Annotated in this window: 106 protein-coding genes and 1 pseudogene (1 of these 107 running past the window's edge); 60 read left to right on the top strand and 47 right to left on the bottom strand. The window is 46.6% G+C overall.

All coding sequences use genetic code 11. The features are described 5' to 3' along the window. Window positions 1-1,551, bottom strand: the 5' portion of a protein-coding gene (gene metG, locus ACLHG7_RS10430) for a methionine--tRNA ligase (protein ID WP_410210968.1). It extends 567 nt beyond the left edge of the window; only the first 1,551 of its 2,118 coding nucleotides appear in the window; it begins with the start codon at window positions 1,549-1,551; its stop codon lies beyond the left edge, outside the window. A 170-nt stretch (window positions 1,552-1,721) separates the two neighbouring features. Between metG and apbC the strand changes: the two genes are divergently transcribed. Next, window positions 1,722-2,966, top strand: coding sequence for an iron-sulfur cluster carrier protein ApbC (apbC, locus tag ACLHG7_RS10425; protein WP_410210967.1), 1,245 nt, complete (start codon window positions 1,722-1,724; stop codon window positions 2,964-2,966). Between the two features lie 40 nt (window positions 2,967-3,006). On the opposite strand, the gene ACLHG7_RS10420 is transcribed toward apbC, so the two are convergent. The 8 genes from ACLHG7_RS10420 to ACLHG7_RS10385 form a co-directional block, all read right to left on the bottom strand. Then, window positions 3,007-3,375 carry a hypothetical protein gene (locus ACLHG7_RS10420; RefSeq protein ID WP_410210966.1) on the bottom strand — a complete coding sequence of 123 codons (369 nt, stop codon included), beginning with the start codon at window positions 3,373-3,375 and terminating at the stop codon, window positions 3,007-3,009. Window positions 3,376-3,382: 7 nt separating this feature from the next. After that, a complete protein-coding gene (locus tag ACLHG7_RS10415) occupies window positions 3,383-4,090 on the bottom strand; it encodes a 16S rRNA (uracil(1498)-N(3))-methyltransferase (protein WP_410210965.1) in 708 nt (235 codons plus the stop codon). Then, window positions 4,087-5,364 (bottom strand): lipid IV(A) 3-deoxy-D-manno-octulosonic acid transferase, encoded by a 1,278-nt coding sequence (waaA, locus tag ACLHG7_RS10410; protein WP_410210964.1) that lies wholly within the window; start codon window positions 5,362-5,364, stop codon window positions 4,087-4,089. The genes ACLHG7_RS10415 and waaA overlap by 4 nt, the downstream gene beginning before the upstream one ends. A gap of 115 nt (window positions 5,365-5,479) precedes the next feature. Next, window positions 5,480-6,575 (bottom strand): peptide chain release factor 2 gene (gene prfB / locus ACLHG7_RS10405; protein WP_410210963.1). Its coding sequence is split into 2 segments (ribosomal slippage): window positions 5,480-6,502 and window positions 6,504-6,575, totalling 1,095 coding nucleotides; the frame shifts between segments, so codons are not numbered across the junction. A 116-nt stretch (window positions 6,576-6,691) separates the two neighbouring features. Beyond that, window positions 6,692-7,825 (bottom strand): HPP family protein, encoded by a 1,134-nt coding sequence (locus tag ACLHG7_RS10400; protein WP_410210962.1) that lies wholly within the window; start codon window positions 7,823-7,825, stop codon window positions 6,692-6,694. Window positions 7,826-7,880: 55 nt separating this feature from the next. Further along, complete coding sequence (recJ, locus tag ACLHG7_RS10395; RefSeq protein WP_410210961.1) at window positions 7,881-9,611, bottom strand: single-stranded-DNA-specific exonuclease RecJ; 1,731 nt, start codon at window positions 9,609-9,611, stop codon at window positions 7,881-7,883. 88 nt (window positions 9,612-9,699) lie between these two features. After that, a complete protein-coding gene (locus ACLHG7_RS10390; RefSeq protein ID WP_410210960.1) occupies window positions 9,700-10,125 on the bottom strand; it encodes a hypothetical protein in 426 nt (141 codons plus the stop codon). A gap of 101 nt (window positions 10,126-10,226) precedes the next feature. Continuing rightward, window positions 10,227-10,694, bottom strand: coding sequence for a GNAT family N-acetyltransferase (locus tag ACLHG7_RS10385; protein WP_410210959.1), 468 nt, complete (start codon window positions 10,692-10,694; stop codon window positions 10,227-10,229). A 100-nt stretch (window positions 10,695-10,794) separates the two neighbouring features. On the opposite strand from ACLHG7_RS10385, the gene ACLHG7_RS10380 reads away from it, so the two are divergent. The 3 genes from ACLHG7_RS10380 to ACLHG7_RS10370 all read left to right on the top strand — a co-directional run bounded on the left by ACLHG7_RS10380 (window position 10,795) and on the right by ACLHG7_RS10370 (window position 12,639). Continuing rightward, window positions 10,795-11,040, top strand: a complete 246-nt coding sequence (locus tag ACLHG7_RS10380) for a hypothetical protein (RefSeq protein WP_410210958.1) — start codon at window positions 10,795-10,797, stop codon at window positions 11,038-11,040. A gap of 11 nt (window positions 11,041-11,051) precedes the next feature. After that, complete coding sequence (locus ACLHG7_RS10375; protein ID WP_410210957.1) at window positions 11,052-11,984, top strand: GyrI-like domain-containing protein; 933 nt, start codon at window positions 11,052-11,054, stop codon at window positions 11,982-11,984. Between the two features lie 178 nt (window positions 11,985-12,162). Continuing rightward, the gene (locus ACLHG7_RS10370) at window positions 12,163-12,639 is read left to right on the top strand and encodes an SRPBCC family protein (RefSeq protein WP_410210956.1); all 477 of its coding nucleotides are present in this window, start codon (window positions 12,163-12,165) and stop codon (window positions 12,637-12,639) included. Window positions 12,640-12,705: 66 nt separating this feature from the next. On the opposite strand, the gene asd is transcribed toward ACLHG7_RS10370, so the two are convergent. Beyond that, window positions 12,706-13,548 (bottom strand): archaetidylserine decarboxylase, encoded by an 843-nt coding sequence (gene asd / locus ACLHG7_RS10365; RefSeq protein ID WP_410210955.1) that lies wholly within the window; start codon window positions 13,546-13,548, stop codon window positions 12,706-12,708. Window positions 13,549-13,654: 106 nt separating this feature from the next. Between asd and ACLHG7_RS10360 the strand changes: the two genes are divergently transcribed. Beyond that, a complete protein-coding gene (locus ACLHG7_RS10360) occupies window positions 13,655-14,260 on the top strand; it encodes a DNA-3-methyladenine glycosylase I (RefSeq protein ID WP_410210954.1) in 606 nt (201 codons plus the stop codon). Between the two features lie 26 nt (window positions 14,261-14,286). After that, entirely contained in the window at window positions 14,287-14,760 is a 474-nt protein-coding gene (gene ybaK, locus ACLHG7_RS10355; protein WP_410210953.1) for a Cys-tRNA(Pro) deacylase, read from the top strand. Window positions 14,761-14,777: 17 nt separating this feature from the next. On the opposite strand, the gene ACLHG7_RS10350 is transcribed toward ybaK, so the two are convergent. The 4 genes from ACLHG7_RS10350 to ACLHG7_RS10335 form a co-directional block, all read right to left on the bottom strand. After that, window positions 14,778-15,725 carry a D-hexose-6-phosphate mutarotase gene (locus ACLHG7_RS10350; protein WP_410210952.1) on the bottom strand — a complete coding sequence of 316 codons (948 nt, stop codon included), beginning with the start codon at window positions 15,723-15,725 and terminating at the stop codon, window positions 14,778-14,780. A 162-nt stretch (window positions 15,726-15,887) separates the two neighbouring features. After that, window positions 15,888-18,248: a YgiQ family radical SAM protein gene (locus ACLHG7_RS10345; RefSeq protein ID WP_410210951.1), complete on the bottom strand. Its 2,361-nt coding sequence runs from the start codon at window positions 18,246-18,248 to the stop codon at window positions 15,888-15,890. Between the two features lie 143 nt (window positions 18,249-18,391). Next, a complete protein-coding gene (locus ACLHG7_RS10340) occupies window positions 18,392-19,273 on the bottom strand; it encodes an urease accessory protein UreD (RefSeq protein ID WP_410210950.1) in 882 nt (293 codons plus the stop codon). A 199-nt stretch (window positions 19,274-19,472) separates the two neighbouring features. Beyond that, window positions 19,473-20,372: a TorF family putative porin gene (locus tag ACLHG7_RS10335; RefSeq protein ID WP_114897939.1), complete on the bottom strand. Its 900-nt coding sequence runs from the start codon at window positions 20,370-20,372 to the stop codon at window positions 19,473-19,475. A 608-nt stretch (window positions 20,373-20,980) separates the two neighbouring features. On the opposite strand from ACLHG7_RS10335, the gene cpdA reads away from it, so the two are divergent. The 4 genes from cpdA to gluQRS all read left to right on the top strand — a co-directional run bounded on the left by cpdA (window position 20,981) and on the right by gluQRS (window position 23,784). Continuing rightward, window positions 20,981-21,850 carry a 3',5'-cyclic-AMP phosphodiesterase gene (gene cpdA / locus ACLHG7_RS10330; RefSeq protein WP_410210949.1) on the top strand — a complete coding sequence of 290 codons (870 nt, stop codon included), beginning with the start codon at window positions 20,981-20,983 and terminating at the stop codon, window positions 21,848-21,850. A gap of 327 nt (window positions 21,851-22,177) precedes the next feature. Beyond that, entirely contained in the window at window positions 22,178-22,366 is a 189-nt protein-coding gene (locus ACLHG7_RS10325) for a hypothetical protein (RefSeq protein WP_410210948.1), read from the top strand. Window position 22,367: 1 nt separating this feature from the next. Continuing rightward, entirely contained in the window at window positions 22,368-22,865 is a 498-nt protein-coding gene (dksA, locus tag ACLHG7_RS10320; RefSeq protein WP_410210947.1) for an RNA polymerase-binding protein DksA, read from the top strand. Window positions 22,866-22,893: 28 nt separating this feature from the next. Further along, the gene (gene gluQRS, locus ACLHG7_RS10315) at window positions 22,894-23,784 is read left to right on the top strand and encodes a tRNA glutamyl-Q(34) synthetase GluQRS (protein WP_410210946.1); all 891 of its coding nucleotides are present in this window, start codon (window positions 22,894-22,896) and stop codon (window positions 23,782-23,784) included. A gap of 32 nt (window positions 23,785-23,816) precedes the next feature. Here gluQRS and ftsW read toward each other — a convergent pair whose 3' ends face one another. The 3 genes from ftsW to ACLHG7_RS10300 all read right to left on the bottom strand — a co-directional run bounded on the left by ftsW (window position 23,817) and on the right by ACLHG7_RS10300 (window position 27,268). Continuing rightward, window positions 23,817-25,037 (bottom strand): putative lipid II flippase FtsW, encoded by a 1,221-nt coding sequence (ftsW, locus tag ACLHG7_RS10310; RefSeq protein ID WP_410210945.1) that lies wholly within the window; start codon window positions 25,035-25,037, stop codon window positions 23,817-23,819. A 108-nt stretch (window positions 25,038-25,145) separates the two neighbouring features. Next, window positions 25,146-26,519, bottom strand: a complete 1,374-nt coding sequence (murD, locus tag ACLHG7_RS10305; RefSeq protein ID WP_410210944.1) for a UDP-N-acetylmuramoyl-L-alanine--D-glutamate ligase — start codon at window positions 26,517-26,519, stop codon at window positions 25,146-25,148. A 50-nt stretch (window positions 26,520-26,569) separates the two neighbouring features. Then, a complete protein-coding gene (locus tag ACLHG7_RS10300; protein ID WP_410210943.1) occupies window positions 26,570-27,268 on the bottom strand; it encodes a riboflavin synthase in 699 nt (232 codons plus the stop codon). Between the two features lie 322 nt (window positions 27,269-27,590). Here ACLHG7_RS10300 and ACLHG7_RS10295 point away from each other — a divergent pair, with 322 nt between their 5' ends. After that, entirely contained in the window at window positions 27,591-28,070 is a 480-nt protein-coding gene (locus ACLHG7_RS10295; RefSeq protein ID WP_410210942.1) for an RcnB family protein, read from the top strand. A 474-nt stretch (window positions 28,071-28,544) separates the two neighbouring features. After that, window positions 28,545-29,549: a hypothetical protein gene (locus tag ACLHG7_RS10290; protein WP_410210941.1), complete on the top strand. Its 1,005-nt coding sequence runs from the start codon at window positions 28,545-28,547 to the stop codon at window positions 29,547-29,549. 25 nt (window positions 29,550-29,574) lie between these two features. Here ACLHG7_RS10290 and ribD read toward each other — a convergent pair whose 3' ends face one another. The 4 genes from ribD to glnK form a co-directional block, all read right to left on the bottom strand. Continuing rightward, window positions 29,575-30,684, bottom strand: coding sequence for a bifunctional diaminohydroxyphosphoribosylaminopyrimidine deaminase/5-amino-6-(5-phosphoribosylamino)uracil reductase RibD (gene ribD, locus ACLHG7_RS10285; protein ID WP_410210940.1), 1,110 nt, complete (start codon window positions 30,682-30,684; stop codon window positions 29,575-29,577). Further along, on the bottom strand, window positions 30,681-31,136 hold the full coding sequence (nrdR, locus tag ACLHG7_RS10280) for a transcriptional regulator NrdR (RefSeq protein ID WP_114897933.1): 456 nt from the start codon (window positions 31,134-31,136) through the stop codon (window positions 30,681-30,683). The genes ribD and nrdR overlap by 4 nt, the downstream gene beginning before the upstream one ends. 208 nt (window positions 31,137-31,344) lie before the next feature. Next, complete coding sequence (locus tag ACLHG7_RS10275; protein ID WP_410210939.1) at window positions 31,345-32,769, bottom strand: ammonium transporter; 1,425 nt, start codon at window positions 32,767-32,769, stop codon at window positions 31,345-31,347. A 139-nt stretch (window positions 32,770-32,908) separates the two neighbouring features. Beyond that, complete coding sequence (gene glnK, locus ACLHG7_RS10270) at window positions 32,909-33,247, bottom strand: P-II family nitrogen regulator (RefSeq protein ID WP_114897931.1); 339 nt, start codon at window positions 33,245-33,247, stop codon at window positions 32,909-32,911. Window positions 33,248-33,754: 507 nt separating this feature from the next. On the opposite strand from glnK, the gene ACLHG7_RS10265 reads away from it, so the two are divergent. The 3 genes from ACLHG7_RS10265 (at window position 33,755) to ACLHG7_RS10255 (ending at window position 36,396) form a co-directional block, all read left to right on the top strand. After that, window positions 33,755-34,018: an accessory factor UbiK family protein gene (locus tag ACLHG7_RS10265; protein ID WP_410210938.1), complete on the top strand. Its 264-nt coding sequence runs from the start codon at window positions 33,755-33,757 to the stop codon at window positions 34,016-34,018. Between the two features lie 42 nt (window positions 34,019-34,060). Continuing rightward, window positions 34,061-35,548 (top strand): YifB family Mg chelatase-like AAA ATPase, encoded by a 1,488-nt coding sequence (locus tag ACLHG7_RS10260; RefSeq protein WP_410210937.1) that lies wholly within the window; start codon window positions 34,061-34,063, stop codon window positions 35,546-35,548. A 128-nt stretch (window positions 35,549-35,676) separates the two neighbouring features. Further along, window positions 35,677-36,396 (top strand): alpha/beta fold hydrolase, encoded by a 720-nt coding sequence (locus ACLHG7_RS10255; RefSeq protein ID WP_410210936.1) that lies wholly within the window; start codon window positions 35,677-35,679, stop codon window positions 36,394-36,396. Window positions 36,397-36,456: 60 nt separating this feature from the next. On the opposite strand, the gene ACLHG7_RS10250 is transcribed toward ACLHG7_RS10255, so the two are convergent. Further along, the gene (locus tag ACLHG7_RS10250; protein ID WP_410210935.1) at window positions 36,457-37,272 is read right to left on the bottom strand and encodes a lysophospholipid acyltransferase family protein; all 816 of its coding nucleotides are present in this window, start codon (window positions 37,270-37,272) and stop codon (window positions 36,457-36,459) included. Between the two features lie 264 nt (window positions 37,273-37,536). Beyond that, window positions 37,537-38,241 carry a GNAT family N-acetyltransferase gene (locus ACLHG7_RS10245; RefSeq protein ID WP_410210934.1) on the bottom strand — a complete coding sequence of 235 codons (705 nt, stop codon included), beginning with the start codon at window positions 38,239-38,241 and terminating at the stop codon, window positions 37,537-37,539. Window positions 38,242-38,669: 428 nt separating this feature from the next. Between ACLHG7_RS10245 and hflX the strand changes: the two genes are divergently transcribed. From hflX to ACLHG7_RS10220, 5 genes are all read left to right on the top strand, one after another. Further along, window positions 38,670-40,130 carry a ribosome rescue GTPase HflX gene (gene hflX / locus ACLHG7_RS10240; protein WP_410210933.1) on the top strand — a complete coding sequence of 487 codons (1,461 nt, stop codon included), beginning with the start codon at window positions 38,670-38,672 and terminating at the stop codon, window positions 40,128-40,130. After that, a complete protein-coding gene (locus ACLHG7_RS10235) occupies window positions 40,117-40,590 on the top strand; it encodes a hypothetical protein (RefSeq protein ID WP_410210932.1) in 474 nt (157 codons plus the stop codon). Before hflX ends, ACLHG7_RS10235 begins: the two co-directional genes overlap by 14 nt. Beyond that, window positions 40,590-41,279 (top strand): LrgB family protein, encoded by a 690-nt coding sequence (locus ACLHG7_RS10230; protein WP_410211025.1) that lies wholly within the window; start codon window positions 40,590-40,592, stop codon window positions 41,277-41,279. The genes ACLHG7_RS10235 and ACLHG7_RS10230 overlap by 1 nt, the downstream gene beginning before the upstream one ends. A gap of 201 nt (window positions 41,280-41,480) precedes the next feature. Further along, window positions 41,481-41,966 (top strand): DUF2147 domain-containing protein, encoded by a 486-nt coding sequence (locus tag ACLHG7_RS10225; protein WP_410210931.1) that lies wholly within the window; start codon window positions 41,481-41,483, stop codon window positions 41,964-41,966. A gap of 110 nt (window positions 41,967-42,076) precedes the next feature. Further along, window positions 42,077-42,628 (top strand): hypothetical protein, encoded by a 552-nt coding sequence (locus ACLHG7_RS10220; RefSeq protein WP_410210930.1) that lies wholly within the window; start codon window positions 42,077-42,079, stop codon window positions 42,626-42,628. On the opposite strand, the gene ACLHG7_RS10215 is transcribed toward ACLHG7_RS10220, so the two are convergent. The 3 genes and pseudogenes from ACLHG7_RS10215 to pdxA form a co-directional block, all read right to left on the bottom strand. Continuing rightward, window positions 42,571-43,413, bottom strand: coding sequence for a symmetrical bis(5'-nucleosyl)-tetraphosphatase (locus ACLHG7_RS10215; RefSeq protein WP_410210929.1), 843 nt, complete (start codon window positions 43,411-43,413; stop codon window positions 42,571-42,573). The genes ACLHG7_RS10220 and ACLHG7_RS10215 overlap by 58 nt on opposite strands. Window positions 43,414-43,490: 77 nt before the next feature. Then, window positions 43,491-44,312: pseudogene (gene rsmA / locus ACLHG7_RS10210) on the bottom strand (16S rRNA (adenine(1518)-N(6)/adenine(1519)-N(6))-dimethyltransferase RsmA); the annotation flags it as partial. Between the two features lie 107 nt (window positions 44,313-44,419). Beyond that, complete coding sequence (pdxA, locus tag ACLHG7_RS10205; protein WP_410211024.1) at window positions 44,420-45,406, bottom strand: 4-hydroxythreonine-4-phosphate dehydrogenase PdxA; 987 nt, start codon at window positions 45,404-45,406, stop codon at window positions 44,420-44,422. A gap of 219 nt (window positions 45,407-45,625) precedes the next feature. Here pdxA and rplM point away from each other — a divergent pair, with 219 nt between their 5' ends. The 5 genes from rplM (at window position 45,626) to ACLHG7_RS10180 (ending at window position 49,283) form a co-directional block, all read left to right on the top strand. After that, on the top strand, window positions 45,626-46,054 hold the full coding sequence (rplM, locus tag ACLHG7_RS10200; RefSeq protein WP_114897920.1) for a 50S ribosomal protein L13: 429 nt from the start codon (window positions 45,626-45,628) through the stop codon (window positions 46,052-46,054). A 3-nt stretch (window positions 46,055-46,057) separates the two neighbouring features. Next, window positions 46,058-46,450: a 30S ribosomal protein S9 gene (gene rpsI / locus ACLHG7_RS10195; RefSeq protein ID WP_114897919.1), complete on the top strand. Its 393-nt coding sequence runs from the start codon at window positions 46,058-46,060 to the stop codon at window positions 46,448-46,450. Window positions 46,451-46,699: 249 nt separating this feature from the next. Next, a complete protein-coding gene (gene petA / locus ACLHG7_RS10190) occupies window positions 46,700-47,293 on the top strand; it encodes a ubiquinol-cytochrome c reductase iron-sulfur subunit (protein ID WP_410210928.1) in 594 nt (197 codons plus the stop codon). Then, entirely contained in the window at window positions 47,293-48,552 is a 1,260-nt protein-coding gene (locus ACLHG7_RS10185) for a cytochrome b (protein WP_410210927.1), read from the top strand. The genes petA and ACLHG7_RS10185 overlap by 1 nt, the downstream gene beginning before the upstream one ends. Then, complete coding sequence (locus tag ACLHG7_RS10180; protein ID WP_410210926.1) at window positions 48,549-49,283, top strand: cytochrome c1; 735 nt, start codon at window positions 48,549-48,551, stop codon at window positions 49,281-49,283. The genes ACLHG7_RS10185 and ACLHG7_RS10180 overlap by 4 nt, the downstream gene beginning before the upstream one ends. A 69-nt stretch (window positions 49,284-49,352) precedes the next feature. Here the strand turns inward: ACLHG7_RS10180 and ACLHG7_RS10175 are convergent, their stop codons facing one another. Continuing rightward, window positions 49,353-50,735, bottom strand: coding sequence for a DUF2252 domain-containing protein (locus ACLHG7_RS10175; protein WP_410211023.1), 1,383 nt, complete (start codon window positions 50,733-50,735; stop codon window positions 49,353-49,355). A 282-nt stretch (window positions 50,736-51,017) separates the two neighbouring features. On the opposite strand from ACLHG7_RS10175, the gene ACLHG7_RS10170 reads away from it, so the two are divergent. The 5 genes from ACLHG7_RS10170 to ACLHG7_RS10150 all read left to right on the top strand — a co-directional run bounded on the left by ACLHG7_RS10170 (window position 51,018) and on the right by ACLHG7_RS10150 (window position 56,753). Next, a complete protein-coding gene (locus ACLHG7_RS10170) occupies window positions 51,018-51,983 on the top strand; it encodes an AraC family transcriptional regulator (RefSeq protein ID WP_410210925.1) in 966 nt (321 codons plus the stop codon). 320 nt (window positions 51,984-52,303) lie between these two features. Then, on the top strand, window positions 52,304-53,227 hold the full coding sequence (locus tag ACLHG7_RS10165; RefSeq protein ID WP_410210924.1) for a metal-dependent hydrolase: 924 nt from the start codon (window positions 52,304-52,306) through the stop codon (window positions 53,225-53,227). A gap of 186 nt (window positions 53,228-53,413) precedes the next feature. Then, a complete protein-coding gene (locus tag ACLHG7_RS10160; protein WP_410210923.1) occupies window positions 53,414-54,097 on the top strand; it encodes a glutathione S-transferase N-terminal domain-containing protein in 684 nt (227 codons plus the stop codon). Between the two features lie 96 nt (window positions 54,098-54,193). Beyond that, entirely contained in the window at window positions 54,194-54,625 is a 432-nt protein-coding gene (locus tag ACLHG7_RS10155) for a ClpXP protease specificity-enhancing factor (protein ID WP_410210922.1), read from the top strand. A gap of 334 nt (window positions 54,626-54,959) precedes the next feature. Then, window positions 54,960-56,753, top strand: a complete 1,794-nt coding sequence (locus tag ACLHG7_RS10150) for an OmpA family protein (RefSeq protein WP_410210921.1) — start codon at window positions 54,960-54,962, stop codon at window positions 56,751-56,753. Window positions 56,754-56,813: 60 nt separating this feature from the next. Here the strand turns inward: ACLHG7_RS10150 and cysG are convergent, their stop codons facing one another. From cysG to ACLHG7_RS10135, 3 genes are all read right to left on the bottom strand, one after another. Then, a complete protein-coding gene (gene cysG, locus ACLHG7_RS10145) occupies window positions 56,814-58,199 on the bottom strand; it encodes a siroheme synthase CysG (protein ID WP_410210920.1) in 1,386 nt (461 codons plus the stop codon). Between the two features lie 95 nt (window positions 58,200-58,294). Beyond that, window positions 58,295-59,566: a serine--tRNA ligase gene (gene serS / locus ACLHG7_RS10140; RefSeq protein WP_410210919.1), complete on the bottom strand. Its 1,272-nt coding sequence runs from the start codon at window positions 59,564-59,566 to the stop codon at window positions 58,295-58,297. Between the two features lie 170 nt (window positions 59,567-59,736). After that, the gene (locus ACLHG7_RS10135; protein ID WP_410210918.1) at window positions 59,737-61,182 is read right to left on the bottom strand and encodes a DEAD/DEAH box helicase; all 1,446 of its coding nucleotides are present in this window, start codon (window positions 61,180-61,182) and stop codon (window positions 59,737-59,739) included. 283 nt (window positions 61,183-61,465) lie between these two features. On the opposite strand from ACLHG7_RS10135, the gene ACLHG7_RS10130 reads away from it, so the two are divergent. Next, window positions 61,466-62,773, top strand: coding sequence for a hemolysin family protein (locus tag ACLHG7_RS10130; RefSeq protein WP_410210917.1), 1,308 nt, complete (start codon window positions 61,466-61,468; stop codon window positions 62,771-62,773). A gap of 46 nt (window positions 62,774-62,819) precedes the next feature. Further along, window positions 62,820-63,590, top strand: a complete 771-nt coding sequence (locus ACLHG7_RS10125) for an SDR family oxidoreductase (protein ID WP_410210916.1) — start codon at window positions 62,820-62,822, stop codon at window positions 63,588-63,590. 49 nt (window positions 63,591-63,639) lie between these two features. Here the strand turns inward: ACLHG7_RS10125 and lolA are convergent, their stop codons facing one another. Beyond that, window positions 63,640-64,359, bottom strand: a complete 720-nt coding sequence (lolA, locus tag ACLHG7_RS10120) for an outer membrane lipoprotein chaperone LolA (protein WP_410210915.1) — start codon at window positions 64,357-64,359, stop codon at window positions 63,640-63,642. Between the two features lie 389 nt (window positions 64,360-64,748). Here lolA and ACLHG7_RS10115 point away from each other — a divergent pair, with 389 nt between their 5' ends. The 5 genes from ACLHG7_RS10115 to ACLHG7_RS10095 are packed head-to-tail and all read left to right on the top strand — an operon-like array spanning window position 64,749 to window position 67,827. Then, the gene (locus tag ACLHG7_RS10115; protein ID WP_410210914.1) at window positions 64,749-65,309 is read left to right on the top strand and encodes a YfiR family protein; all 561 of its coding nucleotides are present in this window, start codon (window positions 64,749-64,751) and stop codon (window positions 65,307-65,309) included. Beyond that, window positions 65,306-66,550: a diguanylate cyclase domain-containing protein gene (locus tag ACLHG7_RS10110; RefSeq protein WP_410210913.1), complete on the top strand. Its 1,245-nt coding sequence runs from the start codon at window positions 65,306-65,308 to the stop codon at window positions 66,548-66,550. Before ACLHG7_RS10115 ends, ACLHG7_RS10110 begins: the two co-directional genes overlap by 4 nt. A gap of 55 nt (window positions 66,551-66,605) precedes the next feature. Continuing rightward, window positions 66,606-67,094: an OmpA family protein gene (locus ACLHG7_RS10105; RefSeq protein WP_410210912.1), complete on the top strand. Its 489-nt coding sequence runs from the start codon at window positions 66,606-66,608 to the stop codon at window positions 67,092-67,094. 50 nt (window positions 67,095-67,144) lie between these two features. Next, a complete protein-coding gene (locus ACLHG7_RS10100; protein ID WP_410210911.1) occupies window positions 67,145-67,444 on the top strand; it encodes a hypothetical protein in 300 nt (99 codons plus the stop codon). Window positions 67,445-67,503: 59 nt separating this feature from the next. Then, on the top strand, window positions 67,504-67,827 hold the full coding sequence (locus ACLHG7_RS10095) for a hypothetical protein (RefSeq protein WP_410210910.1): 324 nt from the start codon (window positions 67,504-67,506) through the stop codon (window positions 67,825-67,827). Between the two features lie 91 nt (window positions 67,828-67,918). On the opposite strand, the gene rpmA is transcribed toward ACLHG7_RS10095, so the two are convergent. Further along, complete coding sequence (gene rpmA, locus ACLHG7_RS10090; protein WP_114897900.1) at window positions 67,919-68,182, bottom strand: 50S ribosomal protein L27; 264 nt, start codon at window positions 68,180-68,182, stop codon at window positions 67,919-67,921. A 62-nt stretch (window positions 68,183-68,244) separates the two neighbouring features. After that, window positions 68,245-68,562 (bottom strand): 50S ribosomal protein L21, encoded by a 318-nt coding sequence (gene rplU, locus ACLHG7_RS10085; protein ID WP_114897899.1) that lies wholly within the window; start codon window positions 68,560-68,562, stop codon window positions 68,245-68,247. Window positions 68,563-68,980: 418 nt separating this feature from the next. On the opposite strand from rplU, the gene ACLHG7_RS10080 reads away from it, so the two are divergent. Further along, window positions 68,981-69,970, top strand: a complete 990-nt coding sequence (locus ACLHG7_RS10080; protein WP_410210909.1) for a polyprenyl synthetase family protein — start codon at window positions 68,981-68,983, stop codon at window positions 69,968-69,970. 141 nt (window positions 69,971-70,111) lie between these two features. On the opposite strand, the gene ACLHG7_RS10075 is transcribed toward ACLHG7_RS10080, so the two are convergent. Further along, on the bottom strand, window positions 70,112-70,288 hold the full coding sequence (locus tag ACLHG7_RS10075) for a hypothetical protein (RefSeq protein WP_410210908.1): 177 nt from the start codon (window positions 70,286-70,288) through the stop codon (window positions 70,112-70,114). Window positions 70,289-70,294: 6 nt separating this feature from the next. Between ACLHG7_RS10075 and ACLHG7_RS10070 the strand changes: the two genes are divergently transcribed. The 5 genes from ACLHG7_RS10070 (at window position 70,295) to ACLHG7_RS10050 (ending at window position 79,706) form a co-directional block, all read left to right on the top strand. Then, window positions 70,295-72,601 (top strand): site-specific recombinase, encoded by a 2,307-nt coding sequence (locus ACLHG7_RS10070; RefSeq protein ID WP_410210907.1) that lies wholly within the window; start codon window positions 70,295-70,297, stop codon window positions 72,599-72,601. Window positions 72,602-72,648: 47 nt separating this feature from the next. After that, on the top strand, window positions 72,649-73,323 hold the full coding sequence (locus tag ACLHG7_RS10065) for an MOSC domain-containing protein (protein WP_410210906.1): 675 nt from the start codon (window positions 72,649-72,651) through the stop codon (window positions 73,321-73,323). Window positions 73,324-73,719: 396 nt separating this feature from the next. Next, entirely contained in the window at window positions 73,720-75,012 is a 1,293-nt protein-coding gene (locus tag ACLHG7_RS10060; protein ID WP_410210905.1) for an efflux RND transporter periplasmic adaptor subunit, read from the top strand. Between the two features lie 12 nt (window positions 75,013-75,024). Further along, the gene (locus ACLHG7_RS10055) at window positions 75,025-78,213 is read left to right on the top strand and encodes an efflux RND transporter permease subunit (RefSeq protein ID WP_410210904.1); all 3,189 of its coding nucleotides are present in this window, start codon (window positions 75,025-75,027) and stop codon (window positions 78,211-78,213) included. A 26-nt stretch (window positions 78,214-78,239) separates the two neighbouring features. Further along, on the top strand, window positions 78,240-79,706 hold the full coding sequence (locus ACLHG7_RS10050) for an efflux transporter outer membrane subunit (protein WP_410211022.1): 1,467 nt from the start codon (window positions 78,240-78,242) through the stop codon (window positions 79,704-79,706). A 108-nt stretch (window positions 79,707-79,814) separates the two neighbouring features. Here ACLHG7_RS10050 and ACLHG7_RS10045 read toward each other — a convergent pair whose 3' ends face one another. Next, on the bottom strand, window positions 79,815-80,639 hold the full coding sequence (locus ACLHG7_RS10045) for an SDR family NAD(P)-dependent oxidoreductase (protein ID WP_410210903.1): 825 nt from the start codon (window positions 80,637-80,639) through the stop codon (window positions 79,815-79,817). Between the two features lie 255 nt (window positions 80,640-80,894). On the opposite strand from ACLHG7_RS10045, the gene ACLHG7_RS10040 reads away from it, so the two are divergent. Continuing rightward, window positions 80,895-83,798 carry a valine--tRNA ligase gene (locus tag ACLHG7_RS10040; RefSeq protein WP_410210902.1) on the top strand — a complete coding sequence of 968 codons (2,904 nt, stop codon included), beginning with the start codon at window positions 80,895-80,897 and terminating at the stop codon, window positions 83,796-83,798. A gap of 69 nt (window positions 83,799-83,867) precedes the next feature. Here ACLHG7_RS10040 and ACLHG7_RS10035 read toward each other — a convergent pair whose 3' ends face one another. Further along, on the bottom strand, window positions 83,868-85,562 hold the full coding sequence (locus tag ACLHG7_RS10035; RefSeq protein WP_410210901.1) for an AMP-binding protein: 1,695 nt from the start codon (window positions 85,560-85,562) through the stop codon (window positions 83,868-83,870). 199 nt (window positions 85,563-85,761) lie between these two features. On the opposite strand from ACLHG7_RS10035, the gene ACLHG7_RS10030 reads away from it, so the two are divergent. Beyond that, on the top strand, window positions 85,762-86,637 hold the full coding sequence (locus tag ACLHG7_RS10030; protein WP_410210900.1) for a 1-aminocyclopropane-1-carboxylate deaminase/D-cysteine desulfhydrase: 876 nt from the start codon (window positions 85,762-85,764) through the stop codon (window positions 86,635-86,637). Window positions 86,638-86,713: 76 nt separating this feature from the next. Beyond that, window positions 86,714-87,931, top strand: a complete 1,218-nt coding sequence (locus tag ACLHG7_RS10025; RefSeq protein WP_410210899.1) for an NAD(P)/FAD-dependent oxidoreductase — start codon at window positions 86,714-86,716, stop codon at window positions 87,929-87,931. Between the two features lie 36 nt (window positions 87,932-87,967). Here the strand turns inward: ACLHG7_RS10025 and ACLHG7_RS10020 are convergent, their stop codons facing one another. Next, window positions 87,968-88,888 carry a LysR family transcriptional regulator gene (locus tag ACLHG7_RS10020; protein WP_410210898.1) on the bottom strand — a complete coding sequence of 307 codons (921 nt, stop codon included), beginning with the start codon at window positions 88,886-88,888 and terminating at the stop codon, window positions 87,968-87,970. Between the two features lie 212 nt (window positions 88,889-89,100). Between ACLHG7_RS10020 and ACLHG7_RS10015 the strand changes: the two genes are divergently transcribed. From ACLHG7_RS10015 to ACLHG7_RS10000, 4 genes are all read left to right on the top strand, one after another. Next, window positions 89,101-89,547 (top strand): PACE efflux transporter, encoded by a 447-nt coding sequence (locus ACLHG7_RS10015; protein ID WP_410210897.1) that lies wholly within the window; start codon window positions 89,101-89,103, stop codon window positions 89,545-89,547. Window positions 89,548-89,692: 145 nt separating this feature from the next. Continuing rightward, the gene (locus ACLHG7_RS10010) at window positions 89,693-90,121 is read left to right on the top strand and encodes a hypothetical protein (protein WP_410210896.1); all 429 of its coding nucleotides are present in this window, start codon (window positions 89,693-89,695) and stop codon (window positions 90,119-90,121) included. A 107-nt stretch (window positions 90,122-90,228) separates the two neighbouring features. After that, window positions 90,229-91,623, top strand: coding sequence for a cell envelope integrity protein CreD (creD, locus tag ACLHG7_RS10005; RefSeq protein ID WP_410210895.1), 1,395 nt, complete (start codon window positions 90,229-90,231; stop codon window positions 91,621-91,623). A gap of 108 nt (window positions 91,624-91,731) precedes the next feature. After that, window positions 91,732-91,965 (top strand): hypothetical protein, encoded by a 234-nt coding sequence (locus tag ACLHG7_RS10000; RefSeq protein ID WP_410210894.1) that lies wholly within the window; start codon window positions 91,732-91,734, stop codon window positions 91,963-91,965. Between the two features lie 71 nt (window positions 91,966-92,036). Here ACLHG7_RS10000 and ACLHG7_RS09995 read toward each other — a convergent pair whose 3' ends face one another. Further along, the gene (locus ACLHG7_RS09995) at window positions 92,037-94,313 is read right to left on the bottom strand and encodes a carboxy terminal-processing peptidase (protein ID WP_410210893.1); all 2,277 of its coding nucleotides are present in this window, start codon (window positions 94,311-94,313) and stop codon (window positions 92,037-92,039) included. A 223-nt stretch (window positions 94,314-94,536) separates the two neighbouring features. On the opposite strand from ACLHG7_RS09995, the gene nagZ reads away from it, so the two are divergent. Together nagZ and ACLHG7_RS09985 are read left to right on the top strand one after the other, a co-directional pair. Continuing rightward, window positions 94,537-95,565, top strand: coding sequence for a beta-N-acetylhexosaminidase (nagZ, locus tag ACLHG7_RS09990; RefSeq protein ID WP_410210892.1), 1,029 nt, complete (start codon window positions 94,537-94,539; stop codon window positions 95,563-95,565). Between the two features lie 83 nt (window positions 95,566-95,648). Beyond that, entirely contained in the window at window positions 95,649-96,530 is an 882-nt protein-coding gene (locus ACLHG7_RS09985) for a class I SAM-dependent methyltransferase (RefSeq protein ID WP_410210891.1), read from the top strand. Between the two features lie 20 nt (window positions 96,531-96,550). Here the strand turns inward: ACLHG7_RS09985 and ACLHG7_RS09980 are convergent, their stop codons facing one another. Next, on the bottom strand, window positions 96,551-97,870 hold the full coding sequence (locus ACLHG7_RS09980) for an alpha/beta fold hydrolase (RefSeq protein WP_410211021.1): 1,320 nt from the start codon (window positions 97,868-97,870) through the stop codon (window positions 96,551-96,553). Window positions 97,871-98,213: 343 nt separating this feature from the next. Between ACLHG7_RS09980 and ACLHG7_RS09975 the strand changes: the two genes are divergently transcribed. From ACLHG7_RS09975 to glyS, 4 genes are all read left to right on the top strand, one after another. Next, on the top strand, window positions 98,214-99,500 hold the full coding sequence (locus ACLHG7_RS09975; RefSeq protein WP_410210890.1) for a glutamate-5-semialdehyde dehydrogenase: 1,287 nt from the start codon (window positions 98,214-98,216) through the stop codon (window positions 99,498-99,500). A gap of 67 nt (window positions 99,501-99,567) precedes the next feature. Continuing rightward, window positions 99,568-100,002 (top strand): hypothetical protein, encoded by a 435-nt coding sequence (locus ACLHG7_RS09970; protein ID WP_410210889.1) that lies wholly within the window; start codon window positions 99,568-99,570, stop codon window positions 100,000-100,002. Window positions 100,003-100,327: 325 nt separating this feature from the next. Continuing rightward, window positions 100,328-101,350, top strand: a complete 1,023-nt coding sequence (gene glyQ, locus ACLHG7_RS09965) for a glycine--tRNA ligase subunit alpha (RefSeq protein WP_410210888.1) — start codon at window positions 100,328-100,330, stop codon at window positions 101,348-101,350. Continuing rightward, window positions 101,347-103,416 (top strand): glycine--tRNA ligase subunit beta, encoded by a 2,070-nt coding sequence (gene glyS, locus ACLHG7_RS09960; RefSeq protein WP_410210887.1) that lies wholly within the window; start codon window positions 101,347-101,349, stop codon window positions 103,414-103,416. The genes glyQ and glyS overlap by 4 nt, the downstream gene beginning before the upstream one ends. 76 nt (window positions 103,417-103,492) lie before the next feature. Here glyS and ACLHG7_RS09955 read toward each other — a convergent pair whose 3' ends face one another. Together ACLHG7_RS09955 and argA are read right to left on the bottom strand one after the other, a co-directional pair. After that, a complete protein-coding gene (locus ACLHG7_RS09955) occupies window positions 103,493-104,398 on the bottom strand; it encodes a sulfite exporter TauE/SafE family protein (protein WP_410210886.1) in 906 nt (301 codons plus the stop codon). A 192-nt stretch (window positions 104,399-104,590) separates the two neighbouring features. Beyond that, window positions 104,591-105,940, bottom strand: coding sequence for an amino-acid N-acetyltransferase (argA, locus tag ACLHG7_RS09950; protein ID WP_114897872.1), 1,350 nt, complete (start codon window positions 105,938-105,940; stop codon window positions 104,591-104,593). 233 nt (window positions 105,941-106,173) lie between these two features. Between argA and ACLHG7_RS09945 the strand changes: the two genes are divergently transcribed. After that, on the top strand, window positions 106,174-106,845 hold the full coding sequence (locus ACLHG7_RS09945; RefSeq protein ID WP_410210885.1) for a 4'-phosphopantetheinyl transferase family protein: 672 nt from the start codon (window positions 106,174-106,176) through the stop codon (window positions 106,843-106,845). On the opposite strand, the gene argE is transcribed toward ACLHG7_RS09945, so the two are convergent. Next, window positions 106,818-108,005: an acetylornithine deacetylase gene (gene argE, locus ACLHG7_RS09940; RefSeq protein WP_410210884.1), complete on the bottom strand. Its 1,188-nt coding sequence runs from the start codon at window positions 108,003-108,005 to the stop codon at window positions 106,818-106,820. The two genes, ACLHG7_RS09945 and argE, sit on opposite strands and share 28 nt — an antisense overlap. 210 nt (window positions 108,006-108,215) lie before the next feature. On the opposite strand from argE, the gene ACLHG7_RS09935 reads away from it, so the two are divergent. Beyond that, on the top strand, window positions 108,216-108,479 hold the full coding sequence (locus ACLHG7_RS09935; protein ID WP_410210883.1) for an oxidative damage protection protein: 264 nt from the start codon (window positions 108,216-108,218) through the stop codon (window positions 108,477-108,479). A 132-nt stretch (window positions 108,480-108,611) separates the two neighbouring features. On the opposite strand, the gene phoU is transcribed toward ACLHG7_RS09935, so the two are convergent. From phoU to pstS, 5 genes are all read right to left on the bottom strand, one after another. Next, a complete protein-coding gene (phoU, locus tag ACLHG7_RS09930; RefSeq protein WP_410210882.1) occupies window positions 108,612-109,334 on the bottom strand; it encodes a phosphate signaling complex protein PhoU in 723 nt (240 codons plus the stop codon). A gap of 109 nt (window positions 109,335-109,443) precedes the next feature. After that, the gene (gene pstB, locus ACLHG7_RS09925; RefSeq protein ID WP_410211020.1) at window positions 109,444-110,343 is read right to left on the bottom strand and encodes a phosphate ABC transporter ATP-binding protein PstB; all 900 of its coding nucleotides are present in this window, start codon (window positions 110,341-110,343) and stop codon (window positions 109,444-109,446) included. A 135-nt stretch (window positions 110,344-110,478) separates the two neighbouring features. Further along, complete coding sequence (gene pstA, locus ACLHG7_RS09920) at window positions 110,479-111,342, bottom strand: phosphate ABC transporter permease PstA (protein ID WP_410210881.1); 864 nt, start codon at window positions 111,340-111,342, stop codon at window positions 110,479-110,481. Then, window positions 111,342-112,295 carry a phosphate ABC transporter permease subunit PstC gene (gene pstC, locus ACLHG7_RS09915; protein WP_410210880.1) on the bottom strand — a complete coding sequence of 318 codons (954 nt, stop codon included), beginning with the start codon at window positions 112,293-112,295 and terminating at the stop codon, window positions 111,342-111,344. The genes pstA and pstC overlap by 1 nt, the downstream gene beginning before the upstream one ends. A 288-nt stretch (window positions 112,296-112,583) precedes the next feature. Then, window positions 112,584-113,621: a phosphate ABC transporter substrate-binding protein PstS gene (gene pstS / locus ACLHG7_RS09910; RefSeq protein WP_410210879.1), complete on the bottom strand. Its 1,038-nt coding sequence runs from the start codon at window positions 113,619-113,621 to the stop codon at window positions 112,584-112,586. A 385-nt stretch (window positions 113,622-114,006) separates the two neighbouring features. On the opposite strand from pstS, the gene ACLHG7_RS09905 reads away from it, so the two are divergent. Together ACLHG7_RS09905 and ACLHG7_RS09900 are read left to right on the top strand one after the other, a co-directional pair. Next, window positions 114,007-114,546 carry a M23 family metallopeptidase gene (locus ACLHG7_RS09905; RefSeq protein ID WP_410211019.1) on the top strand — a complete coding sequence of 180 codons (540 nt, stop codon included), beginning with the start codon at window positions 114,007-114,009 and terminating at the stop codon, window positions 114,544-114,546. Window positions 114,547-114,576: 30 nt separating this feature from the next. Next, window positions 114,577-114,828 carry a hypothetical protein gene (locus ACLHG7_RS09900; RefSeq protein ID WP_410210878.1) on the top strand — a complete coding sequence of 84 codons (252 nt, stop codon included), beginning with the start codon at window positions 114,577-114,579 and terminating at the stop codon, window positions 114,826-114,828. Window positions 114,829-115,343 lie beyond the last annotated feature (515 nt).

The raw sequence follows: 115,343 nt of genomic DNA, 5'->3' as shown, positions 1-115,343 counted from the left end.
CTGCACTTGCCCAGCCATGGTTGGTAGGATTGGTGACAGATAGACCATCAACTGACGGAAAAGATTCAGCCCAGTTGAACAGACAGCATGGACTTCGGACTCCATGCCTTCAACTTTCGCCAAAGCCCATGGTTTCTTCTCATCAATATACTGATTGGCACGATCAGCCAGAGCCATGATGTCGCGAATCGCACGGCTAAATTCACGCTGCTCATAGGCATGACCAATAGCGGCACCAGCATCAATGAAGTCTTGCAGCAACTGTGGCTCGCTAGAAATGGGTGCAAGTTTGCCATCGAACTTCTTGGTAATAAACCCGGCACAGCGACTCGCGATATTGACAACTTTACCGACCAAATCACTATTCACTTTTAACGTAAAGTCTTCCAGATTTAAGTCGATATCCTCAACGGTATCCGACAACTTACTCGCAAAGTAGTAACGCAGATACTCAGGATTAAGATGTTCTAAGTAAGTTTCGGCTTTAATAAAAGTCCCGCGCGACTTACTCATTTTTTCTTTGTTTACGGTCAAGAAACCGTTGGCAAAGATGCCTGTTGGCGTGCGATAGCCCGCCCCTTCAAGCATGGCTGGCCAAAAGAGTGAGTGGAAATAAACGATGTCTTTACCAATAAAATGATAAAGCTCGGTTTTAGTGTCTTTGCCAAAATATTCATCAAATTTCAGATCATGACGTTTGCTGCACAAGTGCTCAAAGCTCGCCATGTAGCCAATCGGCGCATCGACCCATACATAAAAGTATTTGTTCGGTGCATCAGGAATTTCAAAACCGAAATACGGCGCATCACGTGAGATATCCCAGTCAGTTAAACCTGACTCAAACCACTCACCGAGCTTATTGCTGATACTGGCTTGCAAGCGACCTTCACCGCGCGTCCACTCTTGCAGAAACTCTGCAAAGTGGGGCAGTTGAAAGAAATAATGCTCGGATTCTTTCTCGATAGGCACAGCACCGCTTAAGGTTGAAAACGGATTTTTCAATTCGGTGGCGTTATAGGTGCTTCCACAGACTTCACAGGAGTCACCGTATTGATCTTTAGCGCCGCACTTTGGACACTCGCCTTTGATGAAGCGATCGGCAAGGAATAAGCCTTTTTCAGGATCGAAAAGCTGACGAACTGGACGGACGCTGATATGCCCAGCATCACGATTGGCGATATAGATTTCACTCGCGCGTTTACGGTTCTCATCGCTGTGCGTGGAATGGTATTGATCAAAGCCCACATAAAAGCCCGCAAAGTCACGCTCGTGTTCGCGCTGCACTTGGGCAATTTGTTGTTCTGGAGTCACGCCATTGGCTTGTGCTTTGAGCATGATCGCCGTACCGTGTGCGTCATCACCGCACACGTAGATGACCTGATGACCTTGTGCACGCATCGCCCGCACCCAAATATCAGTTTGGATATAACCGACCAAATGCCCTAAGTGAATCGGACCATTGGCATAAGGCAATGCACTGGTGACCAAAATTTTACGACCAGAATGGTTGTTCGGAGTTGCATTGCTTTGATGAAAAGCATTCTTAGACACAGACTTTACTCATATTTATTCCTAATATGACTAATATAGCAAAACTACGCCGGAATCGCCTGTGCTATTGTGGCGCGTCGCTCATTAAAGTTGATAAAATTGGCATCGAAACGGGTCACGCATACCCACGCGTCATGCCACATCATGAATCATAGTCCGAGGAAGTCCCCATGTTTGACCGAATTAAAAACCTTTTTGCTCAAGCGGATGATAGCAAAGGTGCCGTCAATCATGATGCTGCCGCAGTGGACATCAGCGATAACCTGATCAATGAAATTTTAAATGTGCAAATTCTGTCGGGAACGACACATCGGATTGCTGAACTCGTCACTCAACGAGAACGTGTCGGCAGTACGTTGAATCTGAGCCTCAAGCTGCCTGCTGGATTCACGGGCGATGCACAAGCACTGCATGATGAACTGGCCAATGCGCTTGAGCCACGTGGCATTAATGAGCTCAATCTGCATTTAGTTTCACAGAAAGTTTCTGGCAGCGCTGCGGCACAAAAACCGCAACCCACAGCAGAGAATAAATTGCCCATCGTCACCGATGCCAGTGCGCCTGTGCCAACGTCAACCCCAACTCGCCCAGTGCCACCGAAACAAACTGAACTCAAAGCTCACCCTCGCATTCGTCATATCATCGTCGTTGCATCTGGCAAAGGTGGTGTTGGTAAATCAACGACTGCGGTCAATCTTGCCCTCGCCTTACAAAAAACAGGTGCCAAAGTCGGCATGCTGGATGCGGATATTTATGGTCCGAGTATCCCAACTATGCTGGGCATCGCAGGCAGAACGCCATTGATTGAAAATGATCAATTTGTGCCTATTGCAGCGCATGGACTTGCTGTTTTGTCGATAGGTAATCTCACAGGCGATGACAACACGCCTATCGTATGGCGTGGTCCTAAGGCCACAGGCGCACTCATGCAGCTCTTTGGTCAGACCAACTGGCCTGAGCTCGACTATCTGGTGATCGATATGCCGCCGGGTACTGGGGATATTCAATTGACCCTGGCGCAGCGCATCCCTGTTTCAGGTGCGGTGATTGTCACTACCCCACAGCACATTGCCCTTTTGGATGCGCAAAAAGGTATTGAGCTGTTTAATAAAGTGAATATCCCAGTATTAGGCGTGATTGAGAATATGGCACTCCATGTCTGTAGCCAATGTGGTCATATCGATGAGATCTTTGGTGCAGGTGGTGGTGAGAAATTGGGTGCGCAATATCACGTACCATTACTCGGTCGTCTACCGCTGGCGAGTTCCATTCGGATTAATGCGGATACAGGTACGCCAAGTGTGGTCGCAGGTGATGCGGCTGCGCCACTCTATGAGCAGATTGCGCTCAATGTGGTTCGTGAAGTTGAGAAGCTGGGCGAGGTACATGAGCGGGATGGGAAGAGGATTTTTTGATTAAAGTTAGATATTCATCGCTATCTTATAATGTTGAATCTTATTTGTAGTTACTACAAATAAGAGACTGGTATTGCTTTGGGTCTACAGCATGATCAAACTGTTGTAAATTATAGAAAATTACAACAGTTTGATCAATAAAGTTAATACTGAAGGTTTTGCCTGATATGCTTACATCTGAACTCGACGCATAAGAAACAGGCGTTTTCTTCCAACCATTTTTGTTCTCAGCAAGCCACTCTATAAGATCCCGCTGGGCAGGACTATCAGGCAAAATCTGACATCTTTCTAAGATAGAATCAGATTCCCGAACTACGACTTGTAATGTTTCCGAAGTCGGCAATGTAAATTCGAGCGTGTGAGTACAACCGAGTAAAACACATAAAAATGAATCTGAAAACCAACTCACAATGACCTCACCTCATCAACCGCCCAATCAACAACGGCACCGCCGTCTCCGTCCGCAATATCCTTTGCCCCAAACTCACCGACTGACAGCCACTTTTCTCTAAGAGATCAATCTCAAAAGGGATAAAGCCCCCTTCCGCGCCCACCACAAGTACACAGGGTGAGGTCAGCCCTATCGGTGCGACTTGCGTTGCATATGGATGCGCCACAATGGCGGTTTTTCCTTCCACCAATGCAGGCAGTTCATCTTCCACAAAGGGCCGAAAACGCGGACGCAACTCAATGATGGGAGCAATCGTATCCCCTGCCTGCTCAAGGCCAAGCACTACGATCTGCTGCAACTCGTCAAAAACCTGACTCTGCCAGTAGCTCTTCTCCACTGCACGGCTATTCAGTAAAACTAAACGCTCCACACCCATCGTGACGGCATCGGTAATCAATCGACGCAATACCAGTGGACGTGGCAATGCGAGAACCAATGTCAATGGAATCTTTGCAGGTGGTTGGGTATCTAGAACCATGTCGCTGAGTACAACACGTTCAGGCGTGATCTCTGCGACCTGAGCACTGCCTTTCAAACCATCTCGTACGCCGATCTTGATCGAATCACCGACTTTAAGTTTCAGCGTCTCATGGATATGCTTTAAACGGCGTAGATCGGTAAGTGTCGCATGTTGATCACAGATATCAGTAGGTTCAAGTAAAAGTAAATTCATTGTTTTAAAAGACCATCAACGAGATTCAATTGTCGTTGCAACGCGCCCCGATTCGCACTCATCACGTGTGATGCCGCATGTGCAGCATCTAAACGTAAATTCTCATGGAGCAGCCACTCTCGCCATATGGGTGCTAAATCCTCAGGACGTTCGATCTGTATCAAAGCACCTGCCTGTTTAAACTGATCAACGATCTGCGCAAAATTAAAGGTATGTGGCCCCATGACAACGGGGACGCCCAGACTTGCGGCTTCCAGTGGATTATGTCCACCCGTCTCTGAGAATGAGCCACCCACAAATGCAATCTGTGCAAGGCTATACCACGTCCACATCTCACCCATGCTGTCAGCCAGAAAGACCGAAGTCTGAGCATCAACAGATTCAGCTCGTGAACGTCTGGCATATTGAAAGCCCTGCTCTGCGATCAGATCCGCCGCACGATCAAAACGTTCAGGATGACGCGGAGCGATGATCAATAGTGCATTGGGAAACTCAGCATGCAGAATTTTAAATTGCTCTAAAACCAACTTCTCTTCTGGTTCATGCGTACTTGCCGCAAATATGACTGGACGTCCTTCCAGATGCCATGCGGTCTTAATCTCTTGTGCAAGACCCAACGCTGACTCTGGTGCTGATAAATCAAACTTAAGACTCCCTGTCACAACCACGTGATCAGCATCTGCCCCCAAGGCAATAAATCGCAACGCCGTATCCTGATCCTGTGCGGCAATCAAAGTTAAGCGCTTGAGCATCGGTGTAACAAGGCTCGGAAAACGTCCATAACCTTTAGCAGAACGCTCAGATAAGCGGGCATTGATGAGAATAGAAGGGATATGTCGTTGTTCTAAAACAGCTAAAAGATTCGGCCAGATTTCCGTCTCAATCATCAGTAAGGCCCGGGGTTGATGAATCTCGACAAAATCACGCATCAATTGTGCGGTATCAACTGGCAAGAAATGCTGTTCGAGTTGCTGTTTTGCTATGGGGCTTGCAAATAAAGTCCTTACCCGTGCAGCACCCGTGCGCGTGGTATTGGTCACCAATACAGGTAAACCTAAACCCAATAAATACTCAATGATCGGCTGCGCAGCATTGGTCTCACCGACAGAGACGGCATGAATCCAGACAGGATTTTTAAGTGTGGCGGGTTGCAGAGGACCGAAGCGTTGCTGGATTTCGGGTTGATAATCCGCTTCATGGCGAGAACGCAAAAAAACACGCAAGCGATAGAGAGGCGTGATGATGGCAAGTAATAGGGTATACCAAAACGGCATTAGGCTTGCTCCATGCGGGAGTCGCAACATTTAAAGCAAACATCCTCCCAATGACCACATCAGGAGGATTTTTTATTCTTAGCTCAAATGAAAGCTATAGAACCAATGCTAAAGATCATAGCCCCATCTTCAAACTGGCTTCGATAAATTTATCCAAATCACCATCCAGTACGGCGCCAGTGTTCGACGTTTCCACACTGGTCCGTAAGTCTTTGATGCGAGAGTCATCCAGTACATAAGAGCGAATCTGGCTGCCCCAACCGATATCAGACTTGGTCGCTTCCAGCGCTTGCTGGGCTTCGCTGCGTTTTTGCAGTTCAAGCTCATACAGTTTCGCACGCAGCATTTTCCAAGCACGATCACGGTTAGCATGCTGACTACGCTCATTCTGACACGCCACGACCGTATTGGTCGGTACGTGAGTCAAACGCACAGCAGAGTCGGTTTTGTTAATATGCTGACCGCCTGCACCAGATGCACGATACGTATCAGTACGGACATCGGCAGGATTGATATCAATCTCAATATTATCATCAACTTCTGGTGATACAAACACCGAAGAGAATGAGGTGTGACGACGGTTACCCGAGTCAAAAGGCGACTTACGCACTAAGCGATGTACGCCCGTTTCGGTGCGTAACCAGCCAAAGGCATATTCGCCTTCAACACGGATGGTTGCACTCTTGATCCCTGCAACTTCACCGTCAGACTCTTCCATAATCTCAGCTTTAAAGCCATGACGCTCAATCCAGCGCAGATACATACGCAGTAACATCGAGGCCCAGTCTTGCGCCTCTGTACCGCCTGAACCCGCTTGAATATCTACGAAACAGTTACAGCCATCGGCCTCACCGCCAAACATACGGCGGAATTCTAGTTTACCAACTTGCTCTTCAGCGGCATCAAGCTCACTGGTCACATCAGCCAGCAGTTCTTCTTCATCGGCTTCTACCGCCAAATCCAGCATGGCTTGCGCATCATCGACTTGTGTCGTGAGGTTACGAAGAACGTTGACGACACCTTCAAGCTCGCCCTTTTCCTTGGCCATAGTTTGTGCACGTAGTGCATCATTCCAGATGGCAGGGTCTTCCAGTTCACGCAGAACTTCTTCTAAACGTTCGACTTTTAAATCATAGTCAAAGATACCCCCTAAGCGTGGTGCCACGCTCACGGAGGTCTTTAATACGAAGGATATACGGGTTAATTTCCACGAAATTTCTACTCTTTCAATATGAATCTTTCAATAAGGTGGGGATTTTAATACAAAGTTGAGGCTGGGTGAGTTTTTTTTGATAAGCGAGCCATTATTCTACTCATGACGACGGATCTAACCTATCGCCTCCGCTAACTTCACTTCTAGCAGTGCAGCCACTAAATCACTCTGCGTAATGATGCCTTGGATATGCTTCGCCTCATCGACAATCAGCACATAATGCAACCCTTGATCTGAAAAGAACTGTACCAAATCACCAATGGGCTGAGTGCCCTCTACAGTGGGCGCGCTATGCGACATGATATCGATCACGGCATTCGCCCATTGGTCTTCAAGCGGGTTAATGATGTGGGTGGCGTCTCGTCGCGGCACAAGAAAATCCTGAATCGACAACATTCCAACGAGCCTATCATGATCATCAATGACAGGAAGCGCCATCATGTCACGCTCACGCAAAGTCGTCAGCGCCTCGGTCAGCAATGTTGTGGTGTGCACCGTGATGACATCTCTCGACATGATATCCGCACAGCGCACATCGCCGAAATGACGCTGAAACGAACTCACTTTGGCCTTATTGATTAACTCGGACAAATCATTTTTATTAATGTCGAGAAGCTCACCATAACTGTTCAAAGCACGGTCCAAATCCTGGCTGGTAAATCCTAATCGTTCGCTGGGCAGAGGATCTTGAGTCTTGGCGGATTGTACCGCGCGATGTGGATAGCGATGGCGCAATGCATTATTAAAGATAAGCGCCAGTAACAATAAGAATAGGGAGTTAATCAATACCGGCCAAATCACAAAATGATAACCCAGTCCATGAATCGCAGGGCCACCCATGACCGCTGTCATCGCCACAGCGCCACTAGGCGGATGCAGACAGCGCAAAACAAACATCCCACCGATGGCAGCAGCCACAGCAATTGCAGCAGTAAGCCCTAAACTCAGCCCTAGCCTATCACTCAATATCTGCACACAGAGCACACCGACTAGGCTTGCAACCAGATTACCGCCGATAATCGACCACGGCTGAGCCAATGGACTGGCAGGGACGGCAAATAACAAGACAGCAGATGCACCCATCGGGGCAACAAACCAGACATTCACCTCACCCAAGATATAGCGACTAAGCCACTCTGCAAACATCAAACCTATCAATGCACCTAGGCAGCTATACACAATTTCGCGTTTAGATACCGTCAAAGGCGGTGGGACAAATGATCGCAACCAATTTAAAAATTCAGTCAAAACCCACCCGCCCTTGTGAAATTTTTAGGTGATCTCATTGGATGAATATCAAGTTTCAAGCCTTAGGCGTAAGCCAATACACTTTCAATTGCAAACGCCGCTCACCGCGAAACTCATTGATATCGAGCTGATATGCCATTTGCACCCGCGCAGATTCGTTCGGCCAAGCATCGGTATCGATATTAAAAGCAATCGCATCTAACCACCCTCCACCCTGAGGATGACGAAGAGTGAGCTTAAGATGTTTTTCTTTTAAGATACGCTGCTCTAGGATTTCAAATTCGCCTTCAAACACTGGTGCAGGGAAAGCCTGTCCCCACGGGTCGCCTTCCATCAATTGCTGGGCAAGCTGCGTGGAAAAATCCTCCGCACAGAGTTCACCATCGGTCAGTAACACCGGTTCAAACAAGCTCGGATCATGCTCGGCAATGACGGCATTAAAGGCCTGGCTAAAATCAGCAAAGTTCTCAGCCGGCAAGGTCAGACCAGCAGCCATGGCATGACCACCAAAATGGCTAATCAATTCCGGATGCGACTCTGCAACACGCTCAATGGCATCACGGATATGCACACCGACGATTGAACGCGCGGAACCTTTGATCATCCGCTCGGTATCATCGCTGGGTGCAAACACAATACTCGGACGATTAAACTGTTCTTTTAGACGTCCCGCAACAATTCCAATCACGCCTTGGTGCCAACTCGGCTCGTACAACACAATGGCTGGCGGGGCAGCTTGCTGCGCTGACTCATCAAACAAAGGACGCTCAGCCAGCAATGCCAGAGCATCGGATTTCATCCCAGCCTCGACGGTACGTCGAGTCTGATTGAGCTTTTCCAATTGTTCTGCAAGCGCTCTTGCAACCGCAGGGTCTTCGGCAAGTAAGCACTCGATGCCTATACGCATGCTATCCATCCGACCTGCGGCATTGATACGAGGTCCAAGCACAAAGCCTAAATCTTGCGCCGTCAGACTACGACGTTCACGCTTGGCAATCTCCAGTAACGCCAGTAAACCTAAACGACATTGTCCGCTCTTAATCCGCACCAGTCCTTGCGACACCAAGATGCGATTATTGGCATCTAAGGGTGCGACATCAGCAACCGTCCCGAGTGCAACGAGATCCAACCAATCTGTCAGCTTAGCAGTGGGTTTGCCTTGAGATTTTCGCAAAGTAGCCAATGCAGCTAAGACATAAAAAGCGACGCCAACGCCTGCAAGTGCCTTACTAGCAAAATGACAACCTTGTTGATTTGGATTCACAACCGCTTGAGCAGGTGGCGCAACTTTAGTTGTGAGGTGATGATCCGTAATGATGACTGCGACATTGGCGGCTTGTGCTGCGGCTACGCCTTCATGACTCGATATCCCATTATCCACAGTAATAATCATGTCAGGGGTATATTCAGCCAATGCCAGCGCAACAATTTCAGGAGTCAGTCCATAACCATATTTAAAACGATCAGGTACAAGGAAATCGACAACTGCGCCCATTTTTCCCAAAGCCAACATCATCAAGGCCGTACTCGTCGCACCATCAGCGTCAAAGTCACCGATAATCAAAATGCGCTGCTTGGCATCAATCGCAGCATTGATTTGTGTGATTGCAGAATCCAATCCGAGCAATCCCTGAGCAGGCAGAAGTCGTGAGAGTTTCAGCTCAAGTTCATCGATATGTTGGACGCCACGTGAGGCGTAAAGACGTGCCAAAACCTGCGGCAATGTGATAAAGCTGCTCGGAATGGGGGGTAAAGGGCGTTTTTTTAAAATAAGAGATAGAGTCATGCGGCAAATTATGACAACTTTCGCCGCATGACGCACCAACCGAATGCGTTAATTACGCATACCGCTCAAATTTGCGTAGCGTTGCTTGTTATTCTTTATGATGCTTTCTGTGGTGTACGACTTTAGGCTGAGCAGCTTGTGTTTTTACATGGTGTTTTGGCTTTACCGTTTCAGCTTTTGCGACGAGCTTGTGCGTCACGGCGTGGTGCTTTGCAGTCACATGATGTTTCGGCGCGACTTCTTTGACAACTTTTGCAGTAGATTTGTGATGTTTTGCGGTCTTTGCAACAGGTGCAGCCTTCTCGACGACCGCATGTTTAGCACTATGGTTTTTATGATGCCCCGATTTGATGGATTGTGCGGACGGCTCTGCCTTCGCTTCAGCTTTTGCTTCCGGATGATTCAGCAAATAGCGCTCGCGTACGGATAACGCATGACTTTGCGCCGCTATCGATACCATGATTATCGCCAAGAATCCCTGTCGAACCCACTTCAATTGCTCAAACTGCTTCATATATCCCCCAAATCGTCAAAAATCATCATATCCATGCGCCCAAACAGGCATACGTGATTATGACAAAGTCTGACCACAAGACAAACCCATACCAACAAAACTTAGCAACTATCTACTGCGGATATGTCTACTCGTTTCATGGGAGTGTGACGAATTGGACTATTTTCAGGTTCTGGGTGACTCAGAACGAAACCTAACCGTGCATAGATCGCTTCGGCATTAGGCGATGAGTTCACAGTGAGTATGGGCTGAGCGAGATCAGCGGCATTAAATAAAGCCCGAGCAATACCTTGACCTTGAAACTCAGGCAACACAAAAAATAAGAGGAGATGATTTTGTTTAACTTGAATAAAACCGACTAATTGGCACTCATCTCCGACTTTCCTCTCTGCAACCAGAGATAAACATCCCTCGTCAAAGCGCTTTTGAATGGCTTCTGCACTGGAGAAGACGCGGAAGATATGTTGTCCATCCTCGCCTTGATCTTGTGCGGAACGATGGTCAAAGGAGATACGGACGATTTCGGCGGCTTGCTGAAATTCGTTTGGGGTGATGGGACGAATGTTCATAGTCGAGGAGATTTTCTTAACTCATGCAATGTAGTATCGTTGATTAAAGCTAATAGTAAGTCAACACCACCCATAATCATTATCAAATTAAAGAATCACTATGGATATCGTTCTTAAACAAAAATTTCAATCAGGCGATAAAGTTCTGGTTTCTGCTAGAGCAGGCTGGAGTTCCGACTCTGTAGGTACAATTAATGGTCTGCCTGAACTTGTAGAAACACTGCAAGGAGAAGATTTCTATTATTGGGTAAAGTTTGATGAACCTCAACATGATCTCAGCGTAGATGGTCCATATGATACCGCTCAAATATTGAGTCGATCCTTAAGTCTCTTGACGTTAAGCTAGAGTAAGCTTAAATGACATCCTCATCCAGCCGCCTTGAATACGAAAAACGCATGCATCGCGTGCTGGAGTACATCGACCAGAAACTCGATCAACCGCTTGATCTTCACCAACTCGCTGAAATTGCCTACTTCTCTCCGTACCATTTCCATCGTCTCTTTGCCGCATGGATGGGTGAGACTTTAGGCGACTATCTGCGTCGACGACGCGTTGAAGTGGCTGCCATGCGACTTGCCGCACAGCCACATATTAGGATTCTGAACCTCGCCCTATCCGTTGGCTTTGGTTCCGCCGAGGCCTTTACTCGTGCGTTTAAAAGTCACTTCGGCTGTGCGCCGACCACATGGCGTACACAGCAACACACGATTCGCAATGAATATAGCAATCCTGATCAGATGAATCGCAAGATCGGTCAGACGTTAGCGACACGATTAACCGATGATGAAGTCTCTACACACTCAGAGAAGGAACGCATCATGAACGTTAAACTGATCGACCGTGAACCCGTCACCATCGCTTATCTTCGTCATCTCGGTGCTTATGGCGAACCCATATCTCACTTCTGGCAAGATGTATATGTGCCGTGGGCGATCACTAATAACCTCATGAATCATGCTCGTTATGGGATCAGTCATGATGACCCCAGCATTACCGCCCCTGAGCAATGTCGGTATGATGCTTGTGCAGAAGTTGATGTTGATTATGTCGTTACTGGCGGTGCATTTAAGACTATGCTGGCTGGCGGAAAATATGCAGCGCTACGATACAAAGGGAATGGTTCGCAAATTGAAGCGGCTTGGGCATCGTTGTTAAGAGACTGGTTGCCTTCCAGCGGACTACAACTGGATGCTCGCCCCTGCTTTGAATACTATCCTCTTGATGCATCTTATGACCCGACAACAGGGACTTTTGAATGCGACTTATGTATTCCCGTGTGCCCACTGTAAAAATGGACTGGAGTAGAAAACTTACAATCTGGATACGCCAATGTATTTGGGTTGTTGGTCTTATTACTCGGTGGAAAAAACCTGCCTGATATCGCCTTTAAAATTTACAAAAACAGCTCAGACGTTTTGATCTTTTTCCCAAATAATCGAGCAACATCATTATCAATGGAATGTCCAAATGACGACCTCAGCTCCCCCTTCTGATCGCGAACTGGTTCTGACCCGAATCCTCAATGCGCCCCGTGAAAATGTCTATCGTGCATGGGTTGAGCCCGAGCTTTTAAAACAATGGTTTTGCCCTGCTCCGTGGGTCGTATCACATGTGGAAAATGATGTCCGTGCAGGTGGTGCCAGCTTAGTCGTCATGCGCAGTCCTGAAGGAGATGAATTTCCCAATCACGGTGTTTATCTGGAAGTCGTTAAAAATGAACGCTTAGTGTTTACCGATGCTTACACCAAAGCATGGGAGCCTTCGGAAAAACCTTTTATGACCGCGATCGTCACCTTTGAAGACGCAGGAAATAATCAAACCAAATACACCGCGCGCGCCGTTCACTGGACAGCGGCGGATCGCGAAACCCATGAACAAATGGGATTTCATGAAGGCTGGGGAAAATGTGCAGATCAGTTAGAGGCTTTGGCAGCAAAGTTGTAATTTTAAAAGACTATTTTTTATACTGACGTAGGCTAAAAAATCGGCCTACGTCATCACTTTTTATTATTAATGATTTATTAATACACCCATCTTCCCGCCCATCACAACAGTACTATCCGCAGTCAACGTCTCAAGCCATTTCACTTGATTAGGCTCAAACAAGACCACAGCAGTCGACCCCAGATAGAAACGACCCAGCTCAGCGCCTTTGGCCAAGTTCAGATCATGCTTTTGATGCTCGATATGACCCGTTGGTTTTGCTTTACCCGTCGCCACCGTCTCAATACCTGCAACGATCATGGCACCCACCAGTACCACTGCCATACGACCCACAGCAGTATCAAACAAACACACCATCCGCTCATTACGTGCAAATAATCCTTCTACGTGCTGCGCAGTGGTGCCATTCACCGAGAACAGTTCACCTGGAATATACAGGGTATCCGTCAAACGACCCGCAAATGGCATATGGACACGGTGATAATCACGAGGAGAGAGGTAAACCGTTGCGAATTCACCGCCTAAAAATGGCGCTGCCAAGGTCTGATCACCGATCAACTGCTTAACCGAAAATGACTGTCCTTTGGCCTGAAAAATATCATCGCCCGAAATCCTGCCCAATTGCGATATTGCACCATCGGCTGGGGAGACAATGGCATCGGGAGTGGCATCAATCACGCGTACACCGTCTTTTAGCGCCCGGGTAAAGAAGTCATTAAAGCTGTCATAAGCCGTCAGGTTTTCTTCTAACGCAATCGACATATCAATGTCATAACGGTTAGCGAAAGTTTTGATAAAGGTATTTTTGACCAGTCCAATTTTACTTGCCGCTAGACTGCCCACTAAACGGCTTAAACCATGCTGCGGCACAAGGTGTTGAAAAAGAATAAATGGACTGTGCTTTGACATGGATGGACTGATCCTTATGAGGGCTTTTGGTAAATTATAGAAAATTGATCCGAGCCATCAGTATAATTGCAAAATACGTAAAACCATCCATATTCTGGAAAAAATGATGACTTTAGCATCCATAAGTGATGTACAACCCAGCGCAGCAACGACGCCCCTATCGCGTTGTGGTTGGTGTGGCAATGATCCGCTCTATCAGGCTTATCATGATACCGAATGGGGCCGTCCTCAGCACGATCCAGTGAAGCTCTTTGAGAAGATCTGTCTAGAGGGCCAACAAGCTGGGCTTTCCTGGATTACCGTTTTACGTAAACGTGCCCACTATCGCAAACGCTTCTTTGACTTTGACCCCGTCAAAGTGGCCGCACTGACAGATGAGGATCTGGCAGAATTGGTGACTGATTCAGGTCTGATTCGCCATATCGGTAAACTGTCTGCAATTCGTGATAATGCAAAAGCTTATCTGGTGCTGCAAGCGCAAGGGATAGACTTTTCATCTTGGTTATGGAGTTTTGTCGAGGGAAAAACCATCGTCAATGAGTGGGCAAGTTTTCGCGAAGCACCAGCAAAAACAGCCCCAAGTTCCGCCATGTCTAAAGCCCTTAAAAAAGCAGGCTTTCGCTTTGTAGGTGAAACCACTTGCTACGCCATGATGCAGTCTGTCGGCATGGTTAATGATCACGAGCTATCCTGTCATGTGCGCAACATTTAAGCTCATCCGTAATGTAGAAAAACAGAATGACTCCAGCCTGTAACACCTTAAAGAAACAAAAAATCGCCTACTCAATTCATGAGTATGAACATGATCCAGCCTGTACAAATTTTGGTTTAGAGGCGGCAGAAAAGCTGGGGCTTGCCATGCAGTCCGTCTTTAAAACCTTACTGATCACCGATGAGAAAGAATTCTTTGTGGCGATTATTCCTGTTACTCATACCTTAAGTCTCAAAAAAGCAGCGAATGCCTTTGGACTTAAAAAAGTACGGATGGCTCAGCCTAAAGAAGCTGAGCGAGTGACAGGATATCTGGTTGGCGGGATTAGTCCGATTGGGCAAAAGAAACGACTGAAAACGGCGATCGATGCCAGCGGAAGCGTCCTTGATACGATCTATGTCAGTGGCGGCAAACGTGGGCTTGATCTTGGGCTTAAACCCAATGATTTATTGGGAGCAATACATGGGTCTCAATTTGCTGATTTGATTGATGAACATTAGTTCAATCAATCAGCATCTTAGATCAATGATTCCTCTGGAAAGCTGCTGGCAAGGGTTAAGGTAAAGCTCACCACCTTACTCACGCCTAAAGTAACCACTTCAGCCCCAATTTTACCACACTCGACGCACAGCATATTTTGCCAAGCGTCTTTATCCATATCACCTAAACGGGCCGTTTTTTCAATCCACGGATTCCAAACGATTGCACTTGAACAATCCGGTGCATCAATTAAAGCACGTTGTTTTGAGTGCTCTTGGACGATCTGATATTCGCCCGTTGCACGCTGATAAATGCGATCTGTTTCCGCATGAAATTCAATAGGAAAGCGCTCAAGCTGATGAAAGCCCTTTTCAGGCGCAAGCTGATCAAGAAATGGGGTGTTCTCAAGTCCAACGACCTTCGTCTCGGTAATCTGATCCACTGCAAAATAGCTATGGAAAGCAAAGGTGAAGTCAAAAGGCTTTTTATCCACGTTTGCCACGGAGAATTTCAACTCCAATGACTGGCCCAAGCGAATTTCCAGCATGGCATTGAAAGCATGCGGCCAGATAGCACGGGTTTCTTCATTATCACGGAAAGTAAACGTCAGGACATGACCCGAGTCATCTTCTGTGACATGATAGAGGGTCCATGGCAAATTACGTGCAAAGCCGTGCGATAGAATGCTTGGATCGGTCGGATGCTGACCAAACCATGGAAAACACAGAGGAATACCTCCACGAATTGCACGTTTAGGAAGAAAATTAGAAGCCTCAGATAACCAAAGCAGCGGTGCATGCCCACGGCGTTGAAACTCAAGAACTTGTGCCCCTTGATAGGCAATCACCGCACGACAATGCTTATTTTCAATGACTAAGACGGGCTGACCTTCGTATTCAGTCGTCTGACCACGCCACTCACAGCTGAGTCCACGGACAACCGTAGTTTTATCCAGCTTTTCGGGTGGTGAAATAGTAACGACCAATGTCGACTCCTCTGATACATCAAAATACGGCTAAAATAATCCGTTTCTTGATGCTATCAGACCAATAGGTTCAATCTATCCCAGATTGCCCTACACAAAGCGACATTTACAAATGTATCGCAAATAGATAACCAGTTCTCACTTACCCACCTAAAGCAATCCTTAACTGGATTGCTTTTTTGCGCCAGTGACACGCGGGGGTAATCCCGTATGCTGAGTCAGAATTTGACCTTTCTTCGGTTGCGGTGGTGTTGATGAACGCTTCCGCGAATCCCCTGCAACTGAAGAATTCTTCTTCCGTGCAGTACTGTATTCACCGCTGTCTTTATTCAATGGTTGATTGGTTGGGATCAATTGATGTTTGGCATTTCCAATCAAGTCGGCACGTCCCATACTTTTCAGGGCTTCACGTAATAGCGGCCAGTTGTTTGGATCATGGTAACGCAAGAAAGCCTTGTGCAAACGACGACGTTTTTCACCCTTCACGATATCAACCGTTTCGCTACCACGACTGACCTTACGTAGCGGATTCTTAGCACTGTGATACATTGCTGTGGCAGTCGCCATCGGTGAGGGATAGAAGGTTTGAACTTGATCCGCACGGAAACCATTTTTCTTGAGCCACAATGCCAGATGCATCATGTCCTGATCGGTTGTTCCCGGATGCGCCGCAATGAAATATGGAATCAGATACTGCTCTTTACCCGCTTCTTTGCTGAAACGATCAAACAGTTGCTTGAAGCGATCATAAGCCCCTATCCCCGGCTTCATCATCTTCGACAATGGGCCGCCTTCGGTATGCTCAGGAGCAATTTTTAAGTAACCGCCGACATGATGTGTCACCAGCTCTTTGACGTATTCAGGATTCAATACCGCTAAGTCATAGCGCAGACCTGAGCTGATCAGAATCTTCTTCACCCCTTTAATATCACGCGCTTTACGATAGAGCTGTGTCAGATGACTATGATCGGTATTTAAATTATCGCAAACCCCGGGATAAACACAGGAAGGTTTACGGCAATTCCTTTCAATCTCTGGGTCTTTACACGCCAGACGATACATATTGGCCGTTGGACCACCCAAATCCGAAATGACACCAGTGAAACCCGGGGTTGTATCGCGGATACTCTCAACTTCACGTAAAATCGACTCTTCAGAACGGTTTTGAATAATCCGCCCTTCATGCTCTGTAATCGAACAGAACGTACATCCGCCAAAGCAGCCACGCATGATATTGACCGAAAATTTGATCATATCGTACGCGGGAATACGCGCATCACCATAGGCAGGATGTGGGATACGGGCATATGGCAAATCAAAGACGTAGTCCATTTCTTCAGTCGATAGTGGGATCGGTGGCGCGTTCAGCCACACATCGCGATCACCATGACGCTGAACCATCGCACGGGCATTACCTGGATTGGTCTCTAAATGCAAAATCCGATTAGCATGGGCATACAGCACGGGATCATCCTTGACCTGATCGTAATCGGGTAAACGGATGACGGATACGTCACGTGCTGGCATACGATGCTTAATGGCTTTACTGATCGTACTGCTTGGCCGCAATGATACAATCTGGGTATCTTCATCGACCGTACGCGTATTCACGATCTCAACATTGACGATCGGATTAGCAACCACTTCTTTAGTAAAGCCGACATATGACGCAGGATTGGCCGCTTGATTCTTTGGATTCGACTTCTCGACATCACAGCTTGGCAAGTCTTCGGTCATCACATAAGGATTGATAATCGCATCGACACGACCTGGATTATCGACATCGTTGCTTGCGACTTCAAAATAGCCCGCTTTGGCAACTTTACGCGCTTCGTTCAAAATAAAACTGGTACCACGCAAATCTGTAATCTGATCTACGGTATCACCTTTTGCCAAACGATGAACCACATCTACGATAGCGCGCTCTGCATTACCATAGAGCAAAATATCGGCTTTCGCATCGGTAATGATTGAGCGGCGAACTTTATCCTGCCAATAATCATAGTGAGCAATACGACGTAAACTGGCTTCAATCCCCCCCAAAATAATCGGGACATCGGGATATGCCTCACGACAGCGCTGAGAGTACACGACCGATGCACGATCAGGGCGTTTATCAGGTGCGTTGCCCGGTGAATAGGCATCATCAGAACGAATTTTACGATCTGCTGTATAGCGATTGATCATCGAATCCATATTGCCAGCTGTTACACCGAAACAATAAACAGGTTTACCTAATACCTTAAACGGTTCGGCTGAATGCCAATCAGGCTGAGCGATGATCCCCACACGGAAACCTTGCGCTTCAAGCAATCGCCCAATAATCGCCATACCAAATGACGGGTGATCCACATAGGCATCGCCACTGATGATAATGACGTCGCACGCATCCCAGCCAAGTAAATCCATCTCTGCACGACTCATCGGCAAAAATGGCGCAGGCTCAAAGCACGATGCCCAGTGTTTATCATAGTCAAATAATGGCTTCGGTGTAGCACCGGAAATGGTATGGGGAGCAGACATGGCAAGCAGGCTTCTAGCTAAATAAGCGAATTGAGTGAAAACCGCTCATTTTAGCATGAATCTGTTTCATGAGGAGAGAATTAAGAGCTCTCTTACGACATCTTGGATAAACTCAAAGCAAGCGATTGCCCTCTTAAATCACATCAGGTTCGCCAAATCCGAGGCAATTCTTCGCTCAAATCAAACCATCGGCGTCGCAGTTTCGCGCGAACTCCTGCAAAGCCATCCATCGCTTGTCGGGCATCCATGCCTAAATAACGCGCAACCAATACCCCATCCAGCAAGGTGACAACAAGGGGCATTTGCATCATCATAATCAGATCACGCAGCACTTGAACATCTTGAGCAAGTAATGACTCATCACGTCTATGAATCGGGGGGACTGCTAACATCATCCCACTCACGGAATGCCCGTTTAGTCCTAACGGCGAGGTTAGCCAACGATCCCCTCCATTCAGTATTAATCGATCATCAATACATAATCTCCCCTGACGTAACAGAGACAAATGACTGCAATAATGCCCATGTAGAAAATTTTCATCTCGTGCTTTGCGGCCAATGACCAAAATATCCCAACCGATAAAGGCAGCACTATCGTGTAAAGTGATCGTCGTTTGACTCTGTGCAATGGCTTGGTCAAACAACATGATTTCTTGCGGTAGCCACTCCAAAAATCCATCGTGTTCGACATCGAGATGAATCGTTTGTTTGGCTAATCGACCATCGCTTTTATACCACTTGCCCGCACCGGGTGTGGTGAGTACGGCATGGGCTTGCTGACCTACAACCACCTCAATATGCAGCTCATCGCCCCCTGCAATGCCTGCTGGAGGATGAATCATAATCACATGACAAACCCCTGTTTTCTCTGGCCAGAGGGCTTTTTGGACACGAAGGGGTCCAATGCTTTTACGATGATGCAGCACCGTGCGGGTAGGCACATGAGAATCGACTTGAGATGAGAATCCAAGTTCTAAGCGGGCTTGCCAAGGCGTATGGGCATGATGAGAGGGTAAAGCGCTCAAACAAAATCACCTTCAGTTTGCAAAACGGTTTTTTGAAGTCTAACGCGTTATTGTGTATTTAAAATAATGATTTCTAGGTCAGACTTTTAACGCATGTCTATCATTGATACTGAGCAGGAATAGATTTTCCAATAAAAACGCCACAACTTGATCCTTCAAGAATGTGGCGTTCTTTTCAACTAAGCAGTTATGCAAATGCTTAGAATGTTAAGCCCAATGAGCCAACGATTTGATTGTCTTGTTTTACACCAAAGCGGTTGTCACCACCAACGATGTATTGCAGACCCCATGTACCGCCTTTAATCGGTAGTGGGTGTGATAAACCCAATGTTACGTGACGGAATGCAAATGTTTTTGCATCTGGATTTCCATCTGGGTAGGCAGGATTAAAGCCAGGTTTATCAGCTTTAGTACTGTTGATGTAGTCACCTTTTTTACCGTAGGTGTACAAGCCAACCTGACCTGTGAAGGTGAAGTCCTTAGGCAATGCATGAGTCCAAGTTGCCAAGTAGTAGGTATCACCAGTATTACCAAAAGTCACGTCATTCAATAGTGTCTGTGCAGTGACACTGACTTCGCCATAGCTCAAGCCCAATTTGGTTTCGTAACCAGTTGATGCCCAACCTGGGGTATATACGTATACAGTACCACCAACGGTATAGCCAATGCCTGAATTACCGAAAGTACCGGTGTAACCACCATAGATGTCGCTTTCTGTTGAATTTTGTGAGTGCTTGCCAGTATGGTCTGGATTCAAATCAGCATAGCTGTAACCCAGTGTAGAGAACCAATAGCCAACATACAGACCATTTTTCAATACATAATCTAAACCACCTTGCAATGCAGGGGAATCCATTTCTGGACCATCAGTTCCTTTTGATCCATCTGCGAGTTTTGGACCATAAGTCTGAGTGATACCACGAAGAATGTACTTCGATACCACATTGATGTTACCTGTCAGAGTACCTTCGTACGGTGTGCCCGCAAGAACGGTATCAGGATTAGCATCTTCAGCATGAACAAGACTCACGCCCCCAACCAGAATCATCGAAGATACCAAAGCTTTCAAAGCTGCTGACTTCACGTTTGCTACTTTCATATTTCATGCTCCCCAAGAACATCGAATTCATCATTTATGGATATCACCAAACCTTTAGTTGAACTTATTGCTAAGCACCCTAAGAGTCGTGAGACTTTTAATTACAGTCGAAAGTATTAATACAAATGTCATGCCAAGTTCACAAAACACCTATACATTGATACCGTGGTTATCATAAAACAGGTGTTTTTGTACCGACATAATCTTTATATATAATTTACACATACGACTGTAAAGAGGATGTAAAGACGCTTTTGAACAAATAAAGCCAATAAGTGACGCAGATCACCCTATTACCGACTTAACGTTATATTTATATAAATCGTGAATGCTCAAATAACGCACCAATTAAAATCACAATAAGCACCAGTTTGGTGCGTAAATTAAAAAACGATTTTAAGCTCTCTTTTTACTGCCTTTTTTTGCCTTTTTCCGCTGTCACGAGACAAACAACCCTAGAAAAAATATGAATCTCATGTATCATTAAACAACCTAACACAAGCGATTTCCTTCAATTAAAACGCTTAATAAAAAGTGAATATTCGATCGTTTCGCCCTTAATACAACTTGATTGGGACACTAAAAAGCCAATTGATGGAGATACCCACTTGAATGCCGGCGTTTTGTCCATCTCCATAGCAGATCCATCAAAACCGATTCGTGTCGTCCAGATTTCAGATACCCATTTATTTGAAGATACCTCCGCCAAACTACTCGGGATGAACACCGAAGATAGTTTTCAAGCCGTAATCTCTTTAATCAAGAAAGAACAGTTTCAACAAGAATTCTCCCCCGATCACTCAAATACTCGTTTCTCTAAGGATGTTGAGCTCTTTTTAACAACGGGAGATACCGCACAGTCTCCCGCACAAGCAACTTATAAACGCTTCTTAGACGTTATGGCTACGCTTAATCGCCCCTGTGTCTGGTTACAAGGCAATCATGATCTAGGAGAACTGTTAAAAGACAGTACAGAGTGTAGCAACATCAATATCGTAGAACTGGGAACGCATTGGGTCATCTTGATGCTCAATTCTGCAAAAGATCATGAGATCTCAGGTCAATTTACCACTCAAGAATTAAATTGGCTGAAAACGACTCTGGCTCACTATCCAGATCGACATGTCATTATTGCTCTACACCACCACCCCCTAAATGTGAACTCAACATGGCTGGATGAATCAGGACTCCTGAACGCTCAAGCCTTTTGGGCAATCATTGACGATGCTCCGCAAGTCTCGTTAGTCATTCATGGGCATGTCCATCAGGAGTTTGAGGCAAAACGCGGATCGGTTAAAGTCTTAGCCTGCCCTTCGACTTGCATCCAGTTTAAACCCCAAAGTGACGCTTTCACGATCGACAAATTACCACCGGGTTATCGCTGGTTTAATTTATATGCAAATGGCAAAATTGAGACAGGTGTTTCCAGATTGGAAAAACTACCGGCAGGCGTTGATTTTAACTCGCAAGGCTATTAAGCCCTTAGCGCTTTTTTTGTATAAAGAATGCTGTATTGTATAGAATCACTTGCCAGCGCCAATAAACCATGATAAAAGACGCGCTGAAAATGGATCGTAAAATGCTTTTTATCGAGAGTTCTTCGATCAAAACATTACTGCGAACCTTTCTAAGGTTATTCAACTGTTGTTCGCCTGCTTTTGTATAAAGCCGCAACAAGACTGATATTAAGGAGGTTTTGACTTCCCTTCACGATAAAGTGATGTTATTAGTCGATACAGTGCCATGCTAATTTAACAATTCTGATAGATCATACGAGTTGATATAGTTCATAAGGACTTTAGCGAATGACGATGACCACAAGAAAAGCAGAGTGTTCAACGCTGCAAGAAAATGAGGCGAGCTTACTATTGTCGCTAACGGATCTCGCTTATATCGCTCAAAACCGATCCGCTCGTAATTTATCAAATATCGCACATGATGACGGTGCACATAGTCGTCGTCTTAGAAGCAACACCAGCAACGGTAATCCATGATATGACAGACTCTATTAAATCACCACGTAAAAACGCCGTAAAATCAAAAGCAAAGTCTGCTACGACTGCACTTGCGGGCACAGCAGCGAGCTTATATGGCATTGATCCATACGTTCTGACTGACGGTGAAGAATACATGTCAGAAGGTCAGTTGGATCATTTCAAGCGCATTCTGACCGCATGGCGCGCAGAACTGATGCAAGAAGTGGATCGCACGATGAGTCATATGCAAGATGAATCAAGCACCATGGCTGATGTTAACGATCGCGCGACGCAAGAAGAAGAGTTCGCCATTGAATTGCGTACCCGTGACCGTGAACGCAAACTGATCCGTAAGATCGAAAAATCGATTAAAAATATTGAAGACGAAGATTACGGCTATTGCGAAACTTGTGGTATTGAGATCGGTCTACGCCGTCTTGAAGCACGTCCTACCGCAACGCAATGTATCGATTGTAAAACACTGGCCGAGATTAAAGAAAAGCAAAATAACGGCTAATCCCGTCATATTGCTGTGAGTTACCTCATTGTCTGAAGTTCCTCGTTATACGGGTCGGTTTGCGCCATCGCCAACCGGCCCGTTGCATTTTGGCTCCCTCGTCACAGCTCTGGCCAGTTGGTGTGAAGCTCGGGTACATCAAGGACGCTGGCTAGTCAGAATCGAAGATACCGATCTTCCTCGCAATCAACCCGGTGCCGAAGCAGAGATATTAGCTCAGCTCGAAACCTATGGGTTCATTGCGGATGAACCTATCTCACGTCAACAAGATCGCATCGACCTGTACAACCAGATTCTGGATGATCTTGCCGCCCAAGGCGACCTCTATGGCTGTGCATGCAGTCGTAAACAACTGACGGGATATGCCGCTTATCCCAACACTTGCCGTGGTAAAAAGCTCTCGTTGACAGGCAATGCAGTGCGCTTACGGGTATCGGATGACATCCTCTGCTTTCAAGATCAACTGCAAGGTCAAGTCTGTGAAAATTTGAGCAAAAGCACAGGTGATTTTGTGTTAAGACGCCGCGATGGCATCATCAGCTATCAACTCGCCGTTGTCGTGGATGACCATCTGCAAGGCGTCACCCATATCGTCCGTGGCGCGGATCTACTGGATAACACGGTTCGTCAGATTTGGTTACGCCAGTGTCTACGTGCAACGACATCCGAGCCGATCATTGAACCTATTTATACCCATATTCCGTTAGCAATGAATGCTCAAGGACAAAAGCTGTCGAAGCAAAATCGGGCACTCCCCTTAGATGTCAAAAAGCCTGTAGAAAATCTACAGGCTGCATTCGTGGCATTAGGGCAAGACGTTATCTATGCCAGTAGTCCAGAACATTTTTTACGGCAAGCGATTACAAGCTGGGATATCAACCGCATTGCAAGGCAAACGCAGTTAGATGGTCAGTTTTAGTCGATTACTCTTTCAATTCATCCATCGACCCACTAACCACCCAAATATGCATCTCTTGCACTGCGCGGTTTTGGTTTTTGCGTCTCTTGATCAATCCGCAATAACACACCCACCATCATCAACGACATAATCAGCGACGTTCCACCATAACTAATGAAAGGTAAAGTCAGACCTTTGGTTGGTAGAAGCCCCATATTCATCCCGCCATTCACCAAAATCTGCAGCAGGAAGATCACCGAAATCCCATAAGCCAGATAGCCTGCTGATGCATGTTGATTCACCAACGCCCGATGACCAATGCGCATACAGGAAATCACCATGATGAAAAGTAAGGAGAATAAGCAAGCAATACCCACAAAGCCCAGTTCTTCGCCGATAATCGCCAGCAAGAAGTCGGTGTGCGCCTCGGGTAAATAGGACAGCTTTTGGACACTATGCCCTAAACCCGTTCCGGTTATTTCACCACGACCAAAGGCAATCAAACTCTGTTTGAGCTGATAATCTGCACCCAGTTCATCATCCCAAGGGTTGGCGAAAGAAGTGAGACGGCGCAATCGATACGGTTCAAAAACAATCGCCGCAACTAAAGCGATTAAGGCCCCTGTTAACAGTACGCCAAATTGACGTATCGGTGCGCCCGCCAAGAAGAACACGGCCATCATACTGGCGACGACCACGACACTCGCCCCAAGATCCGGTTCAAGCAGTAACATGAACAACACGGATACCATCGGTCCCAGTAGCCGGAAGAACCCCGACCAACTAAAACGAATTTCATCTTCGCGGCGTACCACGTAATCGGCGGTAAACAATACCATGACAAATTTAGCAAACTCAGAGGGCTGAAACGTGAAACCCATTAAACGAATCCAGCGCTTAGAGCCGTTAACGTCAGCACCAATCCCCGGAAGCAGAACCATGATCAGCAGAATCAATACGATGAACCACAATAAAAAAGTCTGCGCAAACCATGCCTTGAGCGGAACCTTCATGGTGAGGAAAACTGCGAAAACACCGATAAACAGATAAATCAAATGACGTGTAATAAAGTACAGCGGCTGATGATATTTATAGTCCCCATACGGAATCGATGCGGAGCCAATCATCGTTGTTCCGATACACAACAATGCCACAATACTGAATATCAGCAAGCGTCTGGCCGTCAGCTCATCCGCAAGTGACGGTAAACTGGTGAGACGTTGCCAAAAAGTATGCAGTTTAGATTTCACACTGTTCGTTGATTCTAAAGCCATGTCTCTGGTACCTATTGTTGTATAGCAATTGCGCCAAACTGATATGCATGATGCGCAACTGACCGCACCACATTCAATTCATCTTTGATTAATGTCTTTGGATGAGCATCAACCTGCGAGAACAAGTTGTTCAAATTGGCGACCACGATCTTCATAATTCAAAAACATATCAAAACTTGCACAGGCAGGTGATAACAATACGGCATCACCCGCCTGACTTACCTCGCGGCAATGCGCCACCGCTTCGGCCAATGATGTCACATGAATGAGCGGTACTTGGTGATCAAAGAGTACCGGTTGCAGCGCCGCCTCAATTACTGCGGCATCTTCACCAATCACCACGACAGCGCGTGCAAAATGAGCCAAGGAGGTCGCCAACGGCTTAAAATCCTGTCCCTTGCCCACGCCCCCTAGAATAACGGCCAGCTTATGACTCGGTTGATCAGAATGCACTGAGGCAAGAGACGCGCCTAAACCTTCAATGGCCGCCAGTGTTGCACCGACATTCGTCCCTTTAGAGTCATTATAGAAACGCACACCGTTCTGCTCTGCCACAAACTGACAACGATGCGCCAACCCTGCAAATGTTTTAAGTGTATCCAACATAGATGCCATCGGTAAACCTACAGCCTCACCCAATGCCAGCGCCGCCAAGGCATTAGCTACATTATGACTTCCCTGAATTTTCATTTCAGAAGCCGCCAATAAACGATTACGCCCTTTTGCAAGCCACAAGGTGCCATCCAAGTCGCGCAGTACACCAAAATCATTCATATCCGGCGCACTTAGACCAAAACTGCTCATCGGTGTACTGTCTGAAATCAAAGGGCGTGTTAGGGCATCATCCCTATTAATCACATAGCGTTCGCATTGTTGAAAAATACGATGCTTAGCAGTGTGATAGCCCAGCATATCGCCATGACGATCCATATGATCTTCACTTAAGTTCAAGACCACGGCCACTGCGGCTGCAAGATTCGTCGTTGTTTCTAACTGAAAGCTGGAAAGCTCTAACACAATCAGTTGCGGATCATTTTCCAGCAGTTCTAACGAAGGTTTGCCCAAATTACCACCTACAGCAACACGTACGCCAGCGTTCGCCGCCATTTCACCGACCAAGGTCGTGACCGTACTTTTAGCATTTGAGCCCGTAATCGCGACAATCGGCGTCTTCGTCGCACGGCGTAATAATTGAATATCACCAATGACTGAAACACCGGCGGCAAGTGCAGATTGGACGGCGGGTTCAGACAGAGCAAGACCCGGACTGATGATGATTTCATCTGCACGGCAGAGTAACTCAGCATCAAGCCCGCCCAAATGACAAGCGATATTTGCAGGCAAATCAGCCAATCCTGGAGGATCAATACGCGTATCCGTCACTGCAACTTTATAGCCTTGGTCGACTAGGTAGCGCACGACTGATACACCTGTTTTTCCCAAGCCTGCAACAACCTTTAATCCGCCGCGCTGTATTAGCATGCCGCGCTCCTCATATGATGTGATATCTGTTTTGATGCTTAATATTACTTTTAGCGACGATTTAAAAAACCATTTTCCTCTAGCAGTGCAAGTGTCACACCGTGTCTAGATTCAGAGGGACTCCCTGTATCGGCTGCACGATCACCAAGCATCAAACGCTCTAAGTAACGTGCCAGCACATCCACTTCTAAATTGACCAGACTACCGACTTTCCAGTCATCAATATTGGTATGCTTTGCGGTATGTGGGACAAGGTTTAGGCTTAAAACGGCACCATTTAAATGGTTAATGGTCAAACTAATCCCATCGACCGTAATCGAGCCTTTTTCAGCCAGATAGCGCGCCAATTCACGTGGCGCACGCACTTCGTAATACAGGGATCGCGCATCTTGACGATGAACAATAACTTCCCCCAAGCCATCCACATGACCGCTGACCAAATGACCACCGAGACGTGTCGTTGGTAAGAGTGCTTTTTCTAAATTAACCTGTGTCCCAGTTTTCCATTGCCCAAGTGTTGTACGTCTTAATGTTTCACTAGAAACATCGGCCACGAAATAGTCTGCAGCCATATCAATGACGGTCAAACAAATGCCATTGGTTGCAATCGAGTCGCCAAGGTGTACATCACCCATCGACAATCCTGCACTTTTCTGACTATTTGCCGTCTGAATGGTCACACGAACATCCCCCCCTTGTGGGGTAATCGCACGAACAAGACCAACAGACTCAATAATTCCAGTAAACATATTCTTCCTAAGCAATTGATTTCAAAATTTATTATCTGAAATATTGTAAGTTACATACCAAAACCAACATCAGCGACACTGAGACTTTACATAAAATCCATAATTAAATCGGGATAAAGGCCAATAATCACTACAAGTTCTGTAGCTCATGCGTTTGCCTGCATATATTAACCTAATGACAGCGCTAAATCTCTGATCCATGCTTAAGCCCATAGGGAAAACATGATCAGTGTATAAAATGAGCAAAAGAATAGAATTATGAGATGCAGATGCAGCTCAACGTTCAAGGCGACTAGTAATTTTTTTAACAAAGGAGCTTCTCATGAAGACCACAACGATTAAGAAAAGTATGATCATTACAGCCCTGATTGTGTCAATGTCAGGACTCTCACTTGCTCAGGCGGATGATCAATGGCGCGGACAAGATAATCGCGGTAATAACCCAGGTCATCAAGACCGTGGCGATCGAGGCAACGACCGGGGTAATGCACAATGGCAAGGCAACAACCGAGATAATGACCATCGTAATGACAACAATCGTGGGAATAACGGTTGGCATGGTCAACGCTTTAATGCCCCTGCCCCCTACGTTCGTCCACACGGTTATCAAGTAAGATCATGGAGAAATGGTGATCGCTTGCCGAATGGTTATCGTGACCGCCGCTACTATGTAGATTATCGTCAATACCAGCTTTCACCGCCGCCGCGTGGTTATCAATGGGTACGGGTCAATAATGATGTCGTCCTGACCGCCATTGCAACAGGGGTGATCGCCTCTGTGATTACAGGACTTTACTATTAAGAATGGTGCAATAGCCACGCATCCTTAAGTCACTTCATTGCTGCAATGGCGCATGTCATTGCAGCAATTTTTCGATGTGCTCTCCACATCAAAATTCGACATTTTTTGTAATCCGCATGGATTGGAAAATTTCAAATATTTAAAATATTCAAAATTACGCTTTTAAAATCAAAATCCTGCATTTAAAGAAAAATTTAAAATCCAATAATATCAATTTATTTATTTTTCCATTTAGACTAGAAAGCCAATAGCTTACACATCTATAATCGATAGATTACTTTTGCGTAAGCATTAGCGTACATTGTTTTTTTTTCAATTGAGCGATCAGCTTAACCTGCCAGCTATTTTTTAAATAGCGGCTCATGGAGTCGAGCCTTGTTCAGTCCACATAAGAATTCTCTAAATCTATTCAATAGCCTTCTATTGATCATAGGTTTCGCCGCATTTCAATCCGCATCAGCGGAATTGACTAGTATGAGTGATCAAGATCTCTCTGCTGCAACTGGACAATCACTCTACACTTCAAATTACATTGCACCAGGGCAAAGCGGCAACAACAATCGCGTTGATGGCAGCAGCACTGCAAACGTTGGCTTTTATCGTCTTGGCCTTCAGGCCACCTTGGATTTGAATCTCAATGCGCAATCTATCCAACTGGGTTGTGGCGGTGTGAATGGGCCGGGTTGTGATATCGATTTATCCAATGTCAGCTTATCTGGACTCAATCAGGTCAATGGAAGCTATGCAGGCTCTGATGCAACCTTAAAAAATCCTTTTATTGAATTTGCAATTAAAAATCCGATGACGCTATCTACACGCGAGATCGTTGGTTTCCGTCTAGGTGCGGCTGAAGCATTAGGTCTATTATCGGTAGGAACAAATGGTGACTTATCAACACCAACCGATGATACGGGTATACGCTCTCTAAGCGGTGATATTGGCATTCAAGTGACCAATGCAACACTCACAGATGTGCGTGCGTGCACACTTATTATCTTGTGTCTCCCCCTGACAGGAAAAGGAACAGCTAATGTTGCCGGTTACAGTACTGTGCTCACCCCTCAAAGGGCATCAACGTTCAATTTAGGTCCGATGACAGCAATCACGAGCCCTAATTTATTGAGTTTGACATTAAGAAACGTCAATGTGAATGACATTCCTTATGCGACTGTACATCAACTGCAGATTTCCAAGCCCGATGGTACACCAACCAATGATTTATCTCTGTCCTTGCAAAGGGCGCCGATTACCTGGCAAAAACTCAGTACCGGTGATTTCTCTAGTGTAACCGCACAAAAGGGATGGTGGATCTCCGTTCCACAGGCTCAATTTAATAATTTGGTCATCACTCAGCCCGTTACAGTTGATGCAATTGGTGCGGTATTAGGGGCGATCATCAACACCCCAGTCAACCTCAATCCAATCGACCTAGGGCAAATTCCTGCTCATAATTGCTATGGCAATTTAAAATTCTGCTAATTAATCAGTATTGATAAAGTGATTATCAAATAGAACGCAGCACCCACTTCAGATCATCACCGACAGGCGTCACGCTCACCGTCTGCCAACGAATTTGCTCGCTCATTTGTAAAAAAGGTAAATCAAACATCGGGCGGGCTAATGAACCCAGTAATGTCGGTGCAAGATAAACAATCAACTCATCCACAAGCCCAGCCGCAATAAATGCACCGGATAACGTTGCCCCAGCTTCAACTAAAACATCGTGAATTTGTTTTTTTTGTTCGAGTTCATCCAAAAGCAACGCTAGGGATTGATATTGCCAGCACTCGACGGATTCTTGCAGCCTCGATTCTTCTGGGCTTAAAGTAACGACCAACACCGAATCGGGATCTTTTAAGATTTGGGCGTTAACTGGCATACGCTGATGTCTATCAAGAACAACGCGAAGCGGCTGAGGAATAGTCTCTAGTGGAGTCCCATCCGAAACCTGCCGAACATTCAGCAAGGGATCGTCTGCGATTACCGTCCCGATCCCTGTAATCACCGCGCCACTCATGGCGCGATAGTGCTGTACATCCAAGCGCGCAGCAGAGCCCGTAATCCACTTGGATTCACCAGACGACATTGCAGTACGACCATCTAAACTTGCAGCAACTTTCAAACGCACATAAGGACGCTGGCCTGCCATGGTTTGCAAAAAACCAGCGTTCAATGCTCGCGCCTCGGCTTCGCAAACGCCTACACGTGTTGCTATACCTGCGGCTTCAAGCCTCGCAAGCCCCTGACCCGCCACTTGGGGGTTAGCGTCCAGCGTCGCCATGACCACACGTGAAACTCGTGCAGCAATCAGTGCATTTGCACAAGGCGGTGTTCGTCCAAAATGCGAACACGGCTCCAAGGTGACATAAGCCGTTGCCCCGACCGCCAAATCTCCAGCAGCACGTAACGCAAACACCTCAGCATGGGGCTGCCCTGCTTTAGGGTGAAAGCCCTCACCAATCACCTTGCCATCTTTGACCAATACACAGCCCACGGCAGGATTAGGGCGTGTTGTATACAAGCCTCGTTTAGCAAGGCTAAGGGCTAGTTGCATCCAATGCTGATCTTGTTTGTCTTCTTCTACAGAGCGTTCTAAACGTGATGACTCGCTCACTGTGAGCTCCTCATCTGATCAATCGCCTGACGGAAAGCATCCACATCTTGAAAATCACGATAAACCGATGCGAATCGCACATATGCAACATGATCCAGATCGTACAACGCTTCCATGACCGCCTCACCAATTAATCGAGAAGGGACTTCGCGCTCGCCTAAACTACGCAACTTTTGGCTGATCTCTGAGAGTGTTGTATCTATCTGATCCAGACCAACTGGGCGTTTTTGTAGTGCATGCTGGAGGGAACGCTTGAGCTTAGCCTCATCAAAAGGTTCATAACGACCATTTGATTTAATCACGCGCGGCATCACCACATCATAGGTTTCAAATGTGGTGAAACGCTCGCTACATGTGGTGCATTCACGTCGCCTACGAATCTGCCGACCTTCCGCCGCTAAACGGGAGTCAATGACTTTACTATCTGGCGCATTACAAAAAGGACAATGCATAACGATCCGCACAACGACTAAAAATATGGCGCTTAGTTTAGCAAAAAACACCGCTAAAAAAACTGACCTCTCTCACTACAAAGACCAAAGTCTTTTTTATACAAGCCAAAGTCCCATCAATAGATGATGTATATTAAAATGAAAGTTCAAAGCAAAAAAATGAGAGCCGAAGCTCTCATTTTTCTAAATATAACGTCAGTATCAAAGATTACTCAATACGTTCGCCATGTTGTGACACATCCAAACCTTCGCGTTCGTCTTCTTCTGAAACACGCAGTCCGATGATAACGTCAACGATTTTCAGCAAGATCAGGGTCATTACACCGCTATAGATGAGGGTAGTCAGAACCGCTTCACCTTGGATGAGGAGCTGGTCAATAACTGGTTTAGGATCTGAACCAGTTACCGCTTTGGTCACGAATACTGCTGTGAGCAAGGCACCAACGATACCACCAACCGCATGCACACCGAAGGCATCCAATGAGTCATCCGCTTTCAGGATGCGTTTGAGACCAGTTGCGCCCCAGAAACAAGCGACACCAGCAACAAGACCAATCACTAAAGAGCCACCGACACCCACAAAACCAGATGCTGGAGTAATTGCGACCAAACCTGCAACCGCACCTGAAGCACCACCGAGTACTGAAGCATGGCCACGGACCAAACGTTCAGCCAACAACCAACCAATCACAGCAGCTGCAGTCGCAACTTGAGTTACAACCATCGCCATGGAGGCACGCGCATCGGCAGCAAGTTCACTACCCGCGTTAAAGCCGAACCAACCCACCCACAGCAAACTCGCACCGATCACAGTGAGTGACAGGTTGTGAGGTGCCATTGGCTCTTTGCCCAGACCCAAACGACGACCCAATACATAAGCAGCTACCAGACCTGCGATACCCGCGTTGATGTGCACAACGGTACCACCAGCGAAGTCCAACGCACCTTTTGCAGCCAACCAGCCTTGACCATGCCAAACCCAGTGACAAATCGGTGAGTAAACAACCAAGCTCCACAAGGCAATGAACACCATGAATGCAGAGAACTTCATACGCTCAGCAAATGCACCGCTCATCAATGCAGCAGTGATGATCGCAAAAGTCATTTGGAAAACCATGAACAACATTTCAGGAATGGTTGTTGCCGAGCCACCTGAAGGCGTCCAGATTTGATCAATGGCAACGCCATTCATAAGCACACGGTCCAGTCCACCGATGTAGGGAGCCCAAAACGAGCTTGTGGAGGTACCGAAGGCTAGAGAATAACCAACAACAACCCAAACAACGGTCACAACTGCTGTAGCCGCAAAGCTATGCATCATCGTACCCAAAACGTTTTTACGACGAACCATACCACCGTAGAACAATGCCAAACCAGGAATGGTCATCAGCAGAACCAGTGCAGTAGAAGTTAACATCCACGCGCTGTCACCCTTATCAATTTTTGGCGCTGGCGCTGGAGTCGCCGCAGCAGCAGGTGCTGGTGCTGCAGTCGCCGCAGGTGCAGATGCAGCAGATTCTGCTGGAGCAGACGCTACAGCAGTCGCCGCTGGCGCAGATGCCTCATCAGCCATAGAGACCGTCGATGTGAGTAGGGCGCCAGCTAAGCCTAGCGCAAGCAATACTTGTTTCATAAAGGTGTTCCCCTGTGCAATATCAATATAAGTGGCAAAATTTTATTCAAAGCAATAGCGATCAGTTAAAAATGCAATAACGACATTTACTTATCCATTAAGCTCGGTCTGAACAAGCTTGCTGGACTAATTTTTTGCTTTAAACCGCTTCTGGTCCGGTTTCGCCAGTACGGATACGGATCACTTGTTCAAGATTGCTGACAAAAATTTTGCCGTCGCCAATCTTGCCTGTACTCGCAACACGTGTAATCGCTTCAACGGCTTGTTCAACCATTTCGTCACGAATTGCGATATCAATTTTTACCTTAGGCAAAAAATCGACAACATACTCTGCCCCACGATAGAGTTCTGTATGACCCTTCTGACGACCAAATCCCTTGACCTCAGTCACGGTAATCCCCTGCACACCAATATCAGATAACGCCTCACGGACATCATCTAATTTGAACGGCTTGACAACGGCAGTTACTAATTTCATTGTAAAACTCCTTTGTGCTTAACATATGATGTATATCGAACATGTACTAATGATGTTAAAAGAAAACACATACCTACTTTGCTATTCAAAAACCGTACCAGACTGATATTGCAAAGAGCAAATACCGTAAAAATTCAGACATACGGTGACTTACTCCAGAAAAAAAACTTACAAAAACGACCACCTAACACAAGCAATTGCTTAAAACTCGACTAAAATGACCTCCACTAAAATTGATCTCTTAGCACAACGTAAACCGGTAGATTATATAGCGACCCATAATTGTGCAGTTATATAGGATATACACGTTTTACAATATGATTGAACCACACCTATATGCGTGATCAAAACCTTTTTTCGAAAAATGATTCTTTATCACCCATGCTTTTCAATATGCTAATCTCGGCAAGATGAATTGATAGCAATGTTTATTAACGGATTTTAAGTCACACTAACCAAAAATGCGCACTTTTACTCAAACGCATCATATCAGGGCGAAATAGCACCATGTTAGAGCAACTACTCCAAGTCGTTTCAGAACAAATTAGCGCACCCAAAGCCGATTTTGAAAAAAACCTGCGTGCATGGCTGAGCGGAACACTAGATCGATTAGAGATTGTCAGCTATGAAACTTTCATGCGACAAGAACAACAACTCATTGCCGCGCAACAAGCGATTAAAACTTTGGAGCAGCAAGTTACCGCTTTAGAACAGCAGATTGCACAGGGAAAAGGGGTTCAAGAAAACAAGACTGAATCTCAGATGAAATAATCATTCATCCATAAGACCCTAATAGATTCGGTGAGTATGACTATGTCATTTGCGCAAGTATGGAGTAGAGCGGTTATGGGGCTGAATGCTCCGACCGTCCAAGTGGAAACTCACTTAAGCCAAGGACTGCCCGCCCTGACGATTGTTGGATTACCTGAGGCGGCAGTCCGAGAAAGCAAGGACCGCGTCCGTTCTGCAATCTTAAATTCAGGATTTAAATTCCCTCAGCGGCGTTTGACCATTAACCTTGCGCCTGCAGATTTACCCAAAGAAGGCAGTCGGCTAGATTTACCCATCGCTCTCGGGGTGCTGGCTGCGACGGGTCAACTCTCCATAGATGCATTAAACAACCGTGAATTCATTGGTGAATTGGCACTTAATGGTGACTTACGCACGGTTAATGGCGTTCTTGCGGTAGCGCGCGCCACTCATCTTGCCCAGCGTGAACTTTTTTTACCCCATGCAAATGCCATTGAGGCTGCGAGAATTAACGGCTTAACCGTTTGGGGAGCGCCCAATTTAGCAGCATTATGTGCACATTTAGAGGGAACCACCTTACTTACGGCCACCCCAAAACCTAAACCGCAAGTCTCAAATGCACCATTATTGGACATGGCGGATATAAAAGGGCAACACCGAGCAAGGCGCGCTTTAGAAATCGCAGCGGCTGGGGGTCACTCTATTTTATTCTCAGGCCCCCCAGGAACGGGCAAGACACTACTTGCATCAAGGCTACCAAGCATCTTGCCGCCACTCACCGATGAAGAGAGTCTGGAAGTCGCCAATATCTATTCGATAGCAAGTTCGCAACACCCTTTTGGGCTGCGTCCCTTCAGAGCCGTTCACCACACAACTTCTGCTGTGGCACTTGTTGGGGGTGGTTCTCAACCGAGACCCGGTGAGATTACTTTAGCTCATCATGGCGTTCTGTTTCTTGACGAACTCCCTGAATTCGATCGTAAGGTACTTGAGGTCTTACGCCAGCCGATAGAATCCAATGAAGTCGTGATTTCTCGTGCTGCACGTCAAGTTACCTTTCCAGCCAAATTCCAATTGGTTGCGGCTATGAATCCCTGTCCTTGTGGTTATGCTAGCGATACAACCACGCGCTGTACTTGTACGACGGACATGATTAGCCGTTATCGCGCCAAATTGTCAGGCCCACTCTTGGATCGTATCGACTTACATATTGAGGTTCCCGCTATACCCGCCAGTGACTTACAACAAACACAAGCCGGTGAAAACTCTGAAACTGTCCGCAAGCGGGTCTTTGCGGCACGGGATCGCCAGCTCAGTCGTCAGCAAGGTACTAATCAATCCTTAACCCCAACTCAGCTGGACAAATTCGTCCCCTTAGGTGAACCTGAGCAAAAGCTGATGCAAATGGCTCAAACTCGCCTAGCTTTATCTGCTCGGGCCTATCACCGGGTTTTACGCGTCGCGCGCACCATTGCAGACCTTGCCAATAGTGTAGATGTCCGTTCGCCACATCTCACAGAAGCACTAGGTTATCGTGGATTTGAGCAATAGTGCTAATGACTGATTGAAGCCCTACTTCACGATATAAACTTGAACGCTGTAAACCCTTTACGAAAATTTACACCGAATCAAATGTCAGAAGCATATGATCGTTTTCACCCTTTTCTAGGAGCCCCACCATGCCTGAGAATGACGCAGCACAGACCCATTTTCCGCTACTTCTGCTCCCTGGTTTTATGTTGAATGAACACCTCTGGGATGATATCCAAGACGGTCTTTCAGAGCTTAGAACGCTACACTTCGGCAACATCACGCAAGATGACTCGATTGCAGCTATGGCCGAACGCGTTTTGGAGCATGCGCCCGCAGAATTTACACTGGTTGGATTTTCAATGGGCGGCTATGTTGCCCAACACGTTTATCGATTGGCGCCTCAGCGTGTTAAAGCTTTGATCCTTATGAATACGTCGGCTCACCAACAAACCGAACTTGAAGTTGCCCGCACACAATCACAAGTGGAACTCGCCAAATCCGTTCCCTTCAAAGGTCTGACCCGTCGTGCACTTGCCGCCTCTGTCGCACCTGATCGTGCTGGCGACCAAGTGCTCCTAGCTCGATTACAAACCATGGCACTTACGAATGGTAAAGATGTTTTTATTCGCCAGTTATCGGCACTACGAGACGATGGTTACGCTCACTTAGATAAAGTTCAATGTCCAACGCTGATCATTGCCAGTCAACATGATCAAATGCGCAGCGTTGCAGAGTCACAGCAAATGGCAGACCTCATTCCCAACTCAAAGCTGGTCGTCTTTGAAGAGGCTGGGCATATGACGCCATTAGAAGCACCAGAACTCGTTTTGCAAACGCTGACTGAGTGGCTAAAAGACGCTCCATAACACTGCAATCAAGTGCTCAATGGATTGAGCAATTTCCTAAGATATAAATACTGATTAACGTTAAGTAATCAGTACTTTAGCCTGCAATTCTGCTAAGCCCTCACGCATTTTGATCTGAAGTTCATCTGTTAACGTATGGACGTCGTGATTTCCGATTGGAATCGATGCAAGGGGCAATATATGCGCCTTGACTTTACTACGTCCCAAAACATCCTGAATATGCGTTCCAAAAGACATATCGCCGATATAGGGCATAACTGTATCTAGCCGCCCATCAGGTCCTTGATAGCATAGAATCAAAGGCTGTACCGATGTACATGTGTCAACCGCAGCGGCTAATAGCTTGCTATGCAAACGACGAATTTCTCGACCATCCGTGGTTGTTCCTTCCGGGAAGAACAATACGGGCATTTTCTGGCGTAAAAAACCCGCCATTTGCACGGCAACCGCATTGGCATCGCCCGACCCCCGCTGAATGAATAACGTCCCCCCCGCTTTTGCCAAACGTCCAATGACGGGCCAACTGGCAACCTCAGCTTTGGATAGGAAGAAAACAGGAGCCGCTGAACCAATCACAGGGATATCCGTCCATGAAATGTGGTTACTGACCCATAGCGCATGATCTGTCGGCATTTCCCCATGAATTTGCACGTCGATGGCCAAAGCACTGCACAGTTTTTTGCATACGTCACGAATAACGCGCGGATGATGCGGTTGGTTTGGTTTGGTTAATGCCCCACTAACCCCCGCGGCATAGAAGCCTTGACTGACCGCTACCAGCAACCCGCTTGAGCGTAGGATTCTTCGAATTTGACGAACAACTTGTGTCGGTAAAGTACTTGCAGAAAAAATACGATCATCAGTAGGCTTGGACATAAACACTCTCAAAAAAAACCTGTGCAACCAAACCATTCATATTCAACATCATATTTATGTTTGTATTTGGCTCTAAAAAACATTCAAAAAAATTAAAACAGCATAAAATCTTGCGCAACATTAGCCGATCTACATCCAACTTGCAAAAATATAAATGATCCTTGCTCTACATAACTGCCGAGCAATAAAAGACCTCAGTGGCAAGCAAGCTTGCTCATGAGGTCTTTTGTCAAAAAATCAAAAGTCTCAAATAACTTCAGAGGCTTAAGCCGCAGTAAGTCGCTCGCGGTATTTTGAGGTCATTTGCGACACAGATAGCCAGATCAGGATATCCGCGCAATGAAAAACAGGATCAAAACAGGCTTGCGTCCCCAACTGTGCATTCATACGCAAATACGTTTTCAATAAGGTCGGTAGTTCTGGGGGCTGAGCGGTGATCGGTGTCGGCAGTGCACGCCGCGCTCGGACATGAAAGGCAAGGCGTTGTTCTTCGGGTAAGCTATTCAACCATCCCTGACAATCGCCCATACCCAAAGGTACAGACGCACAACCAATAACTGTTTGGGTATTCCAAAGCATTGCAATCTCATAGACCCCTTGCCACAAGGTCTGGATAGCACGCATAGACGAATAATCTGGCGCTACACAGGTACGCCCAATCTCAAGTACATTGCCTTCTGTCGCATTTAAGGCATCATGCAGATCAAACTCTTGCTCACTGTAAAACCCACCAGCAAGACATGCACGCTCACGATCTAATAACCGAGTCGTCGCGACTAGTTGCTCGCCATCAAAGACCATCAAATGTGCACAAAAGCCATCAAAACGGTCCTGATCCAGACCGCTTTCAAAGGTCATGCCAAAAGCAGGACCGAATGCATTCGCACGTAAGCGCTGAACGCGTTGGACATCTTCTGTGCTTTCCGCCAATCGCACAGTAAGCGATTGTACTGGTTTAGCTTTTTTCATATTATTAACAGTCATATTGTTAGAACTAGGACTGACTAAAATGTTTGGCATGAACGTAGCTCACTACAACAGGCTAACATTTAATTATAGTCAGTATATCTTGCAATTTGATGAAAGCCTGATTGCAAAACTGTGGTGATCGGTTCGTATTATATACCAAGAACGCCAATATGCAGCAGTTCACAGCACTCAGGCCTTATGATCCATATGGAAAAGATAATATCGCCATTCGATCACTTTATGCAGCGGTTAAATTCAAGTCAAGCTAGACATGGTATACTGACAGCGTATAAGCAACTTGTTTAATACCCGCATTTATATCGCTAAACCAATCCATGTGTTTAATCTGCACATGACTGAGTTGCTGTCTTTAGCAGACCCTTAATGTAAAAGAAAGCCTTTTTGCTTTTAGAACTCTATGGAAATGTATGGAACTGTTTGACCGACCGAGTGGTGGCGAACGCGCACTGCTGGTTCACCTCAATATCTATCATATCGACAGTCAAGACATTGAGGAATTTCGCCTGCTTGCACAATCCGCAGGTGCCGAAATTATCGATTTGATAACAGGCTCACGGCAAAAGCCCGATGCCAGACTGTTTGTTGGAAAAGGGAAAGCGGAAGAAATTCAGCAATATGTTGTTCAGCACGACATTGATCTCGTGATCTTTGATCATACATTAACGCCCGCCCAAGAACGCAATTTAGAAAAAATCTTCCAATGCCGTGTGGTGGATCGCACGGGTTTGATTCTGGATATTTTTGCTCAACGTGCCCGAACTTTTGAAGGGAAACTGCAAGTTGAACTGGCTCAGCTTGATCACCTTTCCACACGTCTTGTGCGTGGCTGGACCCACCTTGAGCGTCAAAAAGGCGGGATCGGACTACGCGGTCCAGGAGAAACTCAGCTCGAAACCGACCGCCGTTTGCTGCGTGTTCGTGTTGGTCAGCTTAAAGAAAAACTGGATCGTGTTCGTCAAACCCGCAAACAGGGTCGTGCCGCACGTCAAAAAGCCGATATTCCCACCCTCTCACTGGTCGGTTATACCAATGCGGGAAAATCTACCCTATTTAATCGACTTGCAGATAGTGACGTCTATGCGGCAGACCAACTCTTCGCCACATTGGACCCCACCTTACGTCGCCTAGATTGGCAGGGTTTAGGTTCTCTGGTACTGGCAGATACCGTTGGTTTCGTCAGACACCTCCCCCATGCGCTCGTCGAATCATTCCGCGCAACGCTGGAAGAAACGTTAGAAGCGGACTTGCTCCTGCACGTGATTGATCAAAGTAGCCCAGACCGCGATGAACAAATTGATGCAGTGGAAGCGGTACTCCATGAAATTGGTGCTGAAGTGCCGATTCTGCGGGTTTATAACAAAATTGATGTGAGCGGTGATGCCCCATCATTACATGAAGGCGAACCCAATGTACCTGATCGCGTCTATGTGTCCGCCCATAGTGGTGCGGGTTTAGACTTGCTTAAACAAGCCGTTCATCAGCGTTTAGCTGTCGGCAAAGTCTCAACCTTTCACTTAACACTGCCCGTTTCAGCAGGGCGTCTGCGCAGTCAACTCTATCGCTTAGGGGTCATCCAAACCGAAAATACTTTGGATGATGGTGCCGCAGAACTGACCATCAACTTGTCTACCCCCGCACTCGCACGTTTACTGGCTGAGTCTCATATCGATCCAGACCTCATCTTACCCGAAGAAGAAGCCGTACTGTTCAGACGTACACTTGAACACTTTGAGCAAGAGAAAGTGAGACAGGATCAAGAAAAACGAGCGGACTTGCTCAACAATGGCATGGTCAATCAAGATGACGAGGATGAGTTCAATCACTCTGAAGCCTCACTCAATCACGAGATCTCCGATGTCCGACATTGATTCAACCCCTCCTAACGATATCGGTCATCAATATCTGAACCAGACGCATAAAGACACCCATATCATTGATGATGATGAGGTGCCATCCCCTGCACCCGCAACCATAGACTTGCCAATGCTGGCTTTCGTGGTCCTGATCATCATCATCACCCGTGAATGTTGTGTTTGGGCAATGGGTTTATTGGGCTACAAAAATTTAGGGAATCTGGTCGGGCTCTTTTTACTGCTCGGCGCAGCCCTTTGTTATCGCCACTTTAAAGGTCAAATCCCGCACCGCTTTGTTGTTGCAAACTCGCGAATCTTAAAAGAAAGTCTCTTTGCTTTTTTACCCATTTGTGCTGGTGTCGGCATTCTGCTGTTAAACCTCGGCAATGAAGGCATCAAGATCGTCATGATTATGCTGATCAGTACGTTGATCCCGATGTGGCTGTATGCATATTTAGCAAAGCGGTGGTTATGATGGAATTTACAACAACTCATTTTTCTACGACGACTTTACTGTGGATCGGCTTTGCACTCACCCTGATTGGCTATATCTCAGCCAAGTTACTCAATCAGCGCTTCCCTAAACTGCCTCTAGTCGTGATCGCCATTGTGTTTGTTTCAGGCTTACTGGCACTTTGCCACTGGCAATATCAATCTTATGCCGATGCTGTTGCACCGCTATTTAATCGTCTTTTAGGCTATGCCACCGTGGCACTGGCTATTCCTTTAGCAACGATTCGCTTTGATGAGCTTCCGATCAAACGACTTTCGCTTCTTCTGGGAATTGCAACGCTGATGGGCGGTTTGTTGCCAATGTCGATTGCTTATGGATTACATCTGTCTGAACCCACCATCCTTGCTTTTGCAACACGCGCAGTAACCACACCCATTGCACTCAATGTCGCGACCCTAATTCACGCACCACTGACACTCGCCAGTTTTATTGTGATTTTTTCAGGACTGGTCGGTGCAGCACTATCGCCTCTGATTTTACGTAATCTCAATGATGAGCGCGCCGCAGGGTTTGCACTCGGTCTGGCAGCGCATGCCATCGGTACGGCTCAAGCTTGGCAGAGAAGTCCTGTTGCGGGTGAATATGCGGCGTTTGGCATGGCCGTTAACGGGGTTGTAACTGCTTTTTGGGTCATTTGCGTTTTCTCATAGTCCATTTTGAGTTCTTTTTCATAATTTTTTAAAACAAATCAATTTATCACGTCATCTTTATGTGTGATTTTAATGAATGTTTTGTGGTATTTATTGAAACTCAGCTATGATTACGATGAGCTCTCACGTTACCATCTGGTTATGCGTTTAGATGCATGATCTTAAACTATATTCCCTCCCCATGAGCTCAAGGATGAACACATGAACACAGCCTTCCGCACCGCTTCCAACAGTTTTTTTCTGGGTGCGTTGCTATGCTTATCTCAAATCAGTCATGCAGAGAGTTCCGACATTTCAGGAACCTGGCGTAGCATTGATGATAAAACGGGGTATGCAAAATCACTGATTAAAATCGAAAAAAACACCAATGGGCTGTATAGCGGTAAAATTATTAAAGTCCTGTCTCATGCTGGCTATAAGCCTGAAGAGTTTTGTATTGATTGCCCCGCCCCATTTACTGGCAAACCCATTGAAGGTCTGAATGTCTTGACTGGGCTCAAAGCAAACCCCAGCGAAGAAGGCTTATATGATGGCGGAAAAATTCTCGATCCGCTCAGTGGTCATATTTACAGCGCTAAAATTAAGCTGAATAACGATGGGAAAAAACTGGTTATTCGCGGTTTTATCGGTTTTTCACTGCTGGGTCGCAGTCAAACTTGGTATCGCGAAGATAAAGCGGCCGAATAACGAGATACACCAGATATAAAAATATTGAAGATGGACAACAAAGCGTCATGCTGTTGTTCATCCTTTTATGTTAATTTGTGTGTACGCCGATAGATAACTAAATATTAAACATGCGTTCGCCACAATTTTTGCTGCAATATTTACAGCGTACACTCATCTGGCAGATTTTCAAAAATCACAAGCGCTTGGTGAGCGGTATTGCTCTGAGTTTGATGTTAGTGTCGTTTTTAAGCGCCTATTTCATCTCGCCTTACTGGACCGTCTGCAAATTAGAACAAGATCTTTATAGTCAAGATACCCATAAACTCCAAGAGAAAATCCCTAAGCAACTGCTGGCGCATCTTGCGATCAATCCCCATCCCGATCATCAATGGCAGGGTGCAGGCAAAAATTACCTAAAGCACATTCTGCCCAAACTCTATAGTGACATTGATCCATATGCATGGTTATCTGTGCAAGCGCAGGTTTTAAGCAAAGAGCGACATCATCAATATTATCAACACTATTTCAATCACTACGCATTAGAACTTGGGGAAAATCGGGATCAACTACGTTTTGAACTGGTCCGCGATCACATCCTCAATTGGCGTGTTGAGCGGATTTGCTACCCGAGTCCACAGCCCGATCGCGTCTCAAACCGTTGTCCATCTTCTAATCGATAAGCAATCAGACTACCGCCCCAGACACAACCACCATCCAAAGCGATCATTCGGGCCAAGGGCGCAGCACCTTCTAACGCCGCCCAATGCCCAAAAAGCACTTTTTCGGTACGAGGAACGACGGTCGGCCATGTAAACCAAGGCGAGAATCCCTTGGGCATGGGTGCATCTAGCCCTTCTTTGAAATCAAGCTCTAAGCGACCATCGCCATCAATCAAACGCATACGCGTGAAATAATTGGTAATCACTCGCAGCCGTTCAACACCCGTGAGCTCATCCGACCATTGATCGGGCTGATTACCAAACATATGAGCAAGATAACGATCGAGTTCAAGAAAAGTCCCTCGGAGTACCAAAGCCACTTCGAACGCCAGATGCTCCGCTTGTTCCGTCGTCCAAGTCGGTGGTAAACCAGCATGAGTCAGCACATAATCAGGATTTGGTCTTAGCAACAAAGGCTGTTTACGCAGCCAGTTCAAGAGTACGACTGCATCAGGTGCATCGAAAATCGGCGCTGTCCTGTCATTTTTTTTCAGTTTGTTAAACCCGCGCCAAACCGCAAGCAGATTAAGGTCATGATTACCCAAAACCGTATGGGCAACGCCAGACTCACATAACTGCTTGACTAGGCGCAATGTCGCCAGTGAATCCTCACCGCGTGCAACAAGATCCCCTGCAAACCACAGGTGATCCTGCTTTTCATCAAAATTGATTTCTTTAAGTAACGCTTGAGTCGCAGCAAAACACCCTTGCAAATCACCAATCACATAATTATAGCGCACAGGCATTATTGATCATTCCCTTCCAAATCGATGTCATCGTTCAGAATCGTCTGAGCGCTTGAAGTACCATGCTCATCGACATAATCAGCCAAGGCTACAAAGTCAAAAATACTCAAGGTTTCAGGGCGTGCCATCGGGCTAATGCCTAATTGGGCAAAGCCGGCTTCATCCACTTGGCCCTTCAAGGTATTGCGCAAGGTTTTACGCCGTTGATTAAAGACTTGTGACACCAACGCTGCCAGTATCTTTTCATTGCGGGCTTGAATGGGTTTAACCGCATAAGGCTCTAGACGAAATACCGCACTGGTGACCTTAGGCGGTGGATTGAATGCTCCCGGCGGCACCTCAAATAAGAAGGTCGGCTTGCAATAGTACTGAATCATCACCGATAAACGCCCAAAATCCTTACTGGTTGGCTCTGCCACAATACGATCAACCACCTCTTTTTGCAGCATAAAATGCATGTCTTTCACCTGTGCACCATAGCGAATTAGATGAAAGAGCAAAGGGGTTGAGATGTTATACGGCAGATTACCAACCACACGCAAAGGTTGATCGAGCTTGATGATATTGGCAAAATCGAAGCGCAGTGCATCTCCTTCCACAATGGTCAGATGCTGCGGATGGCCCATCCGTGCGGGCAGTGTAGCGGCGAGATCACGGTCAAGCTCAAGGACAGTTAGGTGCTCAGAGGCGGCCAATAGCGGAGCAGTCAATGCGCCCATACCCGGTCCAATCTCAACGAGGTTATCCCCAAGTCGAGGCGCAACTGCCTGCACGATACGTCCAATCACGCGTTGATCATGCAAAAAATTCTGCCCAAAACGCTTCCGTGCTTTATGACCTTTTAATTCAGGTTCAGCGAAGAGCAAGGCATCGCTATCAAAAGCATCAGTTTCGGACATAGGATTTCTCAGGACTTATAAATTTAACCAAGTGCGTATTCTATAGAACTAGGAAAGAAAATGGGGGGCTATTCGGTTAAACAAGTTTTGACTGTTTATAACATCTCTTAGTGATGAGCATTCGCCAAATCATTTGCCAACTGCACCGCCACCACCAAACTTCCCGCCTCAGCTCGACCCGTACCGGCCAAATCAAGTGCAGTACCATGATCGACTGAGGTTCTAATAAAGGGTAAACCCAAGGTGATATTAACGGCCTCACCAAAACCAAGCGCCTTGAGCACGGGTAAACCTTGGTCGTGGTACATCGCCAATACAGCGTCTGCGTCCTTTAATAAACGTGGGGTAAATAAGGTATCCGCAGGCAACGCATGCCCTACATCAATGCCTTGCGCTCGAAACTCGGCGAGCACGGGTTCAATCACCTCAATTTCTTCGCGGCCTAAATAGCCCCCTTCACCCGCATGAGGATTGAGCCCACACACCAGTATCTTAGGCTGAGCAATCGCAAATTTTGTACGCAGGTCATGGATCAAAATGGTCAGAATCTGAGTCAGTAATGCAGATGTAATGGCATCCGGTACTGCACGAAGGGGCAAATGCGTCGTTGCGAGTGCGACACGCAATGTCCGCGTCGCCAGCATCATAACCACTTTCGCGACACCCGCTCTTTCCTGAAAATACTCAGTATGCCCACTAAACGCAATGCCCGCCTCATTAATGACTGACTTCTGTACGGGTGCCGTCACGACACCTGCTGCTCGTCCCTGCAGACAAGCATCGGCAGCAACCGAAAGCTGCTCTAGAACATAAGGCGCATTTAAGGAATTTAACTGACCATCCACGACTGATACGCGTAACGGTACGGGGCGGATGTACAGACTGCCTATCGGTGCTGGGGTCTCCTGCCCCATATAGTCAATCAAGTTCACGTCTAAACTTAATTTTCGCGCACGACGCAGCATCAGAGCAGGATCAGCAAGCACGACGAGCGGACGATCAATGCGCTGTCCAAATGGAAGTGCTGCGAGCGCCAAGGTGATGTCAATCCCAATCCCTGCTGGCTCGCCTGTGGTGAGGTAAAGCGGTAAAATCGGCGAACTCATTTTGCACCCATCACAATAAACATCGAATATCCCCATTATAACGCCTGTTAACCCTCAACAAATCGAACTAAAGGTTACTTTCCTACAAAAGAAATCGGTGATTTGGCATAAAATTGGTTGTCAAGTCGCCAATAGTTCCCTATAATTCGCGGTCTGTTTTGAGAGCCCCGTAAACTCTCTCACACACCTTATAAAGGCATTCATGCAATGAAAACTATCAGCGCAAAGCCAGAAAACGTCACACGCGACTGGTTTGTCGTCGACGCAAACGGCAAAACCCTCGGTCGCATCGCGACTGAAATCGCGAGTCGTCTGCGCGGCAAGCACAAACCTAGCTACACACCGCACGTCGATACAGGTGATTACATCATCGTTATCAACGCGGACAAAGTACAAGTTACTGGCAAAAAAGCTCAGGACAAAATGTACTATCGCCACAGTGAATTCCCAGGCGGCTTGAAAGAAACCAACTTCACCAAGTTGATCGCTCATAAGCCTACTGATGTTCTTCATCGTGCTATCAAAGGCATGCTTCCAAAAGGTCCTCTTGGCTTTGCCATGATCACCAAACTGAAGCTATATGCAGGTGCAACACACCCGCATGAAGCACAACAACCACAAGTTCTGGAACTGTAAGCCATGACTACACAACGTAATTACGGCACTGGTCGCCGCAAGACCGCTACCGCTCGTGTGTTCCTGTCTCCAGGTTCAGGCGCGTTGACCATCAACAACAAAACGCTCGATCAATATTTTGCACGTGAAACTTCACGTATGATCGTTCGTCAACCACTTGAGTTGGTTGATGGCATCGCAAAATACGACATTTTCGTTACCGTAAAAGGCGGCGGCATGAGCGGTCAAGCGGGTGCAATTCGTCACGGGATCACTCGTGCACTGTATGCATCTGACGAAACGCTGAAAACTGCACTGCGTCAAGCTGGTTTTGTTACCCGTGATGCGCGTGAAGTTGAACGTAAGAAAATCGGTCTACGCAAAGCGCGTAAACGTCCTCAATACTCAAAACGTTAATTTCTCGATTATCGTTTTGGTTATTCCACAAACCCCGACATTGTTCGGGGTTTGTTGTTTTTTAAGGATGGGATAATCAACCGAAGCCTTCCTCAATTCATGCCACGACAAGCATAGCTTTCCTAATCATTTATACTTAACATTGAGATTCATATATATGCATGAAATCTGCCCGATTTTTGCATAATCTGTTTTGCTGCAATTCTTCTGCAGTAAAGGTTAAGCAATAATGTCCTGTAGGAGTGTTTTATGAGTCGCGATTTGGATGCCGAAGTCGTCAATGTCAGTCGGCGTCGCATGCTCATTGGAACCACTGCTGCCATGGGCGCGGTTGGTGTCGTTGCAGCACTAACCCCTTTTGTTGAATCATGGAACCCCAGCGCTCGCGCTCGGGCTGATAGTGCGCCCGTCTCTCAAGATATCAGCGCGCTTGAGGCGGGCCAGATGATCGTGATCGAATGGCAAAAGAAACCCATTTATGTCGTCCGCCGCACGGATGATATGCTGTATAACCTCTCCATCAATGATCCAATATTACGCGATCCGGAATCTGCTGAATCCAAGCAACCGGATTATGCTAAAAACGAGTATCGTTCTCGTGATCCACATATTCTGGTCATGGTTGCCGTCTGTACCCACTTAGGCTGCGCCCCAAACTACCGACCTGAAATTGGCGTCCCAGAGCTAAGTACCGACTGGGTTGGTGGTTTTTTCTGTGCCTGCCATGGTTCTAAATATGATTTAGCCGGTCGTGTTTTTCAGGATGTACCTGCTCCGCGCAATATGGAAATTCCCAAACATAAATTGGTGGGCAATATCCTGACCATTGGCGAGGATGCATAATGACTGCTTTGACTAAAATCAGTAAAAAAATCTTGTCATGGATTGATGCCCGCTTCCCGCTCACATCAACCTATAAAAAACATATGTCTCAGTACTATGTACCAAAGAATCTCAATATTTGGTATATCTTCGGCGTGCTCTCAATGATGATGCTGGTGAATCAGCTCGTCACTGGCATTTGGCTGACCATGATGTACAACCCCAGCAGTGGCGGCGCTTTTGATTCGATTGAATACATCATGCGCGATGTTGATGCCGGTTGGCTAATTCGCTATATGCACTCAACCGGGGCATCCATGTTGTTTATTGCAGTCTATCTGCATATGTTTCGCGGATTACTCTACGGTTCGTATCAAAAACCACGTGAACTGGTCTGGTTCATTGGCATGGGATTATTTGTCTGCTTGATGGCCGAAGGTTTTTTTGGCTATCTGCTGCCTTGGGGTAATATGTCCTATTGGGGCGCGCAAGTCATTCTGAATCTGCCCGCGGCTGTGCCAGAAGTCGGTGATTCACTATCGACTTGGGTACGCGGTGATTTCACCATCTCAGGCATTACCCTCAATCGTTTCTTTGCGTTGCACGTCGTTGCGCTCCCCCTGTTATTATTGATTTTATTGGTGATGCATATCATCGCGCTACATCATGTCGGTTCGAACAATCCTGACGGCATCGATATCAAAAAGCTCAAAGATAAAAAAGGCATTCCACTGGATGGCATTCCTTTTCACCCCTACTACACCGTGCACGATCTGGTTGGTGTCGTGGTGTTTTTAATCCTCTTCTTTAGCATCGTGTTCTTCTTCCCCACAGGTGGGGGCTACTTCTTAGAGCCAGCAAACTTTGAACCGGCCAATCCGTTAAAAACGCCCGTTCACATTGCCCCAGTCTGGTATTTCACCCCTTTCTACGCCATTTTAAGGGCAATCCCCGATCAACTGGGCGGTGTAATTGCTTTGGCTGGTGCAGTCGCCATTCCATTCTTGTTGCCCATCCTTGACCGATCGCCAGTGAAGTCGATGCGCTACAAAGGAAGACTGTCACGGATTGCACTGGGTATCTTTGTTGTCAGCTTTCTCGTTCTAGGCATTCTGGGCATGACGCCCGCCGATCATCCGATTATTCCTTTTATCAATAATCAGTTACTTGCCCAGTTCTTTACCCTTTTGTATTTTCTATACTTTCTACTCATGCCTTTTTATACCGGAGCGGAAACCTACCGATTGCCTCCAGATCGCGTTACAGGAGGTCGAAAATGAAGATCACAAACGTTAAGTATCTATTTCTTCCTACCCTGACGTTATGCGGTGCATTCCTTATAGCAGGCAGTGCCGCACATGCTGAAAACTGCGGTACATTCACAACGCCTGATCCTGCACATCCCGGTCGGTTGATCCACCATGACTATGCCTGTCAGGCAGCACCGATTGACATCACAAATCAAGCCTCACTCAAGCGCGGTGCTGAGTTGTTTATGACCACATGTGTAAGCTGTCATTCTCTGAAATATCTACGCTATGAACGTATGGCAACTGATCTTGCACTCTCTCCTGAACAGATCAAAACATACATGGCGCTGACCAATTCTAAGATTTACGACGGAATCGATGCGAAAACCGATGCAGAAATGCAAAAGAAAGCCTTTGGTGTTGCGCCACCGGATCTAAGCCTAGAAGCGCGTTCGCATGGTCCAGATTGGATTTATACTTATTTACTCAGTTTCTATCCCGATAATAAACGGCCATTGGGCTTTAATAATAAAGTGATTAAAGATGTTGCTATGCCCAACGTATTGGCAGGTCTGCATCAGCAACTTGGGGATAAAGCATTCGCAGCTCAAGTTGCTGATCTGGTGAATTTCTTAAACTATGCCTCAGAGCCCAAACAACACGTGCGCAAAATTTACGGCCTCTTTGTCATCGGATTTTTACTGCTGTTTTTAATTCCTGTGTATCTATTGAATAAAGAATACTGGAAAGATGTGAAGTAACTTTTTTTGCAAAAAAAAGAGCTGTATGCATATCCAGCTCTTTCTGAATCAGCAACGCTCGAATCCCCTTTAATCCGAACGCTTAATTTTTCCCGCTGCAACGGCCTTCATAAACACCGCATAGTCCGCCTCATTACGATCGGCATAGGCTACGGCATAGTGCTGCATAGTTTCAATAAAGCGATCACTCTTTCCTAAATAACCCGTGATCACGGCAGGATTGCCGGCCTTGCCATGCGCATGTGCGAGCGCCATACCACAGCTTTTGGCATATTCCATGAGATACGTGCCATCCATCTCTTCGATATCAATCGACATCTTCATATCACGCAATTGACGCACATAGTAGTTGGTTTTGACCCGCCCACTGGATGCCCAGCCCAAGAAAATGTCACTGGCCGCTTGCATCATATGCTGTCCATGCACCACTCGCGCACCTTGATTGGCGTAATGCACAGGCACAAAATCCGCCAGCACAGATCGGCGTGCCTCTTTCATTTGTAGAATCAATGGCTCAGTGCCATTTTTTTCAGAATCCGCACTTTCAAACATGGCAACGGCACAGCGGGTTCCCACACTGCCCACACCAACGACCTTAATAGCAATATCGGTTAAGCGATAGCGATCAAATAACGTTTGTCGATCTTCAGGCAAGCTCTCCCGATAGCGTTCAAAAAAAGGACGCACACCCGCAGCAAAGGGATCCCCCTCTTTGGGATGAAAAATTAAAGGTGGCTCGTCAATGAACTTTCTTTTTCCGTCTCCATTCACCTCAGTCCATTTGGGTACGACGGCTTTGCTGGTATTGTGCCGCGCCTCAGTCATTTTGGTCGCACGAATTTTACGGGTTTTACGACTTTCCGTCGCTGCGAGTACATCCTTGGCGTCGACGCTTTGATACCAGACTTCAAGTGGAGAGAAATTGGTCATCTGTTGTAGATAGTCGCGATAAGACTCCATGACGATACGCACGGCCTGCTGAGCCTCATTTGCAGACAAGGATATCTCGCGTGCTGCAATCACAAAACTGGTTGCAAGACGTTTAAGGTCCCATTCGAAAGGACCTACAATTGTTTCATCAAAGTCATTAATCCCAAACAATAAATGTCGTTCTGGACTCGCAAAACCGCCGAAATTAAGCAGGTGACAATCGCCACATATTTGTAAAAATAAACCACTATGGGGTTCTCGCCCCAGATCCATCGCCATTGCCAGCGGTAAGCCACGAAAAAACGTGAATGGGGAGATCGACATGCGTCTGGCGCGTACCGGCATCAATGCGGGTAAACGCCCAATGTTTGAAGCGCGATACACGGACAATAAATTAAAATTTCGGGGACGTGGTGAAATCTCAGTTAAAACCTGCCGCGATACTTGTTTGCGCTGTGCACGACCCAGCGCAAGATTTGCTTCGCGATCCAATAATCTTCCCATAGGACTATGTGCGGTCATATCCAAAATATGCGGAAAATCTTTTGCAACTGCGTCAAAATCAATTGCGCTTTCTTGCTGCAGTTTATGTTGACTCACGCGGGTTGGTGTCACCATAAAACACTCCAGATTCAATTCATTGGCACATTAGCTGTAAACTAACTGATAATAGGGTCTTGGCAAGATAGAAATTTGTATGTAAAACATTAATTCAGCAGTCTATCGCTTTGTCCTTCACCTGAGATTTTTTTCGCTATGCCTCAAAACAAGTTACCAGCCACAGATTCTGGAATCTTTCTGTGGATGACGTACCATGCAATGAAGCAAACGGGGCTGGACTGCGCAGCAATCTTTGCCAGTGTGGGCATGCCGGATTCGCCGCCAGATCCCAACATGCGTCAAATCAACTCGCCTCAAGGGCAATTTTGGGCAGCCGCTGAAAAAGTCAGCGGAGATCCCGATATCGGGCTGCATATCGGTGGGGCGATGCCTGCTTTTCGTGGTCAAGTCATCGAATATCTGTTCTTGAGCAGCCCTACCTTTGGTGAGGGTCTGGAGCGCACACTGCGCTACCATCGCCTGCTCACGGACGCGCTGCATATTAAATTGCGTATTGAAGGGGGTAGTGCCATTCTGTATGGTTTCGAGCATCCCGTAAGACACTATCTAGAGTGTGCTGTTGCTGCACTGATGCAATTTTTATGGCATGTCACCGATGCTCAATTTCAGGCTCAAGAAATTGGTTTTATATACACCGAAGGGGCTGCGCCAGAAGATTATGAGCGTATCTATCGCTGCCCTGTGCGCCTTGGTGCGACAGAAGGCATCATCCGTTTTGACGCAGCACTTCTAGAGCGCCCATCACCTGCAGCCGAACCTCAGCTCTTGGCGGTGCATGAGAATCTTGCACTACAGCGTATTTCTGATTTGGATCGCCGTGAATTGGTTCATAAGATTGAATACGAATTAACGGGTTTACTGGAGCGTGGAGAAGTCACACTGGAAAGTGTTGCAACCCTACTGAATAAAAATCCACGCACATTGCGTGCGGATCTAGCCCATATCGGCACTCACTTTAATGACGTTGTGGCGAACTATCGTAAACGTTTAGCACAGCAGCTATTGGCCCAGACTCAAGCCCCCTTAGATCAAATCGTTTATCGAACAGGATTTTCTGAACCCTCTGCATTTATCCGGGCATTTAAACGTTGGACGGGTGAGACCCCGATGAGCTACCGCGCACGCAAGCAACCTGAGCGTAAGCATTGACTGACGTAATGTGAGCATTGACTACGGAGCCATGTGTAATTTGTCGCTACGATCAATTATTTTTGAGAAACACTGCTCTATACTGATCTCTAATTGCTAATCCGATGCTTCTTTATCCAAGAACTCCATCAAATCTCTGCGCCCAAACCTCCTGTTGTTTGGAGCCAGCCAGACTAAGAACTCATCGCTTTTGTCAAAGATAAATTATGGATAGCCTTGATCACTTTGGATACTAAGTTCGACATAGTTAATCTGTTTTCAGAATGAACTATGTGAAATGTGTTCCCGACTGATCGGCTCACTATGTTGAGGTTCATGAAATGAATGCAGCCGTTCACCCAAATCATCATCCATTAAAAGCGCGTCGTGTCGAATTTGATCTATCCAATTCACCACTGCATTGGATTCCAAACGATCCATTTGCATCACACGCCATTAATGGTATTAATTTACTGCTGCCTGCAGGTGAGTTTTGGTTTTGCCGCGTTTTTAATAAAGCCCTGCCCTATGTGACCGACCCAATTCTGCGTTCAGATGTGCAAGGCTTTATCCGCCAAGAAGCGATTCATGCGCGTGCACATGCCAGTGCGCAAGAGTTCCTCCATGCACACGGCATGAATACAGAGGAAGTTTTACAACGTGTGACATGGCTGTTTGAAGAGTTTTTGGGGGACGCACCTCTAGGCATCTCCGCGTTGAAGCTCAAAGCACTTGAAAAACCTTGGCTCATTTTACGTGTAGGTATCATTGCAACAATTGAACACTTCACTGGAGTTCTGGGGCAATGGTCACTGGATAATACCTCTTGGGATCTTGCAGACCCTGTGGTCGCTGATCTATTTCGCTGGCATTTAGCAGAAGAAGTCGAGCATCGCACCGTCGCATTTGATTTATTTGAACACCTCTGCCAAAACCAACTTGGCTTTTATATCAGCCGGCAAGCGCTGATGGCAGCCGTTTTCCCCTTATTCCTCTACTTCCTAGCATCGACTGGACGTAACCTTGCACGCCAAGGCAGCGATGACGAAAGTCTAAAAATCGGCAGACAATCCCTCCTGCGTTTAATTCTAAGAATGGAAACCGTCGGTCGTAAAACAGAGAATGTGCCGACATTAAGCTTCCTGACACTTGCAACGATTCGCTGGATTTCACCTAAATTCAATCCAATCGATGAAGGAGATACCCAGCAAGCGCTCGATTACTTTGCAAAATCTCCAGCAGTACAAGCCATCAAAACGCATTAAACAATCAAGCCCCAATACAAACCGAAGCAATTTGTATTGGGGTATCTGTATTTAGTGGATACTCTAAAAATTATTCTTTTCTTTATTTTGTGATTTTCTGATCTTAGAAAAGAACTTTACAAAAACTGCTCGCATGATCCCCAAACTGCTTTATACTTTTAGATCAACTAATAACACGATGTATTCATGTCTACAGCTTCGTCTGGCAACACCACGTCTTTATCAACGCAAGCAAATCTTCCTCTGCAAAATGGCTTGTTCTTATATGCGCATCCCGACGCGCATCATAGCCATCGCGTTAGATTGGCATTAGCTGAAAAAGACATCGAATACACCCTGATCCTTGTCGATCCCGATGATCGCCCCGAGGACCTTGCTGCACTAAACCCCTATAATACTCTGCCGACTTTGGTTGAACGCGAATTACGCCTGTTTGAAAGTCGCATCATTTTAGAATACTTAGATGATCGCTATCGCCAGACTCGCTTACATCCAGACTCGCCAAGCGCGCGCGCTTTGGTTAAACAATACGCATGGCGGATTGAGCGCGACTGGCTCGTCGCAGCTGATATTTTGCTGACTGACCCCTCATCGCTGGATGCCAAGAAAGCAGCTGCCGCCAGAAAAGCCCTGACTGATTCATTGATTAGCTTATCACCGCTATTTGGGCATCAACCGTATTTCTTAAGTGATACCTTTGGTTTATGTGATTGCTTGCTGGCCCCTGTGCTATGGCGTTTGCCACAAATGGGGATACAGTTGACGCCTAATTTGGCTAAACCGCTGCTAACCTATTGCCAACGTCTATTTGATCGCCCCGCATTTGTTCGCTCGCTCACCGCGCAAGAACGCGCCAGAAACCGAGATTAGTAACAATCTAACAAGTTGGTCAAATATTGCTGTAAAATTCAGCCTATCTGCAATGCATTAACGTCGAGTTGAACCTATAAACTGCGAGAGTTCATCATGAACACACCCATAACTGTCACCCCAACACGCCCCTACCTTGTGCGTGCGATCTACGAATGGATCAATGACAATGCACTAACGCCTTATCTGTTAATCAATGCTGAAGAACATGGCGTATTTGTCCCACAGCAATACATCAAAGACGGTCAAATTGTGCTGAATATCGCACCGCATGCGGTTCAACAATTATTGATGGATAACGATTCGGTCGGATTCAGTGCGCGATTTGGCGGGGTTTCCCAACAAGTCTATGTGCCGATTCGCGCCATCATGGGACTCTATGCCCGTGAGAATGGCCAAGGACTATTCTTTGATGCCAGCGAATATCCTGCCGAACATGAAGATGACAGTTCCCTATCCAGTGACCAAGAGCTCTCTGCGGATGAAGTGGAAGCTCCGAAAAAGCCAAGCTTGCGCGTTCTGGACTAATCACGCCATTTAAGTGCATTTTAATGATGTAAATTTTTCTGAATTTCATCTATGCAATAGGTGATTTCAGTGATGAATTTGTCATTCAGCCATGCTACCTTTGATGCCTTACCCATTCATGGATTCAAGTTTGTCTTTTATGTTTGTAATGGAGTATATCAAGAAAAACGAGCGACTCACGAACTCAATGAAAAGTCTGCATTTATGCCACTTGACGATGAGAGAAGCTGATCGAGCTTACCAAACCATTATTCATCAAAGATGATCTACAACAAAACGTTTACCATCATGGTTTGTCATAACTTTGCATAAATAAAGAGAGAGGAATTTGAAAATGACGTTATCTTTGCTACAGCATTTACGCGAGACTCAGGGTGCAGGACTAGTCAGCGAAACAACGCAGCATTTTGGTCTTGGAATCGATAAGGCGACAGGATTTATTAACGCAGCACTTGCTCTCGTGGTCGGACGCTTAGTCAACCTGAATCAAACGCAAGGAACCAGCAAGGTTCTCGAAATTTTGGACAAACAAGATACTGCAGCACTTTGGCAAGACACCGATTTTTCAGAAGCCCACAAAGAGCTGACCTCCTTGGGAGGTCTAGATGATGCGACAAGTCTACAAGCACTCAACCTCGTCGCAGACCGCAGCCTAAAAGCCATCCATAGCTTGGAGCAGACTGCCAGCCTCGGTAAAGAAGGCATGAGCGAACTATTAGATGGTCAAGCAGAACACCTGCAAGGTCATTTCCCCGACTGGATTTATGCTGCTGCAGGTTTACCGGCATTGATTGGTGCTGCGGCATACAATACCGTCAAAGAAAGCGTAGCCAGCCTCGGCAGCATCTTACGTCAAGCGGGTGACGCAATTGCTGACACAGCTTCCGAAGTGGCTCAAAAAGCCTCTGAAGTCACCTCTACTGCTGTGGATACTGCTTCTGAAGCCGCATCCAGCGTTGCAGATAAAGCCAGCGAAGTCACCGCAAGTGTTGTTGAAGGCGCTTCAAACATTGCAGCGAAAACGTCTGACGCCACTGTCGCTGCTGTTGCGGCAACGGGCGCTGCCGCCGCATCTGCTGCTCATCTTGCGGGTGATGCTGTCCATAAAACTGCTGCCGCAGCTGGTGATACCGTTGCCAAGGTCGGTACAGTGGCATCTCAAGCGGTGAAAGAACCTGCTTCTTTCTTCTTACGCGCACTGCCGTGGGTTGCTGTGATTATTCTGATTATTTTGGGCCTACTCTTCTGGAAAGGATGCCAACAACAAACTGTGCCTGTAGCTGCATCAACGACTCCAGCCTCAGCCGTAGCAAGCACGACTTCAGCAACATTAGTTCCAGCTACGCTATCCCTGCATACAGGTGCACATGGTGAGCTTTTGAACTGCCAAGGTACTGTTGGTAACGCCGATCTGCAAAAGAACTTTATCGAAGCCGTTCAAGCACAATTTGGCCCCGCTACAAAATGTGATCTGAAAATTGACAGCACTTATGCAACTTCATTTGCGGGTCTAGCGGGTTTAAGCGAAGCACTCGGTGCAATCAAAGCATCACCGAATACCAGCTTAGAATTAAGCGGTGATAACGTCGTCGTCAATGGTCCAGACCAAACTGAAATTGCAAAACTGATTGACCGTCTAAAAGCCCTCTTCGGTACAGGAGTGACCGTAACTGCCGCCGCACCACTTGATGCAGCTACGGCAGTCAGCAATAGCGTTAAAGCAGCGACTGATGCACTGTCATCGATCAAAGCTACTGACGCAAAAGCTGAAGACGTGATCCATGCATTGAATCTGCAAGTGATCAACTTCCCTACTGGTGGTGCAGCTCTGCCTGCCGAAAACAAAGCGGTGCTCGATCAAGCTGCGACACTGATCAAAGCAATTCCGAGCCTCAAGCTTGAAATCACAGGTCATACCGACTCTACAGGCGACGAAAAAGCAAACGTTGCACTCTCTGAGCAACGCGCTAAGTCTGTTGCGGCTTACCTCGTCAGTAAAGGTGTTAATGGTTCTGCATTAACCGCTAAAGGTTTAGGCTCAAGCAAACCCATTGCAGACAATGCAACCGAGCAAGGTAAATTCCAAAACCGCCGCATTAGCTTTGCGTTGGTGGGTGCTGGATCGTAATTGATCAGTATTTGCATAAAAAAATGGACTGCTTATGCAGTCCATTTTTATACAAATACATCATTCAAACCACTTCAACTTCTCTCTCAACTTCACCACTTCACCGATGATCGTCAGCGTCGGTGCAGGAACATGTAATCCTTCGATCAAATCCGCAATTGTTGCCACCGTCCCCACAATTACTTGCTGATCGGGAGTTGTACCTTTGCTAATCAGCGCGACAGGCATATCCTCACGTAAACCATGCGCGATCAGCTGTTTACAGATATTCCGCAACCCTACCAGCCCCATATAGAGTACCAAGGTCTGGTTTTCATAAACCAGTTCATCCCACGGCAATTCAGGGGAACCTTCTTTAAGATGGCCCGTCAGGAAGCGCACGCTCTGTGCATAATCACGATGGGTTAGTGGAATCCCTGCATAGGCACTACAGCCAGACGCAGCAGTGATTCCGGGAACAACCTGGAATGCAACGTTAGAGGCCACCAGCTCTTCAATTTCTTCGCCACCACGCCCAAAGATAAAGGGATCACCACCTTTTAAACGACAAACCCGCTTGCCCTCTTTAGCCAAGCGTACGAGCAATTGATTGATATCTTCTTGCGGCACGGCATGATCAGCGCGAGCCTTGCCCACATAAATACGATCTGCATCCCGACGAACCAGCGCCAAGATCGGTGCCGACACCAAACGATCATAGACCACCACATCGGCTTGCTGCATCAGTCTTAAGGCTTTAAAGGTCAGTAGATCAGGATCACCGGGACCCGCACCAACCAGATAGACTTCGCCTTGTTGCTGCGCATTCGCTTGCCAATCTGCAAGAACCTTAGGCATTGCCGCATCTGCTGCAGTGCGTAAACCGTTGAGCACCTGTTCACCGATCGTGCTGGCATAGAGGTTTTCCCAAAATATGCGCCGCTGATTTGGATTTACGATTGCGGCTTTGACCAGAGGTCGCCAATCACCAGAAAACTTCGCGAGCTCGCCAAACTTTTCAGGAATCAGAGACTCAATCTTGCTGCGTAACTGACGAGCAAGCACGGGAGATGCCCCACCGCTTGATACGGATAAAACGAGTGGTGAACGATCAATAATGGCAGGAATCATAAAACGACAATGCGGTGGATCATCAACCGAATTCACCAAAATATTGAGCGCTTCACTATCTTCAAAAACTTGGCTGTTCACTGCGGGATCATCGGTCGCGGCGATCACTAGGCGATAAGGTTTCAAATCATGATCTGAAGAATAGCCTGCCAAAGTCACTAAACCACCACTAATCTGTGCGAGTTGAACAAGCTCAGGCAGTACTTCTGGCGCAATCACATGAAGCCTCGCACCCGCCTGAACCAGTAGATCCGCTTTGCGACGGGCAATGGCTCCCCCGCCAACCACCAAACACAGTTGACCGGTCAGCTTGAGTGCTATGGGTAATACATCCATACGAATTCGTCCGGCTAATGAGGCATCGCCCTTTGACTTTATTTACCCCGCCATTATCTGGCGGGCTTTCTTATTAAAAATAGCTTGTTTTAAAACTATTTAATGAACTCAAGCCCACCAACATATGCACGTAAAGCAACAGGAACATTAATCGAGCCATCGGCTTGCTGATGGTTTTCCATGAGCGCCAATAATGTACGGCCCACTGCCAAACCTGAACCATTGAGAGTATGCACAAACTCAGTTTTCTTATCAGCTTTATAACGTGCCTTCATACGGCGCGCTTGGAAGTCGCCGAACATAGAGCAGCTTGAAATTTCACGATAAGTATCTTGGCTCGGTAACCAGACTTCAAGATCATAGGTTTTTGCTGCTGAGAAACCCATATCGCCACCACAGAGCAATACTTTGCGATAAGGTAACTCAAGCGCTTGCAAAATTGCTTCCGCTTGACCCGTAAGCGTCTCAAGCGTCTCAAGCGAGTCTTCAGGTTTAACGATCTGAACCAGTTCCACTTTCTCAAACTGATGCTGACGAATCAGACCACGTGTATCACGACCATATGATCCCGCCTCACTGCGGAAACACGGCGTATGCGCGACGAACTTTAAAGGCAGGGTCTTTTCATCAATGATCTCATCACGCACTAAATTTGTGACAGGCACTTCTGCGGTGGGAATCAGATAATAAGGTTTTTCACCAGACAACTTAAATAAGTCTTCTTCAAATTTAGGCAGTTGACCTGTACCTTTTAAACTGTCGGCATTCACCAGCAGCGGCACATAAACTTCGGTATAGCCATGTTTTTCGGTGTGGAAATCCACCATGAACTGAGCCAGCGCACGTTGCAGGCGCGCCAACGGCCCCTTGAGTACACTAAAGCGTGAACCAGTAATTTCTGTGGCTTTGGCAAAATCCAAACCACCCATTTGTTCTCCCAAATCGCTATGATCCTTGATCGGGAAATCAAATTGGCGCGGCGTACCCCACTTGCTGACTTCAACATTGCCTTTTTCATCTGCACCCACGGGCACAGAGTCATCCGGCATATTCGGGATGCTCAAAGCATGGGTTTCAATTTCCAGTTGCAATGCATCAAACTCTGCTTCTACAGCCTTTACTTCCTCACCAACCGCTTGCATACGCGCCATGAGTTCTGAGGCATCACCACCCGCTTTTTTGATCTGACCGACTTGTTTGGCCCCATTGTTACGTTCGGCTTGTAACGTCTCGGTACGTCCCTGCAAATCTTTACGGCGTGACTCAAGCGATGCCCAAAGTGCTGCATCAAGTTGCAACCCGCCCCGTTTGCTCAAAGCCGCGTTGATGACATCCAGTTGATTGCGCAGTAATTTAGGGTCTAACATCGTAAAGTCCGTAATATCGTCAAAGCCAAAGGCCAAAAATGGAATAAGTAAAATCTATACACGATAGTGTAAGGGGTTTAACCCGTGATGGGTAGATGGTCGACATAGAATCACTTTTGCCCTAACCATCCCACTCCATCACGAATCAGCCAACATCAATCAATTCTGCATCAGTGCCCTGATGCAGGCGATTTACGACGCGGTGGGCGGCTGCTTGGCGCATTGCCATTCGGCTTGCCACCTTGTGGCTTCTGTTGATTGCTATAAGGATTTTGACCACCCGCACCAGCTGGTTTTGCACCACCAGTTAAATTACTGCGCGGATTGCTTTTTGGACCATTTTTATGGTCACGTGGCGGGCGTTGCACTTGCGGCTTACGCAGCGGTTCCGCTTTGATTTTTGGGTCAACTTCAAAGCCTTTGATCACACGTTGTTCAAGCTTACGCTTCATCAACTTTTCAATATTGGCCAGTAAGCCAAGCTCATCAATACACACCAGCGAACAGGCCTCACCTTCACTACCCGCACGCCCTGTACGACCAATACGATGCACATAATCCTCAGGGGTATTGGGAAGCTCATAGTTTACAACGTGTGGCAGTTGGTCAATATCAATTCCACGCGCCGCAATATCAGTTGCGACCAACACCTGCAAACGGCCCGCTTTAAACTCGCTGAGCGCACGCTCACGCGCGGCCTGACTTTTATTCCCATGAATCGCCATGGCAGAAATACCGCTTTTATCGAGTTGCTCAGCTAAGCGATTGGAACCATGTTTGGTCCGAGCAAAGACCAATACTTGTTCCCAACGATTGGTCGTGATCAGATGCTCAAGCAATGCCCTTTTACGCTCACGGTCAACGGGATGAACCACCTGACTGACCAGTTCTGCTGGTGCATTTTGCTTTGCAACTTCAATATAGACAGGATCATTCAAAATCCCTGAGGCTAAGGTTTTAATCTCTGCAGAGAACGTTGCCGAAAATAAAAGGTTCTGACGTACTTTAGGCAATAACGGCAGGATTCGACGAATATCACGAATAAAGCCCATATCCAGCATGCGATCTGCTTCATCAAGTACTAGCGTATCAACACCGGACAAATCAATGGTTTTCTGTCCGATATGATCCAGCAGACGCCCAGGCGTTGCCACCAAAATGTCGACACGGCGATTCAAACGTTCTTTCTGTGGATTGATGTTCACACCACCAAAAATAACCGTCGATTTGACATCGATGTGTTGACCATAAACACGGACGCTTTCTTCCACTTGCGAGGCCAGCTCACGTGTCGGAGTAAGAATCAACGTACGAATCTTAGCTTTATGCGGCACACGGGAAAAATCAATACGGGATAAGAGCTCAAGAATAGGTAACGTAAAACCCGCCGTCTTCCCCGTGCCAGTTTGCGCAGCTGCCAGCAAATCACGACCCGCAATCACCGCAGGAATTGCTTCAATCTGAATCGGCGTTGGCGAGGTATAACCCTGCGCTTCAAGCGCACGGACGATTGCAGGGGACAAACCAAGTTGTGCAAATGTTTTCTGCGTAGGTTGCGCCGGATCAATAGGTTGTGTTGCAGGTGTTGCTGAAGAATCATTTACCACTAAAGACATAAAATACCGCTCATCATTCAAGGCGTGGTTGCAATTGATCTCTCGTGTGTCATACCACGATGTCAATATGCAACATAAACGTCATTATAACAGCTTCGGCTTATGCATTGTTCGTAGTATAGTCAAGCCTATCGAATGACAGGGTGAATGTTGTTTTTTGTCACTGACACAATCCATTTTTTACTTTATCTTCATCCTGTTGTAAATTTAAGCTGTTATTCATCGCAACTTAAATTTAATAAGCTACGCATTTAATTTGTAGCCATTAAAAAAGGGTATCCACGTGAGCTTGCTCAATAATTTTTTGGTCATCGGCATCCTTGTGATTTTTGGTGCCTTCTTATCCATGTCCGAAATCTCCATCGCTGCAGCACGCAAAATCAAACTGAAAATGCTGCATGCCGAAGGTCAACTTGATGCGCAAAAAGTACTGACCCTACAAGATCAAGCAGGGAACTTCTTTGCCGCTGTGCAAATCGGTCTGAATGCCATCGCCATCTTGGCTGGTATCATCGGTGAAGCCGCATTTACCCCATATATTGAGTACTTTATCGGGCAGTTTTATCGCGGCGAGGCATTATCGACGATTAGCTTTATTCTCTCATTCCTGTTTGTGACGTCAATGTTTGTTCTCTTCGCAGATTTGATGCCTAAGCGCATTGCCATGACCTCACCCGAGCAAGTGGCGATTCGCTTGGTTAATCCATTATTGCTGTTTATCAAAGCCTGTACCCCTTTGATCTGGTGTATCAATGGCTTAGCCAATGGTCTATTTAAACTACTCAATATCTCTACCGTGCGCAATGATGAAATCACTTACGACGATATCGCAGCCATGGTGGATGCAGGGGCACAAGCCGGGGCAATTCAAAAACAAGAACTGCATTTGATTGAAAACGTCTTTGAGCTGGAATCACGTACCGTCCCCTCATCCATGACTTCGCGCGAAAGCATTGTTTACTTTACCTTGAAAGAAAATGGTGAAAGTTTAAGACAGAAAATCGCAGCACACCCACATTCAAAATTTCTGGTCTGTGATCAAACCATCGATAGCGTAGTCGGCTATGTCGATACCAAGGATATTCTGCTCCGGATTATCAACAACCAGCCCCTTGCTCAGATCAATGAAGCGACCATTCGTAATGCGCTTATGATTCCTGACTCTCTGACCTTATCGGAGCTATTAGAGCGTTTCAAAATCACTCGCGAAGACTTTGCCGTAGTGATTAATGAGTATGCGCTGGTTGTCGGCGTGATCACGCTCAATGATGTCATGAGCACCGTAATGGGTGATCTGGTTAGCCAGCACCAAGAAGAACAAGTGGTACAACGCGATGAAAACTCCTGGTTGGTCGATGGTGTTACACCGATTGAAGATGTCAAACATGCGTTAGGCATTGCAGAGTTTCCTGATGAAGAGAACTACGAAACCATTGCTGGTTTTATCATGTATATGCTGCGTAAGATCCCTAAGCGCACTGATTTCGTTGAATTTGGTGAATTCAAGTTTGAAGTCGTCGACATTGACAACTATAAGATCGATCAGTTGCTCGTGACTCGCCTGACAAACGCACCCAAGAAAACATCATAGATTTTAATTTTTGCACTTAACCTCATGCTACAAGGACGTCTCTTTCATGAAAAAAGCGGTTTTTATTACGGGTGCAGGCGCAGGGATTGGTCAGGCCACTGCACGTGCTTTTGCAGAACTCGGATGGTTTGTTGGCCTTTATGACCGTGATGAAGCCGCTGTGAAGAAACTCGCACTAGAATTTGGCAGTGAAAACGCCTTGGCAGGAAAACTCGATGTCATCGATGCAAAAGGCTGGGAGAAATCCTTAGCGGAATTTTTTGGTCGGACGAATCGCTTGGATGTACTGATCAATAATGCAGGGGTTTTATATTCCGGTCCTTTTGAAAACATTAGTATTCAACAGCACAAACAAATTTTTGACGTGAATGTCCAAGGCGTTGTCAACGGCTGCCATAGTGCATTGCAGTACTTAAAGCAAACCCCTCACTCTCGGGTAGTCAATGTCTCTTCTGCCTCAGCAATTTATGGACAGCCTAGTCTTGCAACTTACTCCGCCAGCAAATTTGCGATTCGCGGCTTAACTGAAGGACTGGATAATGAATGGCGAACTTACGGCATTCGTGTGGTCGATGTGATGCCGCTATTTGTGCAAACCGCCATGGTCACCGATATGGATGCCGCTAGTATCCGTAAACTGGGTGTTCACCTCACTCCACAAGATGTGGCGGCTGCAATTGTCCGTGTGGCTACCGCGCGTTCATTACTGACCCCGACCCATACACCCGTCGGCTTATCAACGCGGGTGCTCTATGCCATCTCCGGCCTCGCACCTGACCGCTTGAATCATTGGCTCAATGGTTTTGTCGGCAAATAAGAACGATGAAAGCCCTTATCATTGCAAAAAGGGCTTTTGCAAGTCAGCATTACTGATCAATGACATCGACACCCTTAGGCGGCACAAACTGAAATTGGCTGTTGGCAATGACCGGGTTCAACTTCGCATCGCTAAACAGCACTGTGGTCTGCTGCCCCAAAGAGTCGGCAAGCACCATTTGAGTAGGGATATTGCCTTCAAAGCGAATGGCTAGACTTTCAAAGACCCCATCCTTCGCACGTGGGTAGAGAACAAAATATGGAATTGCATTATTCGGCTGAGTCACTTTATAGGATTTCATGATCTGCGCTGCATTGCCTGAGAGTAACAATGCTGGGGTATTGCTCATTTGCTCATCTAATGTCTGACGCGTGGCCTGCTGTAAGTCAGGATCATAGATCCATACGGTTTTACCACTGGTCACGATCAATTGCTTCATCGGGCTTGTGGTCTCCCAGCGAAACAATCCTTGACGCTTCACCTGCATCAAGCCACTAAAAGTTTGCCCCAAATGACTCGACTTGAGTCCGGCTTTAGGCGAAGCCACCTGCTTAGAGGGTGATGTTGCCTTTGTGGTTTGACTAAAATTGGCTTGTAAACTGCCCAATTTACTTAATAAAGCATTCAACGATGATGTTGCTTGCGCTTCAGTGGCAGCCACTTGAGTCGTCATCTGCCCAGCTAGAGGGGCCGCATTGGCAACAACTGGCAAAACTGATGCCACATTAAAAGCAATCAGAATCGCCAATGAACTTTGCAAGTGACGCATATTTTTCCCCAATTTAAATGTGTAAATTCAATCGTCTCTATCTATGTGGCTATTTTGCAGATTGTTGCGATGGCTTTCTAGGGCTGTTTTGTGTGGAGTGATATCAGAAAGGTTGGATTTGGTAAACATTAAGGATGAATCTTGCACGACGATCTGCACGTAAACTTTACACATCTAGGTACCGTGACACCTCAATCACCTAATAGCTATCCTTAAAACAACATCGTAAAACAAGTCACGAGAATGATACATAGGCCTCAAAAACGTTTATCATGACGAGCCAGTAATTGAAATCTGCGCAATTAAAAAAGAAGTGATATCGTCAAGGATGATCGATAGTAATGCAGACTTTATATACACATCGGCCAAACGATATGTTGGAAAACAGAATGCCGTACCAGATCCACCAAATTTTTAAAAAAATTTGTCTATTCATATTGTTGTGCTGCTTTTCCGAAGTCTATGCGGCGCCTATAGACATGGGCAACAGTACGACATCGAATAAAGATGAAGAAGTCAAACGTACAGTGCTTGGTATTATGAGCTATACCCGCTGGGTTCCACCGCCTACACCGATTAATCTGTGCATCGTTACGCCCACAAAACATTCAGGCTTACTTGAGAAACTTGATGCATCAGACGCAATGAATAAAATCGTCGTCTCTAAACAAAACTATGATGCCAATGCGCTCGCTAGCCAATGTGATGCGATTTATTTTGGAGATACTTCCCCAAATGATCAGCAAAAAGTCATCACCGCACGACAAAACAAGCCCATCCTCATCATCAGTGAAAATAACCCAAACTGTGAGGTAGGCAGTAGCTTCTGCTTGAATTTAGAGACGTCACCCATTACTTTTACAGTCAATCTTGACTCACTGACACGCAGCGGCGTTCGCGTCGACCCAAACGTTTTGCTGCTGGGACGCAAGAAAAAGGCGGCGCAATGAAAAGAACATTTTTTAGCACCATCATTGGCTCTCAGACCCAACCGACGTTAAAGCACATCTTTAAGCGTACGCACTTTGTCGTTCTTTTGATTGCACTGCTCATCTGCGGCTTTTCTCTATCCGTTTTGTCCTTGTTCGCACTCGATAATTATGCCAAGAAAAATTTGCAATTAATCGCCAGTACCGTCAGTTATCGGGTTGAAGCCGGTGTCGTGTTTAATGATCGGCCCGCGATTCAGGAAACAATTGACCAGCTTGCCTATCGCGATGACTTTTCCACCATTCGAATCGAGGACATCCATGGTCAGGTCTTAGCTGAGCTCAAGAACACAAAAAAAGGCTCTTTTGATGCACTGGACCAACTCTTCAATCACTTTATGTTTTTGAATCCAACCTCTGAAGCAATTAAACATGACGATGAGACTGTTGGAACAGTCTGGGTTTCAGGCAACTCTAAAGTCATTACCAAATTTTTGAGTCAAGTCTTGTTGGGGCTGGTGCTTTGTCTGGTGATTACGCTCATCTCCGTCAGCTATTTTTCATATCGTACACACGGCTATATTGTTCAATCTTTTGAGAAAATGACAACCGTAGCAAATCTGGTCAGAGAACAGCGAGCCTTTAATCTGAGACTTCCCAAAGCAAAAATTCAAGAACTCGACGAACTCAGCCAAGACTTCAATAGTTTATTAGACGAAATTGAACTTTGGCATCAAAACTTGAAACAAGAAAACGATACGCTGACCTACAAAGCGCAGCACGACAGTCTGACAGGGCTGCCGAACCGAGGCTACTTTGAAACACGTTTAGAGTCGTTGTTTCATCAAGCCAAAGACAGCTCACAGCTTGCATTGCTGTTCTTTGATAATGATCGATTTAAAGAAATTAATGATACCTATGGCCATGCCGCAGGTGATTTTGTTTTAACTCAAACCAGCGTGCGACTACAATCTCGCTTACGCCAAAAAGACTTTTTAGCGCGCTTAGGTGGGGATGAATTCGCAGCGATTCTGCCGCAAATCGTTGATGAGAAAAATGCCATCATGGTGGCGGAGGCGATTCTTGCGACCCTAAACGATCCGATTTATCTGCCCAATGGCCAGCGTTTGTTTATTCATCTCAGTATTGGGATTGCGCTATCACAAGATTGCAAAACACCGGAACAATTACTGGAAAAAGCCGATGCGGCCATGTATCACGCCAAACGATCACCAAGTAATAGCTGGTATCTCTCTGATTAAAATACCCTAAACCCACTTGCTCTATCTTAAGCAATCACGATCCAAGGAGTTTATCTTGAAACGTTATATGAGTTTTCTAAAAATCGGCAGTTGTATCGCACTCGTACTCTCTATCACCGCATGTCAAAACCTAAATGGTCTTTCAAGAAAACAAGTTGCCGTCCTCAAAAGCCAAGGCTTTGTCCTGCAACAAGAAGGCTGGACTCTAGGCTTACCAGAAAAGTTACTCTTCAACAGCAATGAATCAGATATCAAACCTGAAACCGCTCAAACCATTATCGGTGTCGGTCAGCAGCTCACTAAAGTCGATGTCACCCATTTACTGGTCAATGGCTACACGGACAACACCGGCGCCGCCAACTATAACCAAGAGTTATCTCTCAAACGTGCACAGGCCGTTGCTGAACCATTGATTAAAGGCGGCATCCCAGTCAAAGATATTCAAGTTGTTGGACGTGGTGAAGCAAATCCAATCGCCGATAATGCGACGCCAGAAGGACGCAGTGAGAATCGCCGTGTTGCGATTATTGTAAAACCTCAATGAATGATTTAGCTTTCGCATAAAGCTGGTTATCAATCTAGAGACGAGTCGATATGTCGAAATACGTTGTTTTGCATACGACTCGCCCCTACACAGATGGAGACGCTTCCTTACTGACAAGCCTTCTTGAGCAACGAATCAAGTTATTCTCCATCGTTGGCATAGAGTGCACGGAATGGGAAGAAGCTATGGATTGGCTGTGTATTGATCTCAATCTCAAAAATAAGTCTGAAGATTTTTTTTGCGTCACAACGTCACACCCTGGTGAAGAGCTAAATGATGTTATTGAGTTTGTAAATACTTACTCTCAGCTCAATGGCGATGAAGAAGCAGTAAAGCTCATTAACATCTAAGTTGCATCTGACATATGGACCATACATATCAAACATCAATGAAATGATGAGAATCCATCATGAAATATTTGGGTCGCCCAGAGCAGTATGCATGCTTCATATGCCGTAAATGCTTCAAACGCAACCAAGAAAATAATTTTGGGCTAAACCATCGCTTTATGACCAGCGAACAATCAAAAGCAAAACAACTGGAAGAGAAACTGCTCAAAGAACAACGTATCTATAAATGCCCAGATTGTGGGTCCATAGCACATCATATGGGAATAGACTTTAAAGCCCCTAAAAAGACTGATATCAAAGCATGGCAAGAGGTTGAATCTTTTATTTTATCTGGAAGGATCTATTATCGCGGGTCACAGGACAAAGATAGAGATATCCACTAGAGAGCAAGTAAAATCACTAGACCTATACTCTTCCATAAAAAATCCGCCTTTCGGCGGATTTTTTATTTCAGTACAAACAAATATGTAAATATTATGCTTGAACTGGATCGACGATCACGTAGCGACGACCGAATGCACCTTTAACCGCAAAGCGGAGAATGCCATCAGCAGTTGCAAACAGAGTGTGATCGCGGCCCATACCGACGTTTGCACCAGCATGGAATTCAGTACCGCGTTGACGCACGATGATGTTGCCAGCGACGATTTTTTGGCCGCCGTACATTTTCACACCGAGCATCTTAGGATTGGAATCGCGACCGTTACGGGTTGATCCACCAGCTTTTTTATGTGCCATGAGTTTTAGCTCCTCAAGCGAAAAATAAGTTTAAAAACAAAGTCAGAAATAAAAGCTACGAATTACAGAGTAATTGCAGTAATTTTGATTTCGGTGAACCACTGACGATGACCTTGTTCTTTGTGGTAATGCTTACGACGGCGATGCTTAACAATACGGATCTTGTCATGGCGACCATGGCTCAGGATTTCGTAAGTTACGCTTGCACCAGCAACAGTCGGCGCACCGATTTGGATGTTATCACCATCCACAACCATCAATACTTCACTATCAGTGATGCTTGCACCAGTTTCTGCTTTCAGCAGTTCAACTTTCAAGTATTCACCAACGGTTACACGGTGCTGTTTACCACCGCTTTGAATCACTGCATATGCACTCATATTACACACTCAACTATTACCCGTGTTCGCGGTGCCGATACGAAAGATGTTTCGGGCTTCAAACCTGCGTCACTGGGTTGATTCATACAAATCATTAGACCGCGCATTGTAGAGATTTTACTTGGCCACGACAAGCAATATTTTGCACATTTTATCACCAGATTACGCAAAATATTTGTTCAATAATCTATGCGCTGGATGAATAAGCATAAAAAATGCATTCTTGAGACTAGAAGTTGCAACAAGACACGGTTAGCATGGAGTGACATGATGTTTATAAACGTGATTCTGTTTGGAAATTTCCAAATCTACGCACCTATTTATGGTGCCCCCTTTTGATCTATGGGCTTTTCGCTTTTAGTTAAAATTAAATTCGTTAAAGCGTGCTCTATATGAGCAGCTATGAGCAGCGTTAAATATGACCGACTTCAATAGTATTTTACAGCCTGTCGCCGATGATTTCGCCGCAATGGATCATTTTATCAAAACAGGAATCAACTCTAAGGTTCCATTGGTTCTGCAAGTCAGTAGCTATGTGGTGGAAGCAGGTGGAAAACGCATGCGTCCTCTCATGTCATTACTGGCAGCCCGTGCTTGTGGTTTTGACGAAATCAAAAATGAGAAACACGGCAATCATAATCTGAAACTGGCTGCCATTATCGAAATGCTGCATACCGCAACGCTGGTGCATGACGATGTCGTTGATGAGTCGGGATTGCGCCGTGGTCGTCCAACGGCTAATGCCACATGGACCAATGCAACCGCCGTTTTAGTGGGTGACTACCTGATTGCTCGCGCGTTTGATTTGTTAGTGAGCTTAAAGGATTTAGAACTGCTGCATATTATGTCGAGTGGCACTTGTGAAATTGCTGAAGGAGAAGTCCTGCAATTACAGCATCAGCACAATCCCGACTCGACTGAGGCAGACTACTTACAGATCATTTATGGCAAAACCTCGCGACTGTTTATGCTTGCAACCGAAGGCGCAGCCCTACTTGCCCATACCGAGCATCTTAGAGTACCCTTAAAAGCCTATGGTGAACATTTCGGCAATGCGTTCCAGATCATCGATGATATTTTGGATTACACCTCAGATGCGGCAACATTGGGTAAAAATATCGGTGATGACCTCGCGGAAGGCAAACCAACACTGCCATTGATTGCAACCATGCAGCGGGTGCATAACAGCGATAACGAGATGATTCGTCGCAGTATTCAAACCGGTGGCCTGAGTGATTTAGATAAAATTGTGCACTTGGTGAAAACCAGCGGAGGACTGGAATATTGTCAGTTCCGAGCAAAGGAAGAAACCGATCTGGCCATTGCTGCTTTGGCGCCACTCCCTGATTCGATCTATAAAGAATCATTGATCAACTTGGCAAAATTGGCGTTGTCACGCCTGAATTAAATCCCTATCGGCATGCATAGTAAAAAAAGCAGCATGCATGCCGCATTCAAAAAATGTAACAAAATAACAAGGGCTTAATAAGAAAATCATAAAATATCAATATATTCAAAGCCTTTAGCCAACGCTCATCTACTCATCCCCTTAAAACAACCACTCATCGTCAATAAACAACCACGGTTTGATACAGACAGTTTCATAAACTTGCTCTACAGTGGCTTGTACAAATGCATTATGAATAAGCAATTTTTTGAATGCTTTCAAAAGTTTTGTTTTCAAAAGCCTAAAAAAACCACTTGTTTCATTTGAATCGGTAAACATCAGCTTATGCCAGAAGAATCAATCATTATCATGCATGCCAGTATGCCTAAAGCATCTTTGGAGAATCTTGAATCGACGCTTAAATTGCTGATCGGCGAGATGCAGTCGCAGGTCGCTACTGATGCTTCCTCAATACAACCTTTGTTTGATCTGATTGAGCAAATACGACCCGCTTCCAGCCATAACCCAATTGAAATTGAAGATCGGCTTGAAATACTGATTGACTTGCTGGAGGAGAAAACCGAGTTAGGCAGTATTTTTGCCGACTATATGCTGTCCTTGCTACAACTCTACTCACCCGCTCGTCTGTATAGTGATATCGGGATATTGGCCAATGATGGCTTCTTTACAGCACTGACCCAACGCTTAATCTGGCACGTCATTCCACCAATGCAGTTAGACAATCAAGTCGATACCTTATTCAACACTGTTTTTTATAAAGACAGTGATGAGCGCTGGCTCAATCACATCAAACCTCAGCAGTGGTATCGTCTGATTCATTGCTTGGCGACCTCCGAGCCGGATGATGAGTTGCTCCATTCCGCGCAGCACCAATTACTCAATGCACTGATGGTCATCTCCTATCGCATCACGGCAATGGGCTTGGAACCCGAACTCATTCGCATTGATCCAACTATTGATGAGTTTGAGTCGCCATTCATGGCGCAAAATCGAGAAGTCATTGATTTTGTTGAAAGCTATCAGCCTCTTTATTTACGTGAAATCAATAATACCAATACAGTCATACCCGATGAAAACCCATCGGACGAAGCCTTATCACAAATTCCTGATGAACGCCCAACCGCTGTGATGATTGAACAATGCCGCGACATTCTTTTTCGCCTACGTAAAAATACCAAGCGTTATGGCGTGAGCATTCGTCTCACTAATCTGATGATTCGGATTGAGCAAAGTCTGACACGGATGGAACTGCTGTTTGAACTCTTGCTGAGTTTTCAACGTATTCCCTATGTTGAGCAAACCAACGATAAACTCTCATCTGAGATCCGTACGGAGAAAAATCCTGCGGACAAGGTGATCCTGAAAAACATTCAGGTCATCTACTCCGAAAACCCTTTGCTCACCACTCTACAGCTATTGCTTCATGAACAAAAAAGTCATGCCAGTATCCGTGACTTGATCTCCACCAATACTGAGTTGATGGCACTCCAAGTCACCGAGAATGCCAGTAAAACGGGTGGCCACTATGTCACTGATGACCGTAAGGGCTATTTCGGCATGTTGCGCTCTGCAATGGGCGCTGGAGCAATCATTGCCTGCATGGCAACAATCAAGGTCCTGCTTGGCCGAGTAGTACTCGCGCCCTTTATCAAAGCACTCACCCAAAGCATGAACTACTCATTTGGGTTTATGCTGATCCATGTCCTGCATTTCACTGTCGCCACCAAGCAACCCGCAATGACTGCAGCGGCTATTGCGGCGACAGTGCACCAAGGTGGCAAGACCAAGCAGACCCAATTGACCCAGCTTGCGGATCTAGCACGTTTGACTGTCAATATCATGCGAACTCAGTTTATTGCCATCATTGGCAATATCTCGGTTGCAATGCCGATCGGCCTCATGATTGCTTATTTATGGCAGACATTGCTTGGACAGCAACTCCTTACCCCTCAAAAAGCCCTTGTGCTCTTGCATGACATCAACCCCTTTGAATCACTGGCAATCCCTCATGCCGCTATTGCAGGGGTTTGCTTATTTTTATCAGGGCTCATCGCAGGGTATTACGATAACTTAGCGGTTTATCACTCAGTCGGTACTCGACTGCGTCAGCATCGTCGTTTAAAAAACATGATGTCACCAAAACGCCTAGATAAAGTCTCGACTTATATTGAAAATAACTTGGGTGCTTTGGCCGGTAATTTCTGGTTTGGGATCATGCTCGGTAGCATGGGAACCGTAGGTTACATTTTAGGCTTACCGCTAGATATCAGGCATATTGCTTTTGCCTCGGTTAACTTTGCCCAATCGGTATTTACCTTGCGTGCGGACATCGACCTGTCCACCGTATTGATCTCTTTTCTCGGTGTCCTGATGATTGGGATGACCAACTTGCTCGTCAGTTTCTCACTTGCACTATTTGTCGCGCTCAAAGCACGCCGAGTATCCTTTAACCAATGGATTCCTCTGGGTCAGTTGATTCTGAGTCACTTTTTTACCAGACCTTCTGACTTCTTCTTACCCCCAGCAACCCAGAACCAAACTGAGAGTGGTACGACTGCGGATAGTCCGTCTGAGGAATCTTCTGCAGTACTCACCCCCAAGACAAAACAATCCGAACCTCAAACCCATTAGCGAGATATATTTGATGGACTAAGATTCGGTTTTCGGGAGATGTGTTTATGGAAAGTCTATACTTGCAGGAACCCGTTGTTGAAGCACTCTATGTGGGAAAATTACAAACCTTAATGCCCGAAGGCCAGCAGACGGGGATATTCAAAGACCCTACTCCATCGGCAGAGATTAACGAGCTGGGCATAGTGGGTGATATTCAAGCGGACAAACGGGTGCATGGTGGGATAGATAAAGCATTGCATCAATATGCGCTCAGCAGCTATAAAGCCATTACCGATCATTATCCAGAACTCAGCGGCATCGCCGTTGCAGGTTCAATTGGTGAGAACATTTCCAGCCAAAGCTTGGAGGACACGAATGTTCATATTGGGGATATTTATGAAATAGGATCTGTGATCGTCCAAGTCTCTCAGCCCCGTAGCCCATGCTGGAAGATCAATCATCGCTTCGATACTCACCTCTTATCGCAATTCATTGCAGAGCATTGCATCACGGGATGGTACTACCGGGTTTTGCGCTCAGGGCAAATTCATGTCGGCGATCCCATCAAAGCATTAGAACGATTTGATCAGAGCTTAAGTATTACTGAGTTTAATCGGATTGTAACCAGTCACCGCCCATTGCCGGAGGTTCTAGCACAGGCCGCACAATGTCCAGGTCTAGCTTTGGATTGGAAAAATCGTCTGGATCATCGCATTGAGTATTTGAATAAGATTTTATAAGCAAGAGACTAGCTTTTCGATCACAGTTGGAACATAATCTGTATTGATCGATACAGATTATGTGATCTTTCCTTTTGGAACCTGTTGAATGAAATGTTAAGTTTTGAAATTTAATCGCTAATGGCTCTTGCTTCATTCTGTACTAAGCAGTACTCTTTGCGATCTATACCATTCGGTACGCTTTTTGAAACAGTGCGATGTAACCTTGCTGAATTATGTTGCAACATCGTCTATATTGTTAGTTCTAAGGGTTTACTCAACAATTTTTCGAAAAAAACACTGTTTCATTACACCGTCTTAACTGTCTTACACAATCAACATGTTAATGCTTCTGTTAATTATTGCGATTTGATCGCAACATCAATTCAGCAGTGCCTATGATCACAAGGGGTTGTTATGAAATCGCGCCATACTACATCAAATCAAATGTCCTATAAGAGCACGACAACTTGGTCCACAGTATTAGTTCTCTCCACGCTTGCCGCAAGTATCGCGCTGACCAGTTGCGGGAAAAAAGATGCAGCTGCGGGAGGCGCAGGAGCTGGTGGTGCTGCACCTTTACCTGAAGTCACGGTCGTTGTCGCTCAGCGACAACCTGTGACTCAGTATGTCGAACTTGCTGGTCGAACTGCAGCGTATCAGCTTTCTCCAGTGATTCCACAAGTGGGCGGTATTATCCAGAAGCGCTTATTCACTGAAGGCAGTATCGTCAAAGCGGGCGAGCCGTTGTACCAGATTGACCCAGCAATCCTTCGTGCAAGCTTTGAAGCCGCACAAGCGCTGGTTCAAAAGAACAAAACCAATCTAGCTACGCTGCAAATTACGAGCAAACGCTATAAGGATTTGATTGCCAGCAACGCAGTTAGTAAGCTGGATTATGACAATGCAGTACAAGCTGCTGCATCGGCAGAAGCTGATTTAGCGCAGAGCCAAGCCTCATTACGCAGTGCTCAAATTAATCTTGAATACACCACCGTTCGCTCACCCATTACCGGACAGAGTGGCGTTTCTAATGTAACAGCGGGTGCACTGGTTACTGCGAACCAGACCACTCCTCTAGTCACGGTTCAGCAAATGGATCCAATGTATGTGGATATCAGCCAATCTAGTGCTGATATGCTCAAATTGCGTCAACAAATTCAGTCTGGATCGCTTCGTAAACCAGATAGCGCAACGATTAGCTTAACGCTAGAAGATGGTAGCCCTTATCCGATCAAAGGTCGTCTTGAGTTTTCAAACGCCAGTGTAGATCCAGCGAGCGGTTCCGTCATTTTGCGTGCTCTAGTGCCGAATCCGAATGGATTACTCCTCCCAGGCATGTATGTTAAAGCCAAGCTGAATCAAGGAGTTGCTAATGATGCTTTCTTGATTCCACAGCCTGCCGTTTCGCATACGCCTAAAGGTGAAGCATCGGTCATTGTGGTTGCACCAGACGGTACTGTTAGCCCACGTATAGTGCAAACATCTGTCACCCAAGGTGATAAATGGATCGTTACTGGCGGCTTACAAGATGGTGATCGCCTCGTGATCGAAGGCTCACAAAAAATCAGACCGGGTGTGACTAAAGTCAAAGCAACCATTGCAGCCCCTGAAGGTGCAGACGCTAATGCGAGTAATGCGCCTGTGAACGGCTCTGCAAAACCTGCAGCCGCTCAGCCAGCCAAACCAACAGCTTCGGCTCATTCTTAAGGAGCGGTTGCTATGTCTCGTTTTTTTATTGATAGACCCATATTTGCATGGGTGCTTGCCGCACTGGTCATGCTCGGTGGTCTGCTCTCTATTTTTAGTATGTCTGTCTCGCAATACCCGAATATTGCACCGCCAACCATTACAGTCAGCGCCTTCTATCCTGGCGCTTCTGCAAAAACTGCGGAAGACTCGGTCACACAGATCATTGAACAGCAAATGAAAGGTTTGGATGGACTGTACTACATGTCCTCAACCAGCGCGTCAAACGGTTCGGTTTCCGTATCCTTGAACTTTAAGGCGGGTACAAACCCTGATATCGCCCAAGTCCAAGTGCAGAACAAATTGCAAGCAGGGATTAACTTACTACCTCAATCTGTTCAGCAACAAGGGGTTACTGTTAGCAAGTCAGGCCGCACCTTTATGGTTGTGCTTGGTTTTGTATCCTCTGACGGCAGTATGGATGGTGCAGCGATTTCCGACTATGTCGTGAGTCATGTGATTGACCCACTGAGCCGTGTTCAAGGGGTAGGCGACCTGCAAGTCTTCGGTACACAATACGCAATGCGTGTTTGGCTGAATCCTGCAAAACTCAATAGCTATCAACTCACCACATCCGATGTGATTAACGCGATTCAAGCGCAAAATGCTCAAGTGTCCGCAGGACAATTGGGCGGAACACCTGCTGTAGCAGGACAAGCGCTGAATGCGACGGTCACCGCGCAAAGTTTATTGAAAAGCCCAGAAGAATTCCGTCAGATCTTCCTGAAAACCACCAGCAACGGTGCCCAAGTTCGTCTAGGGGATGTTGCACGGGTTGAGTTGGGTGGTGAGAACTTTGACACCATCGCACGTTACAACCGTCAACCTGCTGTTGGGGTCGCGGTCAAACTGGCTGCGGGTCAAAATGCGCTGAAAACTGCCGCTGCGGTTGAAGCCAAAATGGCGGAATTGAAACCCAACTTCCCTGCTGGCTTAAACGTCATTGTGCCTTATGACACAACGCCTGTTGTGAAGATTTCGATTAAGAATGTGATTGAGACACTCGTTGAAGCGATTGTGTTGGTTTTCTTGGTCATGTACTTGTTCCTACAAAACTTCCGCGCAACCTTGATTCCAACGATTGCGGTGCCTGTTGTTTTGCTGGGTACCTTCGGAATTTTGAATTTCTTCGGTTTCTCGATCAATACGCTGACACTGTTTGGTCTGGTACTCGCCATCGGTCTACTCGTGGACGATGCGATCGTGGTGGTTGAAAACGTTGAACGTGTGATGCATGAAGACAAGCTGGGTCCAGTGGAAGCGACACGGAAATCCATGGATCAAATCACGGGTGCCTTGATTGGTATCGGTGTGGTCTTGTCGGCGGTGTTTGTACCCATGATCTTCTTCGGCGGTTCTACGGGTGTGATCTATCGCCAATTCGCGGTGACATTGATCTCGGCTATGGGACTTTCAGTCATCACGGCATTGATCCTGACACCTGCACTTTGTGCGACGCTATTAAAAGCGCCTGATCCTGACCACCACGAGAAAAAAGGTTTCTTTGGCTGGTTCAACCGTGTATTTGATCGCAGTAGTGCGCGTTATCAGACGTTAGTTGGCATCATGCTGGCAAAAAGCGCGCGCTATATCATCGTGTATGCGGCAGTAATTGCACTAATGGCATTCCTTTTCTTCCGTTTACCATCAGCATTCTTGCCTGATGAAGACCAAGGCATTCTGTTTAGCCAAATTCAATTGCCAGCAGGCGCCACGCAAGAACGTACCCTGAAAACCATTAAAAAGGTTGAAGATCACTTCTTGAACAACGAAAAGAATGATATTGAAGGTGTCTTTTCGGTGGCAGGCTTTAGCTTCAGTGGTACAGGTCAGAACATGGGGATTGCGTTTGTCCGCTTAAAAGACTGGGAAAAACGTCCTTCCCCAAGCCAAAGTGTAGGTGCCATGGCCGGTCGTGCGATGGGTGCATTCTCGCAGCTCAAAGATGCCATGGTCTTCGCCTTCCCACCACCAGCAGTTATTGAGCTCGGTGTAGCCAACGGCTTTGACATGTATCTACAGGACCGCTCAGGGGTGGGACATGAAAAGTTGATGGAAGCACGTAATCAACTGCTCGGCATGGCCGCAATGGACCCGAAATACAACAAAACGGTTGTTGGGGTTCGTCCAAACGGGCAAGAAGACTCACCACAATACAATCTGGATATCAATCAAGCCCAAGCCGGTGCGACGGGTGTTTCGATTGCCGATATCAACAGCACTATCTCAACGGCGTGGGGTAGTACCTATGTCAATCAGTTCCTGGATAAAGGCCGGATCAAGAAGGTCTATGTGCAAGGTGAGGCTGATTCACGGATGTCACCAGAGGACGTGGGCAAATGGTATGTGCGAGGTAGCTCAGGTGCCATGGTTCCATTGACTGCATTTACGCAAGGTCGCTGGTCTTATGGTGCGCCGCAACTACAGCGCTATAACGGCTTCCCAGCATTTGAGATTCAAGGGAACTCCATGCCTGGTAAGAGCTCTGGGGATGCACTCAAAACCATGGAAGAGATTGTTTCTAAACTTCCACCAGGTATTGGCTTTGAGTGGACGGGGATGTCACAAGAAGAAAAAACTTCTGGTGCACAGGCTCCTGCCCTCTATGCGCTTTCCATGCTGATCGTCTTCTTGTGTTTGGCCGCACTCTATGAGAGCTGGTCCGTACCGTTTGCAATCATGCTCGTGGTTCCACTGGGTGTGATGGGTGCTCTACTTGCAACATGGACACGCGGTTTATCCGACGACATCTATCTGCAAGTGGGTCTGCTGACCGTGATCGGGATTTCGACCAAAAACGCGATTTTGATTGTGGAGTTTGCGGTTGCCCTACAAGAACAAGGTGAAGATCTCATTCACTCGATCTTGCATGCGGTTCGCATTCGTTTACGTCCGATCATCATGACCTCATTCGCATTTATTCTCGGTGTACTCCCACTTGCCATCAGTAATGGTGCAGGTTCAGGTAGCCAACATGCGATTGGTACCGGTGTTATCGGCGGGATGCTCAGTGCGACGATCCTCGGTGTATTTTTGATTCCCGTGTTTTACCTCTGGATCCGCAGTATTTTCAAAGGAAAATCAACTCCTAACGCAACAGCTACAGCGACACCAACATCTGCCACCCCTTCTACAGGGCACTCTTTGGATACTGAAAAATGAAAGCAAATCAATTAAGTGTCAAATCCATGTCCAAATCGGTGAAAGTTGCTTTCACCCTGCTGGCATTGCCTTTGGCACTGTCTGCCTGTTCCAGCCTTTTGCGTCAGCCTGATCCAGCAGCAGCAAGCAACTTGACCTCCACAGCGTTCCCCACGCTGCTGGGTCAAAATGCAAATGATCCTGCGGGCTCATCCATTGCCGCTCAAGGTTGGTCTGACTTCTTTACTGATCCTCAATTGAAACAACTGATTCAATTGGGATTGGATAACAACCGTGACTTGCGTGCGGCAGCACTGAATATTGATAAAGCACGTGCGCAATATCAAATCAGTCGTGCGGCCCAGTTCCCAGGCTTAGGCCTAGCTGCTGGCTCTACGACAACGGGTAACAAGTCTGATAACACGACCAAATACAATGCCGGTTTAGCCTTATCTGGTTATGAACTTGACTTCTGGGGACGTGTTGCGAATCTCAAAGATTCTGCTTTGCAAAGTTTCTTTGCGACCCAAAGTGCACGTTCAACCGCACAGATCAGCTTGGTTAGTTCAATCGCTCAGTACTATCTAGCACTCGCGTTTGACCAAGAGCAGCTCAAGTTGGCGAAGCAAACGCTGAAATCCCAACAAGAGTCGTATGATCTTAATCAAAAGCAGTTTAAAGCAGGGATTATTTCATTAGTGCCTGTGAAACAAGCCCAGATCAATGTGGAAACTGCGATTCTTGCGGCCAAAAATGCTGAAACTCAGATCGCTCAGGATCGCAATGCCTTGACATTAGTCGTGGGTCAAACCGTACCTGACAATCTGCTTCCTACTGGCGCGATCAACCAGATCACCGCAAGTCAGAACCTGCCAGCGGGTCTGCCGAGTGAGTTGCTACAACATCGTCCTGATATTGCTCAGCAAGAGTTTTTGCTCAAAGCACAGGGCGGAAATGTTGCTGCGGCACGTGCGGCCTACTTCCCTTCGATTACCCTTACAGGTAATGTCGGCTATGGCAGTTCGCAATTGTCCGATCTGTTTAAATCAGGATCATTCTTGTGGTCGGTCGGTCCTTCGATTAACCTGCCGATCTTTGATTGGGGCACACGCCGAGCAAATCTTGAGTCAGCACGTGTTGACCAGAAGCTGGCCCTGAACTCCTATGAAAAATCCATTCAAACTGCGTTCCGTGATGTTTCTGATGTACTGGCAACTCGCGCGACTTTGGATGAACGTCTGGCATCACAAAGTCGTCTGGTTGAAGCATCGCAGTCAAACTACGATCTCTCACAATCACGCTTTAAAGCAGGTGTAGATAGCTATCTCAGCGTGTTAACTGCACAAAATTCTTTATTTAGCAGTCAACAAGCTCAAATCACCTTGAAACAGCAAGCACTGCTGAGCCAAGTGAATTTGTATACTGCACTGGGTGGCGGCGCGACCAATAACATTGGTCTAGATGCAACACCGACCAATGGTAATACTACTGCGGCACAAGTTGCTAAGCCTTAATAATCTTGAGTCCCACCAATTTTTTGAATAGAAAATTGGTGGCTTGATAAAAAATCCCCTCTGCATACAGAGGGGATTTTTTTTATTCTGCAGCATTTTTCTCAAAGCTTAGGTCACTTTGCTCCGGCGGATCACCTTATACAGCAAGGTGGGTGATGCCCGTGATAAGAGCGCCGCGACTTTTTCTTTCGCTCCTCCCACCACAATGTATTCTCGATTTGCCAGTAAAGCCTTAACGGTTTTCTCGGCAAAATCATTGGCACTCATGGCAGTATGTTGCGCATCATCCATGGTCCCTTGCTCTGAACCATCCCCCACTAGCGCTGCAACCGAAACGTTGGTTTTTACAAAACCGGGAAATACCACACTGACACCAATCCCCTGCCCGCCCACTTCAGCACGCAAGCTATTGGCCCATAAATGGACTGCCGCTTTAGCCGCAGCATAGCTGGCACGATATTGCGTGCCCACCAGACCCGCAACGCTTGAAATAAAAATAACTTTGCCAGATCGGCGCTTCAACATATCAGGCAGGACTTTCCGTGTCAGATTCACAACTGAGAAGTAATCCACTTCCATGATCTTACGGTCAACCGCTGTGAGCGTATCGCTGATGAGTGAACGCTGGCTGATGCCGGCATTGTTAATGAGCCAGTCAACCTTGCCCATTTGTTTGGAAATATCAAAATACGCCTGATCACAAGCGACATCATCAGTCACATCCAAAGCCACTGCTAAAAACTGCCCAAGCCCTACTTCCTCACAAGCCACCTTGACCCGTTCAAGCTCATCCAAACGGCGTGCACTCAAAACCACATTTGCCCCGCGTGCGGCACATGCAATCGCAAGTGCCTCACCGATACCACTGGATGCACCAGTGATCCACACAGTTTGATTCGATAGCTTTCCTTGCTGTGTTCTAGATGACGTCATTTTTTAATCGCCCTATAGTCTATAAACGTGACATGACAACATGTCTAAATCTGTTGCTGTGAGAGTATCACATCAGCAAGCGGATATTGAACATAACCCAAACGCGATCATTTCTTAAAAAATGGACAACGTACAATCCCCTCAAAACCACCCTCAAAATCCGATCAAAATCCGCTACAATAGCCCATTACCCTTTAGTCATCAGTTTGCAGCGCATTTTGCTGCTGAACTTTTTAAAAAAATGCTTGGAATACCATGACCGCACCTGATACTGACTTGTCCCAAACCACCAATTCTGACAATAACATTGCCACGACTTTTGATCCTGCCGCGATTGAAAATCGCTGGTATGCCGAATGGGAAAAGAATGGCTACTTCAAGCCATCAGGTTCAGGTGTGCCTTACTCCATCATGATCCCGCCACCCAATGTGACGGGTAGCCTACATATGGGCCATGGCTTTAATAATGCCATCATGGACGCACTCACCCGCTTCCACCGCATGAAAGGCAACAACACCTTGTGGCAAGTCGGCACCGACCATGCTGGGATTGCGACGCAGATGGTGGTTGAGCGTCAACTCGCGGCACAAGGGGTCAGCCGTCATGATCTAGGCCGTGAAAAGTTTCTGGAAAAAATCTGGGAATGGAAAGCCGAGTCAGGCAACACCATCACCCAACAAATTCGTCGTTTAGGTTCATCGGTTGATTGGTCACGTGAGCGCTTCACCATGGATGATGGCTTATCAAATGCGGTCAAAGAAGTGTTCGTTCGCCTGCATGAAGAAGGTCTGATCTATCGTGGCAAGCGGCTGGTCAACTGGGATCCGAAGCTTCACACTGCGCTGTCCGACCTTGAAGTTGAGAGTGTAGAGACCTCAGGTTCGCTATGGCACTTCAAATATTTCTTCGCGGATGAAAATCTGAAGACGGAAGATGGTAACAACTATCTCGTTGTGGCGACCACACGTCCAGAAACCCTGCTCGGCGACACTGCGGTTGCCGTTAACCCTACGGATGAACGCTACCTGCATTTGATCGGCAAACAAGTTCGTCTGCCTTTGTCTGGACGCTTGATCCCGATCATTGCCGATGAATATGTCGAAAAAGAATTTGGAACCGGCTGCGTCAAAATCACCCCAGCGCACGACTTCAATGACTTTGAAATGGGTAAGCGTCATAGCCTACCGATGATCAATATCTTCAATCTCAACGCTGAAGTCTTGGGCGAGTTTGATTATTTTGAAAAAGCGGGTGCACCGATTACCAGCACCATCACCGCCCCTGCCGAATACGCAGGACTTGAGCGTTTTGCAGCCCGTAAGAAGCTGGTGCTGGAAGCCACTGAAAACGGTTGGCTGGACAAGATCGAACCCTATACCTTAAAAGCGCCTAAAGGCGACCGCTCTGGCGTGATCGTTGAGCCATTATTGACCGATCAATGGTATGTCAGCATGGCGGAACTCGCCAAGCCTGCGGTCGATGCCGTGCAGAATGGCTCGATCAAGTTCGTGCCTGAGCAATACACCAACATGTATATGGCATGGATGAATAATCTGCAAGACTGGTGTATCTCCCGTCAACTGTGGTGGGGACATCGTATCCCTGCATGGTATGACGACGCGGGGAATATCTATGTTGGGCGTGATGAAGCCGAAGTGCGCAGCAAGCACAGCTTGGCGAGCGATTTACCGCTACGCCAAGACGAGGACGTGCTCGATACATGGTTCTCTTCCGCACTCTGGACCTTCTCTACACTGGGCTGGCCTGAAAATACCCCAGAGCTGAAAACCTTCCATCCGACGGATGTATTGGTCACAGGTTTTGACATCATTTTCTTCTGGGTTGCTCGGATGATCATGATGACGTTGCACTTCGTCAAAAACGAAGACGGCACGCCGCAAGTGCCGTTTAAGACCGTCTATGTGCATGGTCTGGTACGTGACGGCGAAGGGCAGAAAATGTCCAAATCGAAAGGTAACGTGCTTGACCCGATCGACCTGATTGATGGTATTGACTTGGAATCATTGGTTGCCAAACGTACCAGTGGTTTAATGCAGCCGCAGATGGCCGCCAAGATCGAGAAAGCCACGCGTAAAGAATTTGCTGATGGCATTGCACCCTTTGGGACGGATGCACTACGCTTCACCTTCTGCGCACTCGCCAACACGGGTCGTGATATCAAGTTCGATCTCAAACGTGTTGAAGGCTATCGGAACTTCTGCAACAAGATCTGGAATGCGACACGTTTCGTGATGATGAACTGCGAAGGTCATGAGATTGCACAGGAAGCACGCCCAGACCTGTGGGAGCTGCCTGAGCGCTGGATCATGAGCCGCCTGCAACGTGCAGAAGCTGCGGTTCATCAGCACTTTGGGGACTATCGCTTGGATCTGGTCGCACAGACCATCTATGACTTTGTCTGGAACGAATACTGCGACTGGTACGTTGAACTAACCAAACCTGTACTCAACGGCGATACCAGCCCCGAACGTAAAGCCGAAGTCCGTCGTGTACTGCTTGCAGTGCTAGAAACCAGTTTGCGTCTACTCCATCCATTGATGCCATTCCTCAGTGAAGAAATCTGGCAAACACTGGCACCGATGATTGGTCGTAAAAATACACCGTCCATCATGCTGGCAGCTTACCCACAACCCGACCTCAGCAAGATCAGTGATCAAGCTGAGTCAGACATGCAGTGGTTGCAAAACCTGATTAGCGCGGTGCGTAATATCCGCGGTGAAATGAACTTGGGTAATGCACGCCTGTTGCCTGTTTTGCTGAAAAACCTCTCAGCGACCGAACGTGAGCAATTGGAACGTATTGCACCGCTGTTTAAAGCACTGGCGAAGGTTGAATCACTTGAGATTCTGGATGCGGATGTCGAGCCGCCACTGTCTTGCAGTAGCGTGATTGCGCAGGTCAGTTTGTTTGTCCCGATGAAAGGTTTGGTTGATCCCAAAGCCGAGCAAGCACGTCTGCAATCATCAATTGATAAATTGCAAAAAGCGGTCGATATCTTATCGAACAAGCTGTCGAACGAAGGCTTTGTCGCCAAAGCACCGCCTGCCGTGGTTGAAGTTGAACGCGCAAAACTTGCTGAGCAACAAGAGCAGTTGGGACGCCTGCAAGTACAAATGACTCAATTAGCTGCTCTGTAAGTAGCCGTTGATCATAAAAAAGCGCGATGCCTTAAAGGGATCGCGCTTTTTTTATGAGTCACATTTGGATTACGTTTCCCAAATCACCCGAACCCCTTGTTTCTGCCATCCTTCCGCAAATGGCAAATAGCGCTCTTCAATCACATTGCGCTTGATTTTCATGGTTGGGGTCAAGAAGCCATTCTCCATCGTCCACTGATCTTTCACGATGACCGCAAAAGCCAGCTTTTCATGGTCTTCTAATGTTGCATTCACTTGGCTAATTAATTTATCAAATTCACCCGTAAGCGTTTCACGGTTCAATGTACCTTTATCCAACGCTTGCCGCGCTTCCAATGAGAGCATGAGCAAAATAAACGGTTGAGGCAAATCTGGCCCAGTGACACAACTCACTTCAAGCTGTGGATGATTAAATTTGTTCTCTATCGGTGCAGGGGCGATATATTTGCCCTTGCTGGTTTTAAACAGCTCCTTAACCCGTCCGGTAATCCGCAAGCGTCCCTCTGCATCAAACTCACCACGATCTCCTGTTCGTAAGAAACCATCAGGCGTCATCTCCTCGGCGGTCTTCTCCGGCAGCTTGTAATACCCCAGCATCAGGCTTGGACTCTTAACCTCAAGTTCGCCATTGGCAGCGATACGACTCAGTGTTCCTGGCGTTGGGCTGCCGACATATCCAATCCGCACCTTGCCCGGACGGCTTAAGTGCGAGTTTCCAAAGTCTTCACTCATGCCATAGACTTCAAGCAGCTCTAAGCCGAGCTTGCGATACCACAAAATAATATCTGGTGGTAACGGTGCCGCACCAGTGAGCGCAAAGCGGATCTGATCAAAGCCAAGCTCAGTCAAAATCTTTTTCTTAATGAATCCTGACAGGATCGGAATAGCAAACAAAATGCGCTGCTTCGCGGGTGACATTTTATGATTCACCGCTAAGTAAAACTTCATCCACAACCGAGGGACTGAGAAGAATATGGTAGGACGTGCACGTTTAATATCGGCCTGAAAGGTTTCCAGCTTTTCAGCAAAAAACAGTCGAAAGCCTGAGTACAGGGAGTTGGTCTCGACTGCCGCACGCTCGGCCACATGGGCCAATGGCAGATAAGACAGCATGCGGTCGTTCTCCGTCACGCCCATCTCATCTTGTAGTCCTTGCATACCCGCAGTCATGGAGCGGAAGCAGTGCATGACGCCTTTGGGCTTACCTGTACTGCCCGAGGTATACACGATGGTCGCCAGCGCATCATCATCACGCTGGATGACGTCTTGTAGCGGTGGATACTGCTTGAGGATGTCTAGCCACAGCGGGACATCATTGCGTGGTGACATCGGTAGGCTGATGATGGGTAGACCTGCTGGTAGATGATCTTTAACGTCATTCCACGTATCAGTTGTGCCATCCATCTTGCCCAAGATCAGCAGTTTGGCTTCACTATCTTGCAAAATATATTGGGCAGTTTCCGCATTTAACGTGGAGTACAGTGGGACGCTGACGTGGCCTGCCATCCAGATGGCGATATCGGCCATAATCCAATGGGCGCTGTTTTTCCCCAAAATCGCGATATTACTGCCTTTGGGGTAGTTTAAAGACAGCAGGTATGCAGCAAAGCGACGGGCTTGATCGGCAACTTCACGCCATGTGTAATCAACGATGTTGCTATCGCCATAAGGCTGAGTCAGGTAGATGGCATCTGGTTTTTGCTGTTCCCAATGCAGGACACAATCGATCAGGTTTTTGCGGTTGGTTGGCACGCCATTCGTCATCATCTCTTTCCTTGTGATGTTTCATTATTTTCAGGGGTATGTTGTTCAGAACAGGTTTAACGTATGGATGAGGGGGTGTCAATGATGGAAATGATCAGAATGGTTTTTAATCATGAATAATGAGAGACTATGAGATTGATCAAATCTATGATGATTCCACATGGCGTATAGCCTGAACTATAAATCAGATTTAATAGCCATGCTTACAACACTAGCTACCGACAGTTACCCTATTTACCGTCCCCACCATATCCAACTCCACCTCAAACGTGAAGACCTCCTGCACCCGACGATTTCAGGCAACAAATTTCGCAAACTCAAATACAACCTGATTGAGGCTCGGGAACAGGGACACACTACTCTCCTCACCTTTGGCGGCGCCTACTCCAACCACATCGCTGCTGTTGCCACAGCGGGCCAAGAATATGGCTTTCAAACCATAGGCATCATTCGCGGTGAAGAGCTCATCGATAAGATTGCCGATAATCCTACGCTTGCCCAAGCGCTAGCCAACGGCATGCAACTACATTTCGTCAGTCGCACAGATTATCGCCGAAAAACCGATACCAATTTCCTCGAAAATCTTCGAACACAAATGGGTGATTTCTACCTGATTCCAGAAGGCGGAACCAATCAACTGGCTGTACAGGGATGCGAAGAGATATTGACCGAACAGGATCGTGCAGACTTCGATGTGATCTGCTGTGCGGTGGGCACTGGTGGCACCATAGCGGGGATCATTAACTCAAGCGGTGACCAGCAAAAAGTCCTCGGCTTCCCAGCCCTCAAGGGGGACTTCCTGTTTGACGAGATCAAGCAGTGGACAACCCGCACCAATTGGGATCTTTGCTTGGACTATCACTTCGGAGGCTATGCCAAGACTACGCCTGAGCTACTGACTTTTATCCATGATTTTCAAAGGCAAACTCAAATTGAGCTCGAACCGATCTATACAGGAAAGATGCTGTTTGGGATTTTTGACTTGATTGAACGCTGTTACTTCCCTGCACACAGCAAAATACTAGCGATTCATACGGGTGGCTTGCAAGGCAACTTAAGCGGTATCAATCAGTAGACTTAGCCTGCAAAGCTGGGGATAAAATCGCGTATAATGCCGCCTTTTCCGCCTAACCCCAAGAAACACGTTTCCCATGAATAGTTACGACGTCATCATCATTGGTGCAGGTGCATCAGGTCTCATGTGTGCGATACACGCAGGCAAACGAGGGCGTCGTGTACTCGTACTCGATAGCAGTAATAAAGTGGGCAAAAAAATCCTCATGTCTGGTGGCGGGCGCTGTAACTTCACCAATCTGTTTGTGGAGCCGGAAAACTTTATCTCCAATAACCCGCACTTCTGTATCTCAGCGCTGAACCGCTATACCCAATGGGATTTCATTGCACTCGTCGAAAAATACAAGATTCCCTACCACGAGCGCAAACACGGTCAACTCTTCTGTAACGACTCCGCCAAAGACATCCTCAATATGCTCTTGTCCGAGTGCGAGAAGGTCAATGTGGTGATCAAAACCCTATGCGAGATTCAGCAGATTGAGACTGTTGAAAACAACAAAATCCATCCCACGGCTCGCTTTAAACTCACCACCAATCTAGGTATATTCAATGCAGAATCCTTGGTGGTTTCCAGTGGTGGATTATCGATCCCAACCTTGGGTTCCAGTGGTTTTGGTTATGATGTGGCGAAGCAGTTCGGGCATCATGTACTCCCCACTCGCGCGGGTCTGGTGCCTTTTACCTTTACCGATGGATTTAAGGCTGTCTCTGAACGCCTTTCCGGACTTGCTGTCGATGGTACGATGAGTACCGATGCGGCATCGTTTAATGAAGCCATCCTGTTTACCCATCGCGGCATCAGTGGTCCTGCTGCGCTGCAAGTATCGAATTACTGGCAAGTGGGTGAAGCCATCAGCATGGATATTTTCCCGACCGAAACCGAAGTAGAACTGGCAGAAAGCTTTAAACGCCTCAAGCAGCAACATCCCAAGACCTTACTGCGCACCCATCTCTATGAACGCTTTGCCAAGAGCTTGGTGCTGGAACTCCAGACCCTGCTTTGGCCGACTCATGCTGAAACAGCATTGGGGCAACTCGCTGATAGCACCCTTGAAGATATCGCACATGCCTTAAAACACTGGTCGCAGAAGCCCTCGGGCACTGAAGGCTATCGCACCGCAGAAGTTACGTTAGGCGGGGTGGATACGACTGAGCTGTCTTCCAAAACGATGGAAAGTAAGAAACAAGCGGGCCTGTATTTCATTGGCGAAGTGGTCGATGTATCAGGACACTTGGGCGGGTTTAACTTTCAGTGGGCTTGGGCGTCTGGACATGCTGCGGGGCAATTTGTCTGACCCGATAGGGGCTTTAAGTGATTCGCTAACGCGAACTTAACGTTGATAGCTCGCCCCGATTCGGTCCAGAATATAACGCGTGGCCAGCCCCATAGGTTGCTCTTTGGACCATACCATATCCACTGCAAGCACCATGGTATTTTTCAGGTTCTCTAGTGGAATCTCTACCAGCGACCCAGCGTTAATATAAGACCGTACCATCGAACGCGGCAGCATTCCCCAGCCCAATCCAGCTTGGATCAAGCCGACTGCCGAGGTGTAATTATCGGTCCGCCAGATTTGACTGCTCATCGCGAAACGTTCATCGACCTCATCCGCATTCCAACTTGCAACAACAATCTGCCGCGACGCCATCAAATCATCAAAGTTGATGCTTTCTTGAGTCACAAAGATGGAATGCTTGGGTGACATCACAGCAACAAAGGTCTCGCTATGAATCTCAAAGAAGCCTTCACGATTGTCCATTTGTGGTCGTTCAAGTAAGAGTCCCAGTTGTGCACGCCCTTCGTGAAGCAGTTGCATCGCGTCAGAGGCTTGCGCAGCCAACACTTCAACCGCAAGATCAGGGTGCGCTGCGGCTAAATCACCTAGGACACTGATCCAGTCCCCAACCAGCAATGCAGGATCAACAACGAGGGTCAGCGTGCTCTCAAGTCCTTGAGATAAGGATAAAGCATGCGTCTCAAGCTGCTGCAATTGCTGGATGGCATAGCGCGCATTAGGCAGAAGTGCCCGTGCCGCCGCTGTCGGGATCGGTTCCCGTCGGCTACGATCAAACAGCTCAAGATTCAGATCGGCTTCAAGATTGGCAATCATCATGCTAATTGCCGAAGGGACTTTATGCAATTGTCGAGCGGCCGCCGAAAAAGAGCCGTGCTCGACCACCAATAAAAAAACACGCCAACTTTCAACGGATACATTGCCGACAGCAAAGTGATTTACACCATGTTCGAGCATCGAAATACCTACTAATCAAAGTGTTGCTGTTCATTAAGATTATTTCTAAATATTAGAAACCACCAACCTATCAAAATAAATGAAAGGTATTGACTTTTAAGTATCATGTATTTCGATATAAAGTCAACTTATCGCGGATAACTAGGCATCTGAAACATCGCATTTGAAACATCCATTTCAGATCAGACCGCTTTAAAAAGTTGAGAAAGATCATGCAAGGCTTAAAACGTAGAATTATCCATACTGCACTCTTTGAATCCATTGCAGTTGTACTCTTTATCATGATTGCTGCCCTATTTTTTCATGATGACAAGGCGCACCTTGGGGCGCTGGCAATCCTATTGTCCCTGATCGCCATGGGCTGGAATCTGTTGTTTAACAAACTCTTTGAACGCTGGGAAGCGCGCCAAAAGAGCCAAGTCCGTACGCTTAAACGGCGTATTCTCCATGCCTTTGGTTTTGAGGCTGGTTTAATGACTGTTTCTCTGCCACTACTGGCTTGGACTTTAAACATTGGCCTGTGGGAAGCGCTGATCACGGATATCGCATTTATGCTGTTTTATCTGGTGTATGGTCTCGTCTTTAACTGGGGCTTTGACCGTATCTTTGGCTTACCCAAGCTGAAAATCGTCAAACGGACCAAGACACGGATAGCATAGTCATCACAAACAGACCGTTAAGTGATCAATGATCTTAACGGTCTTATCTATATCCGCATACCCACCAATCACGCTTCGGTTTTGACCCCACCTTGTAATCCGCGTACAATTTCGTTCCAGAGCCAAATCGCTGAAAATACTCACCATGCCCCACCGTATAGAACCCGTCACACTCGAAGTCGAAACGCCTGTCCGTTACAAGACTTGGCTACACACCACCCGTGACTATCATCTGATCGGTGTCATTGCCTTTAGCGCACCTGAAACACGCCTCACTGCAGAATGGGATGATCTGGAATACATTCGCCGACGTGCCGATGAATTCTCGATTATTGGCTTTCCTGAGTTTCTTGCAGGCATGGTCATTGATCTGCGTGATTTGCCCTTCTTGCTCGATGCCGAAGCACCGATCTTTCCTTGGCGGATGATGGAAGAAGACTGCCCGATTCGGGTATTGGTCAGCAGTGATCATCGGGCGCACTACTCTTCTGTCTTTGAGCCTGCATGGCTGGGATGGGACTTGGATACATGTATATCGGATATTCGCACGCTACTGGATAGCAAAATCCAGTAAGTCACTGACTTCATCGAAACTCCTCACGCCTTTCATATTCACTTCACAAGTAACCCATATCAAGCTTCCACACTGCACACTCTTATTTATATGTGGGAGTGTGCGACATGGCTCGATTCTTAACCTCGAAGTTTGTGGTCATCGGGTTTCTGGTTTTACTCTTTATGATCGGACTGACGATGTTGTCGAGTCTGGTCAGAGAGCGTCAGCAGTACAATGAAGACGTCATCCAAGGCATTGGTAAGGATTACGTCAATCCACAAACCATCCTTGCGCCCTATATCGTGGTTCCAACGACCCTACAGATCGTCTGTAAAGAAGACATCGCCAAGAAATGTCTAATTGATTACAACATTCTCCTTACCCCACAAAATTCCGCATGGAACCACCAACTGCAAGTCAGTAATACCAATTTCAAACGCGGGATTTATAAAGCCATTACCTATGTCGACAACCTTTCTGTCAAAGGCAAATTTTCACTGCCAGAGCAACTGATTACGCCTGAACAAAATCAAACCATTCATTGGGAGAAAGCCAAACTCCGCTTGAGTATTTCAGATCTACGCGGTCTCACCAATCAACCCATCCTGACCCTCGGTGGACAAAAGCTCACATTTGACTTCCCAACCGGCGATAGCAGTAATCCCTTGGGCATGACCTATACCGAAGTACCCCTTGTCCTCAGTGCACAGAACCCCCATTTTGATTTTAGTCTGGATTTCAGCCTAAATGGCATGAGCAGCTTGGCGATTATTCCGGTCGGCAAAGACATGTCCATGACCATGGATGCAAACTGGGCACACCCCAGCTTCTACGGCGCGTCACTGCCACAAAAGAAAATTCAATCCAACCAATTTAGCGCATCCTGGCAAAACACCTATATCAGCAATCAAAATGCCGAGCATCTGAATACCTGCCTGAATGCCAATGACAACACAGCATGTGAGGCATTGAAGAATGCCGAAAACAGCGCCTTCTCCGTCAAATTGATCGAAGCCGTGGACAATTACACGCTGTCTGATCGCTCGATTAAATACGCGATGCTGTTCTTACTGATCACCTTTGGAACCTTCTTCTTATTCGAAGTCCTGAAAAAACTGCCCATCCACCCAATGCAGTACACACTGGTTGCGGCGGCACTCGGCGTGTTTTATCTGTTGTTGCTGTCTTTTAGCGAACATGTCGGTTTTGCACTGGCTTATCTGGGGTCCAGCATCGCTTGTGTATTCCTGATTAGTTATTACGTCTATTACGTCCTCAAAGGAATCGGACGCACCCTACTCCTCACAGCCATCCTATCCCTGATGTACGGCTCGATGTATCTCATCCTCCAAACGGAAGAAATGACCATGATCTTAGGCGCTTTATTGGTATTTACCCTGATCGCTGCAACGATGTTCCTGACCCGTCATATCGACTGGTATGACATCAATGCATCAAACAGTACCTCAAATAGTGCCTCAAAAATCAAATCGCCATCACCCGCAAATCTCGAAAACTAAGCGTGTGATGACAACGTAGGCTGGGGTATTTCTACACACGCATAAATGCCTCAGTCTGATCCGCTGCGATTTTTACACAACATATCCTCACGATGAGTAGATAACCTCATGAATACCTCATTGCTCTCCTCGACCAACCACTCACTTCAATCTGACTCAATATTTAGTCGTTTAGGCTCAGCTCCTAATCCGATCAAGAAAACCGACATCCTGCAGTATTATCGTGAGACCAAACAGGGATTTTTAAATTTGGGCAGCATGCTGATCGGTCTACACGACCGAAAACTCTATATCTTCTCAACATCAGGTGAATTAAATGATGTCATTACTTTAGAAGCTTAATTTTCTGAGCCTCATTATAAAAAACCACCCCGTATGGAGTGGTTTTTTATTGTTTGAAGACACAGCCTAAATTACTTGGCTTGTTTAGCCTTCACCTGATCCAGCAGAATATTAGCTGACTCGGTGACGAAGGCTTCCTCCTCAGGGAGTGGTGGGCGCTTACCTTCAGAAATCTTGGCACGCGCTTCGGCTTGCGCATCCAGTGAGATTTGATAGGTCTGCCAATTTGGATAAGGCACGAGACCCGTCTTACTCCGGCGCTCGTTCTCAGCCGCAAGCGTTTGCACCTCAATCGCATCCACCTCTTTACGACGGGCATCCAGATCTAAAGACAATACTTTTTGATCTTTATGCGCTTTACTGATCTCTTTGATTTTAGACAAATAGACGTATTGAGGATCAGCCTCTTGACGCGCCTTGGAGGCAACCGTCAACTGTGGCACCAGCGGTTTCAAGTTGTCTTCTGGAATAAACGGTGCAGTCGGAATCGTATCCCACTTGAGTGGATTCTTGGCTTTACGCTCGCCCAAATCTTCATCGTAGATACTGACAAAAGGAATGTCAGGGACTACACCTTTATTCTGCGTACTGCCACCAGATACACGATAGAACTTACGCTGGGTTAAGGTTGCTAAACCGTACGCCAAGTTATCAAGCTGAACTTGAGCAGTTCCTTTACCTGTTGTAGTACTTCCCACAACCAGACCACGGTCATAATCTTGAATCGCCGCAGCAAAAATCTCACTGGCCGATGCCGATGCAAGATTGACCAATACAATCATCGGGCCTTTATACAACTCAGCGCCGCCATCATCATCACGGTAGGCGGTAATGGCGCCATTGCGATCACGAATCTGTACCACAGGACCTTGCTTAATAAACAGCCCGATCATGTTGGCGACTTCTTCTAACGAACCGCCCGGATCACCACGCAGATCCACCACAAGACCATCGACTTTCTTGCTGTTTAAATCAATCAGGGCTTTTTGCGTATCCTCACTGACGCTACGATAGTTCTTGCCATCGCGGCGTGCTTTATAGTTCAGATAGAACGAAGGAATGTCGAGCACACCCATTTTATAGGTCTTGCCATCGCGCTGAACATTCACGACACGATCTTGCACTCCTGAGTCTTCTTCTTGAATGACATCACGCGTTAAGGTGATAGTGCGAGCGGCAGCGTCTTTCGCTTGCAGCTTCAGTAAGACTTTGGTTCCGCGCTTACCGCGAATCAGACCCACAATTTCACTGCTCGGCCAGCCGACCACATCCACCATAGGTTGTCCGTCTTGTGCAACACCCACAATACGATCACCCGGCTTAACTAGACCTGACTTACTCGCGGGGCCACCATCAACCAAGGTTTCTACACGAGTATAGTCATCATTGCCGCGCTCTGGACGAATTGACACACCAATCCCTTCAAGTTGCAGCGTTGTCTGACGATTCATTTCCATCGCTTCAACAGGGGCAAAATAAAGGCTATGTGGGTCGTAGGTTGCTAAAGCGGCATTGAGCAGACCCTCAAGCACTCGGTCGCTTTTAATACGATCAATTTGCTGCAGTTTACGTTTAAAGCGTTTCTTTAACGTATCAACAGGATTGAGTTCACTCGGTGGGCTCAGGTCTTGGCCCGCTGCCAATTTAGGATCGGCTTTCAGCGCGGCTTGCTTGGCGGTTTCTTCTTCTTGCGAAATTGTCAGGGAGATCAGTTCAGACACCAACTGTTGCTGCCAAAAGGCGCGCTGCTCTTTGCTACTGCTGAAATACGGTGCTTTCTCACGATCGATATTCAGACTATCAGTACGCTTTAAGTTCTGCGGCTGATCCAGTTGATCCAATGAATACTGGTAATAATCCTTCAATCGCTCCGTGAAGCGCTTCTGAATGGCAAAGGCGGGTGTGAGATCCCCCTTCTTCATGGATGCGCCTAAGGTCGTGGCGTATTTTTTGCGGAACTCATCAATGTCTGATGCGAGAAATAGAGCGTGATCCCCATCTAGATTATCCAGATACATCTCCAGCACACGCTGAGAAACGCTGGCATCTAAAGGCATGTTGAGATAATGCTGGGTATCCATATACATCGCCATCTGACGTGTAACGATACTTTGCTCACGTGTCGGTGCCAGCGGCGCTCCCGTAGTAGCCGCAGCCGAACTCTTATCAACCGCAGAAGCTGTTGCCTCTCCATACACTTGGGAAAAGAATAATCCAGCGCTCGCTACAGCAATTGCACCGACTATAGTCTGCAATTTAGTGGTGAACCGTGCTTTAACCTGTGCCCCAGAACCTTGTGTTACTTGTGCTTTTGACGCTAAGTCTTGCTCTATTTTCTTTGGTTTCATATCTATCTACAAAGTCCTTGATCGTTAAAACAAACGGCTTTTGACTGGGTTCATATTCGAACGGCTCATCAATTACCACATCAATCATTAAAAATGCAATTCTGCCACGAACTTATCCCTGTTGAATGTAGCAGACCTGTAGGAAAATCGGGTATTGTCGTATCTCTTTCCCTATAATAATTGTTTTAATCGTTATGTATATGGTTTTTGGAGATACAACGCCATGATCGGCTCACTGATGTTAGATATTGCGGGGCTGACGCTCACACAGGATGATCAACAATTACTCAAGGAACCGCAAGTCGGTGGTCTGATCTTATTTGGTCGCAACGTGGCAAGTCCACAGCAAGTTCGCGACTTAACCGATAGTATTCGTGCCGTCCGCCCGGATATCCTGATCGCCGTCGATCAAGAAGGTGGGCGGGTACAGCGTCTGCGTGATGGTTTCACCCGTTTGCCGGCTATGGGCATGCTGGGTCAGCTCTATGACATTGATCCCGATGAAGCACTCAGCGCTGCGGCAACTGCGGGTTGGCTTATGGCAAGTGAAGTACTGGCTGTCGGGATTGATTTTAGTTTTGCGCCCGTGCTGGATGTGAATGGCATCAGTCACGTCATTGGCGATCGCGGTTTTCATGCGCATAAAGATATCGTCATTCAACTATCCCGCGCGTTTATGCAAGGCATGCATCGTGCTGGTATGGCCACGACAGGGAAACACTTTCCCGGCCATGGCTCAGTCGAAGCAGACTCTCATGTGGCCGCTCCTGTCGATCACCGTACACTTGATGAAATTCGCGCACAAGACATGACCGTGTTCTTTGAGGTCGCCGATCAACTGGATGCTCTCATGCCCGCACATGTGATCTACCCGCAAGTCGATCCCAATCCTGCAGGTTTCTCTAAGCATTGGCTGCAAGATATTGTCCGGGGTGAAATGGGTTTTGATGGTGTGTTGTTTTCTGACGACCTCACTATGCAAGCGGCTTGTGTGGCAGGCGGTGCAGGCGCGCGTATCCTTGCCGCACTCCATGCAGGCTGTGACATGGGACTAGTGTGTAATGACCGCGCGGCGGCTCTGGATGCGCTGCATGCGGTGGTGGATGCACCCATGCCAGACCAAGCAAGACTCTCCAAAATGCGGGGTAAACTCGGTAAATTGAACCTGATCGATGGATCAATTGCCTTGGGTGATGAATGGGAAATCGCAAACATGCAAGCACGCGCCATTCGTGAGCGTTTTGCAACCTAAAAAAACTTTATACTCACTCACCCATGATTTGTGTGTTTGTGCAGAGCACAACATGAAGACTTAAGCCAAGGACGGTAAAAAACGTGTCAAAACAATCCATACCTCAGAAGTCTCCTGTGGCTGAATCCCCACATCGCCATATCTCTTTTACGGCTCACTACACGGGTTATATCTGGTTCCAAGAGGGGATCTCACACCCTGTACTGGCCAGCAGCAAAGGTCGCTTCCTCGCCAAGATGGTCAGCCCACTAGAATCATGGGCAGAGCTCATCATCGGTGACAGCATGCGCTCAACACTGCGCCAACGACATCAGCTAATTGATCGTCAACTGGATCGATTTCTGGCAGCGTACCCAGATGCACAGGTACTAGAAATTGCGACCGGACTTTCACCACGTGGTTGGCGCTATCGTCAAAAATATCCCGACCTCATCTATGTCGAAGCAGATTTACCGGATATGGCCGCAGCCAAACGCAGCGCCTTAATGCAGATAGAAAACCCACAGCCCCGCATCGAAGCCGTCGATTTATTTGGTGAGGGATTTCAGCAGCTTCTGAGCACCTTTGATGAAAGCAAGCCCTTGGTCATTATTAGCGAAGGGCTGGTCAATTATTTTACCAAAGACATGCTGCACAATTTATGGACGCAACTCGCGACTGGGCTGCGTCGCTTTAAAGTCGGCATTTATCTGACCGATATTTATCCTGAACCAGTCACCCGCCGCTTGGGAAGACTGATTTGGCAAAGCAGCAAGCTGCTGAGGATCATGTCTAGGAGTGCATTTGCCTTTCACTTCATCTCGCCTGTAGAGATCATCGATGCGATGAAGCAGGCTGGATTTTCAGACATCCAAGTTTTTCAACCTGCCTTTGAAAACAGCAACTCCGTAGAAAACTCGGACGCTGAAAACCAAAAAACCAAGCACCTTGGGGACTTGGTTTGGGTAATTGAAGCAAAAGCGTAATCGTCAGAGAGGAAAATAGCCTAGTCGCGTATGACCGCGCGACTGGCTAACATCGCTGACAAACGATCTGAAGTTTCAAAGTTACCATGCTTAAGTAACGCGCGAACTTGCGTACCCACTTGCTCAAAGATCAGACATTCGATAGAAAGCCTTTCACTGATAACATTGCCTTCGCTATCCACAGACGGCAAATGGATCGATAAGTCACGTGGCTCAGCGAGTATTGCAGCGGCGTTCGCTTCACTGCCCGCTTCAAGCAATAAACCAAAATACGTGAGATCCACGACGTTGACTGTCATATTGAAATCCGCTTTGGTTCGGTGTGTCATCTGACATGTTGAATCAACCAGTTTAACTCGCTCTTCACCGCGACGATCCATTTGTTGGAGTTCTTCACGACTCATCGGCATGATGCCGTCGAGCTGATCAATGGGTTCCCCGCGTAAGAATGTGGTAAAGAGTTCCAGAGTTTCACGTCTTTTTTGCAACTGCGGCACATGATCGGCATTTTTGATCAGGGCAAATTGCATATGCGGGCAACTTAAGGCGAACTTGGCATTTTCGTGTGGTAAGGTAAAGCTATCGTATTGACCCGTGGCCACCAAGGTTTGACAGCTTGGACTCGGTACATGTTTGATGCGCAGCAAACGATTAGCATTAATTTCGTAGCGCAGCCGTTCATTTAAGCCAAAGTTAGACATTTGCTGAAAAAACAGCTTACGCGCAGTGGGAGACATGCGTGTTTCTTTCATGCGGGCATGATTAACCAAAAACAGCACCATGGCTTGACCAAACTCAACCATGCGATTTTCATGCAATAAATCACATGCTTCTTGAATCAGCATTCGCCAGCTTTTGCGGGTTTGCTGCATCACGCCCATCAGCACCAAACGCGACATTTTTTCTGGATGTGCAGCGGCAAAATTTGCAGCAATGACTGAACCCAGCGACATGCCCATCATGGAGACTTTATTTAAATGAACAGAGTTAGTCCAATCCCCTAAAATTTGAGCAAGATCACCAATGTCTAAATCCAATGAGCGCTCGCCCGTAACCAGATTATGAACCTGATCATTACTGCCTAGAGAAGGTAAATCCACAAGAATGACAGAGCCTGTCTCAAGTAATGGCTCGACACAGTATTTATAAGAATTAAAATTTTGAAATGCGCCACCTAAAATCACGACAGGCGGTAAATGACGGGTAGCTTCATTTGCAAATGCAAGAAATTCAACCTTCCAGCCATTGATCCAATGTACACGGGGACTTTCTTTGAGAGCGCCTCGATTGTATTCTGTATAAAATGGAAAAGTATCAATGTGTTGCACAACTTTATCCATAAAACTTTGCTTTCCAGCTAAATTATTTGGCCTATCCTTCAAACGAACACTGGTCATAGCATTCATCATTATGCTCTCCATTATTTTCCATTAAAGGACAATCCATTTGTCCCAGGATCCTTTATCTGGAAAACAATAGCATATTTATAACGGATTGAATATGCCGACAAAGGACACTTCGTCGTCTCAAACGCCAACTCAATCTGCTTGCTCAATCCTGTAATCTTAAGGAAACTTTTGATTTCACGGATATTTCAATATACAAAGTAAAACAAACGTTTTTTTACCCGAAAATTGTTATAATTAAAAGTCAATTTTTCCAAATTTGTTGCGGGTGTTTGTCATGAATCAGGCCGTCCACCAAGCCACAACCCAAACCATCGAACAGATGATGATGACGCTTGGCCAGCAAGCCCGCGCGGCGTCACGCATTCTTGCTGGCGCAACCACGCAAAGCAAAAATGCTGCGCTGCAAGCCATCTCTCAAGAATTACAAAATCAACAAGCCGATATCCTCGCAGCCAATGCGATTGATATGCAAAATGGTCGTGCAAACAATCTTGATGCAGCTTTACTTGATCGTCTGGAACTGACTCCAGCGCGTTTTAAAGGCATGCTCGATGGCCTGCATGATGTCATTGCCTTGGTTGACCCAATTGGTGCGATCACGGATCTGACTTATCGCCCCTCTGGTATTCAACTTGGAAAAATGCGCGTTCCACTGGGTGTGGTCGGCATGATCTATGAATCACGTCCTAATGTGACCTTAGAAGCAGCGTCGCTGGCACTGAAATCAGGCAATGCCATCATCCTGCGCGGTGGTTCAGAAGCTTTTAACTCAAATCAAGCCATTGCCAAAAGCATTCAAGCCGGACTCAAGATTGCAAACTTGCCTGAGTCTAGCGTGCAGGTGATCAATACCGCTGACCGCGCGGCTGTCGGCCTGCTGATCACCATGAGTGATTATGTCGATGTGATCATTCCACGTGGTGGCAAAGGATTGATCGAACGCGTCAGCCGTGAAGCACGCGTGCCCGTAATCAAGCATTTAGACGGCAACTGCCACGTGTTTGTTGAGCGCCAAGCGGATTTGGTCAAAGCCTTACCCATTTGTCTGAACTCAAAAACACATCGCTATGGCGTGTGTAATGCCATGGAAACCTTATTGGTTGATGCGCCTGTTGCGGCTGAATTCTTGCCACAAATTGCAGCGCTGTATCGTGAAAAGGGTGTGGAATTGCGCGGTGATGAAACCACCCGAAGTATCTTGAGTGATGCACTACCTGCGACTGAGCAAGATTGGTATGAAGAATATCTTGCACCGATTCTTGCGATTAAAGTGGTTGACGGTTTAGATGAAGCCATTGCTCATATTAATAAGTATGGTTCACATCATACCGATGTCATCCTGACTGAAAACTACGGTAAAGCCCGTCGTTTCCTCAACGAAGTAGACTCAAGCTCGGTCATGATCAATGCATCTAGCCGTTTTGCCGATGGATTTGAGTATGGTTTGGGCGCCGAGATCGGCATTTCAACCGATAAGATTCATGCGCGTGGGCCTGTTGGACTTGAAGGTTTGACATCGCAGAAATGGATTGTGCTTGGGGATGGTCAGATTCGGGTGTGATCATCCGAATCTGTAAGTCATGATGCCCGAAAATAGCTGTGTTTTTTATCCATAAAAAGAGAAAAAAATGACCGACGGTGAAAAAAAGAAATCCTTTTGGGGTAGTTTTGCTATTACTGATCAAGAGTCATGTGTAATTGCGATCAGAAACGGCGGAATTGCGGCAATCATGTCAGCTGTAATAATGGGTCTTTTTGCTACCGTTGGATTGTTTACAAGCTCAACAGATCCAAGTACTCATTATTATTTAGACCCGTCACTCTTCATAGATGCGGTATTAGTTCTCATAATGGCATTCTTTATTTTTAAAAAAAGTAGAGTTGCGTCTACGCTGCTAGTTATCTACTTTGTTCTTTCTAAAATTTTAATTTGGCAAGAACTCGGTAAAATAGACGGTCTGCCCCTAACGCTGGTTTTTTTATTTTTTTATATAAATGCTATGAGAGGAACTTATCTCTGGCACGCAAGATATAAAAATAGCTTGACTAAAGAACCCGCTTAATACTCCGAAACGCTTCATTTATGATAAAAATAGCAACTGAAGACTTGTTTCGGTTGCTGGTTAGCAGATCATCGTGATCCCCAGCTCGAATCTATATTTAACTCATGAACATGGTAACAAAATTAGCATCTCCTGAACTTTTCATCCAAATATGAAATCAGTACAACAATAATGAACTTGCCGCTTTTTCTTATGTTGGATTAGGTAGGTTCTAATGAAGAAATACTTTTGGATTTTACTGCGCCACTTAACAACATCACCCCGTGAAAATTCTACTCAAATTCACTATACTACCCACCAATTTTGTAACTTAGCATGGATTGCCATGAGCACCGCCACGAACACGACTAAAAGCCAAGCTATTTCTAATCTTACCTTTCAAGAACTTATTCTTGCCCTGCAGAATTATTGGGCAAATCAGGGCTGTGTGGTCCTCCAGCCTTATGATTTAGAAATGGGTGCCGGTACTTTCCATACCGCAACCTTCTTGCGTGCACTTGGTCCAGAAACGTGGAATGCGGCTTACGTACAACCCTCACGCCGTCCCAAAGATGGTCGCTATGGCGAAAACCCGAATCGCCTGCAACATTACTATCAATTCCAAGTCGTGTTGAAACCCAATCCAGCCAACATTCAACAGCTCTATCTCGACTCGTTGAAAGCGATTGGTATCGATACGCTGACTCATGATATCCGCTTCGTTGAAGACAACTGGGAATCACCCACACTAGGTGCTTGGGGTCTCGGCTGGGAAGTCTGGTTGAACGGTATGGAAGTCACACAGTTCACTTACTTCCAGCAAGTCGGTGGTTTGGAGTGCTATCCGGTTACAGGTGAAATCACTTACGGCCTTGAGCGCCTTGCGATGTATTTGCAAGGGGTGGACTCGGTCTATGATCTCGTCTGGACACGTGGTCAATTTGGTACTGTGACCTATGGCGATGTCTTCCATCAAAACGAAGTTGAGCAATCAACCTATAACTTTGAACACGCCAATGTCGAAAAACTCTTTGAACTCTTTGATTTTTATGAGAGTGAATCGAATCGTTTGATGGCGGTTGAATTGCCACTACCCGCTTATGAGATGGTCATCAAAGCATCCCATACCTTTAACTTGCTTGATGCACGTGGCGCAATCTCAGTGACCGAACGTCAGCGCTATATTCTGCGTGTTCGCGGACTTGCCCGTGCGATCGCGCAAAGCTATGTCAACTCGCGCGCGAAGCTGGGCTTCCCAATGGCCGAGCCGGTCCTACGTGACGAAGTCTTGGCAAAACTCGCAGCGGAGAAGGCTGCCGAGCAAGCACAAATCGATAAAGCAGCAGCAAAAGCGGAGAAGTCGAAATGAGTCTGCACACCGTACTCTTTGAATTAGGCTGTGAAGAACTCCCGCCGAAAAGCTTAAAAACACTGCGCGATGCATTGCTAAGTGAAGTCACAACGCGTCTGCAAAGTGCAGGACTACCGTATGCCAAGATCAATGCCTACGCCGCACCCCGTCGCCTTGCGATTCTGATTGAAGGCATCGAGGGTCATCAACCGGATCGTATTGAAGAACGCCGTGGCCCATCGGTTGCCGGCGCGTTTAAACCTGATGGTACGCCTACCCCTGCGGCTATTGGCTTTGCCAAGGGTGCAGGGATCGAAGTATCAGATCTCATTCGTATTCCAACCGATAAAGGCGAATGGCTGGTTCATCGCAAAACCGTAACAGGTCAATCGCTTGATGATCTATTACCGACCCTCTTGCAAGAATCACTGAACGCATTGCCAATTGCTAAACGCATGCGCTCTGCGGCAAGTCGTACTGAATTCGTTCGCCCCGTGCAGTGGGTCGTCTTGATGAAAGATGCGGCGATCATTCCTGCCACCATCCAAGACTTTGCAAGTAGCAATCAAACTTATGGTCACCGCTTCCATGCGCCTGCTGCAATTACCTTGCAGTCCGCAGAAGACTATTTGACAGCGCTACGCAATGCCTATGTCGTTGCAGACTTTGACGAGCGGCAACAACTGATCGACACTCAGGTTAAAAAACTGGCCGATGAAGTCAATGCCAAGGCGCTCGTCCCTGCGGATCTGCGTGATGAAGTTACAGGTCTGGTCGAATGGCCTGTCGCCCTGCGTGCCACGTTTGAATCCCGTTTCCTACATGTGCCACAAGAAGCCTTGATTTCTACCATGCAGGATAATCAGAAGTACTTCTGTCTGGTCGATAGCAACGGCAAGCTACAGCCTTACTTCATTACTGTTTCAAACATTGAAAGTAAAGACCCAACGCAAATCACGCTAGGAAATGAAAAAGTGGTTCGCCCACGCCTGACCGATGCGGAATTCTTCTTTAAACAAGACCAGAAACAACCGCTTGCAGCTCGTCAAGAGAAGCTTGCAAATCGCATCTTCCAAGCACAGCTCGGCACGCTGTGGGATAAAACCGAACGTATTGCAACGCTGGCTGCGTATATCGCAGGTCAAATCGGTGGCAATGTTGAACACACGATCCAAGCGGCTAAGTTGTCGAAGTGCGACCTTGCCTCTGAAATGGTGGGTGAATTCCCTGAACTCCAAGGGATTGCAGGAAGTTACTACGCAGCACTTGAAGGCGCACCTTCAGATGTATCGACGGCAATTCGCGAGCAATATTTACCGAAGTTTGCAGGCGATGTTTTACCGCAAACATTGACTGGGGTCAGCATTGCACTGGCTGATCGCTTGGATACCTTAGCGGGGATTTTTGGCATCAACCAACCGCCGACAGGCAACAAAGACCCCTTTGGTCTGCGCCGTGTTGCGATCGGTATTTTGCGTATTCTGATTGAAAAGCGCCTGACCTTAAGCTTGACCGACCTTGTCGAACAAGCCGTCACAAACTATGCGACCCGAATCGAAAATCCATCCAAGACCATTCAAGATGCCAAAGCCTTCTTGGAAAGTCGCTATCGCTCGATGTATGAAGATCAAGGCATTGAGGTAGACGTGATTCAGGCGGTACAAGCCTTGAATCCAGTCTCACCACTTGATTTCGATCAGCGTATCCGTGCGGTACAGAATTTCCGTGCATTGCCAGAAGCAACCGCATTGGCGGCGGCGAATAAACGTGTGGCAAATATCTTGGCTAAAGAAACGGTCAGTACGGGCGGGATTGATACAGCCCTGCTGGTTGAACCCGCCGAGAAGGCATTGTACGAGACCTTAGAGGCACTTGAACCCAAAGTGCACCCATTGCTCGCCCAATCGGAATACACCCCTGCACTGTCACAATTGGCTGCTCTACGCACGCCTATTGATGCATTCTTTGAAAGTGTGATGGTGAATGCAGACGATGCAGCACTGCGCTTAAATCGTTTGCGTTTGCTGACACGTTTAAGAGCGCTGTTTTTGAGTGTGGCGGATGTGAGTTTGTTGCAAGGTTAAAAACATTTATCCTTGCGCGCGCTCATACAAAAAAGCCTCTTCCATTGAAGAGGCTTTTTTGATGGAACCGAAGTCACTAGCTTGCTGGATTCAACAGAGGTTGTGATGCAGTACCCACTACCGCTACTGCATGCGCCTCAACTTTATGCGGCTTCTCCTTTGATGGATTCACTAAAAAATTAATCCCGAGCAAGAGCAAGGTTATGCCAAGGATTGGGCGGATAATGCGCTCAGGTAGACTGGAACTGAGCAAGGTTCCGGCAATAATAGCGGGAATCGCACCGATCAATAAGAAAGTCAAAATATGAAAATCAACATTACCCGAGAGCAAATGTCCCAGCCCCGCAACCAATGTCAGCAAGACAGCATGGGCCACATCTGACCCAATGATCCGAATCATGGGTAGATTGGGAAATAGGAGTAGGAGTGCCATCACACCAAAGGCTCCCGCCCCGACTGAAGACAAAGTGACGAGAATACCCAGAACCACGCCCATGATTAAAACAGGGATATTGTTTTTGACATCATAGGGGTCACTGAAGTCATCACGTGCGATGCTTGCCTCTTGATTTCTTTTGAGGCGGATACGTTGAAAAAAGTCCTCGATCTTGCTGCGAAAAACGATGGAAACACCTGTCAACGTCAACATAAAGCCGAGAACTAATGTCAGAATTTTCTTGTATTCATTGGCACTGCTAAAAAAGTGATTGAGCGCCCATGTGGTTGCAAATGAGGCGGGAATACTACCCAGTGCCAACCAAAACACCACGGACCAAACGATATTCAGTTTTTTAGCATGAACTGCCGAACCACAGAATTTAGAAATGGATGCGTAAAGAAGATCTGTCCCAATCGCAATTTGCGCAGGAACGCCCAGCACGCTAATCAAAATCGGCGTCATCAAAGATCCCCCACCAACCCCCGTTACCCCAACGGCAAACCCCACCACAATACCAGCCAAAATAAAATAAAGATCACTCATTGCCATCACTACGATTCAATAAAAGTGATAACAGGTTAGCTTTTTTACATCATTTGAGAATGATCAAATTAAGCTTTATATATTGATAAATCATCTTAAATATTTTGTGACTTGCACTCTTAAAAAATAAAAAAGTTGGCATGATCAAAATCATACCAACCTGGCAAATATGGACTCAGGTTTAGCTGAACGTTACCCCAAACGCTTCACAAAAACTTTGGAGTTACGCTGATAGTTATACATCGCTTGGCGTGCTTCAGGCATATCATCGACTTCAGTCGGTTCAAAGCCTTGCTCAATAAACCAAAGCGCTGTACGCGTGGTCAACACATACAGATTTTTGATGCCTTTATTGAGCGCTTTCGCTTCCAGATAATCTAACAGCTCGGCACCACGACTCGATTTACGATAACTGGGATGAATCGCCACACAGGCGATTTCAGCCGCAGGTGGCTCATTGGGCTGTGCAGGAATCGGGTACAGCGCAGCGCAGCCGACGATCATGCCATCACGCTCAATAACAGCAAACTGCGCAATCTCAGTCTCTAAACGTTCACGTGAGCGGCGGACCAAAATCCCTTCTTCTTCAAGAGGGCGCAAGAGTTCAATCAGACCTACGACATCATCAATATCAGCGGTACGAATTTCTTCATAAGGATCATTACTGACTAGAGTGCCAGAACCATCTCGCGTGAAGAGCTCTTGGAGCAGCGCACCATCTCGCGCATAGGAGATGATATGCACACGGCGCACTCCGCCACGGCAAGCCTCGGCCGAGCCATGCATATGACGCAGTATTTCACTATCCAGCTTCTTGCCACGCAAGAACTGATCCACTTCATTAGGGATCAACTCACGAAGCAAGCGATTGTCTTTACCTGAAATACCTTCGTGCTCACCCAAGAAAATCAACTTATCGGCTTTAATGGTGATTGCCGTTTCAACGGCGACTTCTTCAGCCAATAGATTAAAAACCTCACCGGTGGTCGAATACCCTGTTGGGCCTAAAACGATGATATTGCGATTGGCCAAGCTTTTTTGCAGCGCTTCGGTATCCACTGAACGCACTTCACCAGTCAATTGGAAATCCACACCGTCACGTACGCCATACGGTCTTGCCGTCACAAAGTTGCCCGACACGGCGTCAATACGCGCACCATACATTGGGGAGTTCGCCAAGCCCATGGACAGCAATGCTTCGATCTCAAGACGAATAGAGCCCACTGCATCCAATACGCAGCGCAGCGCTTCTCGCGTGGTCACACGTAAATCATTGTGGAATGGGGTCTCTAGACCGTATTCAATGAGATTCTCATCAATCTGTGGACGTGCGCCATGCACCAGAATCAACTGAATCCCAAGTGAGTGCAGCAGAGCAATGTCATGGATGATATTGCGGAAATTATCATGATTTACCGCCTCACCACCAAACATCAGAACGAAGGTTTTCCCTCGGTGCGCGTTGATATACGGCGCAGAGTTACGGAACCAATGGACATAGTTGTCGGTCATGGTATCGGGGGAAAGAAAATCATCGGCCATGGGGAATCCTGCTGCAAAACACACGAATTAAATTGTGTTCGATTATATGAGAAAAGCGACGCGAAAAGGGGTGAATGTTCAGATCGATTTTAAAGATGAACTGTTAAAATATGATGTTAGCAGGAAAAAGATCGCTTGCGCAGCATCTGACTTGTATTCTTTGAATAGAACCCTGCGCTTAGCGCATCAAACACGCTATATTAGTCAGTCCAATATCCAATCGCCTACACCCGATGCCTGTAAACGATTCTGCCGTTATTCATATTGAGATTCGTCTTTTTTCCCAAGTGAATGCGGAGGAAGAGTCACGTTTATTATCTCTGCTGACTACTCAAGACCAGATAGGTGTTGCACGTCATCCAGATCGTCGGCAGCGACAATTGCTAGCACGGGCATGGCGTAGAGAAATACTGGCGCAGGCGCTAGGCATTCATCCTGAACAGCTTACCTTCGATCAAACTGAGGATGGCAAGCCTTATCTCAATGATCATGCGGTCAGCTTTAATATCTCACATAGCCATGATGCCTTTGTGCTGGTGTGGTGCCGAGGTCATTTATCAGTTGGTGTTGATATCGAAGATAAAAATAGAAACTTTCCAGCTGAATCTCTCGCTAAGCGTTATTTTCATCCGACTGAATATGAAGCTTGGAAAAACCCTGATTCATCATCTCCGAGCTCCCATAACCAATGGCTCACGACATGGACGCGTAAAGAGGCGATTCTAAAAGCACACGGCATGGGCATTCGAATTGATCTCAATAGTTTTAATACGCAAAATGCCGATGAACTGATTGAGCATGCCTTATTAGGAGCATGGTGCTATCGGAGTTTTGATTTGGATGAGCAGGTGGTGAGTGTGGCTTGGCAAGGCTTAGCTCAACTCGCCTCACCCAACACACAATAATACTGAATCAATTGGGTGAGATACCCGACCATCGGTTCAATATTCGCAATCGGAATATACTCATCAGGCTGATGCGCTTGTTCAATGCGACCCGGTCCAAGAATCACCGTATCCATACCTAATTGACGGAAATACGGCGCTTCTGTACCAAAGGCCAAGGCTCCTGCTGTTTGCCCGGTCAAACCCTCGATATATTGTACAAAGGGAGAGTCCGCGGGTGTCTCGGCGGAAGGTGCGCCAGAACTCGCTGGCTCGTACAGCAGCTCCACCCCAAACGTCGGTGCCACGTCTGCAATCAACTGCCGAATCTCCTCTCGGATCGTCTGCATCTTCATGCCAGGTAAAGTACGAACATCAAACTGTAATTCACACAGACCGCAAATGCGATTCGGATTATCTCCGCCATGAATACAGCCGAGATTCAACGTGGGGTGTGGCACGGCAAAGATGGGTTGTTGCAGCATTTTAAGGCCATCGCGGTAACGCATCAAACGGGTCATCACTTCGTGCATGGCATCCAATGCATTGCGCCCCAGACTAGGATCACTCGAATGCCCAGCCTGACCGGTAATTAAAATCCGCTCGAGCATGACGCCTTTATGCAGTCGACCCGGTTTGAGATCAGTCGGCTCGCCAATCAAGGCAAAACGACCTTGGCGACCTTCTTTTTTCTGCGCAGCTTGTACCAATGCCTTAGCACCCGCCATCGATGTTTCTTCATCACAGGTGGCAATGACGATCAAGGGCGCTTTAAACTTGGCATTCGGTAAGGCACGTAAGGCTTGTAGGATGAGGGCAAAGAACCCTTTCATATCGGCTGTACCTAGCCCATACAGGTTGCCATCACGCTCAGTCAGTGTAAACGGATCACTCTTCCACAGTTCACCATCAAAGGGGACGGTATCAGTATGCCCTGCTAGTACCAGCCCCCCAGTCAGATCGGTTGCGCCATTGGCAAGTACTGCAATCAGATTGGCTTTGCCATCGGCAACCGGCATAATCTCACACTGAAACCCATAATCAGAAAACCAAGTCGCAAGCAACTCAATGACCGGAAGATTGGATTGATCCTGTTTGGCATTGGTACACGTCACGCTGGGGATCGCAACCAACTCCGCAATCATTTGACGCGTTTGACCATCCATTTTTAAATCCGCCATGTTATACCTGCCATTGTGATCGTCTTTGCATTTGAAACTTTACGATTAGTCTATCTGATGAGTATTTAATTAACTGAGCACACTCATTGCAGACTTTCATTGAGCTTAACCTAGCACTCCGTCCCTTGAAAGACTAAAATAGTGCACGCTGCGAAATAACTTGCCGCATCTGAGTCTGTCAGCCCAAGAAGTCACTAGGAAGCAACGCCCATGCGCACCGTATTCTGTCGTAAATATCAACAAGAGCTAGAAGGCTTAGAGTTTGCACCCTTTCCTGGCGCTAAAGGCCAAGATATTTTTGACCATGTGTCTAAAAAAGCGTGGCAGGAGTGGATGGGGCATCAAACCCTATTGATCAACGAAAACCGCTTGAACGTGATGTTACCTGAATCTAAAGTGTTTTTAGATGAACAGCGTGCGAAATTTCTCACCAATCAGGATTATGAGCGTCCTGTTGGCTGGAAACCAGCATAGCCTCTAGTTTTACGTATCAAAACGTACAGCCTTATTCTAGATGATATAAAAAAAGCCACTCCAGTTAAACTGAGTGGCTTTTTCATGATCAGTGATCAAGTCTTAGAAACGAGATCACCCTCTCGGGATGATTTATTTACTGAAAACTTGCTTCTCGACTTCATCGAAGCTGACATGGCGAACATCTGCACCCTTCACCATGTAAATAACTTGCTCCGCCAAGTTGCGAGAATGATCACCAATACGTTCCAGTGAACGAAGTACCCATAGTACGTTGATCATACGGCTGATATGACGTGGATCTTCCATCATATAGGTCATCAGCGCACGTGTAGCTGTTTGATATTCGCGATCTACTTCCGCGTCGGCTTGCAAAACTTGAAATGCTTTTTCAACATCCAAACGTGCGAAGGCATCCAACGCTTCACGGATCATCAAGCGAACTTGATTACCGATATGACGTGTTTCAGTATAACCACGTGGTGATTCGCCCTCTTCGCTTGCAGTCTTTGCCAGACGTGCAATCTTGGTCGCTTCATCACCAATCCGCTCAAGATCGGTATTGGCTTTGCTGATTGCAATCACCATACGCAGGTCACTTGCCGCAGGTTGACGCAGCGCTAGGATTTGTAGCAAATCCGAATCAATACGGGTTTCCATCGCATTCACTTGTGCATCATTCTCTTGAACACTGGTTGCCAGTACCGCATCAGTATCCAATAGTGCATGGATTGCATTCGCAACTTGCGACTCGACCAGTCCACCCATCGCTAAAAACTGAGCATGAACTTTGCCCAAGTCTTCATTGAACTGTTGGGAAATATGATGTCCAAAATCTTCCTTAGTCGCGACCATGACACGGTTCTCCTCATGATATTCGGTATTATTTTAAGTTTAAAAATCGCACCGAAGTCAGAATTATCATCTTATACTTCGAGCGATCTTTCCCATTTTCACATCAAACTTAGCCGTAACGACCCGTAATATAGTCTTCGGTTTGTTTTTGATGTGGATTGGTGAACAGGGTGTTGGTATCGGTATGTTCAATCACTTTACCCAAATACATAAACGCGGTGTAATCAGAGACACGCGCCGCTTGCTGCATATTATGGGTCACAATGATGATGGTGAATTTCTCTTTCAGCTCATGGATCAGCTCTTCAACCTTGAGTGTTGAAATTGGATCCAGTGCAGAACATGGCTCATCCAGCAGCAAAACTTCAGGCTCAATGGCAATCGAACGTGCAATCACCAGACGTTGCTGCTGACCACCAGATAGACCTAAAGCTGAATCATGCAAACGATCTTTGACTTCATCCCAAAGCGCCGCACCTTTCAAAGAAGTCTCAACGACTTCATCCAGAATGCTTTTCTTATTCACACCTTGTAGACGTAAACCGTAGCACACGTTTTCATAGATCGATTTTGGAAATGGATTCGCCTTTTGGAAAACCATACCCACACGACGACGTAAGCTCGTAATATCAACACTGCTATCAAAAATATCTTGGTTATCCAGCAGAATTTGACCCTCAATACGGCAACCTTCAATCAGGTCATTCATACGGTTAAAGGTACGCAACAATGTAGACTTACCACAGCCTGATGGGCCAATAAACGCAGTCACACGTTTGCTTGGAATGACCATGTTGACATCATAAAGTGCTTGTTTCTTACCGTAGAATAAATTGAGGTCTTTAGTAACAACTTCAATTTCTTCAGCAGTATAAGTACTCAAATCACGATTTTTCTCGTTACCAGTGACATTGGTACGAATCGTTGTTGGGGTGCTTTCTGCTCCAGATTCAGGAGGCTGTATATTCGTTGTCATCTGAGACTGCCTATTCGTTGTGATCTCGTTCATCATAATACTACCTATTAAGTTGTCGATAGGATATAGGCTAAGGCCGCACCTTCGAATTTCTGCATGTTCCTGATATGACATGGTGAGCTCCCCACCCACAATCACACATATCAAGATGTAGACTTAATTACCTATTTATTTACCTGTGGTGTTTCTTGCAAAAACCAGGCGCGCAACCAGATTAATAATCACGACATACAGTGAAATTAATGCGGCTCCAGCCCATGCCAAACTGATCCAGCCATCGTCCGCACTCATCGCGAATTGAAAGATGGTATTTGGCAAGTTCGCAATCGGTTGACTGAGATCAGTTGAGTAGTAAGGGCTATTCAATGCTGTGAATAACAATGGCGCTGTTTCACCACTGATCCGAGCAAGTGCAAGTAAGATACCGGTGATGATGCCGTTCTTCGCTGCAGGCAAACAAATCCGCAAGATCGCTTGGCGTTTTGATGAACCGAGTGCCAAGGAACCTTCACGCATCACATCTGGTACAAGCAGCAACATATTTTCCGTGGTACGGACCATGACCGGCACCGCAATAATCGCCAGAGCCACCACACCGGCATAGCCCGAGAAGTGATGCATTGGAACAACCATGATGATGTAAACAAACAGACCAATCACGATTGATGGCGCAGACAAGAGCACATCATTCACAAAGCGGATCAGCGATGCGAGTTTACTTTCACGACCATATTCAGCAAGATATACTCCTGTGAATATGCCGATCGGCGCTGCGATCACCATGGCCAAACCGACCATCAAAAAGCTACCCACAATCGCATTCAGCAAACCACCTTCAGCCATAGGCGGTGGAGTGATTTGAGTAATCAAGGCCCAGTTGAATGAACCAAAACCACGTTGAATCACTGTGAATAAAATCCAGAATGGTAAAGCCATCCCCAAAATTGAAATCACAGTTGCGAGTGTTAAGACCGCCTTATTGACGAGCTTTCTTTTGAAGTTAAAAAACGGAGTCATTGTATAAGTGGCCATTAGCTTTTCTTCACTTTATGAATGAGAGCGCGTGCAACAGCAAGCACAAGGAAGGCAATGAAAAACAGAATGAGACCAAGGGCAAGCAATGCGGACATGTGCAAATCATGTGCCTCGGCAAACTCATTCGCAATCACGGATGCGATACTGTTACCCGAATCAAATAAGCCAATACTGATGGTATTCACGTTACCGATCATGAACGTAACCGCCATGGTTTCACCCAATGCACGTCCCAGTCCGAGCATCACACCACCAGTCAGCGCGACTTTGGTATGTGGAAGTACGATATCGCGCGTTACTTCCCAACGGTTCGCACCCAGACCATAACCACCCTCTTTCAAAGTCTTTGGGACGACATCAAAAACTTCACGCATCACCGCAGTAATAAATGGGATGATCATAATCGCTAGAATTAGTGCCGCAGGCAGAAAACCAATTCCGATCGGCGGGCCTGCAAAAATGTCTTTCAGTAGCCAGACATGCTGGAACCATTTTGTCAGCAAAGGCTGGACATGATCGGATAGGATTGGCGCAAGAACAAACAATCCCCACATGCCATAAATAATACTGGGAATCCCAGCCAGCAGTTCGATGATCGCATTCAAAGTTGCCCGGAAACGATATGGGCAAAGTTCAGTCAGAAAAAATGCGATAAAGAAACTGATTGGCACTGCAATAATTAGTGCAATAAATGATGTTACCAAGGTCCCGTAGACTGCAGGCAAAATCCCGAAGTGACCGGCGACTGGATCCCATTCTTTACTAGTAAAGAAACTGAGGCCCAACTGTTTAAACACAGGCATCGAACCATCAACCAGCGTGAAAATAATTGCACCCAGTACAATCAGTACCAACAGTGCAATCCCCAGGACAATCACGCGAAATCTGGCATTACGCCCATTCTCGACTTTGATCAGTCGAGCAGCAGATGTTATCTCTGAAGTAATCATAATTACCTATCTAATCCAAGTTGCAAATCTTTGGGTGCTTTATAAATACAGCAATATTGTCGAAGACACTTTAGGTCATGCTTTTGAATTGGACGTGAACAGTACCGCAAACCCTTTAGCAGTAATCCGCTCAGTCTCCCCCATATCTTGATGAACAAATCTTAATGGTATTCATCTATATAAAATACAAATCAAAAAACACAGTTCATATAAAGTCAAAAACAGAGCTACATGCGTTCACGTAGCTCTGAATTATTTATTTCATAAATCAGTCTAGTTATTCACTACTTACCAAACTGCTTTGCCAGTCGCGGCATCTTTAATTTCAGTTTTCCAAGAAGCTTGGATCAACTTAACAACGTTTGCTGGAATTGGAACATAGTCCAATTGTGCTGCAAGTGCGCCGCCATTTTTGAATGACCATTCGAAGTATTTCAATACTTCTTTAGATTGGGTCGGCTTGTCAGCTTTCTTTTGTAGCAATACAAAAGTTGCGCCAGTGATTGGCCAGCTGTTTTTGCCTGGTTCATTGGTCAATACTTCACCAAATGCGGGTGCTTTTGCCCAGTCAGCATAAGCTGCAGCAGCTTGGAAAGTCGTGTCATCTGGCAGTACATATGCGCCATCACGGTTTTGCAATTGGGTATAAGCCAATTTGTTTTGTTTTGCGTATGCAAATTCAACATAACCAATTGAACCATTGATACGTTGTACATAAGACGCTACACCTGCGTTACCCTTACCTGCAACGCCTTCTGGCCATGCAACAGTAGTATCGCTACCTACTTTAGTTTTCCAGTCAGCGCTGACTTTAGACAAGTAGTTTGTGAAGATGAATGTAGTACCTGAACCGTCTGCACGGCGCACTACAGTGATGTTTTCATCGATGTCTTTCAGGCTTGGGTTCAATGCAACCAGCGCTGGATCGTTCCATTGCTTGATTTTACCCAAGTAAATGTTTGCAAGTACATCGCCTGTCAGTTTAATTTGACCTGCTGCGATACCTTTGATGTTCAATACAGGAACGACACCACCCATGATTGCTGGGAATTGTGTCAAACCTTTTGCTTCCAGATCTTGTGGTGACAGTGGCTTGTCAGACGCACCAAAATCTACAGTTTTTTCAGAAATTTGTTTAATTCCTGCGCCAGAACCGATAGATTGATAGTTTAAGCCAACACTTGATTTAGCTTTATAAGCATCTGCCCATTTGGTGAACACAGGAGCAGCAAAAGAAGAACCCGCACCAGTAACGTCAGCTGCATGAACAACGCCTACAGTTGCAGCAGAGACTAGAATTGATAACATCAAAGAAGTAATACGCATTATTTAGACCTCAAAATAGAGCCAACAATATCAATAAAAAACAGAATTCTTGAACGATGCTATTAGACCCGAGAATTGTGATACTTTTATGACAGTTCTCTTACAATCGTCATATTAGGCTCTTTTTATAGGCAACACGATACTTTTTTATCGACATTATGGTCACCATGAAACGTTACAATGGCTTATATCCTGATCATTTCATAATACCGAAATCATCCGCGTAGATGCAGCATCTCATAAAGTCATTTTTTACTAATACACATTTAGCCGCTATTCTTCTTTAGATAAAGCCTATCTTTAATGTAAGCGGCATATTTTTTTCCAAACGATAGCGATATCATACCTCTACACCATCACAGCATTAAATGGAATTTACTCTATGATGCCCTCCCGATTGAAACACAGCTGTTCAGCTATTCTGACATTAAGCCTACTCACTGCTTGTGCATCCACACCACCTAAGAACGCTACTGCACGTATCGATTCACAATCAAAATTCTATCAGGAGCTTGCCAGTACACCATTGCCATCACACCTCCCCATTCCTGTCAAAGGCATATCTGCAGATCAACTGACAGATACTTGGGGTAATGCACGTAGCCACGGGCGCAGTCACGAAGGCATCGACATTCTGAGTAAGCGTGGCACGCCCGTTTATAGTACGACAGATGGCATTGTCAGTCGGATCAGCAGCTATGGTGCAGGGGGGAATGCGATTACTGTCGTTGGCTATGCACTGAGTCAACATTACTACGCCCACTTGGAAAGTTTCGGCAAATACCGCATCGGTGACACGGTAAAAGTCGGTGATACGCTGGGTTACGTCGGCAGCACGGGTAATGCAACAACGACACATCTGCACTATGGTATTTATTTATCGCCGAATCGAACTGCTGTAAATCCTTACCCATATTTGCGTTAAAATAAGACTTTGCATCATTTGAGTAAAGTCATGGATCTTGCGGAGCAACTTGCAGTATTTGCGGAAAAAGGGAACCAGCAGCGCATTCATCTTACTGATGGACGAACGTTGCAAGGATGGATCATGGAGATCAGAGAAGACGATCTACTGATGAGTACGGGTTTTTCTGAAAAACAGGGCAAAGACGACTGGATTCCTTTCACATCAATCATTCTTGATCAGTTGCAATATTGGGATACCCAGCAGTCCCTCTGGGCGCCATTCACGATTGATCCACAATAAAGAAGACCGTACACAAAATATCCGTTCTGTTTTATCTTAAAATCGAGGAAAATACAGATGCTCCTCGATCCGCAACAAGGAAAACTCAATTGAGCCACTTATCCCTTACACCACAAGTTAGACGTAAACAGTCGATACAAGCGTGGATACTCTTTTCCCTTATTATCGCATTGAATTCCTGTAATCCTAATGAAGCCACCGATGATCAGCCAACTTCTCAACTTCAAAATATAATAACGACGTCCAGCAACGCTATAGACAGCAGTATCAATTCCGAACAATAAAAAAAAGCCCGAAAGTTGATGAAACTTAAGGGCTCCAAATATTTTAGATCGCACTAACACGAAGACTTTAAATTCCTTCTATATTTCATAGATTGATTAAAAAGGCTTTATAAAGCCAAAACCCCCACCTTTATAAGAGGTGGGGGTTTTGGTTTTGGAATAATGAGCTGACGATGCCCTACTCTCACATGGCGAATGCCACACTACCATCGGCGCAAAGAGGTTTCACTT

Source organism: Aquirhabdus sp. (assembly GCF_046462495.1).
GTDB lineage: Bacteria > Pseudomonadota > Gammaproteobacteria > Pseudomonadales > Moraxellaceae > Aquirhabdus.
This window is presented reverse-complemented; position numbering and strand designations above follow the sequence as displayed.

What these genes read in the sequence shown, in the direction of transcription:
- apbC (WP_410210967.1), top strand. Translation starts at nt 1,722, where the DNA reads ATGTTTGACCGAATTAAAAACCTTTTTGCTCAAGCGGATGATAGCAAA.
- ACLHG7_RS10415 (WP_410210965.1), bottom strand. Translation starts at nt 4,090, where the DNA reads ATGAATTTACTTTTACTTGAACCTACTGATATCTGTGATCAACATGCG.
- waaA (WP_410210964.1), bottom strand. Translation starts at nt 5,364, where the DNA reads ATGCCGTTTTGGTATACCCTATTACTTGCCATCATCACGCCTCTCTAT.
- recJ (WP_410210961.1), bottom strand. Translation starts at nt 9,611, where the DNA reads ATGACTCTATCTCTTATTTTAAAAAAACGCCCTTTACCCCCCATTCCG.
- ACLHG7_RS10390 (WP_410210960.1), bottom strand. Translation starts at nt 10,125, where the DNA reads ATGAAGCAGTTTGAGCAATTGAAGTGGGTTCGACAGGGATTCTTGGCG.
- ACLHG7_RS10385 (WP_410210959.1), bottom strand. Translation starts at nt 10,694, where the DNA reads ATGAACATTCGTCCCATCACCCCAAACGAATTTCAGCAAGCCGCCGAA.
- ACLHG7_RS10380 (WP_410210958.1), top strand. Translation starts at nt 10,795, where the DNA reads ATGGATATCGTTCTTAAACAAAAATTTCAATCAGGCGATAAAGTTCTG.
- ACLHG7_RS10375 (WP_410210957.1), top strand. Translation starts at nt 11,052, where the DNA reads ATGACATCCTCATCCAGCCGCCTTGAATACGAAAAACGCATGCATCGC.
- ACLHG7_RS10370 (WP_410210956.1), top strand. Translation starts at nt 12,163, where the DNA reads ATGACGACCTCAGCTCCCCCTTCTGATCGCGAACTGGTTCTGACCCGA.
- asd (WP_410210955.1), bottom strand. Translation starts at nt 13,548, where the DNA reads ATGTCAAAGCACAGTCCATTTATTCTTTTTCAACACCTTGTGCCGCAG.
- ACLHG7_RS10360 (WP_410210954.1), top strand. Translation starts at nt 13,655, where the DNA reads ATGACTTTAGCATCCATAAGTGATGTACAACCCAGCGCAGCAACGACG.
- ybaK (WP_410210953.1), top strand. Translation starts at nt 14,287, where the DNA reads ATGACTCCAGCCTGTAACACCTTAAAGAAACAAAAAATCGCCTACTCA.
- ACLHG7_RS10345 (WP_410210951.1), bottom strand. Translation starts at nt 18,248, where the DNA reads ATGTCTGCTCCCCATACCATTTCCGGTGCTACACCGAAGCCATTATTT.
- ACLHG7_RS10335 (WP_114897939.1), bottom strand. Translation starts at nt 20,372, where the DNA reads ATGAAAGTAGCAAACGTGAAGTCAGCAGCTTTGAAAGCTTTGGTATCT.
- ACLHG7_RS10325 (WP_410210948.1), top strand. Translation starts at nt 22,178, where the DNA reads ATGACGATGACCACAAGAAAAGCAGAGTGTTCAACGCTGCAAGAAAAT.
- dksA (WP_410210947.1), top strand. Translation starts at nt 22,368, where the DNA reads ATGACAGACTCTATTAAATCACCACGTAAAAACGCCGTAAAATCAAAA.
- ftsW (WP_410210945.1), bottom strand. Translation starts at nt 25,037, where the DNA reads ATGGCTTTAGAATCAACGAACAGTGTGAAATCTAAACTGCATACTTTT.
- murD (WP_410210944.1), bottom strand. Translation starts at nt 26,519, where the DNA reads ATGCTAATACAGCGCGGCGGATTAAAGGTTGTTGCAGGCTTGGGAAAA.
- ACLHG7_RS10300 (WP_410210943.1), bottom strand. Translation starts at nt 27,268, where the DNA reads ATGTTTACTGGAATTATTGAGTCTGTTGGTCTTGTTCGTGCGATTACC.
- ACLHG7_RS10295 (WP_410210942.1), top strand. Translation starts at nt 27,591, where the DNA reads ATGAAGACCACAACGATTAAGAAAAGTATGATCATTACAGCCCTGATT.
- ACLHG7_RS10290 (WP_410210941.1), top strand. Translation starts at nt 28,545, where the DNA reads ATGAGTGATCAAGATCTCTCTGCTGCAACTGGACAATCACTCTACACT.
- nrdR (WP_114897933.1), bottom strand. Translation starts at nt 31,136, where the DNA reads ATGCATTGTCCTTTTTGTAATGCGCCAGATAGTAAAGTCATTGACTCC.
- ACLHG7_RS10275 (WP_410210939.1), bottom strand. Translation starts at nt 32,769, where the DNA reads ATGAAACAAGTATTGCTTGCGCTAGGCTTAGCTGGCGCCCTACTCACA.
- glnK (WP_114897931.1), bottom strand. Translation starts at nt 33,247, where the DNA reads ATGAAATTAGTAACTGCCGTTGTCAAGCCGTTCAAATTAGATGATGTC.
- ACLHG7_RS10265 (WP_410210938.1), top strand. Translation starts at nt 33,755, where the DNA reads ATGTTAGAGCAACTACTCCAAGTCGTTTCAGAACAAATTAGCGCACCC.
- ACLHG7_RS10260 (WP_410210937.1), top strand. Translation starts at nt 34,061, where the DNA reads ATGTCATTTGCGCAAGTATGGAGTAGAGCGGTTATGGGGCTGAATGCT.
- ACLHG7_RS10255 (WP_410210936.1), top strand. Translation starts at nt 35,677, where the DNA reads ATGCCTGAGAATGACGCAGCACAGACCCATTTTCCGCTACTTCTGCTC.
- ACLHG7_RS10250 (WP_410210935.1), bottom strand. Translation starts at nt 37,272, where the DNA reads ATGTCCAAGCCTACTGATGATCGTATTTTTTCTGCAAGTACTTTACCG.
- ACLHG7_RS10245 (WP_410210934.1), bottom strand. Translation starts at nt 38,241, where the DNA reads ATGAAAAAAGCTAAACCAGTACAATCGCTTACTGTGCGATTGGCGGAA.
- hflX (WP_410210933.1), top strand. Translation starts at nt 38,670, where the DNA reads ATGGAACTGTTTGACCGACCGAGTGGTGGCGAACGCGCACTGCTGGTT.
- ACLHG7_RS10235 (WP_410210932.1), top strand. Translation starts at nt 40,117, where the DNA reads ATGTCCGACATTGATTCAACCCCTCCTAACGATATCGGTCATCAATAT.
- ACLHG7_RS10230 (WP_410211025.1), top strand. Translation starts at nt 40,590, where the DNA reads ATGGAATTTACAACAACTCATTTTTCTACGACGACTTTACTGTGGATC.
- ACLHG7_RS10225 (WP_410210931.1), top strand. Translation starts at nt 41,481, where the DNA reads ATGAACACAGCCTTCCGCACCGCTTCCAACAGTTTTTTTCTGGGTGCG.
- ACLHG7_RS10220 (WP_410210930.1), top strand. Translation starts at nt 42,077, where the DNA reads ATGCGTTCGCCACAATTTTTGCTGCAATATTTACAGCGTACACTCATC.
- ACLHG7_RS10215 (WP_410210929.1), bottom strand. Translation starts at nt 43,413, where the DNA reads ATGCCTGTGCGCTATAATTATGTGATTGGTGATTTGCAAGGGTGTTTT.
- rplM (WP_114897920.1), top strand. Translation starts at nt 45,626, where the DNA reads ATGAAAACTATCAGCGCAAAGCCAGAAAACGTCACACGCGACTGGTTT.
- rpsI (WP_114897919.1), top strand. Translation starts at nt 46,058, where the DNA reads ATGACTACACAACGTAATTACGGCACTGGTCGCCGCAAGACCGCTACC.
- petA (WP_410210928.1), top strand. Translation starts at nt 46,700, where the DNA reads ATGAGTCGCGATTTGGATGCCGAAGTCGTCAATGTCAGTCGGCGTCGC.
- ACLHG7_RS10185 (WP_410210927.1), top strand. Translation starts at nt 47,293, where the DNA reads ATGACTGCTTTGACTAAAATCAGTAAAAAAATCTTGTCATGGATTGAT.
- ACLHG7_RS10180 (WP_410210926.1), top strand. Translation starts at nt 48,549, where the DNA reads ATGAAGATCACAAACGTTAAGTATCTATTTCTTCCTACCCTGACGTTA.
- ACLHG7_RS10175 (WP_410211023.1), bottom strand. Translation starts at nt 50,735, where the DNA reads ATGACCGCACATAGTCCTATGGGAAGATTATTGGATCGCGAAGCAAAT.
- ACLHG7_RS10170 (WP_410210925.1), top strand. Translation starts at nt 51,018, where the DNA reads ATGACGTACCATGCAATGAAGCAAACGGGGCTGGACTGCGCAGCAATC.
- ACLHG7_RS10165 (WP_410210924.1), top strand. Translation starts at nt 52,304, where the DNA reads ATGAATGCAGCCGTTCACCCAAATCATCATCCATTAAAAGCGCGTCGT.
- ACLHG7_RS10160 (WP_410210923.1), top strand. Translation starts at nt 53,414, where the DNA reads ATGTCTACAGCTTCGTCTGGCAACACCACGTCTTTATCAACGCAAGCA.
- ACLHG7_RS10155 (WP_410210922.1), top strand. Translation starts at nt 54,194, where the DNA reads ATGAACACACCCATAACTGTCACCCCAACACGCCCCTACCTTGTGCGT.
- ACLHG7_RS10150 (WP_410210921.1), top strand. Translation starts at nt 54,960, where the DNA reads ATGACGTTATCTTTGCTACAGCATTTACGCGAGACTCAGGGTGCAGGA.
- cysG (WP_410210920.1), bottom strand. Translation starts at nt 58,199, where the DNA reads ATGGATGTATTACCCATAGCACTCAAGCTGACCGGTCAACTGTGTTTG.
- serS (WP_410210919.1), bottom strand. Translation starts at nt 59,566, where the DNA reads ATGTTAGACCCTAAATTACTGCGCAATCAACTGGATGTCATCAACGCG.
- ACLHG7_RS10135 (WP_410210918.1), bottom strand. Translation starts at nt 61,182, where the DNA reads ATGTCTTTAGTGGTAAATGATTCTTCAGCAACACCTGCAACACAACCT.
- ACLHG7_RS10125 (WP_410210916.1), top strand. Translation starts at nt 62,820, where the DNA reads ATGAAAAAAGCGGTTTTTATTACGGGTGCAGGCGCAGGGATTGGTCAG.
- lolA (WP_410210915.1), bottom strand. Translation starts at nt 64,359, where the DNA reads ATGCGTCACTTGCAAAGTTCATTGGCGATTCTGATTGCTTTTAATGTG.
- ACLHG7_RS10115 (WP_410210914.1), top strand. Translation starts at nt 64,749, where the DNA reads ATGCCGTACCAGATCCACCAAATTTTTAAAAAAATTTGTCTATTCATA.
- ACLHG7_RS10110 (WP_410210913.1), top strand. Translation starts at nt 65,306, where the DNA reads ATGAAAAGAACATTTTTTAGCACCATCATTGGCTCTCAGACCCAACCG.
- ACLHG7_RS10100 (WP_410210911.1), top strand. Translation starts at nt 67,145, where the DNA reads ATGTCGAAATACGTTGTTTTGCATACGACTCGCCCCTACACAGATGGA.
- ACLHG7_RS10095 (WP_410210910.1), top strand. Translation starts at nt 67,504, where the DNA reads ATGAAATATTTGGGTCGCCCAGAGCAGTATGCATGCTTCATATGCCGT.
- rpmA (WP_114897900.1), bottom strand. Translation starts at nt 68,182, where the DNA reads ATGGCACATAAAAAAGCTGGTGGATCAACCCGTAACGGTCGCGATTCC.
- rplU (WP_114897899.1), bottom strand. Translation starts at nt 68,562, where the DNA reads ATGAGTGCATATGCAGTGATTCAAAGCGGTGGTAAACAGCACCGTGTA.
- ACLHG7_RS10080 (WP_410210909.1), top strand. Translation starts at nt 68,981, where the DNA reads ATGACCGACTTCAATAGTATTTTACAGCCTGTCGCCGATGATTTCGCC.
- ACLHG7_RS10075 (WP_410210908.1), bottom strand. Translation starts at nt 70,288, where the DNA reads ATGTTTACCGATTCAAATGAAACAAGTGGTTTTTTTAGGCTTTTGAAA.
- ACLHG7_RS10070 (WP_410210907.1), top strand. Translation starts at nt 70,295, where the DNA reads ATGCCAGAAGAATCAATCATTATCATGCATGCCAGTATGCCTAAAGCA.
- ACLHG7_RS10065 (WP_410210906.1), top strand. Translation starts at nt 72,649, where the DNA reads ATGGAAAGTCTATACTTGCAGGAACCCGTTGTTGAAGCACTCTATGTG.
- ACLHG7_RS10060 (WP_410210905.1), top strand. Translation starts at nt 73,720, where the DNA reads ATGAAATCGCGCCATACTACATCAAATCAAATGTCCTATAAGAGCACG.
- ACLHG7_RS10055 (WP_410210904.1), top strand. Translation starts at nt 75,025, where the DNA reads ATGTCTCGTTTTTTTATTGATAGACCCATATTTGCATGGGTGCTTGCC.
- ACLHG7_RS10050 (WP_410211022.1), top strand. Translation starts at nt 78,240, where the DNA reads ATGTCCAAATCGGTGAAAGTTGCTTTCACCCTGCTGGCATTGCCTTTG.
- ACLHG7_RS10045 (WP_410210903.1), bottom strand. Translation starts at nt 80,639, where the DNA reads ATGACGTCATCTAGAACACAGCAAGGAAAGCTATCGAATCAAACTGTG.
- ACLHG7_RS10040 (WP_410210902.1), top strand. Translation starts at nt 80,895, where the DNA reads ATGACCGCACCTGATACTGACTTGTCCCAAACCACCAATTCTGACAAT.
- ACLHG7_RS10035 (WP_410210901.1), bottom strand. Translation starts at nt 85,562, where the DNA reads ATGACGAATGGCGTGCCAACCAACCGCAAAAACCTGATCGATTGTGTC.
- ACLHG7_RS10030 (WP_410210900.1), top strand. Translation starts at nt 85,762, where the DNA reads ATGCTTACAACACTAGCTACCGACAGTTACCCTATTTACCGTCCCCAC.
- ACLHG7_RS10025 (WP_410210899.1), top strand. Translation starts at nt 86,714, where the DNA reads ATGAATAGTTACGACGTCATCATCATTGGTGCAGGTGCATCAGGTCTC.
- ACLHG7_RS10020 (WP_410210898.1), bottom strand. Translation starts at nt 88,888, where the DNA reads ATGCTCGAACATGGTGTAAATCACTTTGCTGTCGGCAATGTATCCGTT.
- ACLHG7_RS10015 (WP_410210897.1), top strand. Translation starts at nt 89,101, where the DNA reads ATGCAAGGCTTAAAACGTAGAATTATCCATACTGCACTCTTTGAATCC.
- ACLHG7_RS10010 (WP_410210896.1), top strand. Translation starts at nt 89,693, where the DNA reads ATGCCCCACCGTATAGAACCCGTCACACTCGAAGTCGAAACGCCTGTC.
- creD (WP_410210895.1), top strand. Translation starts at nt 90,229, where the DNA reads ATGGCTCGATTCTTAACCTCGAAGTTTGTGGTCATCGGGTTTCTGGTT.
- ACLHG7_RS10000 (WP_410210894.1), top strand. Translation starts at nt 91,732, where the DNA reads ATGAATACCTCATTGCTCTCCTCGACCAACCACTCACTTCAATCTGAC.
- ACLHG7_RS09995 (WP_410210893.1), bottom strand. Translation starts at nt 94,313, where the DNA reads ATGAAACCAAAGAAAATAGAGCAAGACTTAGCGTCAAAAGCACAAGTA.
- nagZ (WP_410210892.1), top strand. Translation starts at nt 94,537, where the DNA reads ATGATCGGCTCACTGATGTTAGATATTGCGGGGCTGACGCTCACACAG.
- ACLHG7_RS09980 (WP_410211021.1), bottom strand. Translation starts at nt 97,870, where the DNA reads ATGGATAAAGTTGTGCAACACATTGATACTTTTCCATTTTATACAGAA.
- ACLHG7_RS09975 (WP_410210890.1), top strand. Translation starts at nt 98,214, where the DNA reads ATGAATCAGGCCGTCCACCAAGCCACAACCCAAACCATCGAACAGATG.
- ACLHG7_RS09970 (WP_410210889.1), top strand. Translation starts at nt 99,568, where the DNA reads ATGACCGACGGTGAAAAAAAGAAATCCTTTTGGGGTAGTTTTGCTATT.
- glyQ (WP_410210888.1), top strand. Translation starts at nt 100,328, where the DNA reads ATGAGCACCGCCACGAACACGACTAAAAGCCAAGCTATTTCTAATCTT.
- glyS (WP_410210887.1), top strand. Translation starts at nt 101,347, where the DNA reads ATGAGTCTGCACACCGTACTCTTTGAATTAGGCTGTGAAGAACTCCCG.
- ACLHG7_RS09955 (WP_410210886.1), bottom strand. Translation starts at nt 104,398, where the DNA reads ATGAGTGATCTTTATTTTATTTTGGCTGGTATTGTGGTGGGGTTTGCC.
- argA (WP_114897872.1), bottom strand. Translation starts at nt 105,940, where the DNA reads ATGGCCGATGATTTTCTTTCCCCCGATACCATGACCGACAACTATGTC.
- ACLHG7_RS09945 (WP_410210885.1), top strand. Translation starts at nt 106,174, where the DNA reads ATGCCTGTAAACGATTCTGCCGTTATTCATATTGAGATTCGTCTTTTT.
- argE (WP_410210884.1), bottom strand. Translation starts at nt 108,005, where the DNA reads ATGGCGGATTTAAAAATGGATGGTCAAACGCGTCAAATGATTGCGGAG.
- ACLHG7_RS09935 (WP_410210883.1), top strand. Translation starts at nt 108,216, where the DNA reads ATGCGCACCGTATTCTGTCGTAAATATCAACAAGAGCTAGAAGGCTTA.
- phoU (WP_410210882.1), bottom strand. Translation starts at nt 109,334, where the DNA reads ATGGTCGCGACTAAGGAAGATTTTGGACATCATATTTCCCAACAGTTC.
- pstB (WP_410211020.1), bottom strand. Translation starts at nt 110,343, where the DNA reads ATGAACGAGATCACAACGAATAGGCAGTCTCAGATGACAACGAATATA.
- pstA (WP_410210881.1), bottom strand. Translation starts at nt 111,342, where the DNA reads ATGGCCACTTATACAATGACTCCGTTTTTTAACTTCAAAAGAAAGCTC.
- pstC (WP_410210880.1), bottom strand. Translation starts at nt 112,295, where the DNA reads ATGATTACTTCAGAGATAACATCTGCTGCTCGACTGATCAAAGTCGAG.
- pstS (WP_410210879.1), bottom strand. Translation starts at nt 113,621, where the DNA reads ATGCGTATTACTTCTTTGATGTTATCAATTCTAGTCTCTGCTGCAACT.
- ACLHG7_RS09905 (WP_410211019.1), top strand. Translation starts at nt 114,007, where the DNA reads ATGCCCTCCCGATTGAAACACAGCTGTTCAGCTATTCTGACATTAAGC.
- ACLHG7_RS09900 (WP_410210878.1), top strand. Translation starts at nt 114,577, where the DNA reads ATGGATCTTGCGGAGCAACTTGCAGTATTTGCGGAAAAAGGGAACCAG.